Below are 113,451 nucleotides of genomic sequence, written 5' to 3'. Positions count from 1 at the left end.
GGCGTCGTTGACCCGGTTGTACGTCTGCACGATGGGCAGCGAGTCGCCGAACTCCTGGTCCAGCGTGAGGTTCTGCGTCTTCATGCCGAGGGCGGGCGCGGCCACGGCCAGCAGCGCGCCGACGGCGATCACGGCGGCCGGCAACGGCCGGGCCAGGACGCGCTTGAGCACGGCCGTCCAGAACCGGCTGCCCTCACCCGTGCCACCGCTCGGCCGGCGGCGGCGCAGGAACGGCACCCGGCCCTTCTCCACCCGCTCGCCCAGCAGGGACAGCAGCGCTGGAAGCACCGTCACGGAGCCGACCATGGCGACCGCGACCACCATCAGCGAGGCCAGGCCCATCGCCTCGAACTCGGCGATGCCGGTGAACAGCATGCCCGCCATCGCCACGCACACCGTCACACCCGAGACCACGATCGCCCGGCCACTGGTGGCGGCGGCGATCCTCAGCGCCGTCTGCGCGTCCCGTCCGGCGGCGCGCTCCTCGCGCTCCCGGCGCAGGTAGAACAGGCAGTAGTCGACGCCGACGGCCAGACCGACCAGCAGCATCACGGAGTTCGCGGTCTCGCTCATCGGCTGGACGTGGCTGACCAGGCCCATCAGACCGATGGTCGCCATGATCGCGGTGATCGCGAGCGCCACCGGGACCAGCGCCGCCACCAGCGCGCCGAACGCGACCAGCAGGATGCCGAGGGCCACCGGCACCGCCGAGTACTCGGCCTTCTTGAAGTCGTCGCCGAACGCGTCGTCGAACGTCTTCGCCATGCTGGCGCCGCCGATCTCCTCGATCCGCAGCGACTCGTGCGCGTCCTGGACGCCCTGGACCGCCTTCAGCACCGGCTCGACCCGCTCGCCCGCGGTGTCCGCGTCGCCGCGCATGTCGAACCGCACCAGCGCGCTGCGGCCGTCCTTCGAGATCGTCTTCGCGTCGTACGGCGAGGTCACGCCGGTGACCTCGCCGGTCTTCTCCACCGCCGCGACGACCGCGCCGACCGCGGCCCGGAACTCGGCGTCCGTGGCCTTCACATCACCGGACGTCGCCTGGATCAGGACCGTCTCACCGGCCGGCTCGTCGATCCCGGCGTCCTCGACGATCCTGGCGGCGGTGTGCGTCTCGCCCCCCATCTGGTCGCTGTCCTTGACGTCGACCCGGCCGGCCGCCGAACCGAGCCCCATCGCCAGGACGACGAACAGCACCCAGATCCCGACGGCGGCCCAGCGGTGCCGGGCACTCCAGCCGCCCGCCCGGGCGGCTATGCCCCGCACCCGTGTCTCTCGGTTCCCCATGACCGGCCTGCCCCCTCGTGAGCGGTGCCGGCCCCCTGCCGCCACCTTGCGTTTCGAAGGTATGGCCCGCATAAGGCCGTCGCGTCGTACTCCTCGGTGACGTGCGGCGGCCCCGCCCTCATCCCTCCGTATCGCCGCCCTCACCGCTGAGGAGGACACCGGTCCCTTACATCTACCGGGGACGCCGGGGAGCGGGGCCGGCCCCATGGAAAGGTTGTTGATTGAGTCACAGGGGCGTGGAGTGGTTGAACCCCGCGCGCCGTATCGGCGAGAGTGGCGCGCACGTCCGCCCGGCGCGGGCCCGGCCGTCGTGCCCACCCCCACGGGGCACGACGGCCGTTCTATGGTGTGCGGATGACGACCATGTACGCGGCGCTGCTGCGCGGGATCAACGTGGGCGGCAGCAGGAAGGTCCCGATGGCCGACCTGCGCGCGCTGCTGACCTCCCTCGGGCACGACGCCGTACGCACCCATCTGCAGAGCGGGCAGGCCGTCTTCGCCTCCGCCCACGGCGACGAGGACTCGCTGGCCGCGGAGTTGACGGAGGCGATCGGGAAGCGGTTCGGTTTCCCGGTGGACGTGATCGTGCGCGACCACGCCTACCTCAAGGGGATCGTCGAGGCGTGCCCCTTCCCGGCCGCCGAGCTGGAGGCCAGGCAGCTGCACGTCACCTACTTCTCCGCGCCGGTCGACCAGGAGCGTTTCGCGGCGATCGACGCACCGGCCTTCCGCCCCGAGGAGTTCCGCCTCGGCGACCGCGCCCTGTACCTCTACGCGCCGGACGGCCTGGGCCGCTCCAAGCTCGCCGAGGCCCTCGCCAAGCCCCGGGTCACCAAGGGCGTGATCGCCACCAGCCGCAACTGGAACACGGTCACCAAGCTCGTGGAGCTGACGGGTCCCTGACCGGCGCCCGCCCTCAGACCCCTCAGGCCCCTCACACCCTCAGGCCCCGACCGCCAGGGCCACCGGCATCCGCGCCGCGTCGTACCGCTCCAGCAGGACCCGCGCCACCTCCGGCGCCGGACCCAGCACGTCCGCGAGCACATCCGCGCCGGCCGCGCCCCGCGCGATGCGGTCCGGCAGGAACCCGGGCGCCAGGACGTACGGGGCGACGGCGACCCGCGCACAGCCCAGCTCGCGCAGCCGCCGTACCGCGTCCTCGGTGCGCGGAAGGGATGCGGAGGCGAACGCAGGCCGCACGGCGCACCAACCGGTGTGCCGCCACTCCCGCGCGATATCAGCGATCACTGCGATCGCCTCCGGGTCGGAGGACCCCGCCGAGGCCAGCACGACCCCGGTCGAGGACTTGTCGGCGGGCGTCAGACCCGCCTCGTACAGGCGCCGCTCCAGCGCCGACAGCAGCAGCGGCGAGGGGCCGAGCACCTCGGCCTGCCGGATCCTGAGGCGCGGCGGCGCCGCCGCCAGGACCGCGGGGATGTCCGCCTTGGCGTGGAAGGCGCGGGTCAGCAGCAGCGGGAGGGCCACCACGTCCCGCACGCCCTCCGCGTCCAGGGACTCGAGCAGCCCCTGCACCGAGGGGACGTTGAAGTCCAGGAAGCCGGTCTCCACCCGCACGTCCGGGCGCAGCGCCCTGACCCGGCGGACCAGGGCGTGCACGGTCGCGGCGTGCCGCGGGTCGCGGCTGCCGTGGGCGACGACCAGGAGGACGGGGCGGACCGGCGCGGACATGGCGTACCTCAGCCCTTCACCAGCAGACCGCGGCTGCGCAGCACCCAGCGCTCCAGCGGGCTGAAGATCAGCAGGTCGATGGCGATGCCGACGATCAGGATGAGCAGGATGGCCTCGAAGACCATGGCCATGTCGCTGGCGTTGCGGCCGTTCTCCAGCAACTGCCCGAGGCCCACCCCGAGGTCGGGGAAGGAGGCGATGATCTCGGCGGCCATCAGCGAGCGCCAGGAGAACGCCCAGCCCTGCTTGAGCCCCGCGACATAGCCGGGCAGCGCGGCCGGCAGCACGATGTGCCAGGTGCCCTTCAGCCCCGTCGCGCCCAGGGTGCGGCCCGCGCGCAGGAAGATCGGGGAGACCTGGTCGACGCCGGACACCAGGCCGTTGGCGATGGAGGGCACCGCGCCCAGCAGGATGACGGCGTACATCATCGAGTTGTTCAGGCCCAGCCAGATCACGGCCGGCGGCACCCAGGCCACCGACGGCAGCGACTGGAGGCCGGACAGGATCGGGCCGATCGCCGCGCGCACGAACTTCACCCGCGCCACCAGCAGCCCCAGCGGGGTGCCGATGATCAGCGCGAAGCAGAAGCCGAGCAGGCCGCGCGAGACGCTGGTCCAGATGTAGCCGAGCAGTTCGCCCTGGAGCCAGGCCTGGTGGACCACGTCCCACACGTCGGAGGGGGCGGGCAGCTTGGACGGGTCGTCGACGATCTCGAAGGAGACCAGGGCCTGCCATACCGCGAGGATCAGCAGGACCGCGACGGTGGGCGGCAGGATCTTCTCGACGAAGGTCTGCCGCAGCGGGGTGCGGCCCTGCTGCACCGACTCCAGTGCGTCCAGGCCCGCCTCCAGACCGGCGAGGTCGCCGCCGTCCCGCGCGCCTCGGTCCCCGGCGGGACGCGTCGTGTCAGTGCTGGCCATGGCGGCGGATCTCCCCACGCAGTTCTTCGGTGATCTCGACGGACAGCTCCGCCACGGCGGTGTCCTCGATGCGGCGCGGCTGCGGGATGCCGACCGTCCACTCGCGCGCCACGCGCCCGGGGCGGGAGGACAGCAGCACCACGCGCTCGGCCAGCCGCACGGCCTCGCGGACGTTGTGCGTCACGAACAGGACGGACAGCCGCGTCTCGCGCCAGATACGGGTCAGCTCGTCGTGCAGCACGTCCCGCGTGATGGCGTCCAGCGCCGCGAACGGCTCGTCCATCAGCAGCAGCTTGCTCTCCTGGGCGAGCGCCCGGGCCATCGCGACCCGCTGGCGCATCCCGCCCGACAGCTCGTGCACCCGCTTGCGGTACGCGCCCTTCAGCCGGACGAGTTCGAGCAGCTCCTCGGCCTTCTCGCGGCGTTCGGCCTTGGGCACGCCCCGCAGCCTGAGGGCGAGTTCGATGTTCTTGCCCGCGGTCAGCCACGGGAACAGGGCGTGCTCCTGGAACATCAGGGCCGGCCGTCCGTCCGTGCTGATGCCGCCCGCGCTGGGCTTGTCCAGGCCCGCCACCAGGTTCAGCAGCGTGGACTTGCCGCAGCCGGAGGCTCCCAGGAGGGTGACGAACTCGCCGGGCGCGACATCGAGGGTGATGTCGTCCAGGACGAGCTGCTGCCCGGCGGGGCCCGCGAAGGACTTCGAGACGTGCTCGATCCGGGCGGCGTACGCGGCCGGCTCGGTGCCGTCGTCGGCCTTGGCGAGGGTCGTGGTCGTGGCCATGGTCGTCACCTCCTGGGTGGTCGGTTCCGGGCTCTACTCGACGCCGAGACCGGCGTCGTCGACCGCGGGCTTGCCCTTGGCCTTGAGGACCTTGTTGAGCGGCTTCAGGTCGTAGATGCCGGTCAGGTCGGGCTTGTCCAGCAGACCGGCCTTGACGGCGTGCTCCGCCTGGGCGTCGAGGGTGGCGGCCAGCGGGTCGTCGGTGACCTCGATCGACTTCCACGCCGGGTCCAGGACCTTGGGCGGCAGCGCCTTGCCCGTGTCCTTCTCGAGCTGCTTGTTGGCCGCGGCCTTCGCCTCGTCCGGGTTGGCCTTGATCCACTCGTTGGTGTCGACCGATGCCTTCAGGACGGCTTCGACGGCCTTCGGGTGCTCCTTCAGGAACTTCTGCGACACGATGATGTTCGTGATCACGAACTTCTTGTCCGGCCACAGCGTCGACTCGTCCAGCAGCACCTTGCCGCCCTCGGCGACCAGCTTGGAGGCGGTCGGCTCCGGCACCCAGGCGCCGTCCAGCGAGCCGGACTTGTAGGCGTCCGGGGTGACCTTGTTGTCGCTGCGGACGACGGTCACGTCGCCCTTGCCGCTCTGCGCGTCGACCTTCCAGCCCTGCTCGGCGATCCAGTTGAGGAACGCCACGTCCTGCGTGTTGCCGAGCTGCGGGGTCGCGATGCGCTTGCCCTTGACGTCCTTCAGGGACTTGATCTTGTCGGGGTTCACCACCAGCTTCACGCCGCCGGAGGCCGAACCGCCGATGATCCGCAGGTTCTTGCCGTCCGACTTCGTGTAGCCGTTGATCGAGGGGGAGGGGCCGATCCAGCCGATGTCGACGGAGCCCGAGTTCAGCGCCTCGATCTCGGACGGGCCCGCGTTGAAGGTCGCGTACTTGGCCTCGGTCGCGCCCAGCGCCTTCTGGAAGAAGCCCTTCTGGTTCCCGACCAGGGCGGTGGCGTGGGTGACGTTGCCGAAGTAGCCGATGCGGACGGAGTCGAGTCCGTCGATCTTCTCGGCGCCCGCGGCGACCTCGGCGGTGCCGTCGTCCTTCGCCTCGGAGCCGTACCCGCAGGCGGCGAGGGTCAGGAGCGGCAGGGCGGCTATGACCGCGAGGGTGCGGCGCAGAGCGGTGGTGGCAGGCACGGGAGGTGTTCCTCTCGTTGGTCCGGCACTCACGCCTGTCGGTTCGTCCGAGGTGTCAGGTCGCGGCCGGGAGGTCGGCAGGTCTTCGGCTGTGCGGGTGGGGGGTGTGGGCGCGCATGCGGTGCGCGTACGTCAGCGCGCACATCGCGCCACTCCGCCCTGCCCGCTGCCGAGGGCGCCGCTGCCGACGCGGCCGCCCTCCTTGGCGAATGTGGAGTAGAAGTCGGGGGAAGCCATGCTCAGAAGTCCCACCCGTCGTCGTCGGCCGGGTTCTTGACCGGCTCCGGGGCGGCGAAGGACTCACCGGCCATGCCGGCCGTGAGGGTGGTGCCGTCGCTCGGGTCGATCAGGATGAAGGAGCCGGTGCGCCGCGAGTCGGCGTAGGAGTCGGCGGGCAGCGGCTCGGCGGTGCGGATCTTCACGCGGCCGATGTCGTTGGCGACGAGCTGCCCGGGGTGCGGGTGCAGGGACAGGTCGTCCAGGGTGAGCCGGGCCGGGATGTCCTTGACGATCGCCTTGACGGTGCGGGTGCCGTGCTTGAGCAGCACCCGGTGCCCCACGGTGAGCGGGGCGTCGGCGACGTGGCAGACGGTGGCCTCGACGTCCTGGCTGGTGGCCGGGGCGTCCTCGCTCGGCACGATCAGGTCGCCGCGGGAGACGTCGATGTCGTCCTCCAGCAGCAGCGTCACCGACTGCGGTGTCCAGGCGGCCTCGACCGGCTCGCCGAGCAGGTCGATGCCGGACACCTTCGAGGTGCGGCCGGAGGGCAGCACGGTCACCTCGTCGCCGACGCGGAAGGTGCCGGCGGCGATCTGGCCCGCGTAGCCGCGGTAGTCGGGGTGCTCGGCGGTCCGCGGCCGGATCACGTACTGCACGGGCAGCCGGGCGTGGCAGTGCGCCAGGTCGTGGCTGACCGGCACGGTCTCCAGGTGCTCCAGCACGGTCGGGCCGCCGTACCAGTCCATGACGGCCGACGCCTCCACCACGTTGTCGCCCGCCAGGGCCGAGATGGGGATCGCGGTGACCTCCGGGACGCCCAGCTCGGTGGCGTACGCCGTGAACTCCTCGGCGATGGCCGCGAACACGGACTCCCGGTAGTCGACCAGGTCCATCTTGTTGACGGCGAGGACGACGTGCGGGACGCGCAGCAGGGCGGCGATCGCGGCGTGCCGGCGGGTCTGCTCGACGACGCCGTTGCGGGCGTCGACCAGGATCACCGTCAGCTCGGCCGTGGAGGCGCCGGTGACCATGTTCCGGGTGTACTGCACGTGCCCGGGGGTGTCGGCCAGGATGAACCGGCGGCGCGGGGTGGCGAAGTAGCGGTAGGCCACGTCGATGGTGATGCCCTGCTCGCGCTCGGCCCTGAGGCCGTCGGTGAGCAGCGCGAGGTCCGGGGTGTCCTGGCCGCGGCTCGCGGAGGCGCGCTCGACGGCCTCCAGCTGGTCGGTGAGGACCGACTTGGAGTCGTGCAGGAGACGGCCGACCAGCGTGGACTTGCCGTCGTCGACCGATCCGGCGGTGGCGAACCGCAGCAGGGTCGTCTCCGACAGCTGCCAGACCGACAGCGGCTCGACGGGTTCAGTGGTGCTGGTCATGTCTAGAAGTACCCCTCGCGCTTGCGGTCTTCCATCGCGGCCTCGGACATCTTGTCGTCGGCGCGGGTGGCGCCGCGTTCGGTGAGCCGGGTGACGGCGATCTCGGCGATGACCTTCTCGATGGTGTCGGCGTCGGAGTCGACGGCGCCGGTGCAGGACATGTCGCCGACGGTGCGGTAGCGCACCCGCCGCTTCTCGGTCCTCTCGCCGTCCTTCGGGCCGCCCCACTCCCCGGCCGTCAGCCACATGCCGGAGCGGGCGAACACCTCGCGCTCGTGGGCGTAGTAGATCTGCGGCAGCTCGATGCCCTCGCGGGCGATGTACTGCCACACGTCCAGCTCGGTCCAGTTGGACAGCGGGAAGACCCGGACGTGCTCGCCCGGGGCGTGCCGGCCGTTGTACAGGTTCCACAGCTCGGGGCGCTGGCGGCGCGGGTCCCACTGGGAGAACTCGTCCCGCAGCGAGAACACCCGCTCCTTGGCGCGGGCCTTCTCCTCGTCGCGGCGCCCGCCGCCGAAGACGGCGTCGAACTTCTCCGCCTGGATCTTCTCGGTCAGCGGCAGCGTCTGGAGGGGGTTGCGGGTGCCGTCCGGGCGCTCCTTGAGCACCCCGCGGTCGATGTAGTCCTGCACGGAGGCGACGTGCAGGCGCAGCCCGTGCCGCTCGACCGTGCGGTCGCGGTAGTCGAGCACCTCGGGGAAGTTGTGCCCGGTGTCCACGTGCAGCAGGGAGAACGGCACGGCCGCCGGGGCGAACGCCTTCAGCGCCAGGTGGAGCATCAGGATCGAGTCCTTGCCGCCGGAGAAGAGGATCACCGGCCGCTCGAACTCGCCCGCCACCTCGCGGAAGATGTGCACGGCCTCCGATTCGAGGGCGTCGAGGTGGGAGAGGGCGTACGGGCCCGCCGTACCCTCCCGCGCCGCTTCGGCGGTCGTCGTCATGCCAGTCCCCTTTCGGTGAGCAGGGCGTGGACCGCCGCGGCGGACTCCTGAACGGTCTGGTCCTGCGACTCGATGCGCAGGTCGGGCTTGACGGGCTCCTCGTACGGGTCGTCCACCCCGGTGAGCCCCGTCAGCTCACCCGCGGCCTGCTTGGCGTACAGGCCCTTCACGTCGCGCACCGAGCACACCTCGACGGGCGTGGCCACGTGCACCTCGACGTACGCCGTGCCGTTCGCCTCGTGACGCTCGCGCACCGCGTCCCGGCTGTCCGCGTACGGCGCGATCACCGGGACCAGCGCCGTGACGCCGTTGCGGGCGAGCAGTTCGGCGACGAACCCGATGCGCTGCACGTTGGTGTGCCGGTCCGCGCGGTCGAAGCCGAGGCCCGCCGAGAGGAACTCGCGGATCTCGTCGCCGTCGAGCAGCTCGACGCGCCGGCCCTCCTCACGCAGGCGGTCGGCCAGCGCGCGGGCGATGGTGGTCTTGCCGGCGCTGGGCAGCCCCGTGAGCCAGACGGTGGCTCCGGTCGTCACGTGGTTCTCCCTGGAAATCGAGGGGCCGGTGGTCGTCGGTCCGGTGGTGGTCGTCATGTCAGCCGTGCAGTCCGCACTCGGTCTTGGAGCGGCCCGCCCAGCGTCCGGCGCGGGCGTCCTCGCCCTCCAGCACCCGGCGGGTGCAGGGGGCGCAGCCCACGGAGGCATAACCGTCCGTCAGCAGCGGGTTGGTGAGGACGCCGTGCTCGGTGACGTACGCCTGCACGTCCTCCTGCGACCACTTCGCGATGGGCGAGATCTTCACCTTGCCCCGCTTCTCGTCCCAGCCGACGACCGGCGTGTTCGCCCGGGTCTCCGACTCGTCGCGGCGCAGCCCGGTCGCCCAGGCCTGGTAGCCCTTCAGACCCTCCTCCAGCGGCTTCACCTTGCGCAGCGCGCAGCACAGGTCGGGGTCGCGGTCGTGCAGCCGCGGTCCGTACTCGGCGTCCTGCTCGGCGACGGTCTGGCGCGGGGTGAGCGTGATGACGTTGACGTCCATCACGGCCTCGACCGCGTCGCGGGTGCCGATGGTCTCCGGGAAGTGGTAGCCGGTGTCGAGGAACACCACGTCCACGCCGGGCAGGGCGCGGGAGGCGAGGTGGGCGACGACCGCGTCCTCCATCGAGGAGGTCACGCAGAACCGGTCGCCGAAGGTCTCGGCCGCCCACTGGAGGATCTCCAGCGCGGTGGCGTCCTCCAGCTCACGGCCCGCCCGCTCGGCGAGCGCCTTGAGGTCCTCGGCCGTACGCTCTTCCTGAATCGCCGTCATATCGGTTCCCCTCCCGTGGAGTCGGGCTGAAGACCCCGGGCGAGCAGCCCGAGGAACTTCAACTGGAAGGCGCGGTTGCACGCCCCGCATTCCCAGGCGCCGTGGCCCTGCTCGCCCGGACGCAGGTCCTCGTCGCCGCAGTAGGGGCAGTAGAAGGGCGCGGCGCGCTCGCTCACGACAGGGCCTCCTCGGAGGCCCGGGCCGCCCAGGTGGCGAACCGCTCGCCGTCCTCGCGCTCGGCCCGGTAGCGCTTGAGGACGCGCTCCACGTAGTCCGGCAGCTCCTGGGCGGTGACCTTCAGGCCGCGCACCTTGCGCCCGAAGCCGGCCTCCAGGCCGAGGGCGCCGCCCAGGTGCACCTGGTAGCCCTCGACCTGCTCGCCGTGCTCGTCCAGCATGAGCTGGCCCTTGAGACCGATGTCCGCGGTCTGGATGCGGGCGCAGGCGTTCGGGCAGCCGTTGAGGTTGATGGTGAGGGGCTCGTCGAAGTCCGGGAGGCGGCGCTCCAGCTCGTCGATGAGCGAGGCGCCGCGCGCCTTGGTCTCGACGATGGCGAGCTTGCAGAACTCGATGCCGGTGCAGGCCATGGTGCCCCGCCGGAAGGTGGAGGGCCTGGCGGTGAGGTCCAGCGCCTCCAGGGACTCGACCAGCGAGTCGACCCGCCCCTCCTCGACGTCGAGAACGATCATCTTCTGCTCGACCGTGGTGCGCACCCGGCCCGAGCCGTGCGCCTCGGCCAGGTCGGCGACCTTGCTCAGGATCGTGCCGTCGACGCGGCCCACGCGCGGGGCGAAGCCGACGTAGTAGCGGCCGTCCTTCTGCCGGTGCACGCCGATGTGGTCGCGCCAGCGGCTGGTGGGCTCGGCGGGCGCCGGGCCGTCGGTCAGCTTCCGCTTCAGGTACTCGTCCTCGAGCACCTGGCGGAACTTCTCCGCGCCCCAGTCGGCGACCAGGAACTTCAGGCGGGCGCGGTTGCGCAGCCGCCGGTAGCCGTAGTCGCGGAAGATGGAGATGACGCCCTCGTAGACGTCGGGCACGTCGTCGATCGGCACCCAGGCGTTCAGCCGCACGCCCAGCTTGGGGTTGGTGGACAGGCCGCCGCCGACCCACAGGTCGAAGCCCGGCCCGTGCTCGGGGTGCTCGACGCCGACGAAGGCCACGTCGTTGATCTCGTGCACCACGTCGAGGACCGGCGACCCGGAGATCGCGGTCTTGAACTTGCGGGGGAGGTTCGAGTACGCCGGGTTGTTCAGGACCCGGCGCTTCATCTCCTCCAGGGCCGGCGTGCCGTCGATGATCTCGTCCTCGGCGATGCCCGCCACCGGGGAGCCGATCATCACGCGGGGCGTGTCGCCGCAGGCGGTCACCGTGGACAGGCCGACGGCCTCCAGGCGGTTCCAGATCTCCGGCACGTCCTCGATGCGGATCCAGTGGTACTGGACGTTCTGCCGGTCGGTGATGTCGGCCGTGCCGCGCGCGAACTCCTGCGAGATCTCCCCGACGACGCGCAGCTGGGCGGTGGTCAGCGCGCCGCCGTCGATGCGGACGCGGAGCATGAAGTAGCGGTCGTCCAGCTCCTCCGGCTCCAGGATCGCGGTCTTGCCGCCGTCGATGCCCTGGCGACGCTGGGTGTACAGCCCCCACCAGCGCATCCGGCCGCGCAGGTCACCGGGGTCGATCGAGTCGAAACCGCGCTTGGAGTAGATCGTCTCAATACGTGTCCGAACGTTGAGACCGTCGTCGTCCTTCTTGGTCTGCTCGTTGGCGTTGAGCGGGGTGAAGTGCCCGGCCGCCCACTGGCCCTCGCCGCGGTGACGGCTCACCTTGCGGCGCGGGGTCGCGGCAGCGGGCTTCGGCGGGGTGGCGGCCATGGTTTGACACGTCCTTTGGAGACAGGCGGAAAATGCTCTGACCTGCGCGCACGGCGCATGGCACTACGTGGGCATACGTGAGACACGTGTGCGCGTCATTGCGCGGGAGAGAGGGGAACGCGGGGAATCCGGAGGTGCTGGAGGGTGCTCTCAGCGGCCCGGACAGATGGCGCTGGACATGCGGCCGAGGTCGACGTGCCGCCGACTCACCAAGGCAATTCCAGTTCCAGGCATGACGGAAGCGTGGCACGGCGATCTGTGACTGGTCCAGCTTAATCCGCAATGTGGACACCCTTGTCTCGTACGGCGAGACAAGGGTGTCCTTGGTCACACGCGGGGCGACCCGGCCGGTCAGTCGGCCGAAAACAGAGGTGTCGGCACAGGTCAGGCGGGGAAAGCGCCCGGCCACGGCCCCGGGGTGGCCACGTCCGCCTCCTCCTCCACCTTGGTGTCGAAGAGGCGGAAGCCGCGGCGCTGGTAGTTGTCCATGGCGAACTCGCCGTCCTTGCTGCACGTGTGCAGCCACACCCGCTTGGTGGTGGCCAGCCCCGGCCAGCGCTCCGCCAGGTCCCAGGCGCGGGCGGTGCCGTACGAGAGGAGGTGGCCGCCGATGCGCCGGCCGCGGAAGGCCGGGATCAGGCCGAAGTACTCGATCTCCACGACCCCGTCGTCGCCGGGCGTCAGCTCCACGTATCCGGCGGGCGTGCCGCGGTCGTGGGCGACCCAGGTCTCCACGCCCGGCCGCTCCAGGTGCTCCCGCCACCGCGCGTGGCTCCAGCCCAGCCGGTCCGTCCAGCGGATGTCGCCGCCGACCGAGGCGTACAGGAAGCGGCTGAACTCGGGGGAGGGCACCTCGGCGCGGACGATCCGGACGTCCCCCTCCGGTGCGGCGGCCGGCAGCAGGTCGGTGGGCGCCGTCTGCTCCAGGGACCACGTGGTCACGGCGATGTTGGTCATGCCGGTCAGGGAATCATCCGCTCCGCGGATCTGTCGATCCCCGCCCGGCGCGGGGTGGTGCGGTGCGGGCCGGGGCGGTCAGCCGAGCGCGTCCTCGATCGACGCCAGCGGCAGCGCGAACAGCATGCGGCCCGACTGGGACCACACCTCGCCGCTGCGCGGCCAGTACGACATCGAGCCCGCCGGTCCGCTCCAGCACCGCTGCGACCGGTCCGCCCCGCACTCCGCGGCCCGGGCGCCCTCGGTGTCCTGGCGCCACAGGGTCCCGCGCCCGTCCTCGCCGCCGGCCGCGCGTCCCAGGTACCACTCGGAGCGGGTCGCGCCGGGCGGCCGGTGCGAGAGCACGCCCCCGACCTCGGCCGCTCCGGTCCGGTACGCCTCGACCGCGTTCACTTGGCCGGCGGAATCGGTGACGGGCAGCCCGGTGCGGTCGGGGTCCGTGGCCGTGCGCAGCGGGTAGCGCCACAGCCGGGTGGGCCGGTCGCCGTCCGCGTCCACGCGCTCGGTGGCCACCAGGCTGTCGGGCGCGGTGCCGCGGTCCAGGGAGATCGCGCCGGGGCGGGCCGCCGCGTCGGTGTCGGGGAGCCGGTACGAGGCGACGGCGGGCAGCACGTACCGGTGGCCGCCCGCCGCCCAGCCGCCGGGCACCCGACCCACGGCGTCCGCCGCGGTGGTGGCGCGCTGGACCCGCTCCATGTCGTACACGTACAGCGCTTCGCGGTCCCCGGCGGCGGCGGTGACCAGGAGCTTGTCCTGGTACCAGACCATGCCGGTGACGGGGGAGGCGAGCCCGCGGTAGTCGTGGCCGCCGTCGACCGGGACGGCGAGCAGCGCCGAGGTGTAGCCGAGCCGGCCGGGGTCGTCGGCGTCGACGAAGGAGACCCGGGCGAGGCCGCCCTGGGGCGTGCCGTCGTCGCGGGACCAGGCGGAGAGGATGACGCGGTGGGTGCCCCAGCGGCCGTCCTCGTCGGCGTCCCCGGAGGTGGTGACCGCGCCGGGGCGCCAGCCGTCGGTGTCGGCCTCGTCCCAGCAGTAGGCGCGGGTGGCGGCGGGGGAGACCGGCAGTGCCTCGCGGTCCCCGGCCGTGCAGTCGGCGGCGTCGCGCAGGGTGTGGTCGGCGGATTCGAGGACGGTGTCGACGCCCACCGGGTCGCCCATCGCGGCGGAGAGCCGGTCGAGCCAGGTCGTCGGCACCCGGTGCTCGGTCAGGCGCAGCGCGTCGGTCTCGGCGGCGGAGGTGAGGGGTACGAGGGCGCCGGGGTCGTCGGCGACCGTGGCCTGCGAGGCGCTGAGCAGGGTGGCGGCACCGGTCAGCGCGAGGGCCGCACCGGTCAGGGCCGCGCGCAGCGCCCTGCCCCGTCTGCGCCGGCGGTGTCTGCCGCGCTGCTTCATAGAACCTCCACGGACACCCCGGACCAACTGCGCTCGACGGTGGTCGTGTTGACCGAGGAGCGGATGGGGCGGTCCACCCAGGATGCTACGACAGACACAGGCCCCGGCGGACGCAGACGATGCAAATATGCGAAAACAACCCGCCTTTACGGCCATCCGGGACGAGCGCATCCCCGCCCCGCGACGGGCGGCGGGCGCCGTGGGGGTGCGGGCGGACCCCCGTTGCGCGCGCTCGGCGGGACTCGCCGTCCGCCCCCGCCCGCCGTCACGGCACCCCCATCGACGCCCGGCCCTCCGCCACCGTGGGTGCCGTGGAGTGGGGGAGGAGGTCGCGGGGGTCGGCCGGGAGGAGGAGTTCGATCTCCGCGTCGTCGCAGAAACGATACGGCCGGTGTTCGAGATAGGCCCCGAGATACCTCCGCACCCGCGACATCTCGGCCCGTACCGTCACCGTGCGGGCCCGGTCGCCGAACATGTCCTCGGCCAGCGCGGCGGCGCTGCGGCCACCCCGGTGCACCGCCAGCAGGTACAGCAACTCCGCGTGCCGCGGGCTCAGTTCCCGCTCCCAGTCCTCCGCGCCGCCCAGCACCCGGACCAACCAGCGGCGCGGCTGCCCGAGGTCCAGCACGATCCGGGTGGCGCCCTGCGGCACCGGCCCGGCCGCGGCCCGCACCAGCCAGCCCCCGGCCAGCGGCTCCAGCGTGCACGCCCCGAAGGCCGGCAGCCACCGCGCCCCCGCCTCCGGCGACTTGGGCAGCACCACCCGCTCCACGTACGGCATCCCCGTCACCGCCGCCGTCCAGCCGTCCCGGTCCGCCACCAGCGCCCGCCCGCCGAGCCGGGCCAGCACCGGCGCCGCCACCGCCCGCAGCCGCTCCAGCGACCGGGTGTGCAGCTCCCGCAGCCGGGCCTCGGCCAGCTTGGCCACCGAGTCCACCCACGCCAGGGTCGCCGGGTGCATCGTCTCCAGCGGCCCGCTCACGTCGACCACACCGAGCAGCCGCCCGCTGCGCGGGTCGGTGATCGGCGCCCCCGCACAGGTCCAGGTCGCCTGGGACCGCACGAAGTGCTCGGAGGCGAAGACCTGGACGGGCCGCCGGGTGACCGCCGGTGTTCCCACGCCGTTGGTGCCGACCACCTCCTCCCGCCAGTCCGCCCCGAGTTCGAAGCCGAGCCCGTCGGCCCGGCGCAGCACCCGCGCGCTGCCCTCCCGCCACAGCACCCGGCCGTCCTCGTCCGCGATCACCATGATGTGGTGGGCCACGTCCGCGACCGACAGCAACGCCTCCCGCAGGACCGGCAGCACATGCCGCAGTTCGGAGGTCTCGCGCCGGCGGCGGATCTCCTCCGGGGCCAGCAGCCCGGAGCGGAAGTCGTGCTCCGGGTCGACGCCGCTGCTCAGCATCCGGTCCCAGGACTGCTCGATCACCGGCCGCGGCGCCACCGGGGCCCGCCCGCCCGAGAGTCTGGCGGAACGGACCTCACTGAGCATCCGGGCCGCACGCGCCGTGTCGACGGCGGCGAACTGCGTCACGTCCTTGGGCGAGAGCGCCACGGGACCTCGTCCTTCCGGAAGGCGGATATTCGTCTCATAGTGACCGGTTGCCCGCGCCTGGCGGGCACAGTCCGCGCACAGCCGACCGCACGTTGCAACCCCCTGCAACCCTGGTGTGACGGCCTCGCGGGTGTCCAAACTTGAACCACGCCGTCCCGAGCGGCGTACGCGGCCTGAACAGGCCCGTGTGGCGGGGGTGGTGCCGTGTCGGCGCAGCACCACCCCCGCGCCACGCGGCGCGTTCAGACCACCGGGCGGGCCCGCTCCACCACCGCCGCCAGATCCAGCGTCGGCGGCAGCGTGCCGAAGGCCGCGCCCCCGTCGCCGCCCAGCCGCGCGGCGCAGAACGCGTCGGCGACCTCCGGCGGCGCGTACCGCACCAGCAGCGCGCCTTGCAGCACCAGCGCCAGCCGCTCCGCCAGCATCCGGGCCCGCCCCTCGGCGGCCGCCAGGTCGGCCAGGTCCGTCAGCAGGTCCCGGATCGCCGCGTCCAGCCGGTGATCGGCCCCGCGCGCCGCGCCGACCTCGGTCAGATAGGCGTCCAGCGCCGCCGGTTCGCGCCCCAGGGCCCGCAGCACGTCCAGCGCCTGCACGTTCCCGGCTCCCTCCCAGACCGAGTTCAGCGGCGACTCGCGCACCAGCCGGGGCATCCCGGACTCCTCGACGTACCCGTTGCCGCCCAGGCACTCGGCCGCCTCCACCGCCACCGGCGCACACCGCTTGGTCACCCAGTACTTGGCCGCCGGCACCGCGAGGCGCAGCAGCGCCCGCTCCCGCTCGTCGCCCGCGCTCGCCGCGTCACAGGCCGCCGCCAGCCGCAGTCCGAGCACCGTGGCCGCCTCCGACTCGAGCGCGAGGTCCGCGAGGACGTTGCGCATCAGCGGCTTGTCGACCAGCTTCCCGCCGAACGCCTCCCGGTACGCGCAGTGGTGCACCGCCTGCGCCACGGCCTGCCGCATCAGGCCCGCCGAGCCCAGCACGCAGTCCAGCCGGGTCGCCGCCACCATGTCGATGATCACGGCCACCCCGCGCCCCTCCGCGCCGACCCGGCGCGCCCAGGTGCCGGCGAACTCGACCTCGGCGGAGGCGTTGGACCGATTGCCCAGCTTGTCCTTGAGCCGCTGGATCAGGAACACGTTGCGGGTGCCGTCCGCCAGCACGCGCGGCACCAGGAAGCAGGTCAGCCCGCCGGGCGCCCGCGCCAGCACCAGGAAGCCGTCCGACATCGGCGCCGAGCAGAACCACTTGTGCCCGGTCAGCTCGTACGCCCCGTCCTCGGCCAGCGGCCGCGCCGCCGTGGTGTTCGCCCGTACGTCGCTGCCGCCCTGCTTCTCCGTCATGCCCATCCCGAACAGCGCCCCGGCCTTCAGGTGGGCCGGCCGCAGCTCCCGGTCGTAGACCCGGGAGGTCAGCCGGGGCTCCCACTCGGCGGCCAGCTCCGGGTCGGCGCGCAGGGCCGGCACCGCCGCGTGGGTCATCGACAGCGGACAGCAGGTGCCCGCCTCCACCTGGGTCCACATCAGGAACGCCGCCGCGCGCCGCACCTGCCCGCCCGGCCGCGACCAGGCGTCGGTCAGACCCGCCGAGACGCCCTTGCCGAGCAGCCGGTGCCAGGCCGGGTGGAAGTCGACCTCGTCGACGCGGTGGCCGTAGCGGTCGTGGGTGCGCAGGACCGGCGGGTGGTCGTTTGCCTGTACGCCCCACTCCTGGGTCTGGAGGGACCCGCAGCCCCGGCCGAGCCCCGACAGCTCGGCGAGCGCCTCCTCGCCCGGTCCCGCCGCCAGATGCCGCTCGACCGCCTCCGTCAGGACCCGGTCGGAGGTGAAGACGTCGTAGCCGGTCAGCGGCGGCGCCTGATTCGTCACGGTGTGGGTACTGCCTGCCATGACCGTGAACCTACCCTGCCGCGGGACCCCGGCGGGCCGGGACGGCAGCGGCGGGCGTCCGCGGATGAGTGGCACCCCCGGCGCCGGATACCTTTAGGGCGTGCAGCCAGCAAGTGACTCCCTCGAACGGCCCTCGGGCCGGCTCCACCGTGCCCGGGTCCTGTACCGGAACGTCTCCAAACGCAGGACCGCCTGGCTGCTCCTCAAGGACACGGTCAACTCGTGCATGGAGTACCGCATCCTCGGCCTGGCCGCGGAGGCCGCGTTCTTCACCCTGCTCTCGGTGCCGCCCCTGCTGCTGAGCCTGCTCGGACTGCTCGGCTACGTCGACTCCTGGATCGGCGCCGACACCACCGAGAGCCTGCGCACCAACATCCTGGACGCCTCCCGCGCGGTGCTCTCCGAGAAGGGCGTCAAGCAGATCACCGAGCCGATCCTGGACGACGTGATGAAGGGCGGCCGGCCCGACGTCATCTCCATCGGCTTCCTGTTCGCCCTGTGGTCGGGCTCCCGCGCGGTGAACGTCTTCATCGACACCATCACCGTGATGTACGGCCTCGACGGCGTCCGGGGCATCGTCAGGACCCGCCTGATGGCCTTCCTGCTGTTCATCGTGGCCCTGCTGATCGGGTCGATCGCGCTGCCGCTGATGGTGGCGGGACCGGACGCCGTGGTGCGGATCGTGCCCTGGTCGACGACGGTCGTCCAGGTGCTGTACTGGCCGGTCGTGATCATCCTGTCGGTGGCGTTCCTGACCACGCTGTACCACGTGTCGGTGCCGGTGCGCTCCCCGTGGATCGAGGACGTCCCCGGCGCGCTGGTCGCCCTCGCCATGTGGGTGCTGGGCAGCTTCCTGCTGCGCATCTACCTCACCAGCACCGTCGAGGGGCCGACCATCTACGGCTCGCTCGCCGCGCCCGTCGCCGTGCTGCTGTGGATCGGTGTGTCCGCGTTCGCGGTGCTCGTCGGGGCCGCGGTCAACGCGGCCATCGACCGGGTGTGGCCGGCCGCCGCGACCGCCGCGGCCCGCGAGGCCAACGAGCGGCTGCGCCAGGCCCAGGTCGCCGAGTACGTCGCCCGCACCGCCGCGCAGGGCGCGGGCGACCCCGACATGCCCTCCGAGTTCCCCGAGCGCTGGTCCCGCTTCCTGCCCCCCGAGGACGTCACAGCCCGCCTGCGCACCCACCCGAAGACGCCGCCCGCGCACCACACCCACCACGACAAGAGTCACGGCCACGACAAGCCGGAGGCGTCCTAGGGCGCCGCCCCGGGCCGGGCCCGGCGGGCGGTCAGCTCGTCGCGGGCCCGGGCCGCCGCGCCCAGCGGCACGGCGTCGCCCCCCAGGGCCGCCCGCAGCAGTTTGACGGGATGGCCGCTGATCGGCGGTTCGGCGGCGAGCGGCCCCTGGATCAGGGGTTCGAGCAGCGTCCAGGCGTTGCTGACGCCGCCCCCGACCACGACCGTGCCGATGTCGACGAGACCGGCGGTCATCACGATCGCGCGAGCGATCCCCGCCCCCGCCGCCGCGTACACCGCGTGCGCGTCGGCGTCCCCGTCCCGGGCCGCCTCCGCCACCTCGCGGGCGGACCGCTCCCGCCCGGTGCGCTCGGCGTAGCGGGCCCGCAGCGAACGGGCCGAGGCCAGCGTCTCCAGGTGGCCGCGCCCGCCGCAGGTGCACGGCAGGTCGCCGAAGCCGGGGATGTGGCCGATCTCGCCGGCCGCGCCGTGGGCGCCGGTGCGCAGTGCTCCCCCCGTCCACAGCGCCCCGCCGACGCCGGTGCCCAGGGTCATGCCCAGCACGTCCTCCTCGCCCGCCGCCGCACCGCAGGCGATCTCGCCGCGCACGAAGGCGTTGACGTCGTTGTCGAGGAAGGCCGGGACGCCCAGCGCGGTGCTCAGGGCGGCGGTCACGGGGAAACCGGCCCAGTCGGTGAACGAGTCGCTGGCCACCAGGACGTGACCGGAGGCGGCGTCGACCACTCCGGCCGCGCCCACCCCGACGGCGGCCAGCCGGCCGGGGGTGCGGGACCGTACGACGGCGAGCGCGTCGAGGGTCGCGGCGATCATCGCCCGGCCGCCGGAGCGGGCCGGGGTGGCCGTGTCCGCGCGGTCGAGCACCCTCAGTTCCTCGTCGCAGAGCACCACCTGGGTGGTGGTGCCGCCGATGTCCACCCCGGCGAAGACCGGGGCGTCGGGACCGCTCATCCCTGCTCCTCCGTCCGCCCGGCGGCGAGGGTCGCCAGCCGCTGGGCCCGGCGGCCGCGCTGGACGACGGGGTCGGGCACCGGCACGGCCGCCAGCAGGCGCCGGGTGTAGTCGGTCTCCGGGTGCAGCAGGGTGGCCGACGTGAGCCCCTGCTCCTCGGCCCGCCCTGCCCGCATCACGACCACCCGGCGCGCGAACTGCTGCACGACGGCCAGGTCGTGGGAGACGAAGAGGCAGGCGAAGCCCAGCTCCTCCTGGAGTTCGCCGATCACTTCCAGGACCGCCTGCTGCACGCTCACGTCCAGGGCGCTGGTGGGTTCGTCCGCCACCAGCAGGCGCGGTTCGAGGACCAGGGCGCGTGCCAGGCTCACGCGCTGGCGCTGGCCGCCCGACAGTTCGCGCGGCGTGCGCCGGGCGACCTCCCGCGGCAGCCGCACCCGGTCGAGGACGGCGGCGACCAAGGATTCCCGTTCCCTGCCGGACAGTCTCCCGCGGTGGATCCGCAGCGGTTCCGCGACACATTCGCCGACCGTCATCCGGGCGTCGAGCGAGGCGACCGGGTCCTGGAGGACGACGCCGATGCCGGCCCGCAGCGCACGCCGGGCCCGCGCACGGGTACGCGCCAGGTCGGCTCCGAACAGGGTGACGGAGCCGGTCGTGGGGGCGATCAGGCCGAGTGCCACCCGGGAGGCGGTGGACTTGCCGGAGCCCGACTCTCCCACCAGGCCCAGGGTCTCCCCGGGGCGGACGGCGAAGGAGATGCCCTTGAGGGCGTGCACCGCCCGCTTCCCGCGGCCGAAGACCACCGAGACGTCCGTCAGTTCCACCGCCGGTTCCCCGGCGGGGGCGGCGTCGGGCTCGTCCGCCCGCCGCCCGTCGGACGCGGCGGCCTCGGCGGTCTCGGCGGTCTCGGCGACGGACAGCCGCGGTACGGCGGACAGCAGCCGCTTGGTGTAGTCGTGCGAGGGGCGCAGCAGGACGTCCTCCACGGGCCCGGTCTCCACGATGGCGCCCTGGTACATCACCGCGACCCGGTCGGCGAAGTCCGCGACGACCCCCATGTTGTGGGTGACCAGCAGGACACCCGTGCCGGTCTCGGCCGCGAGCCGCCGCAGCAGGTCGAGGATCTCGGCCTGCACGGTCACGTCGAGCGCGGTGGTGGGCTCGTCGGCGATCAGCAGCGCCGGTTCGTTGGCGATGGCCATGGCGATGACGACGCGCTGGCGCTGGCCGCCGGAGAGCTGGAACGGGTAGGCGCGGGCCCGCTGCTCGGGCTCGGGGATGCCGACGCGGCGCAGCAGTTCGACGGCGCGCGCGGCGGCGTCCGCCGCGGACACCCGCCGGTGGTTGCGGATCACCTCGGCGATCTGCCTGCCGACCCGGGTGAGCGGGTCGAGCGCGGTGGCCGGTTCCTGGAACACCATGGAGACGGTCGATCCGCGCAGCCCGGCCAGCCGCTCCTCGTCGGCGCCGACGATGTCGGTGCCGTCCACGACGGCCCGTCCGGTGGCGCGGGCGTTGCCGGACAGCAGCCCCATGGCCGCCAGCGCGACGGTGGACTTGCCCGAGCCCGACTCGCCGACCAGGGCGAGTGTCTCGCCGGGCGCGACGTGCAGGGAGACGCCGCGCACGGCCCGTACCGGGCCGGTCTCCGTGGTGAAGACGACGCCCAGGTCGTCGAGGTCGAGGATGTGGTCCCCGGCGGCGGCAGCGGCCGGTCGTCGAACGGCGCTCACGCGCGCCCCCTCACGTCGAATGCGTCCCGGAGTCCGTCTCCGATCGCGTTGAACGCCCACACCACCAGGATGATGGCGAGGCCGGGCGGCACGATCAGCCACCAGTGGCCCGAGTAGGCGGCGGTCATTCCGGTGGAGAGCATGCCGCCCCAGTCGGTGGACGGGGGCTGGACGCCCAGGCCGAGGTAGGAGACGTAGGCCACCAGCAGGATCGCGTCGGCGATCTGGAAGGTGGCCGCCACGATGATGGTCGACACCGAGTTCGGCAGGATGTGCCGGGTGATGGCGCGCGTGTGACCGCCGCCGATGGCGCGCAGGGTGAGCACGAAGTCCCGGTTCTTCAGCGTCAGGGTCTCGGCCCGCACCAGCCGGGAGGGCACGAGCCAGGAGATGAGGCCGAGGATGACGACGAGACCGGTCAGGTCGGGGGTGGTGATCGCGGAGACCACCAGCAGGATGAACAGGGCGGGGATGGCGATGCCCGCGTCCACCACGCGCATCATGACCGCGTCGATCCAGCCGCCCGCGTAGCCGGCCGCGGCGCCCCACAGGGTGCCGATGACCGTGGCGAGGACCCCGGCCGACAGACCGACGATCAGGGAGACCTTGCCGCCGTACATCAGCCGGCCCAGCTCGTCGTGGCCGACCGCGTCGGTGCCGAGCCAATGGGCTCCGCTGGGCGACCGGTTGACCTGCTGGAGCAGGGTGTGGGTCTGGTCGGTGGAGTAGAGGAGCGGGCCGACGAAGCAGAACAGGACGAAGAAGACCACGACGCCGAGCCCCACCACGGCGAGGCGGTTGCGCAGGAAGCGGCGGACGGCGAGCCGGCTGCCGGAGGCGACGCGCTCGGGCTTCGCGGCGAGCGCGTCCAGGGAGGTGAGGGAGCTCATGACCGACCTGCCTTCACTCGGGGGTCGATGGCGCGTTGCAGGATGTCGGCCAGCAGGGTGCCGGTCACCGTGGCGATCGAGATGACCAGGACGCAACCCAGCAGCACCGGATAGTCGGAGGACTGGGCGGCGGTCCAGAACAGCAGGCCCATGCCGGGGTAGTTGAAGAGTTGCTCCACCACCAGCGCGCCGCCGAAGAGGACCGGCACGTAGTAGCCGAGCATGGCCACCACGGGGGTCAGCGAGTTGCGGAAGACGTGCCGGGTCAGGACGGCCCGGGGGCGGGCGCCGCCGGCCCGCGCCGTCCGCACGTAGTCCTCGGTGAGGTTCTCCAGCGTGGCCGAGCGCATGTAGCGGCTGAAGACGGCGACCATCGTGGCCGCGCCGGCCACCACCGGCAGCACCAGGCCCTGCGGCTGGGACAGGACGGCGCCGACGCTGTTGCCCTGGGGTGCCTGGGCCGGGAACCAGGGCAGGACCTGGCTGAAGACGAGGACCAGGATCAGCCCGAGGAAGTACACGGGGGTGGAGTAGGCGATGAAGCTGAGCGTGGTGATGACGTAGTCGACCGGCTTGTTGCGGCGGACGGCCTGCCACACGCCGAGCGGTATCGCGGCCAGCAGGCCGACCACCGCCGAGAGCACGGTCAGCAGCAGTGTCTTCGGCAGCCGTTCGGTGATCAGCTGGGAGACGGGCTCGTTGAGGGTGTAGGACATGCCGAGGTCGCCGTGGATCAGCTGGTTCAGGTAGTACACGTACTGAACCGGCAGCGGCTTGTCGAGGCCCTGCTCGTGGTTGAAGGCGGCGATCTGCGAGGCGGTGGCCTGGGGGCCGAGGATGCCGCGGGCGGGCCCCCCGGGCAGGGCGTGCAGCAGGCAGAACACCACGACGGTCACGAGGAGGACCACCGCCAGCGCCTGTAGGACACGCCTGGTCAGGAAGGAGTATGTGCTCATGGGTTTCCGGGTGACTGGGTGGGGACGGGGCGGGTGAGAGGGGCCGGGCGCGGGCTCACTCGGTCCACGCCCACATCGCGGGGTGGAAGTTGGCGAGGGAGTCCTGGGCGAATCCGCCGAGGCCGTCCCTGATCACGGAGACCTGGTAGTCGGGCTCGGGAAGCCAGATCACGGGCAGGTCCTCGGCGAGGGCCTTGCTGTAGTCGAGCATCGCGTCGGGGGACGAGGAGGTGGTGGTCCGGTCGATCAGCCGGTCCACCTCGGGGTTGGAGTAGCCGCCGAAGTTGGAGCCGCCGCCGCTCGCGAAGAGCGCGTCACCGCTGGGGTAGGCGGGGAAGTACCAGCTGCCCGCGCTGCCGAAGAAGGAGAGCTGCCAGTCGCAGGCGGGGTCGTCCCGCTCACACTGCCCGGTCTGCGAGAGGACCGAGTTGACCGGCGCGGTCTTGATGTCGAAGTCGATGCCGGTCTCCTCGAAGGAGGACTGAAGGGCGCTCATCATGTTGTCCGTCTCCGTGGAGCCGGACTGGGACAGCACCCGCATCCTGAACTCGGTGCCCTCCGCGACGCCTTCGCCGCAGTGCCCCGCGCCCTCGCCCGGCGAGGTGCACACCATCGTGCCGTCCTTCGGGGTCCAGCCGTGGTCCGTCAGCAACTCGCGCGCCCGGGAGGTGGAGAAGGGGTACGGCTCGGCCTTCTGCTCGGCCGACAGGAAGGCGGACGCCTGCCCCTGCGGGACGGGGCCGTAGGTGGGGACGGCGGTGCCGTTGTAGAGCACCTCGGCCAGGGTCTTCTGGTCGACGGACAGCTGGATGGCCTGCCGCGCGTACGACTGCCGGAAGACCGCGCCCATCTCGGGGTTGTTGAAGTTGTACGGCATGTAGGTGACGGCCCAGCCGGACCACCGCTCGACGTGGTAGCCGAGGTCCGTGAAGGACTTCTTGATGCCCAGGTCGGAGGCCTTGATGTAGCCGTAGTCGACCGTGCCGGCCCGCAGCGCGTTCTCCTCGGCGGCCACGGTGGTGAAGGACAGCAGGTTGATCTGCCGGACGTGGGCCGCGCCGCCGCCGTCGTACTTCCCGTTCTCGATCAGCTCGACCCGGCCGGAGGTGGCGAAGGACTTGAGTGTGTACGGGCCGCTGACCGTCTTCCACAGCGGGTCGCTCGCGTAGTGGGAGATCTTCTTGCCGGCGTCGATCAGGTACGTCCAGACCTTCTCGGCACCGGCCGGGCTGCGGTCGAGGTCGGAGACGCGCCCCGAGTCGCTGGTCTTGTCCCAGACGTGCTGCGGCATCGGACGGATCATGCTCAGCTCGTTGGCGAGCATCCACTGCCGGTTGTAGGCGCGGTCGAAGTCGAGCGTGAAGTGCCGGTCGTCGATCGTCTCGAAGGAGGTCCAGGTGTCCGGGGCCTTGCCCGGGCTGTAGCTGGCCCACGCCTTCTTGTTCTGCCTGACCAGGTTGAACCAGAACTCGACGTCCCGGGAGGTGACCGGCTCGCCGTCGCTCCAGTGGCGGTCGCCGAGGGTGATGGTGACGCTCTTGTTGTCCGCGGCGAACGTGGCGTCCGTCGCCAGCGAGTTGTCCTTGTTCCAGCCGATCTCGCCGGTGGAGCCGTCGTAGGCGATCAGCGGCTCCCACATCACCTGGGATATCGAGGAGTTGTTGGTGTTGAGGTGGCCCGGCGTCCCGATCGGCACGATCCAGTTCGGGGTGAAGTTCGCGGGGAGGGCGTAATTGATCTCGTTCTTCGAGCCGGAGGGGGCGGAGACACCGCCCGTGCAGCCGCTGAGCAGCACGCCCACGGCCGCGCAGGCGCCGACGACGAGCGCCCGGCGGCGGCGCGTCGCTGTGCGAGCAGGGGACATGTATCTCCTCCAGGTGAGTGGCGTGGAGGTCAGCTAACGCCTGCCTCGGCGCGGGGACAAACAAAGTTGCGTAACAACTAAGTATCTCCGTTTCTGAAATAAGTCCGGACGCCGCTCGATCCGCGATGTACTGCGTAAAACGCCATTCACGGAACGGCATTCGAGGCGTACTGTCTGCATCGGACCGACCATGGGGAAGTAAGCACGTACATGAATGAAATAAGTACGCGGGGCGGCCGGAGGGCGGCAGGCACCTCGGCGCTGGCGGCACGGGCCCTCGAACTGATCGCCTCCGGCCGGGCGACCTCCCGGGCCCAGCTCGCCGAACTGCTCGACGCCGCGGCCTCCAGCGTCTCGGTGGCCGTGGCCCAGCTGGTGGAGCACGGCCTCGTCGCCGAGGAGGGGACCCAGTCCTCCACCGGCGGACGCCCGCGCAAGGTGCTCAGGCTCGGCGGCCAGGACGAGTTCGCCGTCGCCGCCGACCTGGGCGGCAGCCACGCCCGGGTCGGGGTGGTCCTGCCGGGCGGCGAGCTGCGCGACGTCTCCACCGTGCCGCTGGTGATCGCCGAGGGCCCGCAGGCGGCCCTGTCCCGGCTCGCCGCCACCCTGGACGACCTGGTCGAACGCCACGGCAGGTCACGGCTGCGCGGCGTCGGTCTCTCCCTGCCCGGCCCGGTCGACACCGCCACCGGACGCGTCGTGCAGCCCTCCCGCATGCCGGGGTGGAACCGCTTCCCCGTCGAGTCCTGGCTGCGGGAGCGCTTCGCGGTCCCGGCCGTCGCCGACAACGACGCCAACTGCATGGCCGTCGGCGAGCACACCGCCCGCAAGGGACGCCACCAACAGGTGATCATGGTGAAGACGGGCACCGCGATCGGCGCCGCCGCCCTCGTCGACGGCCGGCTCTACCGCGGCGGCACGGGCGCGGCCGGGGAGATCACCCACATCCGCATCGCCCGCGGCGACGGCGTGCCCTGTTCTTGCGGCAACACCGACTGCCTGGAGACGGTCGCCTCCGGCGCCGCCCTGGTCCGGGTGCTGCGGGAGGAGGGCGTCGACGTCAGCGCCGCCGAGGACGTGGTGCGGCTGGCCACCGACGCGCACCCGGAGGCCAACCGGGCGGTGCGCAGGGCCGGGGACTACCTCGGCCAGGTGCTCGCCGCCAACGTCAACTTCTTCAACCCGGACGCCGTCTACCTGGGCGGCATCCTCTCCACCGTCGAACCGTTCGTCGCCGCCGTCCGCAGCCAGCTCTACGAGAGCTGCCACCCGCTGGTCACCGAGCACCTCGCCATCGAGCGCGCCGTCCTCGGCGCCGACGCCGGTCTCCTGGGCGCCGGGCAGTTCGCCCTCCAGCGGGCGCTGGCCCAGGCCCTGCGCCGGGTCGGCGGAGCGGAGCTGGACCCGGACCGGTTCCAGACCCCCACCCCCTGAACCCACACCCCGCACCTCCCGCACCACCGCACGAACGAGGAGCCATGTCGCACCCCAGCACCCCCACGGGCACCCCCACCGCCGCCCCCGCCCGCCGCCCCGTCATCGCCATCGCCGGGCTCGGCATCGAGTCGTCCACCTTCTCGCCCGCCCGCACCCGGGCCCCCGCCTTCCACCCCTCCCGCGGCCAGGAGGTACTGGACCGCTACCCCTTCCTCGCCGTCGGCGAGGAACTGCGCGAGGCGGCCGACTGGCACGGCGCCCTGGTCGGCAAGTCGCTGCCCGGCGGCACGGTCACCGCCGCGGCCTGGGAGGAACTCACCGGGGAACTCCTCACCCGGCTCGCCGCACTGCCCGCCCTGGACGGCCTCTGGTTCGACATCCACGGCGCCATGACCGTCGAGGGCATCGACGACGCCGAGGCCCTGCTCCTGGAGAAGGTGCGCGCCGTCGTCGGCGACGACGTGATCGTCTCCACCTCCATGGACCTGCACGGCAACGTCTCCCGCGCCCTCGTCCACCGCAGCGACCTGATCACCTGCTACCGGATGGCCCCGCACGAGGACCACATGGAGACCAAGGAACGCGCCGTCCGGAACCTCCTGGACCATCTCGCCTCCGGCGCCCCCCGCCCGCTGAAGGCGTGGGTGCCGGTCCCCGTCCTGCTGGCCGGCGAGCAGACCTCCACCCGGATCGAGCCCGCGAAGAGCGTGTACGGCGCCGTTCCCGAGGTCGAGGCGGAGGAGGGCGTCATCGACGCGGCGATCTGGGTCGGCTACGCCTGGGCGGACGAGCCCCGCAACCGGGCCGCGGTCGTCGTCACCGGGCACGACGAGCGGGCGGTGTCCGCAGGTGCCGAACGGCTGGCCCGCGGCTTCTGGGAAGCCCGCCACGACTTCGACTTCGTCGCCCCCACCGGCACCTTCGACGAGATCCTGGACGAGGCCCTGGCGGGCGGGCGGCGCCCGTACTACGTCAGCGACACCGGCGACAACCCGACCGCGGGCGGCGCCGGTGACGTGACCTGGGGCCTGACCCGGCTGCTGGCCCGGCCCGAGTTTCAGAAGGAGGACGGGCCGACCGTCCTGTACGCCTCGGTGCCGGGTCCGGAGGCCGTGCGGCACGCCGCCGCGGCGGGCGTCGGCGCCACCGTGACGGTGACGGCGGGCGCCGAGGTCGACGACCGGCACGCCGGTCCCGTCACCCTCACCGGCGTCGTGCACGCCGTCCGGCACGGGGACCGCGACGCCCGCACCGAGGTCGTGATACGCGTCGGCAGCGCGTACGTGATCCTCACCGAGCTGCGCAAGCCCTACCACCACGAGCACGACTTCACCGACCTGGACCTCGACCCGCGCGGCGCCGACATCGTCGTCGTGAAGATCGGCTACCTGGAGCCCGAGCTGTTCGCGATGGCCGCCGACTGGAAGATGGCCCTCACCCCGGGCGGCGTCGACCAGGACCTCGTCCGCCTCGGCCACCACCGCGTCCGCCGGCCCCTGTTCCCCTTCGACCCCGCCATGGCCGACCCGGACCTGACCGCCCGCCTGATCCCCGCCGCCGACCAGCCGCTGACCGGGGCCGACGAATGAGCGCCCGCCCCGGCCTGGAGATCGCCGTCGTGTCCCCGGCCGGTGCCCGCACCGCCCGCGAGCACGGGGCGGACCGCGTCGAACTGTGCACCGGACTCGAACTGGGCGGCCTGACCCCCTCCAACGCCGCCGTCGAGGCGGCCGTCGAGTCCGGTCCGCCCGTCCACGTCCTCGTCCGTTGCCGGCCCGGCGACTTCGCCTACGACGACGAGGAGGTCGCCCTGATGGCGGCCGAGGTGCGCGCCGCCCTGCGCGCGGGTGCCCGCGGCGTCGTCGTCGGGGCCCTCACCCCGGACGGCGCCCTCGACACCCACGCCCTCGCCGCGCTCGTCGGCGCCGCACGGGACACCGACCCCGCGGCGCAGGTCACCCTGCACCGGGCGGTGGACCAGGCGAGCGATCCGGTGGCCGCCGTCGCGGCGCTGCCGGGGCTCGGCATCACCCGCGTCCTGACCTCCGGCGGCGCGCCCACCGCGATCGAGGGCGCCGCCGTGCTCACCGCGATGGCCGCCGCGGCCCCCGGCGTCGACGTGGCCGCGGGCGGCGGGGTGCGGCCCGGCGACATCCCCGGTCTGCTGACGGCGGGCGCCACCTCGGTCCACCTGTCCGCCAAGTCCCGGGCCACACCCCGCCGCACGGCCGGCTGGGTCCCCCTCGGCGCCGGGGGCACGTCCGCCGAGGACGACACCCACTTCGTCACCGACGGCACGGTCGTCGCGGCGGCGAGGCGGGCGCTGGACGCGGCGGCCTCAGGACGGCAGCCGGAGGAGGTCCGGGACACCCCTCGGTGAACGGTCCCCGGGCCCGACCGGGACACTGGCACCGTGGACGCACTCGCCGGACTGCTGGAGGGCCCCCGGGCCCGGGGCGCCTTCATGATCCGCGCCTGTTTCGACCCGCCCTGGGCGGTGCGCGTCGAGGACCGGGCGCCGCTGACCGTGATGCTGATGGTCCGCGGCGACGCCTGGATCGTGCCGGACACGGGGGAGCGGCTGCGGCTGCGCGCCGGGGACCTGGCCATCGCGCGCGGCCCCGACCCGTACGTCTGCGCCGACGACCCCGGCACCGCCCCGCAGGCGGTGATCCTGCCGGGTGGCGCGTGCAGCTACCCCGACGGGCGCCCCCTCAACGGCTCGATGGACCTCGGCGTACGCACCTGGGGCGACCGCGCCGACGGCGAGGCGGTCCTCCTCATCGGCACCTATCTCGTCCGCGGCGAGATCGGCGGCCGGCTCCTCGACGCGCTGCCCCCGCTGCTGTCCCTCACCTCCGAGGACTGGGACAACCCCCTCACACCCCTGCTGATGACGGAGGTGACGCGGGACGAGCCGGGTCAGGAGGTGGTCCTGGACCGGCTCCTGGACCTGCTGGTCATCGCCGCGCTGCGGGCCTGGTTCGCCGGTCCGTCGGCCCAGGCCCCCGCCTGGTACCGGGCCCTGGGCGACCCGGTCGTCGGCCGGGCACTGCGGCTGCTCCAGGACGACCCGGCGCACCCCTGGACCGTCGCGTCCCTCGCCGCCAAGACCGGGGTGTCCCGCGCCGCGCTCGCCCGCCGCTTCACCGAGCTGGTCGGCGAACCGCCCATGGCATACCTCACCGGCTGGCGCCTCGCCCTGGCCGCCGACCGGCTGCGGGACGGCGAGGACACCCTCGCCGCGATCGCCCGCCGGGTCGGCTACGGCAGCGCGTTCGCGCTGTCCGCGGCGTTCAAGCGGGTGTACGGCGTGAGTCCGCAGGAGTACCGGACCGGGGGCCCGGGGTGACCTGACAGGAGGGTACGCGGAACGGGGCTGCCGGCCCGACCGGCGCGTTGCCGCGGGCGGGCGGGGGTGCGCTGCCCGGCGTTGCGGGGGTGCCGCTGCGCCCACCCGTGCACGTGCCGCCTGGGGGTACCTCCCAGGCCGCTCAGGCATGGGGGGAGGCACGACTGCCCGCAGCGGGGGCGACTGCCCGCGGCTGGGGCGGCGTCTCGTGCGCTGCCCGGCGTAACCTGGCACGCGTGTACGCGGAACGGGCGGCCCGGCTGACCGGCGCGGTGGTGTGGACCCACACCCCGACCGGGCCCGGCCCCGGACGCGTCCTCCCCGACGGCTGCATGGACCTGCTCTGGCACGACGGACGCCTCCTGGTCGCGGGCCCCGACACCCACGCCTACGTGACCGAGGGCGCTCCGGGCCCCTGGGCCGGCGTCCGCTTCCACCCCGGCACCGCGCCCACCCTGCTCGGCGTGCCCGCCGACGCCCTGCGCGACCGGCGCGTCGACCTCACCGACCTCTGGCCGGCCGCCCGCGCACGGCGCCTGGCCGCCCGGGTGAACGCGGCCCCCGACCCGGCGACCGGCCTGGAGGAGGCCGCGCTGTCCCGCGCCGCCGAGACCGGGCCGCCCGACCCGCTGCTGGTCCGGGTCGTCGCAGCCCTCGACGCGGGCCGCCCGGTCGCCGCGACGGCCGACGCGCTCGGCATCTCCGCCCGTGCGCTGCACCGCCGCTCCCTGGCGGCCTTCGGCTACGGCCCCAAGACGCTGGCCCGCGTACGGCGACTGCAACGGGCCCTCACCCTGGCCAGAGACGGCACGCCCCTCGCCGAGACGGCCGTCCGGACCGGCTTCGCCGACCAGGCGCATCTGGCCCGGGACGTGCGGGAACTGGCGGGTGCGACGCTGGTCGAGCTACTGCGCGGCTAGCGGCGCGAACAGGTCGACGCCGTGGCCGTCCGGGTCGTTGACGACGGCGTACCGCTGACCCCAGGGGGCGTCCCAGGGCTCGCGCTCGCCCTTGCACCCGGCGCCGGTCAACTCGGCGTAGAGGGCGTCCACTTCGGTCGGTGTGTCGCACAGCAGGGCGAGGGAGTGCCGCCCGCCACCGGCCGGCGGCTGCCAGCCGGGGGTGAACGAGCGGACGGAGTCCTCGGTGTCCAGGAGCAGCCGGATGCCGCCCGGCAGTCCGGCCTCGGCGTGCGGCTGTCCCTCGGAGCCCTCGGGGAAGGCGAAGCCGAGCCGGCGGTAGAAGGTCACGGAGGCGGCCATGTCGGAGACGACGAGGCCGATGGCGTCGAATCGTGCGGTCATGGGCTCACCGTAGGCGGGGCGTGCGAGCCCGGTCTTGAAGAAAACGGACACCCGGCCGCCGCGCGCCTCAGATGCTCCTCAAGTCCGTTGAACGGCACGGGGTGTCCCGTCGATCATGGCCGCATGTTCGGACGACTCGCCCCACCGGAACTCAACGTCCTCGTCCTGCGCGACACGGACGTAGTCGCCCACCGCATCCGTCAGGCGCTCGCCGAGGCGACGCCGGAGGAACGGCCCGGACTGGAGCGCGCCGCCGCCCTGATCGAGCAGGCCGCCGCGGAGCCCGACGCGGCGCTGTTCGCCCGCTGGGTCCACGAACGCCTCGCCGCGGCCGGGCACGAGGGCCCCGTCGACTCCGTCCGGGCCGTCAAGACCCTGCGCGAGGCGGCCCCCGGACTCAGCCTGCGCCAGGCCGTGAAGCTGACGAAGGACGCCGCCGCCCACCAGCCCTAGTACTGCTTCGTCAGGTGGGTGAACGAGCCGTGGATGACGGGTGCCTTCGTCTACTCGGAGACGTTCTGGGCCTTTGACCGCGTCGGCCTGTGTGCCCCCTGAAACCCCGCAACCCCAAGCCCTGTCGGCGGCGGCCGACCACAGAGTGCTCCGTGGTCGGCCGCCGCCGTGGGGCTCGTCCGGCCGTACAGCCGTATGGCCGGGAGTGGGGTGTCAGGTGAAGGGCAGAGGGTCCGGCAGGAGCCAGGTGGCCGCCGCCGCTCCACTCACCAGGGCCGTCGCCCAGCCCACCCAGGGGCGCCCGGAGAGGGCCCGGGCCGCGTGCGCGGCCTCGGAGGTGACGACCACGCCGCAGACCAGCGCCAGGAACAGGTCGTCCCAGGCCGCCTCCGGCCGGCCGATGACGAGCCAGCCCGCCGCGCATCCCGCGAGGCCCACGGCCATGTACGGCCACGGCGCGTACTTCGCCGGGTCCGGCACGGCGCGTACGCGGTGCGTCAGGATCAGGACGATGTCCGCGACGATCGCCGCTATCGCAATCACTGGTCCTCCATGATCAGAACTTGCATGCCTTCTTCAGAGCCGGGATGCCCAGCAGGGCCGCGACCGCCTTACGGTGCGCCGACGTCAGCTTGCGGCGCTTGGCGTAGGTCTGGATCAGCTTCGCGGTCTTCTTGACCCCGATCTTCTTCACCAGCTTCACCGCGGTCAGGACCCGCTTGGAGCTGCCCGCCGGCGTGAAGGTGAAGATGAACCCCGACACCGCCAGCGCGCACTTGGCGATCTTCTTCGTGGTGGACCACCAGGAGGGGTCGATCACGATCGGGAAGGCGCTGTTCGCGTCGAAGTCGACGTGCTGGACCAGCTTGTCGCCGACGACCTTGTAGGCGGTCGGCACGTCATGGCCGGCGGCGTCCTTGGCCCAGGGGGCGTCGAAGAATCCGGCGGCGTCCGAGGAGGGCGCCTTCTCGGCGTTCTCGTCACCCGCGGCGTAGAGCGAGACCGAGCCGTCGTCGTGCGTCACGGCCTTCATCCCGGCGGGGATGGTGAAGCCGGTCTCGTAGTCGTGCGGCGCGCTGCCTTCCTTGAGGATGTTCAGCGTGCGCGAGCCCCCGTCGACGGTGGGCTGTACGACGGTGTCGACCGGCCCGGACGACGTGTAGACGACGTTGCCGCCGACCTGGGTGCCCTTGGTGCCTGCCGCGGGGATGGTCAGCTTGTTGGGCATCAGGTCGTTGCGGATGTCGATGGCGTTGTTCCTGCCGTCCCAGGGAACGGAGACCACGTTGTCCTCGGTGACCGCGATGGCGGCGTAGGAGGAGTCCGACGAGGTCGCGGCGGTGACGTCCGCGGCGTCGGAGTAGGTGTTCGCCAGGCCGAGGGCGTGCTCGGCCGCCGTCGGCTTCCACGCTGTGTCGACGGTGAAGCGCACCGGGTCGGACCAGCCGTTGGCGTAGTGCGTGCCGTCGTAGGCGGTGGTGCGGAAACTGTAGGTGTGGCCGGACATGAGCTTGCCCGCCGGGACCTTCACCTGCGAGGTGCTGTTGGCCGGCACCGGGGCCGCGTTGACGGTCGTGACGACCTTGCCGGTCGCGGTGTCGGTGATCTCGTACGTCCCGGTGATCTCGTCCTCGCCGTTGGTGTCCACGGTGGAGAACCGCAGGACGGGCGTGGTGGTGTTCACCCGGAAGATGCCACCGGACGAGATGAAGGGCGCGCCCGCCTGGAGGTTCGCCCCGTTGTACGGGCGGTAGTTGTACGTCACCTCCAGGGTCGGAATCTGGTTCTCGTCGACGGCGTTGGCGGACTGGAACCGCTTCCAGCCGTACGTGTCGGACTCGTCGGTGGCCTTCAGCGCCAGGGAGCCGGTCTCCGCCCGGGCGGAGGACCAGGTCTGCGCCAGTTTGGTGATGTCGGCAGTGACCCAGCCCGCGTTGTTGCAGCTCGCCGACCTGGTCTCGGTGGAGGTGGCGATCTTCTCCAACATCGCGGGCTGCTTCGTCCACCGGGTGTTGGTGTCGGCGGCTCCCGCCGACCACACCTCCCAGGGGCGCTTCTCGCACGACCAGGAGTGGTAGTTCCACAGCTTCAGCGACGCCTTGGACACCAGCGCGTCGGCGAAGTTCGCAGTGCGGAAGGTCAGGAACGACCGCGCGACGCGCTTGATCGTGCCCTCCTTGTCACCGGGCCAGCCCACCTTGAGGTCGGTGCTCGCGGACTGGTCGGTGGTGTCGCCGCCCTGCACGAAGGTGTCGAAGAGCGTGTCGAGGGCGTCCGTCGCCGGGTCGATGGTGACGGGGTACCGGGTGCCGGGGGCGGCGAGCCAGTCGGTGTCCGGGTGCAGGGCGAGCTGCACGGTGGCGCCAGACTGGGTGACGTCCATGGCGACGCGCCTGCGGTTGACGTGCTCCCCGGAGCGCGGGTCCACCTGGCTGTCCCACATCGTGGGGGCCGGCATCGTCGCGACGGTCTCGCCGGAGTCGTCCACGAAGTCGACGCCGCCGCCGGTGGCCACCTTGGCGGTCATGCCCTCGGGCAGCACGATTGGCAGCACCAGGGGTGCGCCGCCGCGCGGCGCCCGCCGCAGCTCGAGGAACTGCTCGAAGCCGGTACGGGTGGCCTCGACGACCAGGTCGCCGCCGGGGACGGCGTTCTCGTAGGTGGCGGTGTGGCCGGACAGCCGCGGTGCGGGCAGGCCACCCTTCCACTGGACGGCGATCCGCTCGTCGCCGCTGCCGAGGGTGACCAGGTCGCGGGCCTGCGTCCGCGGTGAGGCGGCGGCGCTGCGCAGCGAGGGTGCCGGGGTTCCGCCCTTCCCGGCCAGGGCGAGCCCCTGGGGGTGCGCCTTCGCGACGACGTCACCGTCGGCCTTGCGGCGGAGGTCGACGTCGACGTCCGTCCAGCGCCCGTCCTTGAGCATCCGGACGGGCGCCACGGAGGTCTCACGGGTGAGGGTGCCGTCGGGGTTGGCGAAGACGGTGTCTGTCTCGGTGCGCATCTGCAGGACCTCGACCCGGTGGTCCTGCATCCGCGCGGCGGTCTGTGCCGCGTCGACGCTCTCGGCTTCGGCGATCGGGTGTGTCCTGAGCTGGTCGACCGCCTCCAGCAGCCCGGAGACGGCGCGCTCCGCCTCGGTGTCCCCGGGACTGGTCCCACCGGCCGCGACGGCGACGTGGGGCGTGGCCAGGAGCACGGCGGTGGCGGCCAGCATGGCTATGCCCGCGGCATGCCAGGTGGTTCTCATGTGCGTACTTTCCATGGTCTCGGCACACGACCCGCCGATGTCGTTCCCCCCGGCGGGTCAGGCCGCAAATGATCTTTGAGCGGCGTAATGGAAACACATGTCCTACGAAAATAGCCACTTCGCCCTCTGAACCGGACATCCGCGACGTACTGCATCGAAGGGGCACGGTCCTCAACGGGCCGTACCGCGCCCCGACTTGCGGCTTGTCCCGCCCTCAGATGCAGGGCCCCCACCGGCGTTCCAGGGTGTCGTACATGTACCCGCGCACCCGGCCTACGGTCGAGTGCCGTCGACGGCGAAGGCCAGTTCGACGGCGCCCGTTTCTGGAAGGCGCTGGTGGTCGGGAAGCGAGCGGTACAGCTTTTCGGCGCCCCGTGCCTCGGTGAGGGCGTCTTCGTGGCGGGCTTGGCCGTTGAGGCTGCGAGCCGGACCGAGTCGCAGGACCAAGGACATCGGGTCGCGCTCGCCATGGGCGGCCAGGGCCTCGCGGGCGAGCGCCTCCGCCTCCTGGTGTCGCCCCTGCGCAATGAGGGCGAAGACCAGTCCGTTTCGGGCCCGCTGCCAGGCGTGCCATCTCCGCCCGGTTCCGCGCACCGCGGCCCGGGTGACGGCAGCACATTCCGCCTCGCACCCGGCGTGCCGGCCCGGCGAGGTCATCTGCTGGGCGCGGTCCGAGCGCAACTTCAAGGTCAGCCAGTGATCGGCTCCGAATATCCTGCCGAAGACGGGCAGCGCTTCGTCATAGGTGGCGAGAGCCTCGGTGTGGCGGCCTTGGACACCCGTCGCGATCGCGGCGATGTTCAGCGCCACGGCCCCGTACACATCGTCGCGTGGCCGCGATCGACTCGCAGTCCGGGCTTCGGCTTCCGCCTCGGCGTAACGCCCGGCCTCATAAAGGGCCTTGGCCTCAGCCACAGGTGTTCCCGTCATTCGTTCGGCGCCGCTTCGGCCGCGCGACCGGAAGAGGCTCCTGCCCGGGAGCATACGGATGCCGCACAGGCTGCTCGGCGCGCGGCCAGGCCCCACCGAAGCCGCCCCCCGGGGGGAACACCCGTACGGCAGGATGACCGCATGATTCGTCACGCGCGTGTCCTGCCGGTGCTGGTGCTGGCCCCGCTGCTGCTCACCGCCTGCGGTTCCGAGAAGGCGGGCGACCCCGGTCCGTCCGCCTCCGCCGCCGGTCCGGCCGCGGCCCCCGGCACCGGCGAACTCGCCTCCCGCGCCCAGGCGATGGGCGTGGCCCCCGAGCTGGTCTACGTCATCGAGGCGCCGGGCTTCAGCCTCGCCCAGCAGTCCGTCGGTGTCCTCGGCGACGACGGCTTCTCCGCCACCTGGGTCGAAGGCGGGACCAACGCGCTGCTACGGCTCGCCGTCGACCGGGGCACCCTCACGGCCGACACCTGCGCCGAGCAGCCCGTCGGCGACATGTCCGGCGAGCACACCACCTGCGAGCGCGACGGCAGCGCCTGGTACCGCACCGGCGCCGGACGCCAGGAGTACGCGCTGCCCGAGGAGGGGCACGTCGTGCGCGTGTCCGCCGAGACGGACGCCGTACCGCGCGACGTCCTGCGCGCGGCCGCCCTCGCCGCCCACCGCCCCGACGCCGCCGAGACCGACGCACTCCTGCCCTCGGTCGCACCCGCGCCCGCCACGCCGGTCGAGCGCGGCGACCTGCCCCGGTTCGGCGACGGGGCCCCCGACAACCACGTGGGCGAGGGTGGCTGACCCGGCTCGCGGCACCGGCGGGCCGCGCTAGGCGAGGCCCGGCGGTGCCGTGCTCGCCCGGCGCACCAGGCGCGTCGAGAGTTCCGTGCGGGTGCTCTCCGGGTGGTGGCCGTCCATCATGCGCAGCAGCAGGCGCAGCGCGGTGGCCGCCATCTCCGACAGGGGCTGGCGGACCGTGGTCAGCGCGGGGGTGGCCCAGCGCGCCTCGGGCAGGTCGTCGAAACCGACCACGCTCATGTCCCGGGGCACCGTCAGGCCCCGCTCGGCCAGCGCCTCGTAGACGCCGAGGGCCATCACGTCCGAGCAGACGAACACGGCCGTCGGAGGGACGGGCAGATCCAGCAGCTCCCGCATGCGACGGCGGGCGGCGGCCCGGTCGAGACCGGCGTGGCGGACGTACTCGGGACGGTGGCGCACTCCCGCCGCCGCGAGTGCGGAGCGGTACCCGGCGACCCGGGCGCCGCCGCACTGCCCGCGCCGCGGCCCGGCGACGACGGCGATGCGTTCGTGGCCGAGGCCCAGCAGGTGCTCGGTCGCCGTCACCCCGCCCTGCCAGTCCGCCGCGCCCACCGAGACCACGCCGGGTGGCGGTTCCACGGCCGGGTCGATCAGCACGAACGGGATGCGGTGCCGCGCCAGCCAGGCGTACTGGGCGGCGGTCAACTCGGCCAGGTGGAACAGGACGCCGGAGGTGCCGCGGACCACGAGCCTGTCCAGCCAAGCGCCTTCGGGCCGCGGCTCCTCGAAGGCCCCGGAGGAGCGGGGCCGGTTCAGGCCCGCCGAGACCACGACCTCCAGACCCGCGTCGTACGCCGCCTCCTCCACGCCGTGCAGTACGGCGCCCGACCGGGAACTCTCCAGGGATCGCACGACGAGGTCGACCAGCCGGGGCCCCCGTGCGGTGTCGAACCGGGGGCGGCGGACATAGCCGAGGCGGTCCAGCGCCTCCACGACCCGGCGCCGGGTGTCGGGGGCCACGTCCTCGCGCCCGTTGACCACCTTGGACGCGGTCGGCACCGAGACCCCCGCCGCCCGGGCCACCACCGCCAGCGTCGGCCCGGCCGACGTGCCCTCACGCGCCGTTCCGACCATCGGTCGATCACCTCTCCGGCCCGTCCGGGCCCAGGATAGAAAGCGCTTCCTATCCTAGGTTCACGGTGCCACGGCGGGAAGAGCAGGGTGTCGGGGCAGTTGGGACAGTGGTGGGGCCGCCGACGCGGGAGGGACGTGCCCGCCCGTGCGGACGCTGACGGCGCCGCTACGCCGTGAAGGCCGCCACCGTGTCCAGCCCGGCCTGCCGCAGCGTCCGGTGGACGGCCGGGCGGGCACCCCGCACGGTGAGGGCGACCGGCTCCGGCGTCCGGGTCACCGTCCGCAGCAGCGCGTAGGCGCAGGCCAGGTCGATGTGGTCCAGGGCGCTCATCTCCAGGGTCCAGGCCCCCGGCGCCCGCAGCCGCGGGTCGAGCAGCAGCTCCTCCAGCACGCGCAGCGCGGGGGCGTCCAGGTCCCCGGAAAAGGCCAGCACCGCGTGCCGCTCGTCGGCCTCGGCGATCCTCACGGGTGCGTCCGTCACGACAGCCTCCTCGGTGCGCGGTACCTGCGTGGCATGCGTGGTGTCCATTGTCCCCCAGCCGTGGCCGCGGCGGCGTCCCCGGAATAGATCCGGACGGCGGGACGCTGTGCTGTGCGCGGTACGAGAGTGCGGCGAAGGGCTGGTGGGCGCATGCGGTCAAGCCAGACGAACCCCGTGGCCAGGACGGTCCACGGGGCGGTACGCGGCAGGTACGAGCACGGTGTCGCCGTGTTCCGGGGCATCCCCTACGCGGCGCCCCCCTTCGGACCGGGCCGCTTCCGCCCGCCCCTGCCGCCCGAGCCCTGGGACGGCGTCCGCGACGCGGGTTCCTTCGGCCCCACGGCCCCGAAACCGCCGTACTCCGAGGCCTTCGCCCGCTACCTTTCCGATCCGGTGATCGACGGCGACGACTGCCTCAACCTCAACGTCTGGACGCCCGAGCCCGGCCCCGGCGCCCGCCTGCCGGTCCTGGTCTGGCTGCACGGCGGCGCGCTGACCAGGGGCTCCTCCGCCGTACCGGTCTACGACGGCAGCACCTTCGCCCGGGACGGCGTGGTCTGCGTGTCGATCAACTACCGGCTGGGCGTGGAGGGCTACGGACTGTTCCCGGACGCCCCCGCCAACGCCGGCCTGCGCGACCAGATCGCCGCGCTCCAGTGGGTGTGGGACTCCATCGCGGCCTTCGGCGGCGACCCCGACCGGGTCACCGTCGCCGGCCAGTCCGCGGGCGCCATCAGCACCGGCGCGCTCCTCGCCGCACCGCGGGCGCAGGGCCTGTTCCGGCGGGCCGTGCTCCAGAGCGGCGCTCCCGAGGCCACCGACCGCGACAAGGTGCGGCGCATGGTCCGCCGCATGGCCGCCCGCCTGAGGATTCCCGCCACCGCCGCGGCCTTCGCCGCCGCCGACCGGGCCCAGCTGCTGCGGGCCCAGGCCGAGGTGGGCAGATTCAGCAGCCCCGTCCTCGGCGGCCCCGGCTTCGGCCTCGTCGTCGACGGCGACGTGCTGCCCCGCGACCCGCTGGAGGCGCTCCTCGACGGCGACGCGGCACCGGGCGTCGACCTCCTGATGGGCTGGACCCGCGACGAGTACCGGCTCTGGCTGGTCCCCGGCGGCCTCCTCGAACGCGTCGACCGGCTCGGCGCGGTGGCCCTCGCGGGTGCCCGCGCCCGCTGCCGCTGCGGCAACGAGGTGGTACGCGGCTACCGCGCGCTGCGCCCCGACGCGGGGGCGGCCGAGATCGTGGGCCAGCTGGTCACCGACCACCTGCTGCGCATCCCGATGCACCGCCTCGCCGACGCGCGGCCCGCCTCCTCGCATGTCTACGAGTTCGCCTGGCCGTCCAACCTGCCCGGCCTCGGCGCCTGCCACGCCCTGGAGCTGGGCTTCGTCTTCGACTCCGGCGACGGCCCCGACGCGCGCCGGCTCGCCGGCGAGGGGGCGCCGCAGGAGCTGGCCGACGCGATGCACGGGGCGTGGGTGCGGTTCGTGGAGACCGGCGACCCCGGCTGGGAGGCATGGGACGCCACGCATCCCGTCCGGGTCTTCGGCGACGGCGCCCCGCACACGGCCCACGGCCCGCTGGACGCCGAGTACGACCTGTGGAAGGCGGACGTCACCACGCCCCGGGTAACGCGGCCCAGGCGCCTGGTCCGGCGCTGAGGTGTCCCCGAGGGGCACGTGCGGCTGCCCCGGAGTCCTTCACGGAATCTCCTCGAACAACTGTCCGCGCGCCGCCGGTCGGCGACGCGCGGACAGCTGTCGGGAGAGGGGGTGACGGGTCAGGCCCAGCAGCCGTTCACGGTCGCGGCGAGTCCGTCCATGGCGTCCTTGATGTCGCTCGGGGCGGCCGTGGAGTTGTTCTCGATGAAGGAGAAGATCCGCCAGTCGCCGTCATCGGTCCGCGTGACGCCGCTCAGGGCGACGGCGCCGGTGAGCGTGCCGGTCTTCGCGTGCACCTTGCCGACGGCGCACTGGGAGTTCGGGTCGTCGAAGCGTCCCCACTCCGGGCCGAGGCTGGCCCCGGCCTCGCCCGCGACCGGCAGTCCCTCCAGGATCGAACCCAGGGCGGGGGACTCCGTGATCGCGTCGAGGAGCTGCGCCAGGGTCGCGGCCGGGATGCGGTCGGCGCGGGAGAGGCCGCTGCCGTCGTGCAGCTCGAAGTTGTCCAGGGAGATGCCGTACGAGCTGAGCACCTGGCGGACCAGCTCGACGCCGCCCTCGAAGGTGGCCGGCTTGCCCAGCTCCACGGCGGTCATCCGCAGCAGGGTCTCGGCGATGTTGTTGTCGCTGGTCTTCAGCATCTTCTTGACGATGTCCGACAGCGGCGCCGACTTGTGCTGCACCACCGGTACGTCGGACTGCTTCGCCGTCGCGCGGGCGACCTCGCCGGTGACGGTGACGCCCTGCGCGGCGAGCTTCTTCGCGAAGACCTTGCCCGCGTCGATGGACGTGTCCTGGACGGCGGCACCGTCGACGACGAGGGACCGGACCGGGGCGATCTCGGTGGGGTAGTAGCCCTCGTTCCAGCCCTCGGCGAGGCTCGGGTCGGCGAACAGGCTGTCGTCCACCCGGACCTGGACGTCGGTCCGGCCCGCCGCCTTGAGTCCGTCGGCGGCGGTCCTGGCCAGCTCGGCGACGTCCTCGCTGGTGAGGGTGCGGTCACCGCCGCCGACGAGGGTGAGGGTGCCCTCGCCGTACACGACCTTGGTGGTGAACTCGTGCTGCGCGCCCAGCAGCGTCAGGGCGGTGGTGGCCGTGGCGAGTTTGGCGTTGGAGGCCGGCATGAGGGCGGTGGCGCCGTTGTGGTCCCACAGGGCGGTGTCCGAGTCGGCGTCGAGCACGACGCCGCTGACGTCGGTGCCCAGGCGCTTGTCGGCGAGGCGCTCGTTGAGGTTCTCGACCAGCTGCGCGTCGTCGGCGGCGAGGTCGTCGACCGAGACGCCCTGCGTCTGCGGGGTGGTGTCGTCGGCGGCGAAGGCGGAGGTGCCGGCCAGCGTGGCGGAGGCCACGGGCACGGCCATCGCGAGCACGAGGGCCCGGCGTGCGCCGATGCGGCTCACTCTCGCCCTGCGATGCCTGCGCCGTCCGCCCGGGGCGAAGGTGTTCGTGGGGGTTTCGTCTGGCGTACCAGTCATGAAGTGAAATCCAAAGATCGGTTACTTCTTCTGTGGGGGTGAAGCGTCGGGCACGCTACCAGCCGTCATATGAAGGGCTGGGAAGAAAATTGACAGAGTGTGAAAGTCCTGCGACCGCATGACGGGACGGTTGTCCGAGCGCTTTCGCGACAGCGGTTTTCCCGCTGCCGCACGCGTGATTCCGTTGCCCTTCAGTCCCCTGGGACGCGGGACTTCGGGGCAGCGCCCCGCCACCGGGCGCGCAGCACCGCGCCACCGGCCACCGCCAGACCCACCACCGCCCCGGCGGCGATCACCCGGCCCAGTCCCGATCCGGTCCCGGACACCGGGACGGCCGCCGCTGCCGCCACCACGCCCGCGCCCGCGCAGGCCGCGACCGCCTCGCCCCACACCCGGGCCGTCCCGCGCCCCCACCGCCACGGCCACGTCTCACTGGTCACCAGGTAGGCGACCAGCAGCCCGACCACACAGGCGCCCTCCCAGCGGGCCGGTTCCTCGAAGGCCGCGATCACCACCACGCCCGCCGCCAGCAGCGTCGTGCGGTGGCGCAGCAGCAGGTAGGACCAGACGGCCTCCACCGACGGCCGCCGGTCCAGCGAGGGCGCGGCCCACAGCGCGAAGGCGACGGCGCAGACGAACGGCACCGCCTCCCCGGCCCTCCCCACCGTCGCCCACGGCCGCCACGCCATCACGACCGCCGCCGCCCCCAGCACCCGCACCGGCACCGTGCCGATCCAGTAGCCGAGGTACTCCCGCAGGCCGACCCGCGTGTCCGGCGCCGTCATCGCGCGCGTCCCCTTCCGCCGACCCGCCCGGCCAGCAGCAGCGCCAGCGCCAGGTCCAGTGACTCGCCCTCGGTGTGCCGGAGCACCGGCACACCGCTGTCCCGCAGCGCGAACCGCATCGCGTCCCGCTCCGCGCGCCACAGCCGCAGCCCCAACTCACCTGCCACGTCGCCCGGTTCCACCACCGGGTCGCCGCTCGGAATCTCCACGACGACCGGGCGCCGCCCGCGCGCCTGGAGATCGCGCAGCACCTCCAGCATCCGTGCGTCGCTGAGCGGGGTGAACACGTACACCAGGGCGCCCTCCGGCAGCGCGGGCGGCGGGAGCCGCTCAAGACCGTCGCCGCCGAAGGAGCGGTCCTTGCGGACGTCGAGGACGCTCTCCACGATGCGGTAGAACGCCGCGTCCCCGGTGCCCGGCGCCAGCCACCGGGTGGTGCCGCCGGTCGAGACGACCCCCACCCGGTCGTGGGTGCGCAGATAGGCCCGGGTGAGCCCGGCGGCGGCCCGTACCGTCTCGTCCAGGGACGACAGCCCGGTCACCGGGTCGACCACGTCGCCGAACGCGTCGATCAGCATCACCGTGTCGGCGGCCCGCTCCGCCGCGAACCGGTGCAGCTGCACGGCCCCGCGCCGGGTCGTCGACGGCCAGTGGATGCGCCGCTGCCGCTCCCCGGGCACCCACGGCCCCACCCCGATGACCTCGACGCCCTCCCCGGACTGCGGCGCGGCGTGCTCGCCGAGCCGCTGCGGCAGCCGTACCGGGATCGGCGTGAACCGGGCCTGCGTGGCGCGCGGGAACACGGACACCTCGGCCGCCTCGACGCGCACGGTGCGGCGCACGGTGCCGCCGGGGTCGTACACGTCGACGTCCACCGGACCGAGTGACCAGCGGCCCCAGTGCAGCGCCGTGTGGCGCAGCGTCACCGTGGACGGGCCGACGACGACCTCGTCGAGCCGCAGTCCGGGCCCGAGCGTGACCCCCGGGTCGAGCCGCACGGCGTCCCCGTCGTGGGCCATCGCGATGCGGACGGTGACCGTGTCGCCCTCGAAGCAGCGCCCCGGCTCGACGGTCGTCGACGTCTCCACGCGCCGGGCGTGGGCGCGGGGCAGCGCGAGCGCGAGCAGCACCAGCGGGGCCGCCGCGAGCGCCAGCAGCCACGCCCGGCCGGTGAGCAGCGCGGCGGCCAGCGCCACGACGGCGACGGTCAGCAGCCGCAGCGTGCGCTCGCTCGGACGCGGACCGCCGGGCGGCGGGGGCGGTGGCTGCGTCGGGGCGGTGCGCCCCTCCAGGGCGCGGACCACCGCCGCTCCCGGCCGGGGCGCGGGCGCCGGTGCGGACGCGGTCACGACGGGACGGCGGCCGTACGCCGCGTCGTGGGCGTGCGGACGCCGTCGACGATCTCGCGCAGCACGTCGTCCGTGGACATCTCGCGCACCCACAACTCCGGCCGCAGCGACACCCGGTGGGCCAGCGCGGGCACCGCGAGACCCTTGATGTCCTCCGGGACCACGTAGTCGCGGCCGTCCAGCACGGCACGGGCGCGGGCGAGCTGGACCAGGGCGAGTCCGCCGCGCGGCGAGGCGCCGATGCTGATCTGGGGGTGCTCGCGGGTCGCGCCGACGAGCGCGACGGCGTACTCCAGCAGGTCGTCGTCGATCTCCACCCGCTCCACGACGGCCCGCCACGCCACCACGTCGTCCGGCCCCGCGAGCCGTTCGAGCACGGCCTCCGGCGCGGCCCGGTCGATCCGGGCCCGCAGCATCGCCAGCTCCTCCCGGGCGGTCAGGTACCCCATCCGCACCCGTAGTTGGAACCGGTCGAGCTGGGCCTCGGGCAGCGAGTACGTGCCCTCGTACTCCACCGGGTTGGCCGTCGCGATCACCAGGAACGGGTCGGCGAGCGGCCGGGTCTCGCCGTCCACGGTCACCTGCGACTCGGCCATCGCCTCCAGCAGCGCGGCCTGCGTCTTCGGCGGCGTCCGGTTGATCTCGTCGGCGAGCAGCAGATGCGTGAAGACCGGGCCGGGGTGGAACACCATCTCCCCGGTGCGCTGGTCGTACAGCGGCGTTCCGGTGACGTCGGAGGGCAGCAGGTCGGGCGTGAACTGGATGCGGCGGAAGTCCAGGCCGAGCGTGGTGGCGAAGGACCGCGCCAGGAGCGTCTTGCCGAGTCCCGGCAGGTCCTCGACGAGGACGTGGCCGCCGGCCAGCACGCCCAGCATCACCAGGTCGAGCGCGTCCGGCTTGCCGACGACGGCCCGGCCGATCTCGCGCAGTACGGCACCGGCCTGCTCGCCGACCTGCTCGGCGGTGCGGAGCCGGTTCGTGGAGGGAGTCGTCACGTCGCTTGGTCCTTACCGGTGCGGGGGAGGCGGGTGCGGGGAGTGCTGGAGGTGCTGGGAGCGCTGCGGGTACTGGAGGTGCTGCGGGTGCCGGAGGTGCTGGGCGTGCCGAGTGCTTCGAGCCGGTCGACGAGGCGGCGCAGCACGTCGACGGGGACCCCGCCGTCGGGTCCGGTGCCCGGTGTCACGGGCCCGAGCCACGGCCACAGCTCGGGGCCGATCAACTCGGCGGCCCGCTCGGGCTGGTGCTCCAGGGACACGTGGTGGTGCTCGGCGAGCGCGGCGGCGTACAGGTGGCGCAGCTCGGTCCGCAGCACCGCACGGTAGTAGAGGGCGCCGTCGGGTCCGGTGGACGTGGTCACGTTCCGGCGCCACTCGCCCATGCCGGGCACCCGGGACCGCAACAGCCGTACCTCGTCCCGGTACGCGGAGTCCAGGGCGCCCGCCCCGGTGACGTACCGGGCGACGAGCAGGGCCACGGCGACCAGCAGGGCCACCAGGGCACCGGCCGCCTCGGCGCCGTCGAGGAGCAGGACGAGCAGGAGGCCCGAGCCGGCGACCGCGCCGCCGAGCAGCCCGAGCCGGGGCAGGGTGAGCATCTCCGCTCCCGGGGTCTCCGTCACGGGCCGTCGGTTCACCGCCGTGCCTCCCGACCCGGGTCCCCGTCCCGTTCCCGGAGCAGTGACGCGATCTCCTCCAGGGCGCCGGCCGCGGCTTCCCGGTGTGCGCCGTCCATCGGGTGCGAGGAGTAACGGGCCTCGCGGAAGAGCGCGGTGAGGCGCGGTGCGGCCGGGCCGGGGGCGAAGCCCGCGTCGGCGGCGCGAGTGAGCAGGTCGGCCGGGCTGTCCGAGGCGTGCCGGGGCACACCGGACGCGGCGAGGGCGTCCTCCATCGCCGCGTAACAGGCGATGACGGCCGCCCGGGCGTCGTCACCGGTGTCCGCCAGGGCGCGGCGGCCCGAGTCCACGGCGGACAGGAGCAGCCGCGCGTCGTCGTCCCCCGGCACGGCGCCCGCGCGGTCGGGGCGTTGCGGCACCCTCAACCCGAACCGGCGCAGCCGCCGTACGACGGCCACCACGACGAGCACGACGGCCACCGCGGCCAGCAGCGCGAGCACCAGGTACAGCGGCAGGGAGGAGTGGTCCGTCGCACCGTGCCGCTGCCGGGGCGGGGGAGTGACGAGGGTCGGCGTGGGCACCGGCTCCGTCGCGAGCGGCGGCGGGGGCGGCCCTGTCGTGTCGTCACCGGTGGAGAACCGGTGCAGGACCATGGCGAGGAGGCCGATGCCGCCCGCCGCGGCGAGCAGCAGGGGCGCGGCGATCTCCCGCAGCCGCTCCTCACCGGGTGGCAGCGACCTGCTGTCGGCGCCGAAACGGTGGCGGAGGTTCTGGACGAGCGTCCACGCGCCGAACGTCCAGGCGACGGACGCCCCGATCGCCACGATGCCCCAGTCGCCGAGCGGGCCCCTGCCGGAGTGCAGCAACCCCTCCGCGGGCCGCAGCGCGAGCGCGGCGAGGACCAGTGCCGCGACCACCCCGGCGGCGACCCGCACTCCCGGCGCCGCCCGGTGCGCCGTCCGCTCCCCGCGTTCCATGCCGTGTCCCCCGCCGAACCGTCGCCGCCCCCGAACGCCTGTTCACGGTCATCTTGGCACACGCCGCCCGGTCACTTCCGGGACAGGGTCCGGGCGATCGACGCGACCGTCTCCGGACCCACCCGGCAGCAGCCGCCGACCAGCCGGGCCCCGCGCTCCCGCCAGTCCCGCACCCGCTCGGCCGCGAACGACGAACGCCCCCGCCAGCTCCGCGCCCCCGCGTCCCACGTCTCCCCGCTGTTGGGATAGACGACCACCGGCTTGCCGGTGACGCGCGCGGCGGTCTCCACCGCGCCGGACACGTCCTCGGGGGCACAGCAGTTGACGCCCACCGCGACCACCTCCGCCGCGTCGGCGGCCAGCGCGAAGGCCTCCTCCAACGGCTGCCCGGCGCGCGTACGGTCCCCGGCCACCGTGTACGACAGCCAGGCGGGCACGCCCAGTCCGCGCACCGCCCGCAGCAGTGCCGCCGCCTCCTCGGTGTCCGGGACCGTCTCCAGCGCGAGGACGTCGGGCCGTGCGGCCGCCAGCACCTCCAGGCGGGGGCGGTGGAACCGCTCCAGCTCGCCCGGGCCGAGGCCGTACCGCCCCCGGTACTCCGAGCCGTCCGCGAGCATCGCCCCGTACGAGCCCGCCGACGCCGCCACCCACAGCCGGCGCCCCGGACGGCCCGCCCGCGCCCGGCGGGCGGCCTCCCGCGCCGACTCGACGCTGAGCGCGAGCAGTTCGGCGGCCCGCTCCCGCCCGATGCCGCGCCGGGCGAAGCCCTCGAAGGTGGCCTGGTAGCTGGCCGTGATCGCCACGTCCGCGCCCGCCTCGTAGTAGGCGAGGTGGGCCCGCGTGATCGCCTCGGAGTCCTCGGCGAGCAGCCGGGCCGACCACAGCGCGTCGCCCAGGTCGTGCCCGGCCGCCTCCAGCTGGTTGGACAGCCCGCCGTCGAGCACGAGCGGTCCGGAGGCGAGGGCGTCGGCGAAGTCGCTGGTCATGCCCCCGAGGCTACGACGTGCCCAGCCGCGTTCCGGGACCTTGTCCCCCGAGCGAGCTACAGCCAGGTGTCCACCGTGAGGTGACGATCCGGAGCCGCCGGATCCGTAGCGTCCGGTGCAGCCCGCGGCACTCCGGTCGCGGGCCCGAGAGGGGAGTTCCCGTGAGGTTCGTCTGGCAGTTCCTGGCCGTACTGGCGGCGTACGCCGTCGGCGGCGCCGCCATCAACGCGGTGAAGGACAACGACTGGCTCACCCTGGTCGTCGGTCTCACGGCGGCCGCGCTGGTGCTGTTCGTGTACGGGTGGGTGGTGCGGCGGACCGAGCGCCGCCAGGCCCTGGACGTGGCCCTGGAGGGGGCGGGCACCAAGCTCGGCTGGGGCACGCTGATCGGTGCGGGGATGTTCTCGGCCGTCATCGTGAACCTCTACGCCTCCGGGCACTACGAGGTCGCCGGTCTGGGCTCGGTGCAGGGCGCGATCGGGCTGGTCGGCTTCATGGCCGGGGCCGCCGCGACCGAGGAGGTCGTGTACCGCGGGGTGCTGTTCCGGATCATCGAGGAGCACATCGGCACCTACCTCGCGCTGGGGCTGACCGGCGTGGTGTTCGGGCTCTCGCACCTGCTCAACGAGGACGCCACCCTGTGGGGCGCCGTCGCCATCGCCATCGAGGCCGGGTTCATGCTCGCCGCCGCCTACGCCGCCACCCGCAACCTGTGGCTGACCATCGGCGTGCACTTCGGCTGGAACTTCGCCGCGGGCGGCGTCTTCAGCACCGTCGTCTCCGGCAACGGCGACAGCGAGGGCCTGCTGGACGCCACGATGTCGGGCCCGAAGCTGCTCACCGGCGGCGACTTCGGACCGGAGGGCAGCGTGTACTCGGTGGGCTTCGGGGTGCTGCTGACGCTGGTGTTCCTGTGGCTGGCGCACCGGCGCGGGCACATCGTGCCGTTCGGCTCACGACGGCGTGCCAAGCGTGTCGACTCCGCCGCTACACTGCCCCGGTGATCGATCGCCGCGGGCTCCCGGAGCGGATACCGAAGCTGTGGCGTCGGCTCGACGTCACGGTCCGGGACCTCCCCCTCGGGGTGCTGCTCCTCGTCGCCTCCCTCCTGCCGGCGCTGCGCGGTCAGGGCACGGAGATCGGCGGCCTGCCGACCCGTCCCGCCGACGCCCTGGCCGGGGTGGCGGCCGTTCTTCAGTCCCTCCCCCTGGCCGTGCGCCGGCGGTGGACCCTCCTCTGCCTCGCCCTGGTCTCGCTCGGCTTCGCCCTCGACCAACTGCGCGGCTACCACCTGTTCGCGGGCGCCGCGCTCCCCATCGTGCTGATCAACGCGGGCTCCCACCAGGAGAAGTACCGGCGTGCCACGCAGGTCGCCGCCACCGTGGCGTACGTGGCCATGGCCGTCGGGCTGAACGCGCGCGGCGGCGACGAGACGCTGGTCGAGTACGTGACGTTCTACCTGGTCCTCGCCCTGGCGTGGGGCATCGGAGCCTGGATGCGCTCGGCGCGCGCCGCGGAGGCCGAGCGGCGTGCCCGGGTCGCCGAGGACGCCCGCAGCGCCGAACGCTCCCGCATCGCCCGGGAGTTGCACGACGTCGTGACCCACCACGTGACGGCGATGGTCGTGCAGTCGGAGGCGGCCCGGTACCTGACCGCCGCGCCCGAGCGGCTCGACGAGACGCTGGCCGCCGTCAGCGACACCGGCCGGCGGGCCATCACCGACCTGCGCCACCTGCTCGACCTCCTCAACCCCGACCACGGCACCGCCGAGCCCAGGACGCCGCCCGTCGGCCGGGTGCTCACGCTGGTCGAGCAGACCCGCCGGGCCGGGCAGCCGGTGGAGTTCACCGAGGAGGGCACCCCGGCGGCGGCGACCGGCAGCTCCGACCTCGTGGCCTACCGTGTCGTGCAGGAGGCGCTGACCAACGCCCTCAAGTACGACCACGGCGGCCGGACCTCCGTCCTGGTGCGCCACGGAGAACGGGAGATCACGGTGGAGGTGGGCACGGACGGCTCCGGCACGGGGGCCGCGTCCCCCGGCGGCAGTGGGCGGGGGCTGGCCGGTCTGCGCGAGCGGGTCGACGTGCTGGGCGGCGAGTTCAGCGCGGACCGGGCCAAGGACGGCGGCTTCGTCGTCCGGGCCCGGATACCCGGGGGAAGCGGGGGGAGCACGGTATGAGCGCGCCGGTCCGGGTCGTGATCTGCGACGACCAGGCACTGATCCGCACCGGTCTGTCGACCATCGTCGACGCCCAGCCCGACCTGGAGGTGGTCGGCGAGTGCGGGGACGGGCGGACCGGGGTCGACCTGGCCCGCGAACTGCGCCCGGACGTCGTGGTGATGGACATCCGCATGCCGGTGCTCGACGGCCTGGAGGCCACCCGCCTGCTGGCCGGTGCCGGGGTGGAACACCCCGTCAAGGTGCTCGTGGTGACGACGTTCAACCTCGACGAGTACGTCTACGAGGCGCTGCGCGCGGGCGCCAGCGGCTTCCTGCTCAAGGACGCGCCGCCGGACCGGCTGCTGCACGGCATCCGCACCGTGGCCATGGGCGCGGCACTGCTCGACCCGGACGTGACGCGCCGCCTCGTCGGCCGGTACGCGGCCCGGATCCGCCCCGCCGAGGGCACCGTCCGGGACATCCCGCTCACCCCCCGGGAGATGGAGGTGCTGCGCCTCATCGCGGACGGCCTGTCCAACAGCGAGATCGCCGCGGCCCTGGTGATCAGCCCCGAGACCGTCAAGACGTTCGTCTCCCGCATCCTGACCAAACTCGACCTGCGCGACCGCGTCCAGGCGGTCGTCTTCGCCTACCGCCACGGGCTGGTCACCTGACGCCCGGCTTCGGGCCGCTCAGTCCTGCAACCGGCTGCGCAGCTGCGACAGACGCCGGTCGAAACGGAGGTTGTACCAGGTCATCCAGCTCATGAACACGACGGCCAGGCCGAGCATCAGGCTCCCGGAGCCGACCGAACCCGAGGCGAACCACAGGGCCGACGTGCCGAAGAAGATGAGGGCCAGCGTCGGGAACGCCCACCAGCGGTTGCGCCGCAGCCGCTCCTGGCGCGAGTCGACCAGCGCCGCCATCGCCCGCCGCCGCTCGGGGTCCCGGGGCGCCGGCCCGCCCTTGAGGATCTGCCGCTCCATGCCGGGCACGTCCGCCGGTTCCGCACCGACCGCTCCCGCGTCGCGCACCCGCCGACGGCGCACCCACCACACGATCCAGGCGGCGGCCGGCACCGCGCCCACCACCGCCGACGGCCACGCCGACGCCCCGTTCATGAGCAGCCGTACCCCGACGCCCACGACCAGCGCGGCCGCACCGATGGCCCAGAGCCTGTCCTGCCACCGCGGCCGCGGACGGTCGTCGCCTCTGGCTGCGCTCGCCATGTCACCTCTCCTGGGGAAGACGGGGAAGTCCGGTGCGGACCGGATACCCCCGAACCTCCGGAACACTTCGGCCGCGGCCGAAGCAACGGGCCCCTAGCGTGCGGGACATGAACGACACGAACACCGTCACCGCACCCGCACCCGCCGACGCCGTCACCGGCATGGTCGACCACGTCCTGGCCCTGGCCGCCACCTGGACCCGCTGGGACGGCACGCCCGCACACGTCGACGGCCGCGTCTACACCCCGCACAAGGCGGTCCGGCGGGTCGCCGACCACCTGGTCGACCACCTCGCGGAGCTGGAGGCCCGCCTGGCGGGCGAGGAGACGCAGCCCGACCACTGGCACGCCTCCCTGGTCACCACCGACGCGGACCGCGCGCCCTTCACCGCCGAGGACCTCGACGAGGCCCGCAGCCGCCTCACCCGGCTCGCCCGGATCTGGGCCAACCGTCTCGACGCGCTCACCGGCGAACAGCTCGACCACTCGCCCGGCGAGGGCTGGAGCTTCCGCGAACTCGCCGCGCACCTCGCGGAATCCGCGTACTACGCCGACGCGGTGGGTGACCTGTCGTGACCGCCTTCGCCGCCCTGCACCGCGCCGGTGCACCCCTGCTGCTGCCGTGCGCCTGGGACCACGCCTCCGCGCTCGCCCTCGCGGGGCGGGGCTTCGACGCCGTCGGCACGACCAGCCTCGGCGTCGCGGCGGCGGGCGGACTGCCCGACGGGGCGTCGGCGACCCGCGACGAGACCCTGCGGCTGGCGCTCACCCTCGGCACGGCACCCTTCCTGCTCTCCGTCGACGCGGAGGACGGCTTCAGCGACGACCCGGACCGGGTGGGGGAGTTCGCACGGGAGCTGGCGGCGGTCGGCGCCGTCGGGATCAACCTGGAGGACGCCCTCGGACCCGCGGACCGGCACGCCGCGAAGATCGCCGCCGTCCGCTCGGCCGCCCCCGGCCTGTTCGTCAACGCCCGTACGGACACGTACTGGTCGGGCGACGGCGACCCCGCGGAGACGCTGCGGCGCCTGACGGCCTACCGCGAGGCCGGTGCCCACGGCGTCTTTGTCCCCGGGCTCACCGACCCCGCCCGCATCGCCGCCCTCGCCGCCCACTTCGACGTCCCCCTCAACGTCCTGTACACGCCCACGGGCCCCACCCTCGCCCACCTCGCCGACCTCGGCGTCCGCCGCGTCAGCCTCGGCTCACTGCTCTACCGCCGCGCGCTGGGCGCCGCCCTGGAAACGGCCACCACCATCCGCGCGGGCCGCACCCCGGAGGGCGCGACACCCACGTACGACGAGGTACGCGCGCTGAGCTGACCCTATGCGCGCGGCCAGTTCTCCAGGGCCACGTGCAGGGCGTCGACGACCTTGTCCCAGGACGCCTGGACGTCGCGTGGTGCGCCGAAGCCGCCGGACGCCTCCAGGGCGCAGTAGCCGTGGAAGGTGGAGCGCAGCAGGCGTACCGCGTCGGTGAGGTCGGGCTCGGTCAGGCCGTAGGCGCGCAGCATGCCGTGGGTGATCTCGGCGGTGCGGCGCAGGGCCGGGGAGTCGGTGACGAGGGACTGGTCGACGCGGATCTGGGTGGCGGCGTAGCGTCCGGGGTGGCGCAGGGCGTACGCCCGGTAGGCCCCCGCGAAGGCGGCCAGCGCCTCCTTCCCGGCCCGGCCGGCCACCGCCCCGGCGATCTCCTCGATCAGCTCGCCGCCGGCCAGCAGCGCGACCCGGACGCGCAGGTCCTGGAGATTGCGCACGTGCGTGTACAGGCTGGCGTCCTTCACCCCGAAGTGCCGGGCGAGCGCGGAGACGGTGACCGCCTCGAACCCGGAGGTGTCGGCGAGGTCGGCGGCCGCGGCGACGACGCGGTCCGTGGTGAGACCCACTCGGGGCATGGGCCACCTTCCTGCAACCTAGGGCTTCTAGGTTTCATGCTAGGGCAGGACGGGCGGCAGTCGCGGATCACCCGCAAGTCGTTCAACGTTCATCTTCCCCGCCGATTCTCCTCGGAGCCGCGCACGGCGGCGGTCTTCGGGAGGAACACGCATGGGGCAGGGACACGGACACGGACACACCCACGGGCACGCCCACGAGCACGACGCCGCGCCGGACCTGCCCGCCGCCTTCGACACCGGCGTCCCCGACGAGGCCCTGAGCCCCGCACAGCAGTCGCGCCGCGGCCTGCTGCGCCGCGCCGGTCTGCTCGGCGCCGGACTGGCCGCCGGCACCGTCCTCGCCCAGACCGCCACCGCCGCCCCCGCACGCGCCGCGGGCAACGGCCGCCGCGGCAAGGGCTTCCTCTGGCTGGCCGGTGACCACCACATCCACACCCAGTACAGCAGCGACGGCAAGTACCGCGTCGTCGACCAGGTCCGCCAGGGCGCCCGGCACGGCATGGACTGGCTGGTCATCACCGACCACGGCAGCGCCACCCACGCCAAGATCGGCGTGGAGAAGGTCAACCCGGACATCCGCGAGGCCCGCGACGCCCACGAGGACACCCTCGTCTTCCAGGGCCTGGAGTGGAACATCCCGGCCGCCGAGCACGGCACCGTCTTCGTCCACCCCGGCAAGCACGAGGTCTCCGTCCTCAAGCAGTTCGAGACCGACTACGACGGCGGCGTCAAGGGCGCCACCGACTCCACCCCCGCCAACGAGGCCCTCGCCATCGCCGGACTCTCCTTCCTCGCCGACCAGGTCAGGCGGCGCAAGGTCAAGGACGCCCTGATGCTCGCCAACCACCCGGCGCGCAAGGGCATCGACTCCCCGCACGAGATCCGCGCCTGGCGCGACGCCACCTCCCGCGGCCACCAGATCGCCGTCGGCTTCGAAGGCGCACCCGGCCACCAGGCGGGCGGACTGGCGAAGCCCCTCGGACCGGGCGGCGCCCGCGGCATCTACGACGGCAGCCCGAGCGCCAACTCCTTCGCCGGCTACCCCCTGGAGAGCTACCGCACCTGGGGCGGCTTCGACTGGATGACCGCCACCGTCGGCGGCCTGTGGGACAGCCTCATCGCCGAGGGCCGCCCCTGGTGGATCACCGCCAACTCCGACTCCCACCAGGTCTACGCCGACACCGGCGCCCGCGGCGGCGGCGACTTCAACGCCGACGGCCGCTACGACGACCCGGTCTACGCCGGGCAGATCGACATCACCCAGAACGACTACTGGCCCGGCCAGTACAGCCGCACCCACGTCGGCTCCGACGGCTTCTCCTACGCCGCCGTCATGGACGGCATCCGCGCCGGCCGCGTCTGGGTCGACCACGGGCAGCTCGTCAGCGGCCTCGACGTCCGCGTCTCCGGCGGCGGCCGCTGGGCCACGCTCGGCGGCGCCCTGCACGTCCGCAAGGGCACCCGGGTCACCCTGTCCCTCGACATCGCCCTGGCCGGCGGCCCCAACTGGGCGGGCTTCGTCCCGAAGCTGGCCCGCGTGGACGTCATCCAGGGCGACGTGACCGGACCCGCCACCGACAAGGACGCCTTCACCGCGCCGACCGCCCGGGTCGTCAAGTCGTACGAGGTGACCGAGGCGAATACGGACACCGGCACCGTCCGCCTCACCTACGACCTCGGCCGCGTCGACCACCCCGTCTACCTCCGCACCCGCGGCACCGACGGCAACCGGTCCGCCGTCGGCGCGCTGGGCGCCCAGGTCGACCCGGCCGGTCCCGCCATCGACGTGGTGGGCGACGCCGACCCGTGGCGCGACCTGTGGTTTTACTCCAACCCGGTCTGGGTCCTGCCGTCGTGACACCGCCCGCCGCGCCCCACGTCCTCGGCGTCGACACCGACGCGACGACCCTGCGCGAGGCCGACCGCCTGCTCCGGGCGCTGGCGGCCGAACTCGCCCTCCCCGAGGGTGTCTTCGGCTGCACGCACCTGGTGCGGGACGGCCGCCCGCGGGTCGCGCTGTCCCTCGCCGCCGCGGCGGAGCCGGTCCTGCGCACCGCCCGGGACCGGCTCACCGCCCGCGGCTACGAGGTCCGCGACGGCGCCTGGGACGACAACGGCCGTGCCGTCCTCTTCCCCGGCGCGGCCGCCCTCACCGGCACCCTGACGCTCGCCGAGCTGCTCGCCCGCTCCGCGATCGACCGGGTGACCGTCCTCGGCACCCCGGACGAGCCCGCCCCGCACACCCGGCTGGTCACCCGCGACCACGTCCGCCCGCACTGGCAGGACGGCCGCCTCGTGCTGGCCGCCATGCCCGCGGCCGGCGGCGCCCTGGTCCCCTTCGAGGACCCCGACCCGACACCCTGCTGCGCCGACCACTGACCCGGCCAGGACCCGAGCGGCGCGGGGTGCTCAGCCCGCGAGCACCCCGCGCACGAACGCGTTGGTGAACTTGCCCGCCGGGTCGAGCGCCCCGGTCAGCGCCCGGAAATCGGCCAGCCGCGGGTACAGCGCGCGCAGCTCGCCCGCCGGGACGGTGAACACCTTCCCCCAGTGCGGGCGGGCCGCGAACGGCGCGAGCGCCTCCTCCAGCCGCCGCACCACCGGCAGCACCGCCGCCGTGTCCTCGACCCAGGTGAAGTGCGCCGCCACGGTGTCCCGGCCGTAGGACGGGCTCAGCCACTGCTCGTCGGCGGCGACCGTGCGGATCTCGCAGGTCTGGAGCACCGGCGCGAGCGTCTCCCGTATCGCGTCCATCGCGTGCAGGGCGGCCAGGGCGTGCTCCCGGGGCATCAGGTACTCCGACTGAAGCTCGGCGCCGCTGCTGGGGGTGAACTCGGCCCGGAAGTGCGGCAGCCGCTCGTGCCAGGGCCCCGGCACCCCGAACTGCTCCGTGCAGTTGACCGCGGGCATGCCCGGCACCGGGTGCATCTTCTCGGCGGCCGGCGCCGCGTACGGGAAGCCGTCCAGCGGCCGGTCGGTGCGGCGCTTGAGCCACACCTGCCGGAAACCGGGCGCCCGCCAGTCGGTGAACAGGCTCACGCTGTACGCCGCCGCCATCACCGTCTCGAACGTCGCCGTGTCGAGGCCGGCCAGCGGCAGCTCGGTGAAGACGTGCTGCTCCACCTCGTAGGCCGGCTCCAGGTCGAGCGTGAGCGAGGTCACCACGCCCAGCGCGCCGAGCGAGGTCACCGCCCCGCCGAACCGCTCGTCGCCCCGCGCGATCACCACGGTCGAACCGTCCGCCGCGACCAGTTCCACCTCGCGCACCACCGACGCCAGCGAACCGTTGCCCACCCCGGAGCCGTGCGTGCCGGTCGCCACCGACCCGGCGACCGAGATGTGCGGCAGCGAGGCCATGTTCGGCAGCGCCAGGCCCCGCGCGTGCACCAGCCGGGCCAGCTCCGCGTACCGCACCCCGCCGCCGACCCGCACCGTACGGGCCGCGGTGTCCACGTCCACCACGGACGGCAGGTCGGCCAGCGACAGCAGGGCGCCCCCGTCACCCGGCTCGGCGATCTCGTTGAAGGAGTGCCCGCTGCCCAGCACCCGCACCCTGGCGCTGTCCGCCACCAGGGTCCGCAGGGCGTCCAGGGAGTGCGGCCGGAGCAGCTCCTTGGCGGTGTACGTGATGTTGCCGGCCCAGTTGGTCACCGTGACGTCGCTCATAGCGCGGAAACCTACCCGGCGCGTCTGGAGGGGCCCCGCGCGGGAAGCCGCTCCCGCGGGGGCATACCGTGAGAAGTCGAACGCCGGACCCGGGAGGAGACACGGGATGGACAGCCGTACCGCGCTGGTCGAGGATCTGATGGAGCGGTTCCCGCACGTACCGCGCGAGGCCGTCTTCAAGGAGGACCTGCTGCGCGGCGGCGTCGCCTTCGACCCCTCGGCGCTCAGCGACAACGAGTCCGGCGAGGTCAAGCCGAAGTCGTACTTCATCTTCTCCTTCGACCACGGCACCCTGCCCGAGCTGGGCGAGGCCGCGCTGCGCCGCCCGCCCGAGGAGATCATCCTCACCGGCGGCCCCTACGACCTGCGCCGCACCGTCGTCTCGGTCCGGGTGAACCCGGCCTCGCCCTACCGGGTCGCCGCGGACGACGACGGTGTCCTCGGCCTCTACCTCGACGGCAGGCGGATCGCCGACGTCGGCGTGCCGCCCATGCCCGAGTACTACCGGCACAAGCTCTCCAACGGGAAGTCGGTCATGGAGGTGGCCCCGACCATCCAGTGGGGCTACCTGATCTACCTGACCGCGTTCCGCGTCTGCCAGTACTTCGGCGCCAAGGAGGAGTGCCAGTACTGCGACATCAACCACAACTGGCGCCAGCACAAGGCGGCCGGACGGCCCTACACGGGCGTCAAGGACGTCGACGAGGTCCTGGAGGCGCTGGAGATCATCGACAAGTACGACACCGCGAAGATCTCCACCGCGTACACCCTCACCGGCGGCGCGATCACCTCGAAGGTCCAAGGGCTGGACGAGGCCGACTTCTACGGGCGGTACGCCAAGGCCATCGAGGAGCACTTCCCCGGCCGCTGGATCGGCAAGGTCGTCGCCCAGGCCCTGCCCAAGCCGGACGTCCAGCGCTTCAAGGACTACGGCGTGCAGATCTACCACCCCAACTTCGAGGTGTGGGACGAGTACCTGTTCAAGATGTACTGCCCCGGCAAGGAGCGCTACGTCGGCCGCGACGAATGGCACCGGCGCATCCTGGACTCCACCGAGGTCTTCGGCGCGCGCAACGTCATCCCCAACTTCGTCGCGGGCGTGGAGATGGCCGAGCCCTTCGGCTTCAAGACCGTCGACGAGGCCATCGCCTCCACCACCGAGGGCCTGCGCTTCTTCATGTCGCACGGCATCACGCCCCGGTTCACCACCTGGTGCCCCGAGCCCACCACCCCGCTCGGCAAGACCAACCCCGACGGCGCCCCGCTGGAGTACCACATCCGCCTGCTCCAGGCGTACCGCCAGACCATGGAGGACTTCGGCCTCTCCTCGCCCCCCGGCTACGGCCCGCCCGGCGCCGGCAACGCGGTCTTCTCGGTCAGCTCCTTCATGGACAGCCTGCCGGCGGACGCGCCCGTGGAGGTGTGAGCGGAGGGTCCGCGGTTATTCGGTGGCGCGCTCCCCGAGCGCGCCACTAAGGTGACGGATGTTCGAGCGGCGGCCGCGACGGCCGCCCACAGGGGTTCTTTCGAGGAGGTGTCGACCATGGCTGTCACTGTGACGGGCGCTGCCCGCATCCAGGAGCCCATCGAGTCCACCTCCTTGGCCGCCGGCTGATCTCAGCCGCTCCCTGAGATCCCGCGTCGGGGCCGCACCCCGAAGGGTCACCCCCTTGTCTTCCGCGTCCTCCACCTCCGACCGCTCCGCCCTGTCCACCTACGGCTGGGACGACGACTGGGCCGACGCGTTCGCGCCGTACGTCGCCCAAGGGCTGCTGCCCGGCCGCGTCGTCCGGGTCGACCGCGGGCAGTGCGACGTCGTCACCGCGGACGGCGTGCTGCGCGCCGACACCGCGTTCGTCACCCCGCACGACCCGCTGCGCGTCGTCTGCACCGGCGACTGGGTCGCCGTCGAACCGGACGGCAACCCGCGCTACGTACGCGCGTATCTGCCGCGCCGTACCGCCTTCGTCCGCTCCACCTCGTCCAAGCGGTCCGAGGGGCAGATCCTCGCGGCCAACGTCGACCACGCGATCGTCGCCGTGTCGCTCGCGGTCGAGCTGGACCTCGCCCGGATCGAACGGTTCCTCGCCCTCGCCTGGGAATCGGGGGCCCAGCCCCTGGTCGTCCTCACCAAGGCCGACCTCGTGCCCGACCCGGTGACCCTGGCGTACCTCGTCCAGGACGTGGAGACCGCCGCGCCCGGCGTGCCGGTGCTGGCCGTCAGCGCCGAGCAGGGCGAGGGGCTCGACGTGCTCGCCGCCGTCGTCTCCGGCGGCACCGCCGTGCTGCTCGGGCAGTCCGGCGCCGGCAAGTCCACCCTCGCCAACGCGCTGCTCGGCGAGGACGTCATGGACATCCAGGCCATCCGGGACGTCGACGGCAAGGGCCGGCACACCACCACCACCCGCAACCTCCTCGCCCTGCCCGGTGGCGGCGTGCTGATCGACACCCCCGGGCTGCGGGGCGTCGGGCTCTTCGACGCGGGCAGCGGGGTGGACCAGGTGTTCGCCGAGATCGCGGAGCTGGCCGAGCAGTGCCGGTTCCACGACTGCGCCCACGAGAGCGAGCCGGGCTGCGCCGTCCTCGCCGCCATCGACAGCGGCGAACTGCCCGAGCGGCGGCTGGAGAGCTACCGCAAGCTGATGCGGGAGAACCAGCGCATCGTCGCCAAGACCGACGCCCGGGTGCGGGCCGAGATCCGCAAGGAGTGGAAGCGCCGGGGCGCCCTCGGCAAGGCGGCGATGGAGGCCAAGAGGGGCGGCCTGCGGTAGCCCACCGGCCCCCAACGCGATGTCCGATTTCCGCCAGCCCGGTCCTCCGGTCTGGCGGAGACTGGACAGCGTGACACAGACAGCGCGGACAGCGGAGCACGAGAAGACGCACGAGGACGTCCGGTACGAGGCCGTGCGCAGCCGGGACGCCCGGTTCGACGGCGCGTTCTTCTTCGCCGTCGAGACGACCGGCATCTACTGCCGGCCCAGCTGCCCCGCGGTCACCCCGAAGCGGCGCAACGTGCGGTTCTTCGCGACGGCCGCCGCCGCGCAGGGCTCGGGCTTCCGGGCCTGCCGGCGGTGCCGCCCCGACGCCGTGCCGGGCTCCGCGGACTGGAACGTCCGCGCCGACGTCGTCGGCCGGGCCATGCGGCTGATCGGCGACGGCGTCGTCGACCGCGAGGGCGTCGCCGGACTCGCCGGCCGGCTCGGCTACAGCGCCCGCCAGGTGCAGCGGCAGCTCACCGCCGAGGTGGGCGCCGGACCCGTGGCCCTCGCCCGCGCCCAGCGGGCCCACACCGCCCGCGTCCTGCTCCAGACCACCGGCCTGCCGGTCACCGAGATCGCCTTCGCGTCCGGGTTCGCCAGCGTGCGGCAGTTCAACGACACGATCCGGGCCGTGTACGCCGCCACCCCGAGCGAGCTGCGCGCCGCCGCCCCGGCCCGCGACCGGGCCGCCCGGCGCGCCGCCACCCCGACCGCCGGTGTCCCGCTGCGCCTCGCCCACCGGGGCCCCTACCAGCCCGGCCCCGTCTTCGACCTGCTCCAGCGGGAGGCCGTCGCCGGCGTCGAGGAGGTCAGCGGCGAGACCGGCCACCGCGTCTACCGGCGCACCCTGCGCCTGCCGTACGGCACCGGGATCGTCGCCGTCCAGGAACGGCCGGGACCGCCCGGCACCGGCACCAACGCCGGCACCGGCAGCGGCGGCTGGCTGGAGGCCCGCCTGCACCTCACCGACCTGCGCGACCTGACCACCTCCGTACAGCGGCTGCGGCGGCTGTTCGACCTCGACGCCGATCCGTACGCCGTCGATGAGCGGCTCGGCGCCGACCCCCGGCTCGCCCCGCTGGTCGCCGCCCGCCCGGGACTGCGCTCACCGGGCACCGCCGACCCCGACGAACTGGCGGTGCGGGCCCTGGTGGGGCGCGCGGAGGCCGAGCGGCTCGTCCAGCGGTACGGCAAGGTGCTCGACGCGCCCTGCGGCACCCTCACCCACCTCTTCCCCGAACCGGCCGTCCTCGCCGAGGCCGCGCCGCACGGCACCCCGGGCGCGCTGGCCGCCGCCCTCGCCGACGGCGCCGTACGCCTGGACCCGGGCGCCGACCGGGACGACGCCGAGCGCGCCCTGCTCGCCGTGCCCGGACTGGACGCCCGTACCGTCGCCGTCGTGCGCACCCGCGCCCTCGGCGACCCGGACGTCGCGCCGCCCGGCCCCGCCGTCCCCGACACCTGGCGCCCCTGGCGCTCGTACGCACTGAACCACCTGCGCGCAGCAGGAGAGTGGGAGAACGACCGATGACGATCCCGACCTACTGGTACGAGCTGGACAGCCCCGTCGGGCGGCTGCTCCTCACCGCCGCCCCCGACGGTGCGCTCACCTCCCTCTCCGTGCCCGGGCAGAAGGGCGGCCGGAGCGTCCAGGACGGCTGGCGGCACGACGCCGGTCCCTTCCGGGCGGCCGAGGAGCAGCTCGGCGCCTACTTCGCCGGGGAGCTGACCGGGTTCCGGCTGCCGCTGCGCGCCGAGGGCACCGCCTTCCGGGAGCGGGTGTGGGCCGCCCTGGACGAGGTGCCCTACGGGGTGACCACCACCTACGGCGAGATCGCCGCCCGCGTCGGGGCCTCGCGCCCGGCGGTGCGCGCGGTCGGCGGTGCGATCGGCGCCAACCCGCTGCTGATCCTGCGCCCGTGCCACCGGGTGATCGGCGCCGACGGCTCGCTGACCGGGTACGCGGGCGGCCTGGAACGCAAGACGCGGCTGCTGTCGCTGGAGGGCGCCCGGCTCAGCCGGCCAGTACCGCTCCCAGCCACGCCCCGGTGATCAGCAGGCACGCGAACAGCTCGGCCAGCAGGTCGGCGCCGCCCTGGCGCATCGCCGTCCGCAGCGACGCCATCGCCTCGCCGTGCCGCCCGAGCCGCAGCCGCTCGGCGAGGTAGATGCCGCCCATGAAGCCCGGGATCGCGCCGAGCACGGGGACCAGGACGAAGCCGAGGACGGCGCCCGCGCCCGCGTAGGCCGTCAGCCGGCGCATGGCCTGGTCCCGGCGTCTCCTGCGGGTCGGCAGCGCCCAGCGCACCGCCCGCGACAGCAGCAGCACGACGGTGGCGCCGACCAGGACCGCCCACGCGAGCGGCCGCGGGTCCTTCAGCGCCCACCACAGGACCCCGGCCCACACCAGCCACGACCCGGGCATGCCGGGCAGCAGGACGCCGCACAGCCCGAGCACGATGACCAGGCCGGCCAGCAGGAGGTCTCCCGCTCCCATCTGTCCAGGGTGCAGGACGGCGGCACGGTCCGCAGAAGTCCGGCCCGGGGCTCCTCAGTGCTTTCTGGCCACCCACTCCCTTTCATAGGCATGCCAGCCCAGTTGGAGGCGGGTGGTGACCCCGGTCAGCTCCATCAGGCGCTTCACCCGCCGCTGCACGGTCCGCAGGCCCAGATCGAGCTGCTTGGCGACGCTCGCGTCGGTCAGTCCGGCGAGCAGCAGGGACAGGATTTCCAGGTCGGTGCCGTCGGGGGCGTCCGGGCCGTGCTCGCTCACACCGGAACCGCCCAGGCGCAGCGGCAGGGCGTCCCGCCACACCGCCTCGAACAGCCCCGAGAGCAGTTCGAGCAGGCCGCTGGCGTGCACGACCAGCGCGGCGGGCTCCGAGGAGTGCGCGGTGAGCGGCACCAGGGCGAGCGAGCGGTCCGCGACGACCAGCTTGGTCGGCACCCGGTCCACGACCCTTACCTGCTCGTCGCGGCCCAGCGCGGCGGTCAGCTCGGTGACGCCCGACGGCAGGTCGAGGACCGACCGCTCGACCACCACCCGGTAGCGGACCCCGCGCCCGGTGGCCTGCTCCTCCGCGTCGTTCTCCATGCCGGTGACGGCCACCGGCTTGTCGGTGACCAGCGCGCACACCTCCTCGCTCGCGCCGAGCTGGAGCTGGAGGAAGCGCTGGGCGACGGCCGCGGCGCCGGTCACCACCTCCACCAGGTCGTGCACCGCGGGCTCGGCCGCCGCCGCCCGGTACTCCTCCGCCAGCAGCGCCGCCGCCAGTTCCGCCCGCTCCAGCTCGTGCCGCTGCTGGGTGAGCAGGGCGCCCAGCGCGACGCCGGGCGGGGCCGCGACCCAGCGTCCCGGGCGGGCCGAGGACTGGGCGGCCAGCCCGTTCTGCTCCAGGCGGCGCAGCGCGCGCTCGGTGTCCTGCTCGCCGAGCGCCAGCCGCCGCGCCAGATCGGGCACGTCGGCAGCGCCCACCGACACCAGCGCCCGGTACGCCGCCTCGTGCGTGTCCTCCAGCCCCAGCACTCCCAGCATCGGGCGTCTCCCCTCCCCGAGAACCATGATCAGCACCAGCCGCGGGGAGCCTCTGTGGCGGAAAACGGCCACGGCGCAAACCCGCCTGCGGACATCATCGCCGTAGTGCCGGGCACTCTGCCAAGGTGGCGTCGCCGGGCGGTCCTCCCGTGGGGGGTGGGGCCGCCCGGCCACCCACCTCACAGGACTGTTCGACGCGTCCCCCGACACGCCGCCCGGCGCACGCCGGTCCGCCCGAATTTCCCGATGCCCCGTTTTCATCCGGCTGAGTCGGTGGACAATCAGGAGCATGAGTCAGCAGGGGGGAAGGCCCACCGGTCCCACTGATCCCGAGGACGACTGGTGGGGGCAGCTGTACGACGACTCCACCGACGACACCGGCCCCACGGCCGCACCCGATTCCCTGGACGACCGCTTCGCCTCGGCGTCGGACACGGTGGCCCGCGGACCGGACCCCGGCACCGGCGATACGACGCCCCCGCCCCTGCCGGACCCGGCCCCGCCCGCACCCGGGCAGCCGTGGTGGTCCCGGCCGCAGCCCACCGTCCCCGGCCCCCGCACCGCGGAACCCGACGCCGACGCCCCACACGCCAGCGCCCCGCCCCGGCCCGGGGCTCCGTGGGAGCCGCCGCCCGCGGTGCCGACCGGGCCGGTGAGCTTTCCGCAGGGGAGGCCGGGGGAGGAGCGGGCCGGTGCCGTGGCGGACGGGCAGACCTCCGGTGTGCAGGAGCCCGCCCCGTCCCGGCCCGGGGCTCCGTGGGAGCCGCCGTCGGCGGCACCGGCCGGGCCGGTGACTTTCCCCGAGGGGCGGCCGGGGGGCGAGCAGCCCGGTGTCGTGGCGGCTGGACAGTCCTCCGGTGCGGAGGGGCCCGCCTCGCCCCCGCAGTCGGGTGGACGTCGGGACGACGCCCCGCCCCGGCCCGGGGTTCCGTGGGAGCCGCCGCCCGCGGTGCCGACCGGGCCGGTGAGCTTTCCGCAGGGGAGGCCGGGGGAGGAGCGGGCCGGTGAGGGTGGGTCCGCGTCGGCTCCGGGGTCCGGTGGGCGCCGTCGGGGTGGGGGGCCGCGTGGGCTGACCACCTCGGGGAGCGGTGCCGCCGACCTCAGCGAGCCGCCCGAGGCGGGCCCGCCGCCCCGGGCCGTGACCGACCTGCCCCCGCTCCCGCCGCCGTTCCTCCCCTCGCCGGACCGTGACGCCTACGTCGGCACCGGGCCGCCCACCTACGACGCCGAGCCCACCGCCCTGCCGCCCGCCGACCCCGACGGGCTCGACGGGCTGGTCCCGGACACCGTGCTGGAGGGCGCCCGGTACGGGACGTGCACGCTGCGGGCCGGCTCGGTGCGCGGGGACTCCGCGCGGTACCGGGGCGAGCCACGGCGCGACGCGCTGCTGGTCGCCCGGTTCGGCACCGGTGAGCAGGCGCTGGTCCTGGTGGCCATGGCGACCGGCGCCCGCGCCACCGCCGGCGCGCACCGGGCGGCGGCCGAGGTGTGCCGGTGGATCGGACGGGCCGTGGGCCGCAGCCACGCCCGGCTCGCCGAGGACCTGCGGGCCGCCCGGCGCGGCGACCTCAAGTCCGGCCTGCACCGCCTCACCGACCGCAGCCTCGGCCGGCTCCGGGCCGGCGCCGCCGAACAGGGCCTCGCCCCGGACGAGTACGCGGCCACCCTGCGCTGCCTGCTGCTGCCCGCCGACCCCGACTGCCGCACCCGGGTCTTCTTCGGCGTCGGCGCGGGCGGACTGTTCCGGCTGCGCGACGGCGCCTGGCAGGACATGGAGCCGGACGCCGGTGAGGTCACCGGTGCGCCCGTCCTCGGCTTCGGCTCCGCACCCAGGAACACGTCCGGGAGCGCGCCCGGGGGCGCGCCCGGCGGCACCCCCGCCGACGCGCCGAGCGAGACGCCCGAGGGCGACCGGCTCACCATGGACCTCGGCATCACCACGCCCCCCGGCCCGTACGACGGCCCGCCCGCCGAGCCGCCCCGCGAACCCTTCCGCTTCCGGGCCTCCGTAGCCCGCCCGGGTGATGTGCTCCTGATGTGCACCACGGGCCTCGCCGAGCCGCTGCTGAACGAGCCCCGGCTGGGCGAACTCCTCGCCCGCCGATGGGCGGGCCGCCCCGCGCCCGGCCTGGGGGAGTTCTTCGCCGACAGCGGCGTGCGGGTCAAGGGGTACGCGGACGACCGTACGGCCGCCGCCGTTTGGGAGGCGTGAGACCGCTCGCTGTGGCATAGCTGGACCCATGGCCAAACAGAACGTCGCGGAACAGTTCGTCGACATCCTCACCCGTGCCGGGGTCGAGCGCCTCTACGGAGTCGTCGGGGACAGCCTCAACCCGGTCGTGGACGCCGTGCGCCGCCACTCCGGCATCGAATGGGTGCACGTCCGGCACGAGGAGACCGCCGCCTTCGCCGCCGGGGCGGAGGCGCAGATCACCGGGAAGCTGACGGCGTGCGCCGGCTCCTGCGGCCCCGGCAACCTCCACCTCATCAACGGGCTCTACGACGCCCACCGCTCCATGGCCCCCGTCCTCGCCCTCGCCTCCCAGATCCCGTCCAGCGAGATCGGCCTCGGCTTCTTCCAGGAGACCCACCCCGACCAGCTGTTCCGCGAGTGCAGCCACTACAGCGAGCTGATCTCCAGCCCGAAGCAGATGCCGAGGCTGCTCCAGACCGCCATCCAGCACGCCGTCGGCCAGGGCGGCGTCAGCGTCGTCTCGCTGCCCGGCGACATCGCGGACGAGCCCGCCCCGGAGAAGGCCGCCGAGACGGCCCTCGTCACCTCCCGGCCCACCGTCCGGCCCGGCGACGAGGAGATCGACCGGCTGGTGCGGATGATCGACGACGCCGACAAGGTCACCCTGTTCTGCGGCAGCGGCACCGCGGGCGCGCACGCCGAGGTCATGGAGTTCGCCGGGAAGCTCAAGGCACCGGTCGGACACGCCCTGCGGGGCAAGGAGTTCATCCAGTACGACAACCCGTACGACGTCGGCATGAGCGGGCTGCTCGGCTACGGCGCCGCCTACGAGGCCACCCACGAGTGCGACCTGCTGCTCCTGATCGGCACCGACTTCCCGTACAACGCCTTCCTGCCGAACGACGTGAAGATCGCCCAGATCGACGTCCGGCCCGAGCACCTGGGACGGCGCTCCAAGCTGGACCTCGCGGTGTGGGGCGACGCGCGGGAGACGCTGCGCTGCCTGATCCCCCGGATCAAGGAGAAGAAGAGCCGCCGCTTCCTCGACCGGATGCTGAAGAAGCACGCGGACGCCCTGGAGGGCGTGGTCAAGGCGTACACCCGCAAGGTCGACAAGCACGTCCCGATCCACCCCGAGTACGTGGCCGCCCTGCTCGACGAGATGGCCGACGACGACGCGGTGTTCACCGTCGACACCGGCATGTGCAACGTCTGGGCCGCCCGCTACATCTCGCCCAACGGCCGCCGCCGCATCATCGGTTCCTTCTCGCACGGCTCGATGGCGAACGCCCTGCCGATGGCGATCGGCGCCCAGTTCACCGACCGGCGCCGGCAGGTCGTGTCGATGTCCGGCGACGGCGGGTTCACCATGCTGATGGGCGACTTCCTCACCCTCGTCCAGCACGACCTGCCGGTGAAGGTGGTGCTCTTCAACAACTCCTCGCTCGGCATGGTGGAGCTGGAGATGCTCGTCGCGGGCCTGCCCTCGCACGGGGTCGCCAACAAGAACCCCGACTTCGCCGCCGTCGCCGAGGCCTGCGGCGCCTTCGGCGTACGGGTGGAGAAGCCCAAGGACCTGGCGGGGGCACTGAAGGCGGCGTTCAAGCACAAGGGGCCCGCCCTCGTCGACGTCGTCACCGACCCCAACGCCCTGTCCATCCCGCCCAAGATCAGCGCCGACATGGTCACCGGCTTCGCCCTCTCCGCCTCGAAGATCGTGCTGGACGGCGGCGTCGGACGCATGGTCCAGATGGCCCGTTCGAACCTGCGCAACGTCCCCCGGCCGTGACCGTACGGACAACCGGTTCGAAACCGGATGACTGGCGAGGGCCCGAACGGGCAAGGCTTCCCCCGTGAGGATGTTCGACCGGAACGGGACAGACCGCGGGACAGACAGGGGGAGACGACATCAGCGCGCCGACGGGGGACATGAGGAAGCAGAGGCTGCCACAGCTCAGGCGGCGGCTCGGCCGGGCGGACCTGCGGGCGGTGCCCGAGGCCCGGCGGGCGCTGCGTGAGCTGCTGAGGCACTGGGGCGGGCCCGGACAGTCGGAGGTCGCGGAGCTGCTCACCAGCGAGCTGGTCACCAACGCGCTCGTGCACACCGAGGAGGGCGCCGTCCTGACCGCGACGGTCGGGCCGAACGCCCTGCGGGTGGAGGTGCGGGACTTCGTGGACCACGGCCGACCGCCCCGGCCGCGCGCGCCACGGGAGGAGAGCACCAACGGCAGAGGGCTGGTCCTGGTCGAGTCGCTCGCCGACGACTGGGGCGTGCGGCCCTGCGAGGTGGGCAAGTCGGTCTGGTTCGAACTGGGCGCGGAAGCGGCCTGAGGCGCCGGTGAACCCGGCTCCTCAGGCCGCCTGCGGGACGGTGCGCGGTCCTAGCCGAACTGCTGCTCCAGGTCCTTGAGCTTGCGCTCCAGGGAGTCCAGGCGGGGCAGGGCCTGGGTGTCGTCCTCCGCGGTGAGGTCGACGGTCTCCACGCCCCTGTGGTCAGACCCGCTCCGCACGGGTTGCAGGGAGGGCCGCAGGCTTGCCGCGGGCAGCTGCTCCGGGGCCGATATGGCAGGCTCCGCGGTGGCGCGTTCCGAGCCCCGCTCGACCTGCTGCACCTCGACGTCGACCTGACGGCCGCCGCGCCCCGGGAAGCCGCGGTGGCCGTGGCCCCGGCTGATCGCCTTGAGCTGCGCCCGCTCCAGCCGCTCCTGCTCGCGCCGGCGCAGCTTCTTCTCCTCCTTCTGGCGCCGGTCGTCGCGCACCTCCTCGACCGCCTCGTCCAGGCTGCGCACGCCCTCCAGGAGCATCAGCGACCAGGCGCGGTACGTCTCCCGGGGCGCGCGCAGCCAGCGGACCATGCGGATCTGCGGCAGCGGACGCGGCACCAGGCCCTGCTCGCGCAGCGCGGCCCGGCGGGTCTGCTTCAGCGCCCGGTCGAACAGCACCGCCGCCGACAGCGACATGCCCGCGAAGAAGTGCGGGGCACCGGCGTGACCCAGGCCGCGGGGCGCGTGCACCCAGTTGAACCAGGCCGCGGCGAACGCGAAGGCCCACACCAGTATCCGCGAGCCGAGCGCCGCGTCGCCGTGGCTGGCCTCGCGCACCGCGAGGACGGAGCAGAACATCGCCGCGCCGTCGAGGCCGAACGGGACCAGGTACTGCCAGCCGCCGCTCAGGCCGAGGTTCTGCTCGCCGAAGCCGACCAGCCCGTGGAAGGAGAGCGCCGCGGCGACCGCCGCGCAGCAGAAGAGCAGGACGTAGGAGAAGGTGCCGTAGAGGGCCTCCTTGCGCCGGCGCCGCTCCTCCATGCGCTCCCACGAGTCGTCCGCGCCCGCGTCCTTCCCCGGGGAACGCTTGCCGCGCGCGAGCACCGCCACCGCCGCCAGCATGCCCAGGAGCAGCACGGCGCCCGGAAGCAGCCAGTTCAGCGATATGTCGGTCAATCTCATCAGGGGTCCCTTGCAGTGGGATAGGGCGTAACGCCCGCCATGGTGGCCCAAACCCAGCGGCCCTCAGGGGGTTTCGGGGCAAGAGGCCGCCAAGGAAGTGCGGAGGGGGTGCCCAGGGCGGCGTTCTGCTCGAACTGCCGCTTGAGGGGCGGGAGTTGAGTTCGAATAAGAGTACCCGTACGAGTGGTTCCACGGAAAATTCCCGCGACGGGTGAGGGAGTTGTGGAACAACGCGGACGATCTTAGCCGACGGTGGGTCAGCGGGCCGTGGCGAGCGTCTTGTTGACGCGGTCCGCGTCGCAGGTCCGCGGGCAGGTGGCGCAGGTGTCCTCGGGGCGCAGGGTGTAGAACATGCAGCAGCTCGCCCGGTCCCGGGTGTGCAGCGGCGCCCCGTCCGGCCCCTTCAGCTCGCGGAACGCCGCCTTGCCGACGTACGGCTTGGTCGCGCCCGGCAGCAGCAGCTCCAGCTCGTGCCGTGCCCGCTCCTGCTCGTCGAGCAGATGGGCGACGTACCACAGGCCCTCGACGACCTCGTCGGTCGCCATGCCCCACAGGGCGCGTCCGCGCCGCCGCATCCGGGGACCGAATCCGGTCAGGACCGGCTCCAGGTGCTCGGCGACCGAGGCCCGCACCTCGGCGCGCAGCGCCTCCTCGTCGGCGACCACCCGGGCGCCGGGCAGTGCGGCGGCGGGGTCGCCGGGGAGGCAGGCGAAGGAGGTGGCGCGTACGGCCATCCGGCCGAGGGGGAGTCCGGCGGCCGTGCGGTCGTAGGCCACGTGGGCCGCGGGGTGGCGGGGCACCCGGCGGTGCAGGAACCACGGCACGGTGATCAGCAGGCAGGCCGGCCACGCGTACCGGTGCAGGCCGAAGCTCGCGATCACGTCGGGACGGGCCCGCTGTCCGTAGTCCCGCAGCACCTGGGCCTCGTCCCAGGCGAGGAACGCCGTCAGCTCGGCGCCGCCCGCGGCGAGCGAGGCGGCCGTGACCCAGCCGTCGCCGCCGGGCACCTCGTCGCCCGCGGTCAGCTCGGTGACGCCCAGCCCGGGCAGGACCTCGGACAGGCGCGTGTACGCGTCCGTGAAGGCCGTACGGGCGACAGGCATGCGGGACCACCGATCCACGTCGGGACAACGGGCTGCTTAAAGGTAAGCCTTACCTTACCCACATGGCGGGGAGATTTGAACTGACGGCCCCTGCGCTTAGGGTGCTTGGCAGACGGGTGACAACCCGCCGTAATGGCCCCAAGTACCGACACGTCCCGCAGGAGGACCCGTGAAGCACAGCGCGCAGGGCGCGGCAGGAACGGGTACGGGTGCGGCGGTGCGGATTCCGGTGCAGCCCGGAGCGGCGGACGTGGACCGGGGCCGGGACGAGCGGCGCCGGGCGCGCGGTGCCGGGGAGCCGGACGGCGCGGCGCGCGGCGAGCACACCCACGGCGAACCGCCCGCCCCGCGTCCGCGCGGCCTCGTACGGCGTTCCTCCGTGCGCGGCCAGATCCTCGACGCCCTGCGCTCCGCGCTGGCCACCGGTGAGCTGCGGCCCGGCGAGGTCTACTCGGCGCCCGTGCTCGGCGAGCGGTTCGGCGTCTCGGCCACCCCGGTACGCGAGGCCATGCAGCAGCTCGCCCTGGAGGGCGCCGTCGAGGTCGTCCCCAACCGCGGCTTCCGCGTCGTCGAACGCGGCGACCGCGAGCTGGCCGAACTGGCCGAGGTGCGGGCCCTGATCGAGGCCCCGGTGTGGCTCCGGCTGGGCCGTACGGTGCCCGCCGAGCGCTGGGCGGAGCTGCGCCCCCTCGCCGAGGCCACCGTCCGGGCCGCGTCGTCCGGCTGCCCGGCCACCTACGCCGAGGCCGATCGCGCCTTCCACCGCGCGGTGCTCGCGCTGACCGGCAACGACCAGCTCGTCCGGATCGCCGGTGACGTGCACCGCCGCGCCCAGTGGCCGCCGGCCGGCTCGCCCTCCGTACGCGGCCGCGCCGACCTGGTCGCCGACGCCCACCAGCACACCGCACTGCTGGACGCGCTGATCGCCGGCGACCCGGACGTGGTGCGGGCCCTGATCGGGGAGCACTTCACGGGCACCGCCTGAAGCGAGGGGGCGCCCTGCGCGGGGGTTCCAGGGGGCTCCCCGCGGGACGGTTTCCCGCGCGAGAGCGCCCCGCCCGCGGGGGCAGCCGTCCTGCGGGGGCACCCCGTCCTGCGAGGGCATCCGCCCCGCGACCGCACGCGCCCCGCGAGGGCAGCCGCCCCGCGAGGGCCCCGCCCTGCCAAGGCCCCGCCCTGCCAGGGCCCCGCCCTGCCAGGGCTGCTGTCCTGCGAGGGCCCCGTCCTGCGAGGGCAGCCGTTCCGCGACTGCACGCGCCCCGGAGGGAACCCGCCCCGCAAGGGCCCCGTCCTGCGAGGGCAGCCGTCCCGCGATGGCGCCCGTCCCGGAGGGCTGCCGTCCCGGAGGGCTGCCGCCCCGCGAGGGCCCCGTCCTGCCAGGGCTGCCGTCCTGCGAGGGCCCCGTCCTGCGAGGGCAGCCGTTCCGCGACTGCACGCGCCCCGGAGGGCATCCACCCCGGAGGGCATCCACCCCGGAGGGCATCCACCCCGGAGGGCACCCGCCCCGGAGGGCACCCGCCCCGCGAGGGCCCCGTCCTGCGAGGGCAGCCCCCCGCGATGGCACCCGCCCTGGAGGGCAGCCGTCCCGGAGGGCGCCCGTCCCGGAGGGCTGCCGCCCCGCGAGGGCATTCGCCCCGCGGGACCGTCCGTTGTCGTGGCTCGGCCGTTCGACGGGGCGGTTGCCGTCACTGCGTCCTGCCCCGGCGGCTTGGCCGGCAGGTGCGGGAGCGCTTGCCCTGCCGGGTTGTCCGGCCCGGTGGGATCGTCTGCCGTCGCGGGGCCGCCCGCCGGGTCGGGTCGTCCGCCCCGGCGGGAGGGGGCGCCGTCACGGAGTCGCCCTTCGGCGGGCCGGACGTCGCTACGGGACCTCTTGTCGTTCCGTGCGGCTGGTGGGCATCCGCTTTCCGGGCCCGGGTTGCCCGGTCTTCCCCGTGCCGCGTCCCTTGCCGCCCTTGCGGGGCCCGGTGCCGCGGCCGTGCAGTTCGATGGCCAGCGGAGAGGCGGTGAAGACCGACGAGTACGTGCCGACCCCCACACCGATCAGCAGCGCGAGGGCGAAGTCGGTGAGCGAGTCGTCGGCCAGGACCGCCAGCGAGGCGAGGATGAGCACCGCGCCCATGCCCGTGTTGACCGTGCGCGGCAGGGTCTGGAGGATCGCGTCGTTGACGAGCCGGCCGAACGGCGTCTTCCGCTCCTTGCCCAGCAGCTCCCGGACGCGGTCGAAGAGGACCACCGAGTCGTTGACCGAGTAGCCGATCACCGTCAGCAGCGCGGCCAGGAACACCCCGTCGATCGGCTTGCCCAGCCAGGCGAACACCCCCACCAGGATGACCACGTCGTGGGCGAGCGCGCCGACCGCGGCCGTGCCGAACAACAAGCGGAACCGGACCGCGAGGTACGCCAGCTGGGCGGCCAGGGCCAGGCCGAGGGCGATCAGGGCGTCCCGGCGCAGTTCCTCGCCGAGGCTCGGGCCGATCAGCTCGTCGCGGACCTTCTCCGTCTCGCCGCCCAGCGCGGCGACGGCCTTCGTGACGGTCGTCGCCTCGGCGTCGGTCAGCTCCTCCGTGCGCACCGTGAGGTCGCCGTCGCCGGAGGACTGGACGACGGCGCGCGGGAAGCCCGCGTCGGCGAGCGCGTCCCGGGCCCGGTCGGGATCGACCTGGGTGGCGGTGGAGTACTCGATCAGCCGCCCGCCGGTGAACTCGATGCCGAAGTTCAGGCCGCGCACCAGGATGCCGGAGCCCGCCACCACGAGGACGACCAGGGACGCCGCCAGCCAGCGGCGCGGCCGGCGCATCAGGAACGGGTCGCGGCGCAGCAGCGCGTCGCGGACCGGGCCGGTGGAGGAGATGCCGGTGAGGCGGGGACGGCGGAAGACCGCCGGCCGGCTCGCGGCGAACTCGGCGAGCACCCGCGTGATCACCAGGGCGCTGACCATCGACGCCAGCACACCGATGCCGAGGGTGACGCCGAAGCCCTTCACCGGTCCCGAGGCCAGGAAGAACAGCAGGGCGGCCGCGATCAGCGTGGTGATGTTGGAGTCGGCGATCGCGCTGAAGGCGCTGCGGAACCCGGCGGTCAGCGCCGACCGCGTGCTCGGACGCGTACGGGCCGCCTGTTCCTCGCGGGCCCGCTCGAAGACGAGGACGTTGGCGTCCACCGCCATGCCGATGGCCAGCACGAACCCCGCGAGGCCCGGCAGGGTCAGGGTCGCGCCGACCGCGGCCAGGGCGGCGTAGGAGATCAGGCCGTAGCAGAGCAGGGCCACGGTCGCCAGGGCGCCCATCAGCCGGTAGACGGCGATGATGAACAGCGCGGTCAGCGCGGTGCCGATGACGGCGGCCCAGGCACCGGCCGAGATGGCCTCGTCGCCCAGGGTGGCGCCGATGGTGCGCTGCTCGATGGTCTCGACCGGCACGGGCAGCGCGCCGCCCTTGACGAGCAGGGCCAGCTCGCGGGCCTCGGCGTCGTCGAAGGAGCCGGTGATCTGCGTGGAGCCGCCGGTGATGCCCGCCCCGCAGGACACCGAGGGGTCGACCTGCGGCGAGGAGATGATCTTGCTGTCGAGCACGATGGCGACCCGGCGCTTGGGGTCACCGGCCGGGTTGCAGGCCGCCTCGCCCGTCACCCGGGCCCAGCGGTCGCTCCCGGCGTCCTTGAAGTCGACGGTGACGTGCCAGCCCGCGCCGCCCTGCTGGTCGAAGCGGGCGTCGGCGCCCTTGACGTCCTGCCCGGTCAGCGTGGCGGCCTTCAGCCGCAGGGACTGCCCGGACTCGTCGGGCAGCACCCGCTCGCCACCCGCGCCGGACGCCTTCTCCTCCCTGTCCCCGGCCCCCTCACCGGCGTCCTCCGCCGGGCCGAGCACCGAGTGGACGGTGAGCTGCGCGGTGCGGCCCAGCACGTCGGCGGCCTGCTTCGGGTCCTGTACGCCCGGCAGTTCGACGACGACGCGGTTCTCGCCGGAGCGGACGATGGTCGGCTCGGCGACACCGAGGGCGTCGATGCGGCCGCGCAGCACCTCCACGGTGCGGTCGGTGGCCTCGCGGTCGGCCTTGGCGGTGTCGGTGGACCTGGTCTCCAGCACGATCTGGGTGCCGCCGCGCAGGTCGAGCCCGAGGCGGACCGGGATGGTCAGGGCGATGGCCACGGACGCGGCCAGTACGGCGAGCGCGAGGAGCGCACGGACGTTCAGGGAGCGGGAACGGGACCGCGAGCGGGTGCGGGAAGGGGGACGGGAGCGTTTCAACATGGGCCTCCGGCGGGCATGCCGCGGCGGCGGCCGAGCGCGGCCGCGGCGGAAGAACATGACGGGTGGTCGGGGTGTGCGTCTCAGCTGCCGGAGGAGACGGGCGGCGCCCGCCCGCTGTCGTGGCGCGTGCGGCCGGGGGAGACCGGCACCGGACCGGGCGCGGCCGAGGCGCGTGCGCGGGCACCGGGTGCGGTGCCCGCGGTGCGCGCCGCGGTGGCCGCGTGCTGGTCGGGCGCCGCCGGACGCTCGCCCACCTGGTCGTGGCGGGCCCGGGGCTGGGCGGCGCAGACCGGCGTGCAGCCGTCGTCCGCGTGGAGGTCGAGGGCCGGGTGGGGTACGGCCGTGGCGGCGGCCGCCGCGAGGGGACCGCCGGGGCCCACCTGGGCGCCGGCCGCGGGCCAGGCCGGGACCAGTGGGAGCAGAACGGTCAGCAGCACCGTGAGCACCGTCGCGAGGCGGTGGCGCATGCGCCGTTCCCTTCCGTGGTGGGTGAGCGGGCCGGTCGCGGGGTCCGTCAGGGCTCGATGAGCCCGGCGCGGATGGCGTACCGGGTCAGCTCCAGGCGGTCGCGCAGGCCGAGCTTCTGCAACAGGTTCGCCCGGTGCCGCTGGACGGTCTTGACGCTGATGAAGAGGATCTCGGCGATCTCCTTCGATGAGTGGCCCTCGGCGACGAGCTTGAGGACCTCCTCCTCGCGCGGGGTGAGGATGTGGTCGGAGGTCTCCTCGCCGTGCCGTACCCGGTCGAGGTAGTTGCGGATGAGCGCCGTCACCGCCCCCGGGTACAGGAAGGGCTCGTCGCGCATCGCGGCCCGGCAGGCGGCGACGAGGTCCCGGTCGGCGACCGACTTGAGCACGTATCCGCAGGCACCCGACTTCAGCGCCTGGAACAGGTACTGCTCGTTGTCGTGCATCGTCAGCATCAGGATGCGCAGCCCCGGTTTCAGCGCGGCCAGTTCGCGGGCCGCCTGGAGACCGGTGAGGCGGGGCATCGCGATGTCCAGGACCGCGAGGTCGGCCTCGTGGGCCCGCGCCATGTCGATGGCCTCCGCGCCGTCCCCGGCCTCGGCCACCACCTCCAGGTCCGGTTCCCGGTCGAGGATGAGGCGCACACCGCGGCGCACCAGCGCGTGGTCGTCGGCGAGCAGGATGCGGATCTTCGGCGGGGCGGCCGCGGGGGAGGAGGGGCGGTACGCGGAGGGCTCTGCCCGGGAGGGGGCGGACCGGGACGGGTCGGTCGGGGACGGGTCGTACATGGTCAGGGCTGCTTCCTGGGAAGGGGTGCGGTGAGCCGGATGCGGGTGCCGGCGCCGGGCGCCGACGTGATGTCGAGGTCGGCCCCGACGAGCAGGGCCCGCTCCCGCATGCCGCGGATGCCGGCGCCCTCGTGCGCCGCCTCGATGCCGCGGCCGTCGTCGGCGACGGTGAGCGTCACCGCGCCGTCGGCACGCGCCAGCCCCACTTCCAGGCGTTCGGCGTCCGCGTGGCGGGCGGCGTTGGTCAGACTCTCCTGCGCCACCCGGTAGAGGACCAGTTCGGTCTCGTGGTCCAGGACCGGCAGGTCGGCGTCGAAACGGCGTACCACCCGCAGACCGGTGTGGGTGGCGAAGTCGTGCGTGAGGGAGGACAGCGCGCTGATCAGACCGAGGTCGTCCAGGACGCCGGGCCGCAGCCGGCGCACCAGGCGGCGGACCTCGTCCAGGCTCTCCCGGGTGATCTCCTGCGCCTGGTGCAGCTCCTCGCGCAGCGGCTCCTCGGCGTCGTCCGCCGCCCGCCCCAGGACCAGCAGGATCGCGGTCATGCTCTGCCCCACCTCGTCGTGCAGCTCCTGCGCGATACGGCGCCGCTCCGCCTCCTGGGCGAGCAGGACGCGGGCACTGCTCGTGGCCCGCTCGTTCTCCAGGCGGTCCAGCATCGCGTTGAACGTGCGGATCAGCTCCGGGACCTCGCCGCCGCCGGACACCGGCAGCCGCTGGCCCGGGCGGAGCAGGTCGACGGTGGTCATCAGCCTGGTGAGCCGCTCCAGCGGGGCCAGGCCCCAGCGCAGCAGGGCGCCGTTGGCCACCAGCATGACGCCCATGCCGACCACGAGGACGACGGCCTCGGTCAGCAGGATCGGCACGGAGACGGTCACCGGAGCCCACAGCAGCAGCGCCGTGGCGAAGCCCAGCACCACCGCGTTGAGCCCGAAGATCCGCCAGAACAGGGACACCGGGGGGACGCCTCCTTCGGCGACGTGTCGACTTGGTACGCCTCTACTGTCGGTCATCGCGCACCCTCGGTGGGAGCTGCGGCCCAGGTAGCGACCGAGCAAGCGACCAGCGTGCTCCTCCCGGGCCCGTCCGGTCGATGGGCTCCGACCCCCATTTCCGGCTCGCGGCACACCCATACGGCCGCCGCGCGCGCACCGTCGAGTGGATCCCGCGCCCCCGGGCAAATGGGTCCCGCGCCCGATGGGTTTCCGCGGGCGGCCCGGCCAGGGTGGAGGACGACCGGGCCCGATCGGCCCGGCGCTCGGCATACCCGCAGAACCCTCCGAGAAAAGGACCACGCACCGTGTCGCTCGACGCCTCCCGCATCGAACCCCGCCCCGAGCGGCTGACCGCTCACGAGGCGCGCCAGCGCCTGGAACACGCCCGCACCACCCGCGTCACCCAGCTGCGGGCCCTCGACGAGAGCGGCCAGGCGGACGACCAGCTGATGTCCGCGCAGAAGGCCGCGATCGAACGGGTGCTCAAGGAGATCGACGAGGCCGTCGCCCGGGTCGAGGACGGCACCTACGGCGCCTGCCTGGGCTGCGGCAAGCCCGTCCCGGGGGAGCGCCTGGAGATCCTCCCCTACACGCGGTACTGCGTCGCCTGCCAGCGCCGCGCCGCCGCCTGACCGGGGTTTCCCCGGTCCCCCGTCCCGTACCGTCCCTCCCGCCCTGCCCAAGGGGTGAAGTGGTGAAGTGGTGAACAACCAGACCATCGGCGACCGCGACACGCGTCCGTCGCCCCTGTCGCCCGAGGACCTCGCCGTGCTCCGGGACAACCTCCACGAGCAGCGGCTGTTCCGCGAGGACCAGCTGCGGCAGATCGCCGCGCTCCCGGACCGCACCGACGAACCGGTCCAGCGGCGGTCCGCCGCGCGGACCGAGGTCCGGGTCAAGCTCGCGGCCTCCGCGCGCATGGTCCTCGCCGACGTGGAAGCGGCGCTCGACCGCATCGCCGAGGGCCGCTACGGCCGCTGTCAGCTGTGCCGGCGCGCCATCGACCGCGACCGGCTGATGATCGTGCCGCAGGCCCGCTACTGCGCCCGCTGCCAGCAGGTGCGGGAGGCCGGACGATGACCCTGCTCCGGCGGCCCCGCGCCACCCTGTCCCGGCACCGGCCCTGGCCGCTGTGCCGGCAGTGCGGCGGCGTCGCCCTCGACATGGGCAGCGCCCGTACCCGCGCCTGGGTCGCCGGGCGCGGGATGATCCTCGACGTGCCGACGGTGACCTTCCCCGGCGCGGGCGCGGTGTATCCCATCCAGCGCGGCTCCATCGTCGACACCGAGGGCACGGCCCGGATGCTCGACCGGCTGCTGGGCCACCGGCTGCCCCGCTTCGCCCGTCCCGTGGTGGTGGTGACCGCGCCGGTGCTGGGCGGCCCTGCCTACCGGACCCAGGCCCGTGCGGCCGTGGAGGTGCTGCGCCCGCGCAGTGTGCTGACCGTTCCCAGCGCGCGGGCGGTGGCCCTCGCGGCGGGCGCCGACCTGTCCCGGCCGCTGCTCGTCATGGACATCGGCGCCCATCTCACGGAGGTGGTGCTGCTGGTGGACGGCGCGGTCTTCGACGCCCGCCGCACCGCGCTGGGCACCGGGGACCTCGACGACGCGACCCCGTCCACGCGGATCGGCGAAGCGCTGGCCGACATGACGACCTCGATGCTGCGGCAGGACGGCACCTCCCTCACGGTCGACGCGCTCGCCCGGGGGCCGCTGCTGGCGGGCGGGGGCGCGCTGCGCCCCGAGATCACCTGCCGGCTCGCCGACCGGCTCCACGTGCCGCTGCGCGCGGTACCGGCACCGCACACGGCGGCGGTACGCGGCGCCGCGAAGCTCCTGGAGACCGCCCACACCCACCCACCGCCCGACACCCCGCACTGATCCGGTACCTGCACCGACAGCCGCCGGAACCCGGCCCCGGCCCCGGCGCCGACCCCGCCCGGGCGGACGACACCGCCGCGCCCCGACGTCCGCACGGAGCCGGTACGACACGGGTGCCCGTCCGGGCGGGCCCGTGGACCGGCACGCCGGGACCCGGGTGCGGTGCTCGGGCGTCGGCTCCGCCGGGGTGGACGGGCGCCGCCGCGTCCCGACGTCCGCTCGGGGCCGGTACCGGCACGGGGTGCTCGTCCCGGTCGGGCGGGACCCGTTGTGCGGTACGCCGGGACCCGGTGCTGGGGCGTCGGCTCCACCGGGGTGGGCGGGCCCTGGTCGTCCTGGCGGCCGGATGGTGCTGGACTCTGGGGTCTGCCGTGCTGGCCCCTGGCGCGGGGTGCCCGGGTCGGTCAGGTGCGGTCCGGCGGCCCGGCGCGGCCCTGCCGGGGTGCACGGGCGCCGGTCGTCCTGACGGCCGGGCAGGGCCGGACCGTGGGTCTGCCGTGCCGGCCCCCGGCGCGCGGCGCCAGGTCGGTCAGCTGCGGCTCCGCGACCCGGGTCCGGTGCTCCGGTGCCGGCGCCGCCGGGGGTGGGCGGGCGACGGTCGTCCTGGCGGGCGGATGGTGTCGGTGCCCGGGTCGGGCGCCGGTGCAGGGCGCCCGGCCTGGCGGGCGCGGCGCTGAGGCTTCGGTGCCCGGGGCCCGTGCGGCAGTCCCGGCGCCGCTCGTCCCGGCCCCGGACCGGTCCTCAACCCGGCTCCCCAGACCGGCCCTCGACCCCGCCCCCGGGCCACCCCTCGACCCCGCCCCGCTCGTACGGTCGGCGCCCGCCCCGGTGTCGGCCGTACCCCCGCGCCCTCCACACACCCCCCGTCCCCCCCCGATCCGCCGGAAGGAGGCTCCCGTGGCCGGAGAGATTCCCCGGGCACAGCCGCCACCCGCCGTTCCCGAGACCGTGCGGCACCCGTATCTCCTGCTGTGGCGGTGGCGGCGCAATCCGTTGCGGCGGCCGAGTGACCGGCTGGCGGCGTGGATCTCGCTCGGGCTGGTGCTCGCCGTGCTGGTGGCGGCCCCGGCGGCGATGTTCGGAGTCGGCGACAGCGCCTACCGGCACTACCGGAGCACCGCCGAGCAGGAGGCGCGGACCCGGGACCACCGCCCCGCGGTCCTGGCCCACGACGCCCCGCGCCACCCCGAGCCGGGGTCGGACGAGGCGAAGAAGGTCCGATACCCGGTCCCGGTCCGCTACACAGGGCCGGACGGGGTGAGCAGAACCGGGACGACCGAGGTCGCACCGGGACTGCCGGCGGACAGCACCGTCCTGGTCTGGGTCGACGCGGAGGGCCGGATCACCGGGCCGCCGCTGACCGCGGAGCAGATCCGCAGCCGCACGATGGGCTGGGCGATCCTCGCCTTCCTGGGCGTCGTCCTCACCGGCCTCGCGGCGCACGCCGCCACCGGCCTCGTACTGCACCGGCGCAACCTCGCCCAGTGGGACGCGGCCTGGGCCGGCACGGCCCCGCGCTGGAGCGGGCACCCGTGACGGCGCCCGACCGGGCGCGGGACCCTCACGCCGTCGCCGCGCCCGCCGCCGGCGGCGCCAACTGCCGTGCCAGCCACGTCGGTACGCCGCCCAGCAGCCGGAACAGCCGCCGCGCCTCCTCCCGCAGCCGGGACGCCTCCGGCTCCGACTCGGCGTCCGCGAGCGAGGCCAGCGCCGGGGCCGTACCGACGAGGTACCCCAGCTCCTCGCGGATGCGCAGCGACTCGGCGAAACCGTGCCGCGCCTCGGCCAGCTCCCCCTCCCGCAGGGCGAGTCCGGCCAGGTGCCGCCAGGTGAAGGACTGGAGCAGCGGGTCGGCGTGCGCGGTGGCGCCGGCGTGGGCCCGCCGGTACGCCGCGCGGGCGGCCTGCGGCGAGCGGGTCAGGTTCTCCGCGACCAGCCCGCGCCGGAAGTCCAGCAGCGCCCGCCCCCCGGCCCCCGGCGCGATCAGCGCCGCCGCCCGGCCCAGCGCGGCCCGCGCCTCGTCGGCCCGGTCGCGCACCCCGTGCACCGTGGCGGCGTAGGCGAGCTGTCCCCGTTCACAGGCGGCGGCCCCCCGTTCGTCATCGGTGTGCGCCAGGGCCTCCGCGGTGCGCAGCGCGTCCTCGGCCTCGGCCCAGCCCTGCTCCGTGTACAGGCACCGCTCCACCAGCAGCGCGGTCCGCCGCAAGGCGGTGTCCGCGGTGACCGGCTCCAGCAGGGCGGCCGCGTCGGCCCAGCAGCCGCGCGAGCGCAACCGCCATACCGCGGTCTGGAGCGGATCGTCACCCTCGGTCGTTCCCCAGCCAGAACCAGCCATGGCGGAATGCGCCACGTCGCCCTCCCCTTAGCACGCCATCGAGCTCTCGAGTGGTGGCCGCATCTCAGCATGGATCCGGCGGCCCGGCCAAGGGGATGGGTGAAAGATTTCACAAAGTCGTGGACTTCGCGCCGTCGAGGTTTGGGAAGCCCCGGGGACCGCCCGGGGCTCCCGCGCGCCCCGGGCCCTCAGCTCATCCGCAGGGCCAGGAAGAAGTCCAGCTTGTCCTCCAGGCGCGACAGATCACGCCCCGTCAACTGCTCGATCCGCCCGACCCGGTAGCGCAGCGTGTTGACGTGCAGGTGCAGCCGGTTCGCACAGCGCGTCCAGGAGCCGTCGCTGTCCAGGAACGCCTCCAGCGTCGGGATCAGCTCGGCGCGGTGGCGGCGGTCGTAGTCCCGCAGCGGATCGAGCAGCCGGGCGGTGAAGGCGCGCCGCACGTCGTCGGGGACGAAGGGGAGCAGCAGTACGTGCGAGGCCAGCTCCTGGTGGCCGGCCGCGCAGACCCGGCCGGGGCGTGCCGCGGCGACCCGGCGGGCGTGCCGGGCCTCCTCCAGCGCCCCGCGCAGCCCCTCCGCCGAGTGCACGGCCGCGCTGACGCCGAGCGTGACCCGCCCGTCGCCGTCCAGCCCCGCCGACAGCGGCTCCCGTACGGACTCCAGCAGCGCTTCCGCGAGGACCCCGGCCTCGCTGCCGTCGTGCTCGGTGGAGACCGCCGGCAGCGGCACGAGGGCGACCGCCTCCCCGCCGGTGTGCGCCACGGCGATGCGGTCCGACTGCTCGGGCCCGGTGGCGTGCGGGTCGACGAGGATCTCCTCCAGCAGGGTCTGCGCGACCCGGCCGGTCTGCTCGTCGCCGTCCTCCCACTCCACCCGGGCCACCACGACCTGCCAGTGCGGTGCCGCGCCGAGGCCCGGCAGCAGCACCGGCGCCGCCACCCGCAGCCGGGCCGCGATCTCGGCCGGCGCGGCGCCCGTCTGCACCAGCTCCAGGACCTCCTGGGCCAGCCGCCGCCGTACCGTGCGCGCCGCGTCCCGCCGGTCCCGCTCGACCGCGATCAGCTGGGTGACCCCGTACAGCAGGTCGAGCCGCTCCTCGGCCCAGTCCCCGGCGTCCGCCTCCACCACCAGGAGCCAGTCGGACAGCACCGTCTCGCGCACGTCCCGCCCCGCGCCCGCGCCCTGCGGGGCACGCGCCCCCGGGGGCGTCACCGGCGGCTGTCCCCGGCCGCGCACCGGGAAGAGGCTGTACGTCGTGGAGCCCACGGGCACCCGGTGCGGCGAGCGCCGGCCCGTGCGGGTGGCCGCGAGGTGCTCGGCCGCCAGCTTGGCGCGGACCTCGGCGGACAGCGCGGGCTCCGCGTCCTTCGGCCCGGCGACCTGCCGCCCGGTGGGGGAGAGCACCCAGGCCCGCAGGTCGAGGTCGGAGCCGAGCAGGTCGAGGACCACGTCGGGGCCGCCGCCCGCCGGTCCCGAGGTCATCATCCGGCGGTGCCGGTCCACCACGGCCGCGAGGTCGCCCGCCCGCTCGCCGGAGACCTGGCGCACCACGTGCTCGGTGACCGTCGCGAAGGCCACCGACTCGTGCACCGCGAACAGCGGCAGCCGGTGCCGCGCGCACGCCGCCACCAGGTCCTCCGGCACGCTCCCCAGCTCCGCCTCACCGGCGGCCAGCGCGGCCACCTGGGCCTGCACGAGGAGGCGGACGAAAGGTTCGGAGTCGGCGGCGTCCCGGCGCCAGGCCAGGCCGGTGAGCACCAGCTCGCCGCCCGAGAGATAGCGGCTGGGGTCCCGCAGGTCGGTGGTCATCACGCCGCGGACCGTGCGGTCCAGCTCGTCCTCGCCGCCGAGCAGCTTGAGGCCCAGCGCGTCGGTGTCCAGCAGTGCGCGCAGCCGCATTCTCGTCGCCGCCGTTCTTTGTCTCGAAGTGTTCCAGGTCACGCGGCTGTGTCGCCCGATTCCAGAGGAGAACAGGGAGGCAATTGAGCACCTCCGTTCATACGAATCTACAAGATGCCCGCCCTGGCCAGCCAACTCCTTCATGGTTTCTGCGACTGACCCTGGTGGAGCACACGACGGTGTACTGAGGCCATTCAAGGTGAACAGCACATGAACGAGCCGGGCCCCGGCCCACGGGATTGGCTCGATCTCTACGACCATCGCACGCCGACGAGGAAGAGAGCCGGTCATGGACTTCCTTCGCCCCGCCAGCTGGGAGGAGGCGCTCGCCGCGAAGGCCGAGCACCCCACCGCTGTGCCCCTCGCGGGCGGTACCGACGTGATGGTCGAGATCAACTTCGATCACCGCAGGCCCGAGTACCTCATGGACCTGAACCGCATCGCCGACCTCACCGAGTGGGAGGTCGGAGCGGACTCCGTACGGCTCGGTGCCTCCGTGCCCTACACCCGGATCATGGAGAACCTGCGCACCGAGCTGCCGGGTCTCGCCCTCGCCTCGCACACGGTCGCCTCCCCGCAGATCCGTCACCGCGGCGGCGTGGGCGGGAACCTCGGCACCGCGTCCCCGGCCGGGGACGCCCACCCGGCGCTGCTCGCCGCCGGCGCCGAGGTCGAGGCCGAGTCGGTGCGCGGCACGCGCCGCATCCCGATCGACGCCTTCTACACCGGCGTGAAGCGCAACGCGCTGGAGCCCGACGAGCTGATCCGCGCCGTGCACGTCCACAAGGCCGACGGGCCGCAGCAGTTCTCCAAGGTCGGCACCCGCAACGCCATGGTCATCGCCGTGTGCGCCTTCGGCCTCGCCCTGCACCCCGCCACCCGTACCGTCCGCACCGGCATCGGCTCGGCCGCGCCCACCCCGGTCCGGGCTACGGCCGCCGAGGAGTTCCTCAACGCGGCGCTCGAGGACGGCGGCTTCTGGGAGAACGGGAAGATCATCACCCCGTCGGCCGTCAAGCGGTTCGCGGAGCTGTGCTCCGCCGCCTGCAACCCCATCGACGACGTCCGGGGCACCGCGAGCTACCGCCGCCACGCGGTCGGCGTCATGGCCCGCCGGACGCTCACCTGGACCTGGGAGTCGTACCGCGGCGCCCGCCGCACCACGGAAGGAGCCGCGTGATGCGCGTCAACTTCACCGTCAACGGACGTCCGCAGGAGGCCGACGACGTGTGGGAGGGCGAGTCCCTGCTGTACGTGCTGCGCGAGCGGCTGGGCCTGCCGGGCTCCAAGAACGCCTGCGAGCAGGGCGAGTGCGGCTCCTGCACGGTCCGCCTGGACGGCGTGCCGGTGTGCTCCTGCCTGGTCGCGGCGGGCCAGGCCGAGGGCCGCGAGGTCGTCACGGTCGAGGGCCTGGCGGAGTTCGCCCGGCGCCGCGCCGAGGGCGGCACACCCGGCACACCCGGCAGCCCCGGCGCCCGTACCGGCGAGAGCGCCTCACTGGACGCGGCCCGGCGGTGGCAGGCCGGAGGCACGGACTCCCAGACCGGCGAGAGCATCGAACTGGCCCCTATTCAGCAGGCGTTCATCGACGCGGGCGCCGTCCAGTGCGGCTTCTGCACGCCCGGACTGCTGGTCGCCGCCGACGAGATGCTGGAGCGCCACCCGAACCCGACCGACGAGGACATCCGCGAGGCGCTGTCGGGCAACCTGTGCCGCTGCACCGGCTACGAGAAGATCATGGACGCGGTCCGCCTGGCCGCGGCCCGCCGGCCGGAGGGGGGCCGGGCATGACCGCCAACGGCGCACCCACCGGCCTCACCCAGGGCTCCCGGACCAAGGGCGGCATCGGCGAGTCGACGCTCCGCCCGGACGGCGTCCTCAAGGTCACCGGCGAGTTCGCGTACGCGTCCGACATGTGGCACGAGGACATGCTCTGGGGCCAGATCCTGCGCTCCACCGTCGCGCACGCCGAGATCGTCTCCGTCGACACCAGCGAGGCGCTGGCCACGGCGGGCGTGTACGCCGTCATGACGTACGACGACCTGCCCACCGACGTGCGCCACTACGGGCTGGAGATCCGGGACACCCCGGTGCTCGCCCACGGCAAGGTCCGCCACCACGGCGAGCCGGTCGCGATCGTCGCCGCCGACCACCCGGAGACCGCGCGCCGCGCCGCCGCCAAGATCAAGGTGGAGTACAAGGAGCTGCCCCTCGTCACCGACGAGGCCTCCGCGACCGCCCCCGACGCGGTCCTCGTCCACGAGCACCGCGACGACCACCACAGCGGCCACGTCCCGCACCCCAACATCGTGCACCGCCAGCCGATCGTGCGCGGCGACGCCACCGCCGCCGCCGAGCGCGCCGACGTGATCGTCGAGGGCGACTACTTCTTCGGCATGCAGGACCAGGCATTCCTCGGCCCCGAGTCGGGGCTCGCGGTGCCCGGCGAGGACGGCGGCGTCGACCTCTACATCGCCACCCAGTGGCTCCACTCCGACCTGCGCCAGATCGCCCCCGTGCTCGGCCTGCCCGAGGACAAGGTGCGCATGACGCTGTCCGGCGTCGGCGGTGCCTTCGGCGGACGCGAGGACCTGTCGATGCAGATCCACGCCTGCCTCCTCGCGCTGCGCACCGGCAAACCCGTCAAGATCGTCTACAATCGCTTCGAGTCCTTCTTCGGCCACGTCCACCGCCACCCGGCCCGGCTGCACTACGAGCACGGCGCCACCCGCGACGGCCGGCTCACCCACGTGAAGTGCCGCATCGTCCTGGACGGCGGCGCCTACGCCTCCGCCTCCCCGGCGGTCGTCGGCAACGCCGCCTCGCTGTCGGTGGGACCGTACGTGTGCGACGACGTGGACATCGAGGCCCTCGCCCTCTACTCCAACAACCCGCCCTGCGGCGCCATGCGCGGCTTCGGCGCGGTCCAGGCGTGCTTCGCCTACGAGGCGCAGATGGACAAGGTGGCGAAGGAACTCGGCCTGGACCCGGTGGAGTTCCGCCGGATCAACGCCATGGAGCAGGGCACGCTCATGCCCACCGGCCAGCCCGTGGACTCCCCGGCACCGGTCGCCGAACTGCTGCGCCGGGTCAAGGCGATGCCGATGCCGCCGGAGCGCCAGTGGGAGTCCAGCGAGGGCGCCGACGTACGGCAGCTGCCCGGCGGCCTGTCCAACACCACGCACGGCGAGGGCGTCGTACGGGGCGTCGGCTACGCGGTCGGCATCAAGAACGTCGGCTTCTCCGAGGGCTTCGACGACTACTCCACCGCCCGGGTCCGCATGGAGGTCGCCGGCGGCCGGCCCGTGGTCACCGTGCACACCGCGATGGCGGAGGTCGGCCAGGGCGGCGTCACCGTCCACGCGCAGATCGCCCGCACCGAGCTGGGCGTCGCCCAGGTCACCATCCAGCCCGCCGACACGCAGGTGGGCTCGGCCGGCTCCACCTCCGCCTCCCGGCAGACGTACGTCACGGGCGGCGCCGTCAAGCACGCCTGCGAGCTGGTGCGCGAGAAGGTCCTGGACATCGGCCGCCGCAGGCTCGGCTCCCACCACCCCGCCTGGGCCCGCGACGGACTCCTCCTGGAGGGCGGCAAGGTCGTCACCGACGGCGGCGAGGTCCTCGCCGACCTCGTGGACGTGCTGGAGGACGAGGTGGTCGAGGTCGAGGAGGAGTGGCGGCACCGGCCGACCGAACCCTTCGACCGGCGCACCGGCCAGGGCAACGGCCACGTCCAGTACTCCTTCGCCGCGCACCGCGCCGTCGTCGAGGTCGACACCGACCTGGGCCTGGTCAAGGTGATCGAGCTGGCCTGCGCCCAGGACGTCGGCAAGGCGCTGAACCCGCTCTCCGTGATCGGCCAGATCCAGGGCGGCACCGTCCAGGGCCTGGGCATCGCGGTGATGGAGGAGATCGTCGTCGATCCCGTGACCGCCAAGGTCCGCAACCCCTCCTTCACGGACTACCTGCTCCCCACGATTCTCGACACGCCGGCCCTACCGGTCGACGTGCTCGAACTCGCCGACGACCACGCGCCCTACGGGCTGCGCGGCGTCGGCGAGGCACCCACCCTGTCGTCGACCCCGGCGGTCCTCGCGGCCGTCCGGAACGCGACCGGACTGGCGCTCGACCGCACGCCGGTACGACCGGAACACCTCACCGGTACGGCGTGACGCCGCCGTGGCGGGCAATCGTGCCGCAGGGCGGCACGGGTGGGCGCCACAGCACCCGACACCGGGCAACGGCCGCACTCACGGCCACGGGATTCCGGCGTCGGTTCACCCCAAGGTGCAGTACCGGGCCGTCCCCCGAGCTGACACCTCCCAAATCCCGCGCCTTCGCCGAAGGCACGGGTGCACCTATGAACCTTGGGAGACGGCCCCATGACCCAGCAGTCAGTGGAGCCCAAGATCACCGCCGAAGACGCGGGCGCGGGTTCCCGCGTCCCCGGCGGACGGTCTTGGCTCGACCGGTACTTTCACATATCCCACCGGGGATCCACGGTCGCGCGTGAGGTGCGCGGCGGCATCACCACCTTCATGGCGATGGCGTACATCGTCCTGCTCAACCCCGTGATCCTCTCCGGCAAGGACGCCGCCGGAGACACCCTGGGCCAGAAGGCCCTGATCACCGCGACGGCGTTCGCCGCGGCGGTCACCACGCTCCTGATGGGCTTCGTCGGCAAGGTGCCGCTCGCCCTGGCCGCCGGGCTCTCGGTCTCCGGCGTGATCGCCGGCCAGGTCGTCCCGCAGATGACCTGGCCGCAGGCCATGGGCATGTGTGTGATGTACGGCGTGGTGATCATGCTGCTCGTGGTCACCGGGCTCCGCGAGATGATCATGAACGCGATCCCGCTCGCCCTCAAGCACGGCATCACCATGGGCATCGGTCTGTTCATCGCCATCATCGGCCTGGTCAAGGGCGGCTTCGTCCACCCGGGCAAGGCGACCCCGCTCTCCCTCGGCCCCGCCGGTGAACTCTCCGGCTGGCCGGTCCTGCTCTTCGCGGGCACCCTGCTGCTGATCTTCATGCTCCAGGCCCGCAACACGCCCGGGGCCATCCTGATCGGCATCGTCACCGGCACGATCGTCGCGGCGATCCTCAACGCCACCGGCGTCATCGACCCCAAGCAGTGGGCCAACGGCGCACCCGAACTGCACGGCAGCGCGGTCTCCATGCCGGACTTCTCGCTCTTCGGCAACCTGGAGTTCGGCGGCTGGGGCGAGGTCGGCGCGATGACGGTCGGCATGATCGTCTTCACCCTGGTGCTCGCCGGGTTCTTCGACGCGATGGCCACCATCATCGGCGTCGGCACCGAGGCCAAGCTCGCCGACGACAAGGGCCGCATGCCGGGCCTGTCCAAGGCGCTGTTCATCGACGGCGCCGGCGGTGCCATCGGCGGTGTGGCGGGCGGCTCAGGGCAGACCGTCTTCGTCGAGTCCGCGACCGGCGTCGGCGAGGGCGCCCGTACCGGGCTGGCCTCGGTCGTCACCGGCGCGTTCTTCGCCGCCTGCCTCTTCTTCACGCCGATCACCGCGATCGTGCCGCAGGAGGTCGCCTCCGCCGCGCTGGTCGTCATCGGCGCCATGATGATGATGAACGCCCGGCACGTGGACTGGGCCGACCGGGCCACCGCGATCCCGGTCTTCCTGACCGTCGTCCTGATGCCGTTCACGTACTCCATCACGGCCGGGGTCGCCGCCGGTGTCATCTCCTACGTCGCCATCAAGGCCGCCCAGGGCAAGGCCCGGGAGATCGGGGCGTTCATGTGGGCCCTGACGGTGATCTTCGTCGTCTACTTCGCCCTGAACCCGATCGAGAGCTGGATGGGCGTGCACTAGCCGCCACGACGGGAACCCTGCACGTACCCGTTGGCCGAGGAGGACCGGAAGGTTCGAGGAGGACCGCACGATGCTGGACATCGCCGAAGAGCTGCACCGGTGGGTCGAGCAGGGCCGCGACTTCGCCGTGGCCACCGTGGTGGCCGTCGGCGGCAGCGCGCCCCGGCCGCCCGGCGCCGCCCTCGCGGTGGACGCCGACGGCACGGTGGCCGGCTCGGTCTCCGGCGGCTGCGTGGAGGGAGCCGTGTACGAGCTGTGCCGGCAGGCGCTCCAGGACGGCGAGACCGTCGTGGAGCGCTTCGGGTACAGCGACGAGGACGCCTTCGCCGTGGGCCTGACCTGCGGCGGGGTCATCGACATCCTCGTCACCCCGGTACGGAGGGGCGACCCCGTCCGTCCGGCCCTGGCCGCGGCCCTCGCCGCCGCCGCGCGCGGGGAGACGGCGGCCGTGGCCCGCGTCGTGAGCGGCCCGGCGGAGCTGACGGGCCGCGCGCTCGTCGTCCGCGCGGACGGCACCCGCACCGGCGGCTTCGGCGGCCACCCCGAGCTGGACCGCACGGCTGCCGCCGAGGCGGGCGCCTTCCTGCACGCCGGGCGCACCGGCACGCTGGAGATCGGTGAGCAGGGCTCGCGCTGCGGAGCACCGCTGACGCTGCTGATCGAGTCCTCCGTCCCGGCCCCCCGCATGATCGTCTTCGGCGCGATCGACTTCGCCTCGGCACTGGTGCGGGTCGGCAAGTTCCTCGGCTACCGGGTGACGGTGTGCGACGCCCGCCCCGTCTTCGCCACCGAGGCCCGCTTCCCCGACGCGGACGAGATCGTCGCCGAGTGGCCGCACGAGTACCTGCGGCGCACCGAGGTCGACGCGCGCACGGTGCTGTGCGTCCTGACCCACGACGCCAAGTTCGACATACCGCTGCTCCGGCTGGCGCTGCGCCTCCCGGTGGCGTACGTCGGCGCGATGGGCTCCCGCCGCACCCACCTCGACCGCGAGGCCCGCCTGCGCGAGGCCGGGGTGAGCGACCTGGAGCTGTCCCGCCTCAGGTCCCCGATCGGCCTCGACCTCGGCGCCCGCACCCCCGAGGAGACGGCCCTGTCCATCGCCGCCGAGATCGTCGCGACCCGCCACGGAGGCACGGGCACCGCCCTGACCGGCGCCCACACGCCCATCCACCACGACGAACCGTCGGCCCCGAGCGCGCCGACGAGGCGCATCGATTCGGTGGCGTAGCGCGCGGGACCTGGGTGCCGGGGGAAGCGTGCCCCGTGTCTCGGGCACCACGAGCTGGCGCTGCGGACGTTCGCCGAGGGCGGCCGCCCCCACCGAGCCCAGACCGCTGGCCGGGAGCAGGCCCGAGTTGCACACATAGCAAGTCTCCCGTCGGAACCATCCCTACGGGCGCAGGGAGCAGCAGGCCGTGCAGCACAGAGGCGACCACGCACCGGGACCATCCCCACGGATGCGGGGAGCAGTCGTGCACTACGCGGCCCCGGGCGCGGAGGCCGACCATCCCCGCAGGAGCGGGGAGCAGATACCACCCGCCGCCCGAGCCGCGCTCGCACCGGGACCATCCCCGCGGGCGCGGGGAGCAGCTGCCCACGGCGACGGCGATCGAGATTGTGGCGGGGCCATCCCCGCGGGTGCGGGGAGCAGAAGGGTGCGGCGAACGCTGCGGCCGTGAAGCGGGGGCCATCCCCGCGGGTGCGGGGAGCAGGACGGCGACATCGCCGCCGATGCGATCAAGGAGGGGCCATCCCCGCGGGTGCGGGGAGCAGGCTGGATGACCTGCGCCTTTGCAGACGGCGGAGGCAGGTCTCGAGAGTCTTCATTGATCTGGCAAATCGGCCATAAGTTAATCGATGTGCATCAGCCTCTGCCGAAGCGTCGGCGTTTGGCGGCTCTGCTCCAGCCGGATGGTGGTCCGTTCTGGGGTGCTGGTCCGGCGGTGGGCGCGTTGGGGTCCGGGCGGTGGATCAGGGTGATGCCTTCGTGGTCGGTCGGGTGCCAGGCGTGGTCGTGGGTGCGGAAGGTGAAGCCCTGCTCGTTGTTGGTGGTGTGGGCCAGCAGGGCGCGGCCCTGGCCGGCGTACTGCTGGACTTCTTCCCAGAGTGCGTCGCGGATGCGGGCGGAGGGGTTGCCGACGAAGACCCCGGCGGAGATCTCCAGCAGCCAGCGTGTGAGGAAGCCGCGCAGGCCGGCCGGGCAGTTGGTGAGGACGATGACGGTCACCAGAGTTCGTCCCCGTAGTCATCGGGACCGTCGTAGTTGGTGCCGGAGGCGACCTGGTGGCCGTGATCGCTTTGGAGCGTGACCACGTCCCGGTCGTCGGCGGAGTCGCTGGAACCGGCCATTTCGGGGAGCAGGAGGCGCCTGATGTCGTTGACGCACCGGTCAAGCAGGGACGTTTCGTTGATGCGGTCCCGTAGCGCGCGGCGAGTGCGAGGGCCGGTGTCCTCCTCGTCCTGCGCAGCCACGTCGAAGGCGAGCGGTATGCCGATCTCCGTCTTGTAGAGGTCGGCGACGTCCAAGACGAAGGACAGTTCGTGGCCGGAGTGGATGAAACCGAGAGCCGGGCTGCATCCCAGGGAGGTGACGACGGCATGGGCGATGCCGTACATGCACTGGGCGGCTGCGGTGATGGCCTGGTTGACGGCGTCGCCGCTGGTGAAGTTGCCGGGGGTGTAGCGACGGCCCCGCCAGGGGACGCCGGTGCGGGCCGCCTCCGTCCGGTAGCAGTCCTTGACCCGTCTTCCCTCTCGGCCGAGGAGTTCGTGCCGGGTGAGACCGGAGGGGTCCTCCTCCGGGAAGCGCAGCCGGTACATCGCCCGGGCCACGGCGAGGCGGCTGCGCTGGTTGGCCCACTGGCGGGCCTGGGCCTCCATGAGGGCGGCGGAGCGGCTGAGGGCGCGGCCGGAGGCGTAGTAGCGCACGCCGTGTTCGCCGACCCAGCAGACGGCCGCACCGGTTTCCCCGAGCACGCTCATGGCCTGGTGGGTGACGCGGGTTCCGGGGCCGAGGAGGAGCGTGCCGATGGTCGCGGACGGGATGTGAGTCGTGCCCTCCGCGTCCTGGGCCGTGATGGCGTTGGCGTCGCGGTGGACGGTGCAGCGTTCCAGGTAGACGAAAGAGAGGCGCTCGCCGGTGCGGGTGAGCTGCCGTGGAGTGAGTGCCGTGCGTTGGGAGACCGTGCTCATGGGGTGGGCCTCGCCGGCTGGGTGAGGGGGGCCAGGGTGAGGAGGCCGCAGCCGTACGCGCGGGCCCGGCCGATGCCCTGGGTGAGAGCGCGGCGCAGCGCGGCGGGGTCGGTGACCTCCAGTCGGCCTTCGAAGGTGACGGTGACGACGGTGACCGGCGTGTCGCGGCCGCTGCCCTGGCCGCGGGCTTTGTCGAAAGCGAGAGAGCGACTGTCCCGTATGGCCAGCTCGTACCGGTCGCCGGAATGGGACCGCTTCTGGTGGGTGGTGCCCCCGGGCAGGAGACGTCGGTCTGCCGGTTTCTCGCAGACCCGGAAGCCGAGGCGCTTTTGCCGTTCCTCGTCGAGCAGCCAACCCATCTGGTGAACGGGCGTGAGGTGTGCGGTGAGCTTGCGGGGTTCGCCCTCCTTGCGGCGGACTGTGTGCACGGGATTCGCGGTCAGGCGGAACGCCCAGCGGTCGCCGCCGGTCAGGCGGTCGAGAAGGGGGGCGTAGGAGCGGGTCTGCCAGCCGGGCTTCTCGGGGTCGGCGACGGCGGGCCATCCGGCCTGCTCGACCAGATGGGTCAGATCGGGACGGTCGGGGCTGACGATGTACAGCAGCACCTCGGCGCGGCCCCGCTGGTCCAGGCGCCACAGCACGCGTGGTGCGTCGGGCTGCGGACTGTCGGAGGGCAGGATGTGGGGGAAGGACGACATGACCGCCGCGTGCATGGCCTGGGGCGAGGACAGCAGGCGGCGAGCGCCGGGCCGCGCGGTATTGACGCGGAAGCGGGAGAGGAACATCAGGCGCTCTCATTCTCCAGGGCATCGAGGGCCGCGAACGGGTCGTGCGGACTCTGCGGGCTGCCGCCGCCGGCAGGGATCAGAGTGGGTACGGCGATGGTGACGACGGTGCGCAGTGCGTGCCGCCGATGGGCAGCGTCGAAACTGACCGGCTGGTCGCGCAGGACGTCGGCCGGCTCGGCGGGCCCGTCGGCGGCCTTCTCGTGCAGGACGGTCAGGGACTGCGGGGCCCGGTGGCGCCTGCGGTACCAGGCGGAGGCCTGCCACGGCACGTTTGTCAGCGCGTTCTCGAGTGTCGTGTCTTCGTACAGTGCGAGGTCGACCGGCGCGGAGGGCGGGCACGAGCGCCGACCGAGATACGGCAGGTAGACAGGGGCGCGCAGGGCGTCGTGCAGGCCGGTGAGCAGGGTCCGGTTGCCCTCGACGGCGGCGACGAAGACGGCGTCGGCGAGGTAGAACCGCTCGGACAGCGGCATGGACGCCCCGGTGACGCCGTGGTGGGCAGTGTGGAAGTCACGAATGCGGGTGCCGGGCTGGTCGATGCGGACTCCGAACCGCAGTGCTGCCAAGGGCGCCAGATTCGTGTCGTCGCCGCGTTCAATTCCGGCCGCCGAGGCGAGCAGGCCGATGACGCCGCTCTTGGTCGGTGCGGACTCGGTGGTGCGGCGGGTGAAACGGGAGGAGGCCCCCCATGACTGCAGGGGGCCCGCCAGGCGAAGGACGAGTACGCCGGTGCTGCTCATGCGGACTTGTCCAGGCGTTCGGTGACGGCCTGTCCGATGGCGGCGGCCAGTTCACGCAGCGTGCCGGTCTCGGTGCCGAGGTCGGCGAGCTTGTGTGTGGCGGGGCCGACCCGCAGGACCCAGGTGCGGGTGGTGTCGGGGTCGCCGTAGGCGCGCTCGATGTCCGAGGCGTAGGCGGCGAGCCGGTCGGCGGCCTCGCGCAGGTGTCCGCCGCCGTCGCTGCGGACCGGGTCCTCGAAGGCGGCGACGTAGCTGATGGGCCGGGTGGTGCGCAGCTTGACGACTACGGCGTCGGGCTCCGTGTGATGACCGAAGGTGTTGATCTTTCCGGTGGGGAGGGACTCCACGAAGGCCTGCACGAAGGCTTCTACGGCCCGGCGCACCGGCTCGGTGCGTGGTTCTTCCTCACGCAGACCCTGGCCGAGGTTGTCGGCGAGCAGGTGCACGCCGAGGGCGGCGTAGCGGTAGAGCGTCGCGGAGTTGAAGTCGATGGTGCCGATCATTCCGGCGCCGGTCTCGTCGTCGGTGTTCTCGTCGTCGACGGCCGTGTAGTAGTCGGACTCGTTGTCGACGCGGTGGACGCTCAGGGCATGCGCCACCTGGACGGCGGCGTCGACGTTGATGTCGGCGACGTCGGCGACCATCCGGCCGAACAACGCGATGTCCACGGAGTGCCGGGTGTCCGCGAGTTCCTTGGCCCGGGCCTTGTTTTCCTTGGACCTGAGGAACGATGTGATGTCGTCGGCGCCTTCCAAGGCGAGGCGGGCCAGGCCGTCGAGCTGCCGTGAGCTGAGGAAGACCAGGTACTTGCTCTCCGGAGCGGGAGCGGAACTCCCGTCCTTCTTCGCCTGCTCGGCCTTCCGCTTGGGGATCTCGGTCTTGAAGCCCGCGGCCTTGACCGTCTCGTCGGCGAGCTGCAGTGCAGTCTCCCGTTCGACGGAGTCGTCGAGTCCGGTGATCCGGTCGGCCAGCAGCTCCACGATCTTCTTCGTCCGTACGCCCAGCTCGGCGGGGTCGAGCAGGTGCTCGTCCGCGAAGCAGGTCCGGATGGCCCGCTTCCACGCCTGGCTCGAGACCCGGGCGCGGGGGACTCCGCCGTAGACGGCCGTCTTGGGGGCGCCCGTGTCGTCCCGGTTGAGGTTGCTGGGCGGGACGGTTTGCAGGGCGTGCACGTCCAGGAAGATGCGGTTCACGAGGCGTCCTTGTCGGTGTCCGGGGTGGCGTTCTCGTCGGTGTCCGGTCGGGTTCGTAGCTGCTCGTGGAAGGAGCGGCCCCACCGACGCCGTACGGCGGCGGGCCCGTCGGGGTACTGCCAGAGGTAGAGCTGGCCGGCGAGGAGCGCGTAGTCGAGCGGGACCGGGGTCTTGGCGCTGCGCAGCAGGGCGACGATGTCGCGCAGCCGCTGGGTGAGCGTGGCGAGGTCGGGGGCAGTGCCCGCGCGGACCAGGCGCTTGCGGATGGGCGCGTCGGTGCCGTCGGTCGGCATCAGGCGTCGGACCGCGGCGCCCAGGCCGCCCGGCCGCTGACGGGTGTGCCTGCGGTGCATGGGAACCCCGCGCGACTGCTGGTGGAATGCCCACAGGGTGAGGGCCGCGTGCAGCGCGTTCTCCGCACGCTCCAGCTCCTGTTCGCCCAATGGCCTTGCTCCTGCGGCCGTGGCGTGGAGTGGGTCGGTGTCGATCAGGCTCCACAGGTCAGGTGTCTCGCCTGCCTCACGACCCGCGCCGCGGCGCAGTCGGGCGAGCGCGCCGACGGCATGGGACCTGTCCTTGAGGTACCCCTCCTGCCAGGACCCGATGAGTGCGGCGGCGAGGTCCGCGACCTGCTGCTGAACCGGGACTGCGGAGCGCGGGGCGGATGTGGATGCGGACGCGGTCATACGTGCACCTCCGAGTCGGTCGCGGCGTATTCGGTTCCCGTCGGGCCGGTGGACCCTGGCTCGGATGGGCCGTCCTCCGCCGAGGCGGCGCCCTTCCCGCTGGAGTCCGGGGCATCTGAAGAGCTTGAAGAACGCGAGGCGCCGCGAGAGACGGGGTTGCCCAGCGCCTTGGCCAGCCGCCCCCGGAACCACACGTCGGCCAGGCCCGCGTTCAGCCAGTGAGTGCCGCCCTTGTTATCGGTGTGCATCCGTCCCTCCCAGGCCGCGTCGCCCGCGGCGGCGATGAGACGGTCGCCGAGGCGGCCCACCGTGTGCCGTACCTGGCGCTGCCACACGTGCCGGTGCTCGAAGGGGTCGGACGCCTCTGCCATTCCGGAGAGCCAGCCGCGGTACGGATGGTCCAGCGCGTCGAATCCCTCCGCGCGGGCAGCAGTCTTCGAACCCTCCTGCTCGGATCCACGTGCCCGGGCCAGATCGGCCGCGAGGTCCCCCAGGATCCGCACCGCCCGGTCGGCGTCCTCGGCCGCGGCGATGGCTTGCGCGGCGTAGGCAGGGTCCTGCGAGTGCAGCAGGACGACCGGCATCTCCAGGCGGTCGTCGACGACCTCGTCGATCACGGACTGCTGGGTCCCGTACCGGACACCCACCACCCGGGTACGGACGAGGAAGCGTCGGGAGAGGTGGCCTTCGGTCACGAGCCGCGCGACCCATTCGAGGATCCGCGGCCGCAGCCGGGAAGGCCCCTCGGCGCCGCCGGTGTTCTCCAGCCGGTCGGCGAGGAGTGCGGCGATGCCCCGCCAGGCCGCACGGGCCGGATCGTGCTCCAGCGGCAGAAACACGGGGGATTGCCCCAGCTTCTTCTCCTGCGCAGGGCTGCGCCGCCACGCAGTCATCGGCTCGCCGCGGTGCATGTTCCGGGAGACGAGCGGATCGCCGTAGCCGAGGACGACACCGTGAACGCCGTCCGCATCATGGTGCAGACGCACCCGGCGCGACCGCCAGGTGTACAGGTCGCGCAGACCGGTCGCGGACCGCCCGTCGGACCCCGGTCCGCAGGGCTCACGCCGCCAGGCCGGCCGGTCGTCGGCGGAAAATTCCAGCAGCTCCGTGTCCGCCGCCACCAGATTGAGCAGCAGCGTCTCGCGCAGCGTGGCACCCTCCACGAAGACGCCACCCAGGCCCCCCGCCCAGCCGGTGCCGAGCGGGTACACCTTGCCGCCCTTGACCCGGTCGTCACCGACCATGCCGGACTTGATGCCGGAGGTGTCGTACGCGTGGACGTGAACGATCCAACGGGCGGCCTCGGCGAAGGACAGCCGCCGCACGTCCGGCATCCGCGCGCTGAAGAACGGCTCCCCGGCCGGCACGTCGGCCACGATCCGGTTGAGGGAGAACACCTCGTCCTTCGCTGTTCGCAGCCCGGCTGACTGCCCGAACGGCGCGACCGGATGCAGCAAGTCGAACCGGTCGTGGTGCTCGTCCAGATATGCCTGGACCGGAGCGAAGCAGTCAGGGTCCTCCCAGAGCTCCGCCCACTCCTCGATGTCACCAGGGCCGTCGAGCGCGTCGTGCGCGACGGCCAACAGGAGACGGACCAGGGAGAACTCCTGGGTGGCCAGTTCACCCACGACGCAACGAAGAACATCGGCCTGGGCGAAGACCTGGCGGAGCGACAGCTCGTCCTGGGACCCGTCACACCGCAGCACACCGATCCAGGGCTGGCTCGTCAGATCGAAGGCTGACGCATTCGGTCTGCCGGGAGCGGATTCAGGCATGGGTCTCCTCAAGGTCGCTACTCGACTGCAGCGAGAACAACAGCCTGCCAGGCAGGACTGACAACGCCCTATGGCCCGGTAAGGGGAGGGGCGGCGGGGCCACTTGCGGCAAGTGACGCAGCACATCCTTCTGGTCAGGTAGGGTACGGCGAAACAATGGCAACAGCCTTAGGGGAGTAGGATGTTGAGTAGCTGGGGTCGTTGGATCCTCGTCATTGGGGCGGTCATAGTCACCTTCTGGTTAGGTCTCTTACTGGGCCGCGTTCTGCTGTACGGGGGGCCTGATGACGAGTCCGTCAAGTGGGGCATTGCCACGGCGCTGGCAACTGTGGTCTCGCCCGTGGCCGTCCTGCCGCTGGTTCGCTGGGCCCAGCTGCCGAAGGAGCATTGAGCCTCCTCTGTCCGCGCGGCAGCGCGATCCTGTGTACGTTGGGCCAACGGCCCGAAGCTGATGACATACAAGTCGTCGTGTCGTAAAGCCACTGCTCCCCACTCCCCGGGGATGGCCCCAGCCTTAGGGGCGTATATCACTGCTCCCCGCACCTAGCGGGGATATTTCGCGGTTCAAGCCGTCGCCGCTTCGTCTGCAGCTCGGGTCACCTCAAGACCGTCACTCGGGCTGTAGCGGAGTGCGAAGCCTGCCAGGTGGGTCTGACGGTCCTCGTCGAGAGCGAGAATCAGCTGGTCGGCGAGCCAAGGGCTGTCCTTACCCTGCCAGTTGGGGAGGTACAGCTGTTCCAGCTCCTCGATGGCCCGATCCATGGTCTCGCCGGAGAATTGCAGGGGGAGCCGCAGTCCGCAGCTCGCGGCCGTACGGGCCGCGAACCGTGTCGGCGTCGCATCCTGCGCCAGCTCGAGGCCAGCCCGTGGTCGGCCTTTGCCGTCCGGCTCGAGCCACGGAAGGGTGGCGAGGCTGCCGTCGCTGCGTCGTTGTACGACGACGACCTCCAAGCTGTCCCGGCTGTCGCGAACCTGGGCACGCCCGGTGGGGGTGTCGTCGGTGTCACCCACGCCGGCGGCGACCCAGCCGAACAGTGGCCGCCCCGGTCTTCCGACGGCGCCCAGCCGGAATACGGCGGCGCGTTGGGCCTGGTCTTCGCGGTGCTCCTCGAACCGCTCGGCCGCCGCCTTCATCGCGTCCTGCCAGCCGTCCGGCCCGACCGGGCCGTCCCCGTACGCGCTCTGCACGAGAGGGCTGATGTCCTCCGGGAGGCGCACCGGCCGCCTGGGCCCGCCGTCCAGGTGGGGGAGGAGCACCGCCGCCGACCGAAGCAGGGCGTGCCGCCCGTACACCGCGACGGACCCGCGCACCGGTACGGGTACCTCCGCGTCCCAGCCGACACCTGTCACCAGACAACGCGCGCTGCGCAAGCGTTCGGGGCGGTCCTGCTGTTCCTTTCCGCGCCGGTGGCGGTGCAGGCGGCCCATGCGCTGCAGGAGCAGGTCGACTGGGCAAAGGTCGCTGACCAGCAGGTCGAAGTCGACGTCCAGGGACTGTTCTGCGACCTGGCTGGCGACCACGATGTGCCGGCCCGTGGGTCGGTCGTCTGTCTTCTCCGGGGGCCCGAAGAGGCGGAGCAAAGCCTTGTCTTTGCCTGCCCGGTCGAGGTCGACGAAACGCGAATGGGCGACCGTCACGTTCTCGGCACCGAACCTGTCACGCAGGACGTGAGCCGTTTCCAGCACCCGTGTGACAGTGTTCCGGATCACCAGGGCGCACCCGCCGCCGGTCAGCTCACCCTCCAGCCGATCGGCGAGGACGTCCAGGCCGTCGGCCAGACGCTCGACCCGTACCTGCGTGGACCGGGCCGATGCCTGCGGGCGTCGGACCAGCGGAATGCTCCCCGGAGCGACGGCGGTCAGCAACGGGTACGAGTCCGACCCGACAGCTTCCCCGGCGACGACCGCCGCATCACCACGGCCGGAGTACGCCGCCACGAGGTCCCGCCTGCGTGAGGCAGGCAGAGTCGCGGACAGGACCACGACCGGAACCCGGTATGCGCCCAGCCAGGACAGCACCCGGTCCAGGTACACGCTCATGTAGGTGTCGTAGGCGTGCGCCTCGTCTACGACAACGACCTTCCCAGCCACGGCAAGGTGACGCAGTGCCAGGTGCCGGCTCTTCAGGCCGGCGAACAGCAACTGGTCGATGGTGCCCGCCACGAACGACGCCAGCATGGCCTTCTTACGTCCACGCAGCCAGGCATGCGCCACGAGCTCGGCTCCCGCACGGCGCTGTTCGTCCAGTCTCGGCCTGGGTGCGTGCGCCGCTTCGTCCACGTCGACGGCCGTGACCCCTCCGGTACGGGCCATCAGTCCGGCGAAGTCCTCGTTGAGGGCCGCCTTGGAATGGGCCAGGTGTACCGAGCGGCGTGAGCCCGCCACCGACGGCACCCGGTCCAGCCAATCGATCAGGCGCGGGAACATCGCATTGCCGGTGGCCATGGTCGGCAGGGCGAAGAACACCCCGCCGGCACCCGAGCGTGCTGCAAAGATCTCGGCTGTGGCGAGGGCTGCCTCCGTCTTCCCTTCGCCCATCGGTGCCTCGACGATCATCAGCCCGGGCGTCTCCAGCTCCTGGGCGAGTTCCACGGCGGCTTCCTGGACGGGGCGTGCCTCCGCTCCCGCGGGCAAGTCGAAGCGGGAGGCGAACACCTCCCGAGCGCTGCCCTCCGGCCCTTCGGCCCGCCAAGGCTTCGGCAAGTCCAGGCCCTGCCAGGCCGCGGCAAGACGCTCATCGTCGCTGCGGGATGCGTCGTCGGGAAAGTAGGGGAAGAGGTCGGGATTGCTGGCGATCCAGTCGGAGACGATGACCAGTGCAGTGAGCAGCACCTGCACAGGCTGCGGCAGTCTGACCCGCTGCCATTCCCCCAGCAGTTCGGCCACGCCGAACTGCTCGGCGCAGGCGTCGAGTAGCTCGGTCTGCACCTGCCGCCAGACACGGCTGCTCGTGCCTGGCGTACGCAGTAACTGCTCGTGTTGGTACAGGGCCTTGATCTGCCCGTGCTCGGGCGGAACACCGTGATGCCCGCCCACAGCAACCGTGAACTGCCCAGTTCGGGCGGGCGCCCAACCGTGCCGTTCCTCCAGCCATTCCCCCAGCAACACCTGCCCGGCCAGACCGTGCGGCGCAACCCGTCGGTCCGGTCCCAGGGCCCTCGCCGAACGCATCTCCAGCCCTTGACCGCGCATCGCGTCGGCAAGCTGGTCGACCTGACACGCGAACGCCGGCGTGGCCTTGCCGATGTCGTGCACACCAGCGAGCCACACGGCGAGGGCACGCGCGTCCGCATCCCCCCGAGGCAACGCCTCGGCGATCAGCCGCCGCACTCCTACGGGCAGCCACCGGTCCCACAGCAGGCCCGCCACCGCGGCACTGTCCTCCATGTGCCGCCACAGCGGGAGCCACCCATCGGTCTTGCAGTCATGCTTGGCCCACACCGCCCTGGCCGGCTCCCCAAGCCGACGCAACAGGCTGGAACGGGCGTTCCCCCCATCACTCATGAGGGATTCCTACAGGGAAAAGCTGGCCCGCCCCACCAAAACGAGCAAAGAGGAGAGTCCGCTGAAAGGCAGCACTTCCTAGTCATATGATGATCGGCTAACCATGGACGCGCCTACCGAACGACCCGCCACCTCATGTCCTATTGGCCGGAATCTGTAAAGCTTGCCGAAAACACGCCTCTGCGGCCATAAACTCGCAGATCAAGCAGTCTGCTCCCCGCACCCGCGGGGATGGTCCCGACGACACCCCCAAGCCCCGCCGGCGCACCGCCTGCTCCCCGCACCCGCGGGGATGGTCCCGGCTGGGACTCCGTCATCGACGAGCGGACGGACTGCTCCCCGCACCCGCGGGGATGGTCCCAGCATCAAGGGCTCGGGGATCCGCCGCGGCGACTGCTCCCCGCACCCGCGGGGATGGTCCCGGAGACGCAACCGCCAAGGGGGATTCAGGCAGCTGCTCCCCGCACCCGCGGGGATGGTCCCGACCTGTCCCCGGCAGAACGCCTCGCGAAGCAGCGCACCCCTGCTCCCCGCACCCGCGGGGATGGTCCCACCTGCCGCGCCTCCTCGACGCTCAGGTCCCACTGCTCCCCGCACCCGCGGGGATGGTCCCACCGAGCCCGTTGGCACGTCGATGGACACGTTCTGCTCCCCGCACCCGCGGGGATGGTCCCCGGCCACCGGGCCCCGGGTCCACACCGAGAAACTGCTCCCCGCACCCGCGGGGATGGACCCGCCCGGGCCGACGCGAAGCAGGCCCGCAAGGACTGCTCCCCGCACCCGCGGGGATGGTCCCGACATGCTGGAGCTCCTGCTCCGCGACATCAGCTGCTCCCCGCACCCGCGGGGATGGTCCCTGGCCGTTGACGAACAGGCCGGCGGCGCCGACCTGCTCCCCGCACCCGCGGGGATGGTCCCCGTCTGCTCCACCCAGCGTTGGAATGTGAGAGCTGCTCCCCGCACCCGCGGGGATGGTCCCGATCAACCTTGCGACGGGGCCCGGGGCAGCGACTGCTCCCCGCACCCGCGGGGATGGTCCCGATCCGAAATATCCAGGACAGCTGTGGCTCACCTGCTCCCCGCACCCGCGGGGATGGTCCCAGGTGTCACCACAGGCTAACCCCAAGATCAGTCTGCTCCCCGCACCCGCGGGGATGGTCCCTCGTTCTTGCGGGCGGCGACCGAAAGGTTACGCTGCTCCCCGCACCCGCGGGGGTGGTCCCTACCACTCCGCCCGAGACCTCCCCCCGGCAGACTGCTCCCCGCACCCGCGGGGATGGTCCCCACCCCGAGCACGGCATCGGCTGGGTGAGTCTCTGCTCCCCGCACCCGCGGGGATGGTCCCCACCCGCATGAGCACCACCGAGACCGAGCACGCTGCTCCCCGCACCCGCGGGGATGGTCCCGCCCGGCGCATCCTCGGCCCCCGGTTCCGCGTCTGCTCCCCGCACCCGCGGGGATGGTCCCGCGCTCGCCTGCGTCCAGAGCACGTCGGGGCGCTGCTCCCCGCACCCGCGGGATGGTCCCCGTCACGGCGCGCGCCCAGGCCGACTGCGTCCCTGCTCCCCGCACCCGCGGGGATGGTCCCGAGGCGTACGCGTTCGCGGCCATCAGCCCGGCCTGCTCCCCCCACCCGCGGGGATGGTCCCGGCCAGTTCCGGGTCATCACCTCGGTGACCGACTGCTCCCCGCACCCGCGGGGATGGTCCCTGCGACCCCGAGGTCTTCGACGAGGCCCACTACTGCTCCCCGCACCCGCGGGGATGTCGCCGCATGGATGCCCGTAGGCGGCGTTCCCAATCGTGCAGATGGGGACGCCGTCGGGACCGGGTCAGTAGGCGAGCGTGAGGCGGCTCTCCGGCTTGTTGATGATGTGGCCGGGCGCGGCTCCGGTCGCGGAGGGGGTGACGGTCATCCGCGGTACCGCCAGGCGGGCGGTGCCCCATGCGTCAATCTGGGCGATGAGATCGTGGGCCAGTTCCTCGCCGCGCGGCCCGTATGCCGCCGCACCGAGCCGGAACGGGCGTTCCGGGTCGACGCCTTCACGGGTCAGGGTCAGGTAGGCGAGGGAGCCGCCTTCGACCAGGACGGGGCTGCGGCCCGGTGTGGCAGGCCTGTGGATCAGGTCCTGGCTGATGGCCTCCGCGGTGGCTTCGAGTCGGCATACGCGGTCGTCCTCGGCTGTAGCGCGCAGCCACACGCCGTCGAACGACTCCTCGCCGCCGATTCGCTGCGCGGAGAGGAAGTGGCCGGTCGGCTTCTTCGCCGCCAGGGTGTCGGCGAGAGCGTCGGTGTCGATGACCTGGTCCTGGTCGTAGTGGAGGCGGATCGTGTCGGTGGCGTTGAGGGACGCCGTCTGCTCGCCGTTCTGCCCGATGACCGGAATGAAGCCACACAGCTCCATGCCGTCGGAGACCAACTCGTCCCCGTGGCGGGTCAGGGCGACCGATTGAGTCTGGCCGCGCCAGCGCAGCGGCAGTACGAGGCGTCCGCCGTCCGCCAGTTGGTCCCACCAGATGGTCGGAATGTCCCAGATGCCCACTGTGGCGATGATCCGGTCGTACGGCGCGTTCTCGTGGACGCCGAGCAGGCCGTTGCGCTCGATGACCGTGACGCTCTCGTAGCCGGTCGCGTTGAGGGCGGACCGTGCGTGCAGGGCGACGTCGGAGTCGATGTCGACTGTGGTGACGTTGCCACCACCGACGAGTTCGGTGAGGAGAGCGGCGTTGTAGCCGGTACCGGCACCGATTTCGAGAACTTTGTCGCCGGGACGAGCGCCGAGTTGATCGAGCATCATCGCGACGACGGACGGAACCGACGCGCAGGACAGCGGGAGCGGCTGGCCGGGGTTGTCCTTGATGGTCACGGCCTGGTCCGTGTACGCGTTCTCCAGCTCGATGCCCCGCAGGAACGCGTCCCGGGGCACGGTCCGCATGGCGCGCTCCACCTCGGAAGGCACAGCGCGTTCGCTGAGGATGGCGTCGACGAGCCGGTTGCGGAGTCGCTCGGCCGTGGGGGTCTGGCTCACAGTCACATCGCTTTCAATTGAGGAGGAGGCACGTCTCCCACCCCAGGTCGAGGGGGCGGGAGGTGTTGAGCGTGTACTGGGTGAGGCGGACGCCGGCGTTGCCGGTGAGCAGTCCGGCGTCCTCGGGTGTCTCGGCCCGCGCCATGGCGGACTCAAGGCGTGCGTGCAGCCCCGGAAGTTCGCCGGTGAGGTCGGGGAGCGCGGCGTCGGAGGCGATCCGGTCGGTGGCCAGGAGCAGCCCCGCCCATCCATGGCAGACCGACGCCTCGGTGATCTGACAGGTCTGCCGGAAGTCGGTGACTGCCTGGAACGCCGTACGTTCCGCGAGGTGGCGGGCCGTGTCGTCGTGGAGGGCGAGCGCAGCGAGTTGCAGGGCGCGCGTGATGCCGGGGGTGCCGTAGCACCACGAGGGGCGGCCCGGTGCGGCTGCCGGCTCAGGGCCTTTCCGGTAGGCGTCCAGGGGCAGGAGTTCGGGCCAGCCGATGCTGCCGTTGTCGAAGGGCTGCGCCCACGCGGTGAGGTGGGCGATGCCCTCGGCCAGGGCATCGCCCTGCCCGTCGACGGTGTGGCCGGCGCGGCGGGCCAGGGCGAGGAGGGCGAGCGGGCCGGCCACACCGTGCGCGATCCCGAAATTCGCGTGGCCATGCGCAAACCGGCCGGTGCCGACCGCATCGCGCGGGTCGGTCGCCGCCCACCATCCGGGGACTCGGTGACCGTCGATGGTGAGAGGCCCGGTGAGCAGCCGCACCAGGTAGCGCAGCACGTGATTGAGGACGTTGTCGCGGCCACGGTGGAGGAGGTACGCACCGAGGCCGGTGAGACCACTGATCAGGTCGTACTCCCGTAGGCGTGGCGGACGTCCGTTGTCCATGCGGCGGTGCGCGGCATCCAGTCGGTCCGAGACGATCGCGACCGTCTCGGCGTCGAGCTGGGCGAGGGACCGCGCGTAAGCCGAGTTTCCCGCGATGTGCAGGACGTATGCGACCGCGGGCGCGCCTCGGTAGAGGTTGGCCTGTGCCGGGTGAGCGGCGACGGGACGGGAGCTGATCGCCTTCGCCGCGGCATGGGCCGCCCTCCAGTCGCCTTGCTCACGGGCGACCACCATCTCGTACAGGGCGTTTCCGGCGAGGCCGCCGCCGAGGTCGTCGTGATTCATGGCGTCCTCCTCAGTAACAAGGATCGGCAGGCCTGCCGTGCTGCGTGGCGAGCCGCGGCCTCACTGTCCCGGTCGGGACCGATCAGCCGGTTGTGGTGCATGTGGAGCAGGGATTCGAGGGACTGCCCCAGACGGCTCGTGTCGGTCTGCGTTCGGTAGGCCCCCAGCGCGGCCCGCCGCTGGGCGATGGCCTGGGTGAGGCGGGGCGTCGCGTTCAGCAGGGGGTCGGCCTGCACATGGTCGACGGTCTGCCGTGTAACGTCGAGACGATCCGTGCCACGCGCCGGAGTCCGTGCGGGAGTTCGCGCCGTCCAGGCCCGGCCCTCGTCGGTGCCGAGGAATCCCTCTGCCATGTCGACCATGTTCAGGGCGCAGACCGCTTCCCTCTCCAGGGCGGGCACGTCGGTGAGAGCGTAGCGGGCCACGAGGCTGTCGGCGACGAACACGTTCTCGGCCGCGTCCATCGCCGTCCCGGTGCCGTAGCGGCCGGTCTCGGGTCGGTAGCCGTCGAGGACGAGCTGCGAGGCGAGTCGCTCTTCGGTGAGCCGCTTCATCCAGTTGGACAGGGCGCGCAGGCGCAGGGCGGCCTGGCGGTCGTCCGGCCCACCGGTGGGCACGCGGATTCGGAGATGGTCGGTCTCCTGCAAGGATCTGTACCGCACGTACCACACGTCGGAGGTCCCGAGCGTGTCGAGCAGTTGGGGTAGCCACAGTGTCAGGATCTGATCCATGGCGGTGGGGTGGGTGAACACCTTCGCCTGAGTCCATCGTTGCTCGGTGTCTCCGGGGTGCGCCAGGCTCTGGTTCGTCACCACGGGGGCGCGGGTCAGATCCGGGTGCGGCGCCTGGGGGCGCGTCGTGGCCAGCGGGACGGTGAACTCGTGGGCGTGGCCCAGCCAGCCGAGTTCATCGTCGTGCACGGCCTCGGTGAGCACCGTGTGCGTGTTGCGGCGAAGGTGTTGGTGAATGAGGCGTGCGTGGAGGGGTTCCGTCCGGTCCAGGGCCATGCTGCGGTCGTCGTCCAGCAGTTGCACCCCGGCCGGGCATCGCCAGGTGGCTGCCCATTCGGCCAGCGCCTTGTGCCAGGCCGGCCCGAACGGACCGGCCGGCAGGTACGCGGCGGACAGCTTCCACCGCGCCGGGGTCAGAACGGTGCGGCGATGGCGGACACGCGGCAGATAGGGGAGCGCGGAGGCGACCGGTCCCCAGTCGAATGCGGTCCACGCCGTCGCGAAGCCACGCCCCAGCTGGGCCAGGAACCGGACCAACGGAGGAGCCTGCTTCTCCAGGGCGAGGGGGTGAAGGATGTGTGGCTCGACGATGCGCCGCCGGGACATGCTGACGAGGTGCAGATGCTCTCCCGTGGAGAACACAGCGAGGTCGTCGATAGCGATGAGGCCGTTTGTCGCCGCCCGCGTCTCGCCCGCGGGGATGATGTAGGGCAACAGGGCGGGGATACGGGAAACGTTCTGGGCGTGCGGGAAGTCCGGCACGAACGAGAGCTGTGCGGGCAGGGCTCCTCGGGTCATGGTGGGCAGTGTTCGGTACAGGTCCGACAGTCGGCGTCCCAGCAGGGAGGCGAAGCGGCCGGACAGGACGCCGGCCGTCCACGCCGGCCGCACGTCGAGCGTGAAGTCCCCGTTCCCCAAGGCTTCCTTGTCGACGGCCCGGATCCTGAAACCGATCTCCACGTGCGGCGCCGTCGGCATCTCCGGCCCGCTGCCGGCGAGATCGTCGATGTCCTGCTCCGTGAAGACGATCTCGCGGTCCCCGGTCATGGCCGCCTGCATGGCTCGTGCCGCCAGTTGTTCGTCGCGCGGCAGCACCCTGAGCGGTGCCTCGCTCCACACCGACATCGGATAGTCGGCGGGGAGCCCGACGCCTGCGGCCAGGTCGGCAGCGTCACGGACGGGGACCAGGACCCCGGCGCCGTAACGCTCCCAGAAATGCGTCTGGTAGGCGGCCCATGCAGGTGATTCCCCTTGGGCACGGGTCAGGCGTACGAGCGTGTGTGCGGCACGTTCCACCTCGTCCAGGACCTGGTGAGGCACGGTTACCTGGGCATCAACGCACAGGTCCAGGCTGATCCTGCTCCGGCAGTCGGTCGGCTCGATCTCGTGCATCCCCTTGTCGGCCAGGGTGCGTAGTCCGGGGGCTGCCTCGGGCTCAGCCCGATTGTGCAGAGCGAGGCCCCGTCCCGTTTTCCCGAGGCGGTCGATGATCCGGACCGTGTCCGGTTCGAGCGTGTCCCCATGAGGCCGCAGTGTGCTCACGATGTGCCGGGCGGGATCCTCGACCGTCATGGGAGCGGCGATATCGCTGGTTAGATACCCGTCTTCCAGAGCCTGCCCGATCAGGCGGACGGCTTGTTCGGGCAGGCCGCCCGCCTCGGCCAGCGCCTCAAGGAGGCGGCGGCCCGACGTCGGTGTGGCCGCCGCCCTCAAGAGGACGGCCAGGGGAGGGGGCACCGGCGCGCCCGCCAGGCGGCCGCCCGGCCGGGGTGTGCAGATGGTGTTGCCGCGCCGGAAGGACACGGTGTTGACCTGGATGCTCAGATGCGGAAGCACATCGGCGCGACACTGCAGCGTACGGCGCACGTGATCCACCCATAGGGTGTCAGGGCGCGCCACGGCCCGGTGACCGGTACCGAGCTTCGCGGACACCGGCCCGACGTCGGCGAGCGCCACACCGGCGAAGAGACCGAAGGGCGTTGCTCGGGCCGATGCCCGCAGAAGGTAGCCGGCGACGGACAGGGTCGCGCTGCGGACCCGCTTCTGAGGGACTTCGTTGCCGTTGAGAATCCTCTCGACGAAGCCGACCAGCCGCGGAGACGCCGCGCGCAGCGGAACGACAAAAGCATCGTTGCTCCACACACGGGTGAGCCAGAGGCGGCAACTGTTGAGCGATTCGACATCGGGCCAGTCGTCCGGGCGGGCCCGTACCGGTAGGACGGCGGCACGCAGGACCAGCACGTCACCGTGCCTGCGGAAGACAGGACGCGTCGTCATCGGCGATTCCTCATCATCGGCGATTCCTCGGTGGGCGGTGCGTCGGTACGGCGGTGCGGGCGCGGGAGAGCACACCGCACCGCCGCGAGGAGCATGCGTGTCAGCTCGATGCGCAGGACGAGGCGCAGGTCTTGGCGCAGCCGTCACCGGTGCCGCAGGCCTCGACGATCGGGGTCGGAGCCCGGGTGACTGTGGTGATCAGTTCCCACTCCTCGACGGGCAAGGGCTCAGCCATGGCTGCGGTCGGCTGTGGAGGCTGGTAGGTCGGGTTGGACATTGATGCTCCTTGGTGGTCGGTCCGCCCTCGAACGGGCGGGGGGCAGGGGATCTCAGGACCCCAGGTGCGGGCTGCCGTGCCGCGCCGTGCGGGTGCAGCCTGCAACTGGGACGCTGCTTGGCACAGCAATACGGCGCCAGCGCATGGCGGGCCCCACGGCGTCCGGGCCGGCGGGCGAGGCCCAGGGTGGTGCTGGGCGGGGCCGGCCGTACGCCGGCCCGGTGACCGGTGGCGTCACTGCCGCTGCCCGGTGGGTACGGGAAGGCTGCACCAGGTCGCTGCGCCGTCCTCGCTGGTGCCCCAGGTGCCGCCGCTCTGCTCGGCCAGGACTTCAACGAGCCTCAGCCCACGCCCTGTCTCGGCCTCGTTGTCGATCTCCCTGAGCTCCGCTCGACCCGGCATGTCGTCGATGACGGCGATGCGGAGGCATCCGCTCCGGACGGTGAGGTTCAGCGTGAACTCCGTCGTTCCGCTGTGCAGCAGGGCGTTCGTCAGCAGTTCGGAGGAAATGAGCAGGACGTCGTTGATCAGCATGTCGAGCCCGTGGTGCTTGAGCTTGGCGGCGGCGATCCGGCGGAGGACGCCCACCCGCGCCGCATCCCGGGAGCGGGGCCTGCCGTCACTGCGGCGAGGGGCCACCACGATCCGCTCGTTCATCAATTCCCCGTCGACAAGCGGGGCTGTGTGATGGGTCCCTACCGCTGTCGTCACTCCGGCAGGTCTGGAGGACATGAGGAGACTCCTTGATCCATGAATGTGCACGTCCGGCCCCTTTTCAGCGAGGGCCGCGGCTGTACGGAGCTGTGGAGGAACTGCTGGAGACGGCGGGAGGGGAGGCCCGGGCGCGGTCGTGGGAGCCAGGTTCGGGTTCGAGGCCGGGGGCGGGCCGCGTGAGTCCGTAGAAGGCCAGGCGCTCGTTGTCGTCGTCCCATGTGGCCGGAGGATGGTCCCCCCCCACTCGACGGCGTACGAGGAGCGCGGTCTGCGCTGCCACGTGATGCGCGAGCCGGGGAAGCCGTTGAGGGAGGCCAAGACGTCACGGACGGCCAGCGCCACGGCGAGACTGTCGGCACCGAACCGGCCGCCGCGCCTGATCCCGCCCACCGGCACGGCGAGGAGCGGCATGCGGAACACGCAGACGGCGATGCTTCGCAACAGGAGTCCGGCATCCACCCGGGCCCGGAAGTACTCGAAGTCGTACGCCTCGGCCGGAGGCATGACGACGACGTCGGACTCCGCCGGTGGTGTCAGACCGACCATGGTGTCGCCTCCTCGCCGTCCGGCAGCAACAGCTCCAACAGGCCCTGAGTGGCGAGAGCGAGGCGGCGAAGGTGACCGAGCCGAGTCATACCGTCCGAACACGTCGGCTGCATCAGGGCGTCGTTCGCCCTCGCGATGAGCCGCGCCCTGACTTCCGGTTCGCCGGGCTGCTTTTCGGTCACAGCGTCGGCCAGGGCCGCGAGGTGGCCCGGCGCTTCGCTGGTCCTGCGGGCGCGCTCGACTAGGACGGGGACGCCGTCCTCGGCCGGATCGGCTCCGTGTCCGAAGACTGCTGCCACGTCATCGAACGCACGGTCGACCGGGAGGCCGGATCCGAGCATGACGACGATGCGCACGAGGTCCTCCCCGTGCTGGGTCCAGAGCGGGACGGGTGAAACGGGCGGGGGAGCGGGCGGAGCTTTCGCGGCGGTTGTGGCAGGCGCCATGGGGCGGTTTCCTTTGAGGATCTGGGAACGGGGAAGGGAAGGCGGTGTGATGCGCTCTATGAGGGTCATCGCTATCGGCCCCCCACCTCCGTCGACTGTGCTCGGACGCGCACTTTCAGTGACTATCGGCGATCATCGTTCACCCACTGCACGTGGCCCCGCCATGGCCTGGAGCATGGCTCCTGCGGTTCCTACGGGTGACACACCTGGCCTCGGGATAGCTTTGAAGTGGCTTCCGCACGAGGCGTATTGCCGCCCAACGGGGAGCCGGGGTCCCCTTCAGGGGAAGGGATCCATCCGCAGGCCGTGAGGCGCGGCTCCGCAGACTTGGGGGCGGGATGAGAAGCGAACCGAGGACACTGCTCGCCAAGCTGTGCGACCGGGACAAGCTCACCTACCGCCGGTTCGACAAGAGGTTCAACGAGACCGGCGTTCGCCTCTTCGGCAACAGCCCCAACAACCCGACGTGCGGGGAGACGCAGTTCCGGCGCTGGACCGGCGGCAAGCTCACCGGGTTACCGGGGCCGGAGACCTGCCACGTCCTGGAGGCCATGTGGCCCGGGCACACTGCAGCTCAACTCTTCGCTGCACTGCCGGCGGACGATTCCCAGGTATCCGCGTTCGACCTGGAAGAGCGAGTTCAGATGACCGCACGTGAAGCCCACGACGGCGCCGACGCGACCGCCGCGGCGTCCATCTCCGACAACACCATCGACGAACTCCGCGACCATGTGGTGAGCCTCGCCCGGCGCTACCACAGCCTGCCGACCGCAGGCGCCTACGAAACGGCCGACAACCTGCGCCGCGAGATCGAGCGACACCGGGACCGCACGCAGGTCCCGTTCCAGCAGCAGACCTTGATGATCCTCAACGGGCAGACGGCCGCGCTTCTCGCGGTCGCTGCGTTCGACCTGGGCTACTTCCCCAGCGCCCGTACCCTGGCCCGCACCGCGGCCGTGTACGGGGAGAGCACGCGCTTCGCGCCCTTGCAGGCCTACGCCGACGGCACCCTGGCCTACATCGCCTACCACTCGGGCGAGTCGAACGAGGCCCTGGCGAAGGCGCGGCGAGCACTGTCGTACGCCGGGCTCGGCGACGTGGCCCGACAGCGCCTGAACGCCATCGCCGCTCGGGCGTACGCCCACCTCGGCGACATCGAGTCGGCACGTCGCACCATCCGGCTCTCCCAGGACCGCGGCCAGGACGCGCGCGACGAGCTGCACGACGAGGTGGGCGGCGAGTTCGGCTTCTCCGAGGAACGGCTGGCCATGTCCAACAGCACGACGGCGCTGCTCATGGGGGAGGCGGAGCAGGCCGAGGCTGAGGCCGGCCGCGCCATCGCCCTCCTCGGGCAGCGGGCGCGGGACGGGCAGTCCCCTCACGTTCTGGCGGGCGCGGCAGCCGATCTGGCGTACGCCCGTCTCCTGTCCGGCAACGTGGAAGGCGCGGCGGAGGCGCTGGTGCCGCTCTGGGACGTGCCGGCCGAGCAGCGCAAGACGGGCGTCGTCGTCCGGACGGCCCGGATCGGCAGGCACCTGGCACGGCCGCACTACCACGGCTCGCACCTCCCGTCGCAACTGCGTGAACAGGTCGAGGAGTTCACTCGGGTCTCCCCGCCGTACCGACTCGGCCCGTCCGCGGCACTCCTGGCCATCGGGCCCTGATCGCGGAGAACACGGGGATCGGACGAGAGGGGCGCCCGGACGACAGTGGTTCACAGGGAGGCGAGGATCCGCGCCTCCTTCTCCGCCGCAATCCCGTGCTCCGCCCGTCGCGGGTGGTTCACGGGGCGTCCGTCTCCCGCCCACCACTCCCAGGTGTCCCGCACCGTGTCGGCGATCGGCCGGCAGCGAAGACCCGCCTCGACCGCACGCCGGGAGTCCACCGCCCAGACACCTGCGTGGGTGCGCCACAGGGGGACCTCGGTCCACTGCTTCACGCCGTGCTCCGTCAGCACGGCCGGGTCCACCCAGACCGGCGTCCCGCTGCTCCCCGTGACCCGCAAGCACTCGGCGAGGAAGTCGCCGAACGAGATCCCGTCGGGATGCGTCACGTTGAAGGCACCGCGGCCTGTGCGGGGGGTGGCGGCCAGATGCACGGCGAAGGCTGCGACGTCCCGGACGTCCACCGGCTGGATCCGCTGCTCAGCGGGCGCGGGCGCGAGCACGCGTCCACCGCGCTGCGCGCGCTCCAGCCACCAGGGCAGCCGGCCCACGTATTCACCGGGCCCCAGAATGACGCCCGGCCGGAGGAAGACCGCCTCGTCGCCGAAGGCCTCGGTGACGGCCCGCTCCCCGCCGGCCTTCTGGAAGCCGTACTTCGTGGGGCTGCCGTCCTCCCCGGTGTAGCCGAACGACCCGTCGGCGTCGGCCGGGCACCGCAGCAGGGGGGAATCCTCCGTCAACGGCTCGTGCGGCCAGCCTTCGTAGACCGAGACGGTGGACAGGTGCACCCAACGGCGTGCGTGCCCGGCCAGCGTGCTGGTGGCCAAGCCGACCTCGCGGGGCGGCAGCTCCGAGCTGGACGTGTCGACGACGGCGTCCCACGGTCCGTGCTGCGCGAGCTTCCGCAGATCCTCCTGGACCGTGCGGTCACCGTGGACCGCCTCCACACCGGGCACGTCCACGCCGGACCGACCGCGGTTGAAGGTGGTGACGTCCCACCCTCGGGCCAGCGCGGTCTCCGCAATTGCCTTGCCCAGAAACCATGTTCCGCCCATGACGAGAATCCTCATGCCCTGATCCTGCCCTGCCTGGGGCGCGGACGACAGGCGAGCTACGCCGCTGGCAGACCCACGAGCGCAGGGGCTCGCACGTCAGAGGTGGCGGCAACGCCGGGAGCGTGATTCCTCTGAACCTGCTCGACGCCGACGGAGGACTGCACGCCAGTGGCTGCCAAGGTGACCAGGCATCAGCTTGATCTGAGACGCCAGCAGGCCCAGCTCGGCCGCACCCCGAACTGGTGTGAGGGGCTGATCAGTCAGTTCTGAAACCGCCTAGGGATTGACACCACCCATGTCGCATTTGCCGGAATCTGCAAAGATTACTGAGAACAGGCCCCCGAGCCCGTAAACTCGCAGGTCAATCAGTCTGCTCCCCGCACCCGCGGGGATGGTCCCCCTGGGCTTGTCCACCGGGAAGGCCGCGTACACTGCTCCCCGCACCCGCGGGGATGGTCCCGACTGGCGCCCCGTCGACTTCGACGGACTCGTCTGCTCCCCGCACCCGCGGGGATGGTCCCGTCAAGTCAACAACACGGCGCGCACTGCCCCCCTGCTCCCCGCACCCGCGGGGATGGTCCCATGCTCGGGACCTGGAAGGCGGGGGTGAGATACTGCTCCCCGCACCCGCGGGGATGGTCCCCGGGCGATCGACTGGGGCCACGCCGACTCCGACTGCTCCCCGCACCCGCGGGGATGGTCCCTCCCGCTCTGCGATGGCCACCTTCAGCACCAGCTGCTCCCCGCACCCGCGGGGATGGTCCCGCTGCGTACTCGATGGGCGTGATCTCGTCGACCTGCTCCCCGCACCCGCGGGGATGGTCCCCGCAACGCGAAGGGGCCGTTCGGCCCGGTCAACTGCTCCCCGCACCCGCGGGGATGGTCCCTCCACCAGGTTGCCTCGTTCACCGTGCCACTCCTGCTCCCCGCACCCGCGGGGATGGTCCCAAGCTCCTGCACACCGGTCCGCTCGACGCGTACTGCTCCCCGCACCCGCGGGGATGGTCCCCGCGACGCCGGCGCCACCCGCCGCGATCAGTGCTGCTCCCCGCACCCGCGGGGATGGTCCCAGGCTCGTGTTCCGGATGCCGGTCCAGGAGTCCTGCTCCCCGCACCCGCGGGGATGGTCCCAAGGTCATCGGCGGCATCACCTGGTTCGTCGACTGCTCCCCGCACCCGCGGGGACGGTCCCTCGGGCAGCTCGGGCGCTTCGGCGTGCTCCCACTGCTCCCCGCACCCGCGGGGATGGTCCCGGAGAAGACGCGATGGAGCCAGCCGACCTGCTCTGCTCCCCGCACCCGCGGGGATGGTCCCTCTGACGTGCGCCAGCCCGCCATGTACCCGAACTGCTCCCCGCACCCGCGGGGATGGTCCCCAGGCGCCGCCGGAGAGAGCACCCTCCATCATCTGCTCCCCGCACCCGCGGGTATGGTCCCCAAGCTCGTGTTCGGTTACCTGATGGCCGGGCCTGCTCCCCGCACCCGCGGGGATGGTCCCGATATTTCGCCCGTAGGTACGCAAAACCCCAACTGCTCCCCGCACCCGCGGGGATGGTCCCACGTCCAGGCCGAGGGCCAGGCCGCGGTAGTCCTGCTCCCCGCACCCGCGGGGATGGTCCCTAACTGTCTGTCATTTGTCGTACCCCCATGGGCTGCTCCCCGCGCCCGCGGGGATGGTCCCGGTCTCGCCGACGAGGCGGTCCAGGCCCCGAACTGCTCCCCGCACCCGCGGGGATGGTCCCTGCGCTCCCAGGCCGCCGAGATGGGACTGGCCCTGCTCCCCGCCCCCGCGGGGATGGTCCCGTCCGACGGACTCATAGTGGACCGGCGCACCGCTGCTCCCCGCACCGCGGGGATGGTCCCCGGTGTAGTCGGGCAGCTGGTTGTGGTGGGGATGCGGGATGGAGGCGGCCTCGGAGCCTTCCAACTCCGTCGCTCGACTCATCGCCCACCACGGGTTCGGGGCTGACAACGGTGCGGGGACAGGCCGTTGACCGGGCCCCGCACCGTGGCGGTACGACGCGCACCGCCGAAACTGTCAGACGCGCCTGGCACGATGCCTGGCATGAGCCCGACAGTAGAACTGACGCAGAGGACCCTGGCTGTACGTGGCTTCCTCGGCTTCGTGCCGTTCCGTCGATTGCCCGGCAGCAACGTCCCCACCGGGCACGGAATCTACGTGGTGATCCGTACGGACGCCTCGCCCCCGTCGTTCCTCCCCACCAGTCCGGCCGGGCACCTCAAGGGACGCGACCCCTCCGTTACCGCCGACCAACTCGGCGATGCCTGGGTGGAGGGGGCAACGGTCGTATACATCGGCAAGGCCGCGGGTCGGGACGGACTGA

At 73.1% G+C, this 113,451-nt stretch carries 97 protein-coding genes, 3 pseudogenes and 2 CRISPR repeat arrays (2 of these 102 cut by a window edge); of the genes and pseudogenes, 36 read left to right on the top strand and 64 right to left on the bottom strand.

The genetic code is table 11. From position 1 onward, the window contains the following. A protein-coding gene (locus ACIRGB_RS08920; RefSeq protein WP_403860431.1) for an MMPL family transporter crosses the window boundary here: on the bottom strand, positions 1–1,287 show its 5' portion. The gene continues 984 nt to the left of window position 1, outside the view; 1,287 of the gene's 2,271 nt are visible here — the first part of the coding sequence; its start codon is at positions 1,285–1,287; the stop codon falls past the left edge of the window. A 354-nt stretch (positions 1,288–1,641) separates the two neighbouring features. Between ACIRGB_RS08920 and ACIRGB_RS08915 the strand changes: the two genes are divergently transcribed. After that, entirely contained in the window at positions 1,642–2,190 is a 549-nt protein-coding gene (locus ACIRGB_RS08915) for a DUF1697 domain-containing protein (protein WP_403860429.1), read from the top strand. Between the two features lie 39 nt (positions 2,191–2,229). Here ACIRGB_RS08915 and ACIRGB_RS08910 read toward each other — a convergent pair whose 3' ends face one another. From ACIRGB_RS08910 to ACIRGB_RS08840, 15 genes are all read right to left on the bottom strand, one after another. Beyond that, the gene (locus ACIRGB_RS08910; RefSeq protein ID WP_403860426.1) at positions 2,230–2,976 is read right to left on the bottom strand and encodes a sirohydrochlorin chelatase; all 747 of its coding nucleotides are present in this window, start codon (positions 2,974–2,976) and stop codon (positions 2,230–2,232) included. Between the two features lie 8 nt (positions 2,977–2,984). After that, positions 2,985–3,896 carry an ABC transporter permease gene (locus ACIRGB_RS08905; RefSeq protein ID WP_403860424.1) on the bottom strand — a complete coding sequence of 304 codons (912 nt, stop codon included), beginning with the start codon at positions 3,894–3,896 and terminating at the stop codon, positions 2,985–2,987. Beyond that, entirely contained in the window at positions 3,883–4,677 is a 795-nt protein-coding gene (locus ACIRGB_RS08900) for an ABC transporter ATP-binding protein (RefSeq protein ID WP_403860421.1), read from the bottom strand. The genes ACIRGB_RS08905 and ACIRGB_RS08900 overlap by 14 nt, the downstream gene beginning before the upstream one ends. A gap of 33 nt (positions 4,678–4,710) precedes the next feature. Beyond that, on the bottom strand, positions 4,711–5,814 hold the full coding sequence (locus tag ACIRGB_RS08895; RefSeq protein WP_403860418.1) for an aliphatic sulfonate ABC transporter substrate-binding protein: 1,104 nt from the start codon (positions 5,812–5,814) through the stop codon (positions 4,711–4,713). Between the two features lie 239 nt (positions 5,815–6,053). Then, a complete protein-coding gene (locus tag ACIRGB_RS08890) occupies positions 6,054–7,409 on the bottom strand; it encodes a sulfate adenylyltransferase subunit 1 (protein ID WP_403860415.1) in 1,356 nt (451 codons plus the stop codon). Positions 7,410–7,411: 2 nt separating this feature from the next. Next, positions 7,412–8,350: a sulfate adenylyltransferase subunit CysD gene (gene cysD, locus ACIRGB_RS08885; RefSeq protein ID WP_403860412.1), complete on the bottom strand. Its 939-nt coding sequence runs from the start codon at positions 8,348–8,350 to the stop codon at positions 7,412–7,414. Next, positions 8,347–8,940, bottom strand: a complete 594-nt coding sequence (gene cysC / locus ACIRGB_RS08880) for an adenylyl-sulfate kinase (RefSeq protein WP_403860409.1) — start codon at positions 8,938–8,940, stop codon at positions 8,347–8,349. The genes cysD and cysC overlap by 4 nt, the downstream gene beginning before the upstream one ends. Position 8,941: 1 nt before the next feature. Then, positions 8,942–9,652, bottom strand: coding sequence for a phosphoadenylyl-sulfate reductase (locus ACIRGB_RS08875; protein ID WP_403860406.1), 711 nt, complete (start codon positions 9,650–9,652; stop codon positions 8,942–8,944). Further along, positions 9,649–9,828, bottom strand: a complete 180-nt coding sequence (locus tag ACIRGB_RS08870; protein WP_369180374.1) for a hypothetical protein — start codon at positions 9,826–9,828, stop codon at positions 9,649–9,651. The genes ACIRGB_RS08875 and ACIRGB_RS08870 overlap by 4 nt, the downstream gene beginning before the upstream one ends. After that, positions 9,825–11,522 (bottom strand): sulfite reductase SirA, encoded by a 1,698-nt coding sequence (sirA, locus tag ACIRGB_RS08865; protein WP_403860403.1) that lies wholly within the window; start codon positions 11,520–11,522, stop codon positions 9,825–9,827. The genes ACIRGB_RS08870 and sirA overlap by 4 nt, the downstream gene beginning before the upstream one ends. Before the next feature lie 150 nt (positions 11,523–11,672). Further along, positions 11,673–11,756, bottom strand: a complete 84-nt coding sequence (locus ACIRGB_RS08860) for a putative leader peptide (RefSeq protein WP_309475039.1) — start codon at positions 11,754–11,756, stop codon at positions 11,673–11,675. A 150-nt stretch (positions 11,757–11,906) separates the two neighbouring features. Further along, positions 11,907–12,479, bottom strand: coding sequence for a GNAT family N-acetyltransferase (locus ACIRGB_RS08855; RefSeq protein ID WP_398913570.1), 573 nt, complete (start codon positions 12,477–12,479; stop codon positions 11,907–11,909). Between the two features lie 78 nt (positions 12,480–12,557). Next, positions 12,558–13,871, bottom strand: coding sequence for a hypothetical protein (locus ACIRGB_RS08850; protein WP_403860399.1), 1,314 nt, complete (start codon positions 13,869–13,871; stop codon positions 12,558–12,560). A gap of 265 nt (positions 13,872–14,136) precedes the next feature. Then, positions 14,137–15,426 carry a GAF domain-containing protein gene (locus tag ACIRGB_RS08845; RefSeq protein WP_403860396.1) on the bottom strand — a complete coding sequence of 430 codons (1,290 nt, stop codon included), beginning with the start codon at positions 15,424–15,426 and terminating at the stop codon, positions 14,137–14,139. A gap of 242 nt (positions 15,427–15,668) precedes the next feature. Next, complete coding sequence (locus ACIRGB_RS08840; protein ID WP_403860393.1) at positions 15,669–17,312, bottom strand: acyl-CoA dehydrogenase family protein; 1,644 nt, start codon at positions 17,310–17,312, stop codon at positions 15,669–15,671. A gap of 100 nt (positions 17,313–17,412) precedes the next feature. Here ACIRGB_RS08840 and ACIRGB_RS08835 point away from each other — a divergent pair, with 100 nt between their 5' ends. Further along, positions 17,413–18,570 (top strand): YihY/virulence factor BrkB family protein, encoded by a 1,158-nt coding sequence (locus ACIRGB_RS08835; protein WP_403860390.1) that lies wholly within the window; start codon positions 17,413–17,415, stop codon positions 18,568–18,570. Here the strand turns inward: ACIRGB_RS08835 and ACIRGB_RS08830 are convergent. Genes ACIRGB_RS08830 through ACIRGB_RS08810 form a run of 5 tightly spaced genes read right to left on the bottom strand, consistent with a single transcriptional unit; the run spans position 18,567 to position 24,963 of the window. Beyond that, positions 18,567–19,517 carry an ROK family protein gene (locus tag ACIRGB_RS08830; protein WP_403860387.1) on the bottom strand — a complete coding sequence of 317 codons (951 nt, stop codon included), beginning with the start codon at positions 19,515–19,517 and terminating at the stop codon, positions 18,567–18,569. The genes ACIRGB_RS08835 and ACIRGB_RS08830 overlap by 4 nt on opposite strands. Beyond that, positions 19,514–21,253, bottom strand: a complete 1,740-nt coding sequence (locus ACIRGB_RS08825; protein WP_403860384.1) for a dipeptide ABC transporter ATP-binding protein — start codon at positions 21,251–21,253, stop codon at positions 19,514–19,516. Before ACIRGB_RS08825 ends, ACIRGB_RS08830 begins: the two co-directional genes overlap by 4 nt. Continuing rightward, entirely contained in the window at positions 21,250–22,143 is an 894-nt protein-coding gene (locus tag ACIRGB_RS08820; RefSeq protein ID WP_403860381.1) for an ABC transporter permease, read from the bottom strand. Before ACIRGB_RS08820 ends, ACIRGB_RS08825 begins: the two co-directional genes overlap by 4 nt. Next, a complete protein-coding gene (locus ACIRGB_RS08815; protein WP_403860378.1) occupies positions 22,140–23,099 on the bottom strand; it encodes an ABC transporter permease in 960 nt (319 codons plus the stop codon). The genes ACIRGB_RS08820 and ACIRGB_RS08815 overlap by 4 nt, the downstream gene beginning before the upstream one ends. A 55-nt stretch (positions 23,100–23,154) precedes the next feature. Continuing rightward, on the bottom strand, positions 23,155–24,963 hold the full coding sequence (locus ACIRGB_RS08810) for a peptide ABC transporter substrate-binding protein (protein ID WP_403860375.1): 1,809 nt from the start codon (positions 24,961–24,963) through the stop codon (positions 23,155–23,157). Between the two features lie 210 nt (positions 24,964–25,173). On the opposite strand from ACIRGB_RS08810, the gene ACIRGB_RS08805 reads away from it, so the two are divergent. The 5 genes from ACIRGB_RS08805 (at position 25,174) to ACIRGB_RS08785 (ending at position 30,672) form a co-directional block, all read left to right on the top strand. Next, complete coding sequence (locus ACIRGB_RS08805) at positions 25,174–26,397, top strand: ROK family protein (RefSeq protein WP_403860372.1); 1,224 nt, start codon at positions 25,174–25,176, stop codon at positions 26,395–26,397. 44 nt (positions 26,398–26,441) lie between these two features. Beyond that, on the top strand, positions 26,442–27,989 hold the full coding sequence (locus tag ACIRGB_RS08800) for a M81 family metallopeptidase (RefSeq protein ID WP_403860369.1): 1,548 nt from the start codon (positions 26,442–26,444) through the stop codon (positions 27,987–27,989). After that, positions 27,986–28,780: a copper homeostasis protein CutC gene (locus ACIRGB_RS08795; protein WP_403860366.1), complete on the top strand. Its 795-nt coding sequence runs from the start codon at positions 27,986–27,988 to the stop codon at positions 28,778–28,780. Before ACIRGB_RS08800 ends, ACIRGB_RS08795 begins: the two co-directional genes overlap by 4 nt. Before the next feature lie 33 nt (positions 28,781–28,813). Then, positions 28,814–29,752 (top strand): AraC family transcriptional regulator, encoded by a 939-nt coding sequence (locus ACIRGB_RS08790; RefSeq protein ID WP_403860362.1) that lies wholly within the window; start codon positions 28,814–28,816, stop codon positions 29,750–29,752. 236 nt (positions 29,753–29,988) lie between these two features. After that, complete coding sequence (locus ACIRGB_RS08785) at positions 29,989–30,672, top strand: helix-turn-helix domain-containing protein (protein ID WP_403860359.1); 684 nt, start codon at positions 29,989–29,991, stop codon at positions 30,670–30,672. On the opposite strand, the gene ACIRGB_RS08780 is transcribed toward ACIRGB_RS08785, so the two are convergent. Next, entirely contained in the window at positions 30,658–31,056 is a 399-nt protein-coding gene (locus tag ACIRGB_RS08780; protein ID WP_403860356.1) for a VOC family protein, read from the bottom strand. The two genes, ACIRGB_RS08785 and ACIRGB_RS08780, sit on opposite strands and share 15 nt — an antisense overlap. A 123-nt stretch (positions 31,057–31,179) precedes the next feature. Here ACIRGB_RS08780 and ACIRGB_RS08775 point away from each other — a divergent pair, with 123 nt between their 5' ends. Continuing rightward, positions 31,180–31,509 carry a hypothetical protein gene (locus tag ACIRGB_RS08775; protein ID WP_403860353.1) on the top strand — a complete coding sequence of 110 codons (330 nt, stop codon included), beginning with the start codon at positions 31,180–31,182 and terminating at the stop codon, positions 31,507–31,509. A 213-nt stretch (positions 31,510–31,722) separates the two neighbouring features. Here the strand turns inward: ACIRGB_RS08775 and ACIRGB_RS08770 are convergent, their stop codons facing one another. From ACIRGB_RS08770 to ACIRGB_RS08760, 3 genes are all read right to left on the bottom strand, one after another. After that, positions 31,723–32,052: a hypothetical protein gene (locus tag ACIRGB_RS08770; protein WP_403860350.1), complete on the bottom strand. Its 330-nt coding sequence runs from the start codon at positions 32,050–32,052 to the stop codon at positions 31,723–31,725. Between the two features lie 13 nt (positions 32,053–32,065). After that, the gene (locus ACIRGB_RS08765) at positions 32,066–34,753 is read right to left on the bottom strand and encodes a DNRLRE domain-containing protein (RefSeq protein ID WP_403860347.1); all 2,688 of its coding nucleotides are present in this window, start codon (positions 34,751–34,753) and stop codon (positions 32,066–32,068) included. A 273-nt stretch (positions 34,754–35,026) separates the two neighbouring features. Then, positions 35,027–35,668 (bottom strand): tetratricopeptide repeat protein, encoded by a 642-nt coding sequence (locus ACIRGB_RS08760; protein ID WP_403860344.1) that lies wholly within the window; start codon positions 35,666–35,668, stop codon positions 35,027–35,029. Between the two features lie 156 nt (positions 35,669–35,824). Here ACIRGB_RS08760 and ACIRGB_RS08755 point away from each other — a divergent pair, with 156 nt between their 5' ends. Beyond that, positions 35,825–36,478, top strand: coding sequence for a hypothetical protein (locus tag ACIRGB_RS08755; RefSeq protein WP_403860341.1), 654 nt, complete (start codon positions 35,825–35,827; stop codon positions 36,476–36,478). 27 nt (positions 36,479–36,505) lie between these two features. On the opposite strand, the gene ACIRGB_RS08750 is transcribed toward ACIRGB_RS08755, so the two are convergent. Together ACIRGB_RS08750 and ACIRGB_RS08745 are read right to left on the bottom strand one after the other, a co-directional pair. Further along, positions 36,506–37,570, bottom strand: coding sequence for a LacI family DNA-binding transcriptional regulator (locus ACIRGB_RS08750; protein ID WP_403860339.1), 1,065 nt, complete (start codon positions 37,568–37,570; stop codon positions 36,506–36,508). Positions 37,571–37,736: 166 nt separating this feature from the next. Continuing rightward, a complete protein-coding gene (locus tag ACIRGB_RS08745; RefSeq protein ID WP_403860336.1) occupies positions 37,737–38,051 on the bottom strand; it encodes an STAS domain-containing protein in 315 nt (104 codons plus the stop codon). 150 nt (positions 38,052–38,201) lie between these two features. On the opposite strand from ACIRGB_RS08745, the gene ACIRGB_RS08740 reads away from it, so the two are divergent. Beyond that, positions 38,202–39,710 carry a carboxylesterase/lipase family protein gene (locus ACIRGB_RS08740; protein ID WP_403860333.1) on the top strand — a complete coding sequence of 503 codons (1,509 nt, stop codon included), beginning with the start codon at positions 38,202–38,204 and terminating at the stop codon, positions 39,708–39,710. Positions 39,711–39,829: 119 nt separating this feature from the next. Here ACIRGB_RS08740 and dacB read toward each other — a convergent pair whose 3' ends face one another. From dacB to mmuM, 7 genes are all read right to left on the bottom strand, one after another. Beyond that, positions 39,830–41,185 (bottom strand): D-alanyl-D-alanine carboxypeptidase/D-alanyl-D-alanine-endopeptidase, encoded by a 1,356-nt coding sequence (gene dacB, locus ACIRGB_RS08735; RefSeq protein ID WP_403860330.1) that lies wholly within the window; start codon positions 41,183–41,185, stop codon positions 39,830–39,832. Positions 41,186–41,376: 191 nt separating this feature from the next. After that, positions 41,377–41,970 carry a hypothetical protein gene (locus tag ACIRGB_RS08730; RefSeq protein ID WP_403860328.1) on the bottom strand — a complete coding sequence of 198 codons (594 nt, stop codon included), beginning with the start codon at positions 41,968–41,970 and terminating at the stop codon, positions 41,377–41,379. Beyond that, the gene (locus ACIRGB_RS08725) at positions 41,967–43,319 is read right to left on the bottom strand and encodes a DUF58 domain-containing protein (RefSeq protein ID WP_403860325.1); all 1,353 of its coding nucleotides are present in this window, start codon (positions 43,317–43,319) and stop codon (positions 41,967–41,969) included. The genes ACIRGB_RS08730 and ACIRGB_RS08725 overlap by 4 nt, the downstream gene beginning before the upstream one ends. Continuing rightward, a complete protein-coding gene (locus ACIRGB_RS08720) occupies positions 43,316–44,314 on the bottom strand; it encodes an AAA family ATPase (RefSeq protein ID WP_403860322.1) in 999 nt (332 codons plus the stop codon). The genes ACIRGB_RS08725 and ACIRGB_RS08720 overlap by 4 nt, the downstream gene beginning before the upstream one ends. Beyond that, positions 44,311–44,937, bottom strand: a complete 627-nt coding sequence (locus ACIRGB_RS08715; RefSeq protein WP_403860319.1) for a hypothetical protein — start codon at positions 44,935–44,937, stop codon at positions 44,311–44,313. Before ACIRGB_RS08715 ends, ACIRGB_RS08720 begins: the two co-directional genes overlap by 4 nt. An 11-nt stretch (positions 44,938–44,948) precedes the next feature. After that, the gene (locus ACIRGB_RS08710) at positions 44,949–45,908 is read right to left on the bottom strand and encodes a DUF4129 domain-containing protein (protein WP_403860316.1); all 960 of its coding nucleotides are present in this window, start codon (positions 45,906–45,908) and stop codon (positions 44,949–44,951) included. A 71-nt stretch (positions 45,909–45,979) separates the two neighbouring features. Next, positions 45,980–46,894 (bottom strand): homocysteine S-methyltransferase, encoded by a 915-nt coding sequence (gene mmuM, locus ACIRGB_RS08705; protein ID WP_403860313.1) that lies wholly within the window; start codon positions 46,892–46,894, stop codon positions 45,980–45,982. Between the two features lie 161 nt (positions 46,895–47,055). Between mmuM and ACIRGB_RS08700 the strand changes: the two genes are divergently transcribed. The 3 genes from ACIRGB_RS08700 to ACIRGB_RS08690 are packed head-to-tail and all read left to right on the top strand — an operon-like array spanning position 47,056 to position 49,729. Beyond that, positions 47,056–47,898: a lysostaphin resistance A-like protein gene (locus ACIRGB_RS08700; protein ID WP_403860310.1), complete on the top strand. Its 843-nt coding sequence runs from the start codon at positions 47,056–47,058 to the stop codon at positions 47,896–47,898. Next, positions 47,895–49,073: a sensor histidine kinase gene (locus ACIRGB_RS08695; protein WP_403860307.1), complete on the top strand. Its 1,179-nt coding sequence runs from the start codon at positions 47,895–47,897 to the stop codon at positions 49,071–49,073. Before ACIRGB_RS08700 ends, ACIRGB_RS08695 begins: the two co-directional genes overlap by 4 nt. Then, positions 49,070–49,729, top strand: coding sequence for a response regulator transcription factor (locus tag ACIRGB_RS08690; RefSeq protein ID WP_059298426.1), 660 nt, complete (start codon positions 49,070–49,072; stop codon positions 49,727–49,729). Before ACIRGB_RS08695 ends, ACIRGB_RS08690 begins: the two co-directional genes overlap by 4 nt. Before the next feature lie 18 nt (positions 49,730–49,747). Here ACIRGB_RS08690 and ACIRGB_RS08685 read toward each other — a convergent pair whose 3' ends face one another. Beyond that, a complete protein-coding gene (locus ACIRGB_RS08685; RefSeq protein WP_403860304.1) occupies positions 49,748–50,284 on the bottom strand; it encodes a hypothetical protein in 537 nt (178 codons plus the stop codon). 107 nt (positions 50,285–50,391) lie between these two features. On the opposite strand from ACIRGB_RS08685, the gene ACIRGB_RS08680 reads away from it, so the two are divergent. Together ACIRGB_RS08680 and ACIRGB_RS08675 are read left to right on the top strand one after the other, a co-directional pair. Then, the gene (locus ACIRGB_RS08680; RefSeq protein WP_403860301.1) at positions 50,392–50,859 is read left to right on the top strand and encodes a hypothetical protein; all 468 of its coding nucleotides are present in this window, start codon (positions 50,392–50,394) and stop codon (positions 50,857–50,859) included. After that, positions 50,856–51,605 (top strand): isocitrate lyase/phosphoenolpyruvate mutase family protein, encoded by a 750-nt coding sequence (locus ACIRGB_RS08675; protein ID WP_403860299.1) that lies wholly within the window; start codon positions 50,856–50,858, stop codon positions 51,603–51,605. The genes ACIRGB_RS08680 and ACIRGB_RS08675 overlap by 4 nt, the downstream gene beginning before the upstream one ends. A gap of 2 nt (positions 51,606–51,607) precedes the next feature. Here the strand turns inward: ACIRGB_RS08675 and ACIRGB_RS08670 are convergent, their stop codons facing one another. After that, positions 51,608–52,177: a TetR-like C-terminal domain-containing protein gene (locus tag ACIRGB_RS08670; protein ID WP_403860296.1), complete on the bottom strand. Its 570-nt coding sequence runs from the start codon at positions 52,175–52,177 to the stop codon at positions 51,608–51,610. 151 nt (positions 52,178–52,328) lie between these two features. On the opposite strand from ACIRGB_RS08670, the gene ACIRGB_RS08665 reads away from it, so the two are divergent. Together ACIRGB_RS08665 and ACIRGB_RS08660 are read left to right on the top strand one after the other, a co-directional pair. Further along, positions 52,329–54,035 carry a PHP domain-containing protein gene (locus tag ACIRGB_RS08665; RefSeq protein ID WP_403860293.1) on the top strand — a complete coding sequence of 569 codons (1,707 nt, stop codon included), beginning with the start codon at positions 52,329–52,331 and terminating at the stop codon, positions 54,033–54,035. Beyond that, positions 54,032–54,556 (top strand): hypothetical protein, encoded by a 525-nt coding sequence (locus ACIRGB_RS08660; RefSeq protein ID WP_403860290.1) that lies wholly within the window; start codon positions 54,032–54,034, stop codon positions 54,554–54,556. The genes ACIRGB_RS08665 and ACIRGB_RS08660 overlap by 4 nt, the downstream gene beginning before the upstream one ends. A 30-nt stretch (positions 54,557–54,586) precedes the next feature. Here ACIRGB_RS08660 and aldO read toward each other — a convergent pair whose 3' ends face one another. Continuing rightward, positions 54,587–55,843 (bottom strand): alditol oxidase, encoded by a 1,257-nt coding sequence (gene aldO, locus ACIRGB_RS08655; RefSeq protein WP_403860287.1) that lies wholly within the window; start codon positions 55,841–55,843, stop codon positions 54,587–54,589. A gap of 106 nt (positions 55,844–55,949) precedes the next feature. Between aldO and ACIRGB_RS08650 the strand changes: the two genes are divergently transcribed. The 4 genes from ACIRGB_RS08650 to ACIRGB_RS08635 all read left to right on the top strand — a co-directional run bounded on the left by ACIRGB_RS08650 (position 55,950) and on the right by ACIRGB_RS08635 (position 60,654). Continuing rightward, on the top strand, positions 55,950–57,269 hold the full coding sequence (locus ACIRGB_RS08650) for a radical SAM protein (RefSeq protein ID WP_403860284.1): 1,320 nt from the start codon (positions 55,950–55,952) through the stop codon (positions 57,267–57,269). 244 nt (positions 57,270–57,513) lie between these two features. After that, the gene (rsgA, locus tag ACIRGB_RS08645) at positions 57,514–58,614 is read left to right on the top strand and encodes a ribosome small subunit-dependent GTPase A (protein WP_403860281.1); all 1,101 of its coding nucleotides are present in this window, start codon (positions 57,514–57,516) and stop codon (positions 58,612–58,614) included. Positions 58,615–58,633: 19 nt separating this feature from the next. Then, complete coding sequence (locus ACIRGB_RS08640) at positions 58,634–60,133, top strand: DNA-3-methyladenine glycosylase 2 family protein (protein WP_403860278.1); 1,500 nt, start codon at positions 58,634–58,636, stop codon at positions 60,131–60,133. Further along, the gene (locus tag ACIRGB_RS08635) at positions 60,130–60,654 is read left to right on the top strand and encodes a methylated-DNA--[protein]-cysteine S-methyltransferase (protein ID WP_403860276.1); all 525 of its coding nucleotides are present in this window, start codon (positions 60,130–60,132) and stop codon (positions 60,652–60,654) included. Before ACIRGB_RS08640 ends, ACIRGB_RS08635 begins: the two co-directional genes overlap by 4 nt. Here ACIRGB_RS08635 and ACIRGB_RS08630 read toward each other — a convergent pair. Further along, positions 60,617–61,099: a DUF456 domain-containing protein gene (locus ACIRGB_RS08630; RefSeq protein WP_403860273.1), complete on the bottom strand. Its 483-nt coding sequence runs from the start codon at positions 61,097–61,099 to the stop codon at positions 60,617–60,619. The two genes, ACIRGB_RS08635 and ACIRGB_RS08630, sit on opposite strands and share 38 nt — an antisense overlap. 54 nt (positions 61,100–61,153) lie before the next feature. Beyond that, entirely contained in the window at positions 61,154–62,137 is a 984-nt protein-coding gene (locus tag ACIRGB_RS08625; RefSeq protein ID WP_403860270.1) for a helix-turn-helix domain-containing protein, read from the bottom strand. A gap of 289 nt (positions 62,138–62,426) precedes the next feature. Between ACIRGB_RS08625 and ACIRGB_RS08620 the strand changes: the two genes are divergently transcribed. The 3 genes from ACIRGB_RS08620 to ACIRGB_RS08610 all read left to right on the top strand — a co-directional run bounded on the left by ACIRGB_RS08620 (position 62,427) and on the right by ACIRGB_RS08610 (position 66,662). Beyond that, entirely contained in the window at positions 62,427–64,349 is a 1,923-nt protein-coding gene (locus ACIRGB_RS08620; RefSeq protein WP_403860267.1) for a protein phosphatase 2C domain-containing protein, read from the top strand. A 28-nt stretch (positions 64,350–64,377) separates the two neighbouring features. Then, positions 64,378–66,120 carry a pyruvate dehydrogenase gene (locus ACIRGB_RS08615; RefSeq protein WP_403860264.1) on the top strand — a complete coding sequence of 581 codons (1,743 nt, stop codon included), beginning with the start codon at positions 64,378–64,380 and terminating at the stop codon, positions 66,118–66,120. Positions 66,121–66,260: 140 nt separating this feature from the next. After that, positions 66,261–66,662: an ATP-binding protein gene (locus ACIRGB_RS08610; protein WP_403860262.1), complete on the top strand. Its 402-nt coding sequence runs from the start codon at positions 66,261–66,263 to the stop codon at positions 66,660–66,662. 50 nt (positions 66,663–66,712) lie between these two features. Here the strand turns inward: ACIRGB_RS08610 and ACIRGB_RS08605 are convergent, their stop codons facing one another. Both ACIRGB_RS08605 and ACIRGB_RS08600 read right to left on the bottom strand, forming a co-directional pair. Further along, positions 66,713–67,777, bottom strand: coding sequence for a DUF2637 domain-containing protein (locus ACIRGB_RS08605; protein WP_403860259.1), 1,065 nt, complete (start codon positions 67,775–67,777; stop codon positions 66,713–66,715). Positions 67,778–68,034: 257 nt separating this feature from the next. Then, positions 68,035–68,880 (bottom strand): (2Fe-2S)-binding protein, encoded by an 846-nt coding sequence (locus ACIRGB_RS08600; protein ID WP_403860256.1) that lies wholly within the window; start codon positions 68,878–68,880, stop codon positions 68,035–68,037. Positions 68,881–69,049: 169 nt separating this feature from the next. Here ACIRGB_RS08600 and ACIRGB_RS08595 point away from each other — a divergent pair, with 169 nt between their 5' ends. Continuing rightward, positions 69,050–69,865: a GntR family transcriptional regulator gene (locus ACIRGB_RS08595; RefSeq protein WP_403860253.1), complete on the top strand. Its 816-nt coding sequence runs from the start codon at positions 69,050–69,052 to the stop codon at positions 69,863–69,865. 873 nt (positions 69,866–70,738) lie between these two features. Here ACIRGB_RS08595 and secD read toward each other — a convergent pair. The 4 genes from secD to ACIRGB_RS08575 form a co-directional block, all read right to left on the bottom strand. Further along, positions 70,739–73,129 carry a protein translocase subunit SecD gene (secD, locus tag ACIRGB_RS08590; protein ID WP_403860251.1) on the bottom strand — a complete coding sequence of 797 codons (2,391 nt, stop codon included), beginning with the start codon at positions 73,127–73,129 and terminating at the stop codon, positions 70,739–70,741. An 80-nt stretch (positions 73,130–73,209) separates the two neighbouring features. Next, positions 73,210–73,596, bottom strand: coding sequence for a hypothetical protein (locus ACIRGB_RS08585; protein ID WP_403860248.1), 387 nt, complete (start codon positions 73,594–73,596; stop codon positions 73,210–73,212). A gap of 47 nt (positions 73,597–73,643) precedes the next feature. Continuing rightward, a complete protein-coding gene (locus ACIRGB_RS08580; protein ID WP_403860245.1) occupies positions 73,644–74,384 on the bottom strand; it encodes a response regulator in 741 nt (246 codons plus the stop codon). A gap of 2 nt (positions 74,385–74,386) precedes the next feature. After that, complete coding sequence (locus tag ACIRGB_RS08575) at positions 74,387–75,340, bottom strand: HAMP domain-containing sensor histidine kinase (protein ID WP_403860242.1); 954 nt, start codon at positions 75,338–75,340, stop codon at positions 74,387–74,389. A gap of 344 nt (positions 75,341–75,684) precedes the next feature. Between ACIRGB_RS08575 and ACIRGB_RS08570 the strand changes: the two genes are divergently transcribed. From ACIRGB_RS08570 to ACIRGB_RS08555, 4 genes are all read left to right on the top strand, one after another. Continuing rightward, positions 75,685–76,011 (top strand): TraR/DksA C4-type zinc finger protein, encoded by a 327-nt coding sequence (locus ACIRGB_RS08570; protein ID WP_403860239.1) that lies wholly within the window; start codon positions 75,685–75,687, stop codon positions 76,009–76,011. A gap of 67 nt (positions 76,012–76,078) precedes the next feature. After that, complete coding sequence (locus ACIRGB_RS08565; RefSeq protein WP_403860237.1) at positions 76,079–76,459, top strand: TraR/DksA family transcriptional regulator; 381 nt, start codon at positions 76,079–76,081, stop codon at positions 76,457–76,459. Further along, on the top strand, positions 76,456–77,259 hold the full coding sequence (locus ACIRGB_RS08560; protein ID WP_403860234.1) for a rod shape-determining protein: 804 nt from the start codon (positions 76,456–76,458) through the stop codon (positions 77,257–77,259). Before ACIRGB_RS08565 ends, ACIRGB_RS08560 begins: the two co-directional genes overlap by 4 nt. A gap of 897 nt (positions 77,260–78,156) precedes the next feature. Then, a complete protein-coding gene (locus tag ACIRGB_RS08555; protein ID WP_403860231.1) occupies positions 78,157–78,795 on the top strand; it encodes a hypothetical protein in 639 nt (212 codons plus the stop codon). Between the two features lie 25 nt (positions 78,796–78,820). Here the strand turns inward: ACIRGB_RS08555 and ACIRGB_RS08550 are convergent, their stop codons facing one another. Then, positions 78,821–79,609 (bottom strand): hypothetical protein, encoded by a 789-nt coding sequence (locus ACIRGB_RS08550; RefSeq protein WP_403860228.1) that lies wholly within the window; start codon positions 79,607–79,609, stop codon positions 78,821–78,823. Positions 79,610–79,782: 173 nt separating this feature from the next. Continuing rightward, the gene (locus tag ACIRGB_RS08545) at positions 79,783–81,492 is read right to left on the bottom strand and encodes a PucR family transcriptional regulator (RefSeq protein WP_403860225.1); all 1,710 of its coding nucleotides are present in this window, start codon (positions 81,490–81,492) and stop codon (positions 79,783–79,785) included. Positions 81,493–81,781: 289 nt separating this feature from the next. Between ACIRGB_RS08545 and ACIRGB_RS08540 the strand changes: the two genes are divergently transcribed. The 5 genes from ACIRGB_RS08540 to ACIRGB_RS08520 all read left to right on the top strand — a co-directional run bounded on the left by ACIRGB_RS08540 (position 81,782) and on the right by ACIRGB_RS08520 (position 88,563). Next, the gene (locus tag ACIRGB_RS08540; protein ID WP_403860222.1) at positions 81,782–82,672 is read left to right on the top strand and encodes an FAD binding domain-containing protein; all 891 of its coding nucleotides are present in this window, start codon (positions 81,782–81,784) and stop codon (positions 82,670–82,672) included. Continuing rightward, a complete protein-coding gene (locus ACIRGB_RS08535; protein ID WP_403860219.1) occupies positions 82,672–83,283 on the top strand; it encodes a (2Fe-2S)-binding protein in 612 nt (203 codons plus the stop codon). The genes ACIRGB_RS08540 and ACIRGB_RS08535 overlap by 1 nt, the downstream gene beginning before the upstream one ends. Then, positions 83,280–85,664 carry a xanthine dehydrogenase family protein molybdopterin-binding subunit gene (locus ACIRGB_RS08530; RefSeq protein ID WP_403860216.1) on the top strand — a complete coding sequence of 795 codons (2,385 nt, stop codon included), beginning with the start codon at positions 83,280–83,282 and terminating at the stop codon, positions 85,662–85,664. Before ACIRGB_RS08535 ends, ACIRGB_RS08530 begins: the two co-directional genes overlap by 4 nt. Before the next feature lie 210 nt (positions 85,665–85,874). After that, positions 85,875–87,332 carry an NCS2 family permease gene (locus ACIRGB_RS08525; RefSeq protein WP_403860213.1) on the top strand — a complete coding sequence of 486 codons (1,458 nt, stop codon included), beginning with the start codon at positions 85,875–85,877 and terminating at the stop codon, positions 87,330–87,332. Between the two features lie 70 nt (positions 87,333–87,402). After that, positions 87,403–88,563: an XdhC family protein gene (locus ACIRGB_RS08520; protein WP_403860210.1), complete on the top strand. Its 1,161-nt coding sequence runs from the start codon at positions 87,403–87,405 to the stop codon at positions 88,561–88,563. Between the two features lie 636 nt (positions 88,564–89,199). Here the strand turns inward: ACIRGB_RS08520 and cas2e are convergent. The 16 genes and pseudogenes from cas2e to ACIRGB_RS08440 form a co-directional block, all read right to left on the bottom strand. Continuing rightward, the gene (gene cas2e / locus ACIRGB_RS08515) at positions 89,200–89,562 is read right to left on the bottom strand and encodes a type I-E CRISPR-associated endoribonuclease Cas2e (RefSeq protein ID WP_403860207.1); all 363 of its coding nucleotides are present in this window, start codon (positions 89,560–89,562) and stop codon (positions 89,200–89,202) included. Between the two features lie 8 nt (positions 89,563–89,570). Beyond that, positions 89,571–89,684: pseudogene (locus tag ACIRGB_RS08510) on the bottom strand (type I-E CRISPR-associated endonuclease Cas1); the annotation flags it as partial. A 21-nt stretch (positions 89,685–89,705) separates the two neighbouring features. Beyond that, positions 89,706–90,527, bottom strand: a pseudogene (cas1e, locus tag ACIRGB_RS08505) (type I-E CRISPR-associated endonuclease Cas1e); the annotation flags it as partial. Beyond that, positions 90,524–91,312 carry a type I-E CRISPR-associated protein Cas6/Cse3/CasE gene (cas6e, locus tag ACIRGB_RS08500; RefSeq protein ID WP_403860204.1) on the bottom strand — a complete coding sequence of 263 codons (789 nt, stop codon included), beginning with the start codon at positions 91,310–91,312 and terminating at the stop codon, positions 90,524–90,526. The pseudogene cas1e and the gene cas6e, both read right to left, overlap by 4 nt. Next, on the bottom strand, positions 91,312–92,055 hold the full coding sequence (cas5e, locus tag ACIRGB_RS08495) for a type I-E CRISPR-associated protein Cas5/CasD (protein ID WP_403860201.1): 744 nt from the start codon (positions 92,053–92,055) through the stop codon (positions 91,312–91,314). Before cas5e ends, cas6e begins: the two co-directional genes overlap by 1 nt. Then, a complete protein-coding gene (gene cas7e, locus ACIRGB_RS08490; protein WP_403860198.1) occupies positions 92,052–93,248 on the bottom strand; it encodes a type I-E CRISPR-associated protein Cas7/Cse4/CasC in 1,197 nt (398 codons plus the stop codon). The genes cas5e and cas7e overlap by 4 nt, the downstream gene beginning before the upstream one ends. Beyond that, a complete protein-coding gene (casB, locus tag ACIRGB_RS08485; protein ID WP_403860196.1) occupies positions 93,245–93,934 on the bottom strand; it encodes a type I-E CRISPR-associated protein Cse2/CasB in 690 nt (229 codons plus the stop codon). Before casB ends, cas7e begins: the two co-directional genes overlap by 4 nt. Next, complete coding sequence (gene casA / locus ACIRGB_RS08480) at positions 93,931–95,709, bottom strand: type I-E CRISPR-associated protein Cse1/CasA (protein WP_403860193.1); 1,779 nt, start codon at positions 95,707–95,709, stop codon at positions 93,931–93,933. Before casA ends, casB begins: the two co-directional genes overlap by 4 nt. Before the next feature lie 564 nt (positions 95,710–96,273). Then, positions 96,274–99,096: a CRISPR-associated helicase Cas3' gene (cas3, locus tag ACIRGB_RS08475; RefSeq protein ID WP_403860646.1), complete on the bottom strand. Its 2,823-nt coding sequence runs from the start codon at positions 99,094–99,096 to the stop codon at positions 96,274–96,276. A 327-nt stretch (positions 99,097–99,423) separates the two neighbouring features. Further along, a CRISPR array of direct repeats spans positions 99,424–100,984; the repeat unit is 29 nt; unit sequence CTGCTCCCCGCACCCGCGGGGATGGTCCC. 60 nt (positions 100,985–101,044) lie between these two features. Next, the gene (gene fxlM / locus ACIRGB_RS08470) at positions 101,045–102,241 is read right to left on the bottom strand and encodes a methyltransferase, FxLD system (RefSeq protein ID WP_403860190.1); all 1,197 of its coding nucleotides are present in this window, start codon (positions 102,239–102,241) and stop codon (positions 101,045–101,047) included. A gap of 13 nt (positions 102,242–102,254) precedes the next feature. Beyond that, positions 102,255–103,397 (bottom strand): lanthionine synthetase C family protein, encoded by a 1,143-nt coding sequence (locus ACIRGB_RS08465; protein ID WP_403860187.1) that lies wholly within the window; start codon positions 103,395–103,397, stop codon positions 102,255–102,257. Then, on the bottom strand, positions 103,394–106,405 hold the full coding sequence (locus tag ACIRGB_RS08460) for a lantibiotic dehydratase (protein ID WP_403860184.1): 3,012 nt from the start codon (positions 106,403–106,405) through the stop codon (positions 103,394–103,396). Before ACIRGB_RS08460 ends, ACIRGB_RS08465 begins: the two co-directional genes overlap by 4 nt. Positions 106,406–106,505: 100 nt before the next feature. After that, positions 106,506–106,682: an FxLD family lantipeptide gene (locus tag ACIRGB_RS08455; protein WP_403860181.1), complete on the bottom strand. Its 177-nt coding sequence runs from the start codon at positions 106,680–106,682 to the stop codon at positions 106,506–106,508. Positions 106,683–106,916: 234 nt separating this feature from the next. Next, positions 106,917–107,339, bottom strand: coding sequence for an ATP-binding protein (locus tag ACIRGB_RS08450; RefSeq protein ID WP_403860643.1), 423 nt, complete (start codon positions 107,337–107,339; stop codon positions 106,917–106,919). A 297-nt stretch (positions 107,340–107,636) separates the two neighbouring features. Further along, positions 107,637–107,900 (bottom strand): annotated as a pseudogene (locus tag ACIRGB_RS08445) (DUF6302 family protein); the annotation flags it as partial. 29 nt (positions 107,901–107,929) lie between these two features. Beyond that, on the bottom strand, positions 107,930–108,298 hold the full coding sequence (locus ACIRGB_RS08440; protein ID WP_403860178.1) for a hypothetical protein: 369 nt from the start codon (positions 108,296–108,298) through the stop codon (positions 107,930–107,932). 428 nt (positions 108,299–108,726) lie between these two features. On the opposite strand from ACIRGB_RS08440, the gene ACIRGB_RS08435 reads away from it, so the two are divergent. Beyond that, positions 108,727–110,052: a DNA-binding protein gene (locus ACIRGB_RS08435; protein ID WP_403860175.1), complete on the top strand. Its 1,326-nt coding sequence runs from the start codon at positions 108,727–108,729 to the stop codon at positions 110,050–110,052. 50 nt (positions 110,053–110,102) lie between these two features. On the opposite strand, the gene ACIRGB_RS08430 is transcribed toward ACIRGB_RS08435, so the two are convergent. Further along, positions 110,103–111,122, bottom strand: coding sequence for an NAD-dependent epimerase/dehydratase family protein (locus ACIRGB_RS08430; protein WP_403860172.1), 1,020 nt, complete (start codon positions 111,120–111,122; stop codon positions 110,103–110,105). A gap of 355 nt (positions 111,123–111,477) precedes the next feature. Further along, positions 111,478–112,970: a CRISPR direct-repeat array (repeat unit 29 nt; unit sequence CTGCTCCCCGCACCCGCGGGGATGGTCCC). Between the two features lie 201 nt (positions 112,971–113,171). Between ACIRGB_RS08430 and ACIRGB_RS08425 the strand changes: the two genes are divergently transcribed. Further along, positions 113,172–113,451, top strand: the 5' portion of a protein-coding gene (locus ACIRGB_RS08425; protein WP_403860169.1) for a hypothetical protein. It continues 254 nt past the right edge of the window; only the first 280 of its 534 coding nucleotides appear in the window; the start codon lies at positions 113,172–113,174; its stop codon lies off the right edge, out of view.

It is taken from the genome of Streptomyces sp. NPDC102490 (assembly GCF_044765285.1).
Lineage (GTDB): Bacteria > Actinomycetota > Actinomycetes > Streptomycetales > Streptomycetaceae > Streptomyces.
The sequence above is the reverse complement of the archived record's forward strand: the minus strand, read 5'-3'. Positions and strand labels throughout refer to the sequence as shown.

Excerpts from the sequence above, each read along its gene's own strand:
- ACIRGB_RS08915 (WP_403860429.1), top strand. The coding sequence starts at position 1,642 with ATGACGACCATGTACGCGGCGCTGCTGCGCGGGATCAACGTGGGCGGC.
- ACIRGB_RS08910 (WP_403860426.1), bottom strand. The coding sequence starts at position 2,976 with ATGTCCGCGCCGGTCCGCCCCGTCCTCCTGGTCGTCGCCCACGGCAGC.
- ACIRGB_RS08905 (WP_403860424.1), bottom strand. The coding sequence starts at position 3,896 with ATGGCCAGCACTGACACGACGCGTCCCGCCGGGGACCGAGGCGCGCGG.
- ACIRGB_RS08900 (WP_403860421.1), bottom strand. The coding sequence starts at position 4,677 with ATGGCCACGACCACGACCCTCGCCAAGGCCGACGACGGCACCGAGCCG.
- ACIRGB_RS08890 (WP_403860415.1), bottom strand. The coding sequence starts at position 7,409 with ATGACCAGCACCACTGAACCCGTCGAGCCGCTGTCGGTCTGGCAGCTG.
- cysD (WP_403860412.1), bottom strand. The coding sequence starts at position 8,350 with ATGACGACGACCGCCGAAGCGGCGCGGGAGGGTACGGCGGGCCCGTAC.
- cysC (WP_403860409.1), bottom strand. The coding sequence starts at position 8,940 with ATGACGACCACCACCGGACCGACGACCACCGGCCCCTCGATTTCCAGG.
- ACIRGB_RS08875 (WP_403860406.1), bottom strand. The coding sequence starts at position 9,652 with ATGACGGCGATTCAGGAAGAGCGTACGGCCGAGGACCTCAAGGCGCTC.
- sirA (WP_403860403.1), bottom strand. The coding sequence starts at position 11,522 with ATGGCCGCCACCCCGCCGAAGCCCGCTGCCGCGACCCCGCGCCGCAAG.
- ACIRGB_RS08860 (WP_309475039.1), bottom strand. The coding sequence starts at position 11,756 with ATGCCTGGAACTGGAATTGCCTTGGTGAGTCGGCGGCACGTCGACCTC.
- ACIRGB_RS08855 (WP_398913570.1), bottom strand. The coding sequence starts at position 12,479 with ATGACCAACATCGCCGTGACCACGTGGTCCCTGGAGCAGACGGCGCCC.
- ACIRGB_RS08850 (WP_403860399.1), bottom strand. The coding sequence starts at position 13,871 with ATGAAGCAGCGCGGCAGACACCGCCGGCGCAGACGGGGCAGGGCGCTG.
- ACIRGB_RS08840 (WP_403860393.1), bottom strand. The coding sequence starts at position 17,312 with ATGGCAGGCAGTACCCACACCGTGACGAATCAGGCGCCGCCGCTGACC.
- ACIRGB_RS08830 (WP_403860387.1), bottom strand. The coding sequence starts at position 19,517 with ATGAGCGGTCCCGACGCCCCGGTCTTCGCCGGGGTGGACATCGGCGGC.
- ACIRGB_RS08820 (WP_403860381.1), bottom strand. The coding sequence starts at position 22,143 with ATGAGCTCCCTCACCTCCCTGGACGCGCTCGCCGCGAAGCCCGAGCGC.
- ACIRGB_RS08815 (WP_403860378.1), bottom strand. The coding sequence starts at position 23,099 with ATGAGCACATACTCCTTCCTGACCAGGCGTGTCCTACAGGCGCTGGCG.
- ACIRGB_RS08810 (WP_403860375.1), bottom strand. The coding sequence starts at position 24,963 with ATGTCCCCTGCTCGCACAGCGACGCGCCGCCGCCGGGCGCTCGTCGTC.
- ACIRGB_RS08805 (WP_403860372.1), top strand. The coding sequence starts at position 25,174 with ATGAATGAAATAAGTACGCGGGGCGGCCGGAGGGCGGCAGGCACCTCG.
- ACIRGB_RS08800 (WP_403860369.1), top strand. The coding sequence starts at position 26,442 with ATGTCGCACCCCAGCACCCCCACGGGCACCCCCACCGCCGCCCCCGCC.
- ACIRGB_RS08795 (WP_403860366.1), top strand. The coding sequence starts at position 27,986 with ATGAGCGCCCGCCCCGGCCTGGAGATCGCCGTCGTGTCCCCGGCCGGT.
- ACIRGB_RS08780 (WP_403860356.1), bottom strand. The coding sequence starts at position 31,056 with ATGACCGCACGATTCGACGCCATCGGCCTCGTCGTCTCCGACATGGCC.
- ACIRGB_RS08775 (WP_403860353.1), top strand. The coding sequence starts at position 31,180 with ATGTTCGGACGACTCGCCCCACCGGAACTCAACGTCCTCGTCCTGCGC.
- ACIRGB_RS08765 (WP_403860347.1), bottom strand. The coding sequence starts at position 34,753 with ATGAGAACCACCTGGCATGCCGCGGGCATAGCCATGCTGGCCGCCACC.
- ACIRGB_RS08755 (WP_403860341.1), top strand. The coding sequence starts at position 35,825 with ATGATTCGTCACGCGCGTGTCCTGCCGGTGCTGGTGCTGGCCCCGCTG.
- ACIRGB_RS08750 (WP_403860339.1), bottom strand. The coding sequence starts at position 37,570 with ATGGTCGGAACGGCGCGTGAGGGCACGTCGGCCGGGCCGACGCTGGCG.
- ACIRGB_RS08740 (WP_403860333.1), top strand. The coding sequence starts at position 38,202 with ATGCGGTCAAGCCAGACGAACCCCGTGGCCAGGACGGTCCACGGGGCG.
- dacB (WP_403860330.1), bottom strand. The coding sequence starts at position 41,185 with ATGACTGGTACGCCAGACGAAACCCCCACGAACACCTTCGCCCCGGGC.
- ACIRGB_RS08730 (WP_403860328.1), bottom strand. The coding sequence starts at position 41,970 with ATGACGGCGCCGGACACGCGGGTCGGCCTGCGGGAGTACCTCGGCTAC.
- ACIRGB_RS08710 (WP_403860316.1), bottom strand. The coding sequence starts at position 45,908 with ATGGAACGCGGGGAGCGGACGGCGCACCGGGCGGCGCCGGGAGTGCGG.
- mmuM (WP_403860313.1), bottom strand. The coding sequence starts at position 46,894 with ATGACCAGCGACTTCGCCGACGCCCTCGCCTCCGGACCGCTCGTGCTC.
- ACIRGB_RS08690 (WP_059298426.1), top strand. The coding sequence starts at position 49,070 with ATGAGCGCGCCGGTCCGGGTCGTGATCTGCGACGACCAGGCACTGATC.
- ACIRGB_RS08685 (WP_403860304.1), bottom strand. The coding sequence starts at position 50,284 with ATGGCGAGCGCAGCCAGAGGCGACGACCGTCCGCGGCCGCGGTGGCAG.
- ACIRGB_RS08680 (WP_403860301.1), top strand. The coding sequence starts at position 50,392 with ATGAACGACACGAACACCGTCACCGCACCCGCACCCGCCGACGCCGTC.
- ACIRGB_RS08670 (WP_403860296.1), bottom strand. The coding sequence starts at position 52,177 with ATGCCCCGAGTGGGTCTCACCACGGACCGCGTCGTCGCCGCGGCCGCC.
- ACIRGB_RS08665 (WP_403860293.1), top strand. The coding sequence starts at position 52,329 with ATGGGGCAGGGACACGGACACGGACACACCCACGGGCACGCCCACGAG.
- aldO (WP_403860287.1), bottom strand. The coding sequence starts at position 55,843 with ATGAGCGACGTCACGGTGACCAACTGGGCCGGCAACATCACGTACACC.
- ACIRGB_RS08650 (WP_403860284.1), top strand. The coding sequence starts at position 55,950 with ATGGACAGCCGTACCGCGCTGGTCGAGGATCTGATGGAGCGGTTCCCG.
- ACIRGB_RS08640 (WP_403860278.1), top strand. The coding sequence starts at position 58,634 with ATGTCCGATTTCCGCCAGCCCGGTCCTCCGGTCTGGCGGAGACTGGAC.
- ACIRGB_RS08635 (WP_403860276.1), top strand. The coding sequence starts at position 60,130 with ATGACGATCCCGACCTACTGGTACGAGCTGGACAGCCCCGTCGGGCGG.
- ACIRGB_RS08630 (WP_403860273.1), bottom strand. The coding sequence starts at position 61,099 with ATGGGAGCGGGAGACCTCCTGCTGGCCGGCCTGGTCATCGTGCTCGGG.
- ACIRGB_RS08625 (WP_403860270.1), bottom strand. The coding sequence starts at position 62,137 with ATGCTGGGAGTGCTGGGGCTGGAGGACACGCACGAGGCGGCGTACCGG.
- ACIRGB_RS08620 (WP_403860267.1), top strand. The coding sequence starts at position 62,427 with ATGAGTCAGCAGGGGGGAAGGCCCACCGGTCCCACTGATCCCGAGGAC.
- ACIRGB_RS08615 (WP_403860264.1), top strand. The coding sequence starts at position 64,378 with ATGGCCAAACAGAACGTCGCGGAACAGTTCGTCGACATCCTCACCCGT.
- ACIRGB_RS08610 (WP_403860262.1), top strand. The coding sequence starts at position 66,261 with ATGAGGAAGCAGAGGCTGCCACAGCTCAGGCGGCGGCTCGGCCGGGCG.
- ACIRGB_RS08605 (WP_403860259.1), bottom strand. The coding sequence starts at position 67,777 with ATGAGATTGACCGACATATCGCTGAACTGGCTGCTTCCGGGCGCCGTG.
- ACIRGB_RS08600 (WP_403860256.1), bottom strand. The coding sequence starts at position 68,880 with ATGCCTGTCGCCCGTACGGCCTTCACGGACGCGTACACGCGCCTGTCC.
- secD (WP_403860251.1), bottom strand. The coding sequence starts at position 73,129 with ATGTTGAAACGCTCCCGTCCCCCTTCCCGCACCCGCTCGCGGTCCCGT.
- ACIRGB_RS08585 (WP_403860248.1), bottom strand. The coding sequence starts at position 73,596 with ATGCGCCACCGCCTCGCGACGGTGCTCACGGTGCTGCTGACCGTTCTG.
- ACIRGB_RS08580 (WP_403860245.1), bottom strand. The coding sequence starts at position 74,384 with ATGTACGACCCGTCCCCGACCGACCCGTCCCGGTCCGCCCCCTCCCGG.
- ACIRGB_RS08560 (WP_403860234.1), top strand. The coding sequence starts at position 76,456 with ATGACCCTGCTCCGGCGGCCCCGCGCCACCCTGTCCCGGCACCGGCCC.
- ACIRGB_RS08545 (WP_403860225.1), bottom strand. The coding sequence starts at position 81,492 with ATGCGGCTGCGCGCACTGCTGGACACCGACGCGCTGGGCCTCAAGCTG.
- ACIRGB_RS08540 (WP_403860222.1), top strand. The coding sequence starts at position 81,782 with ATGGACTTCCTTCGCCCCGCCAGCTGGGAGGAGGCGCTCGCCGCGAAG.
- ACIRGB_RS08535 (WP_403860219.1), top strand. The coding sequence starts at position 82,672 with ATGCGCGTCAACTTCACCGTCAACGGACGTCCGCAGGAGGCCGACGAC.
- ACIRGB_RS08530 (WP_403860216.1), top strand. The coding sequence starts at position 83,280 with ATGACCGCCAACGGCGCACCCACCGGCCTCACCCAGGGCTCCCGGACC.
- ACIRGB_RS08525 (WP_403860213.1), top strand. The coding sequence starts at position 85,875 with ATGACCCAGCAGTCAGTGGAGCCCAAGATCACCGCCGAAGACGCGGGC.
- ACIRGB_RS08520 (WP_403860210.1), top strand. The coding sequence starts at position 87,403 with ATGCTGGACATCGCCGAAGAGCTGCACCGGTGGGTCGAGCAGGGCCGC.
- cas6e (WP_403860204.1), bottom strand. The coding sequence starts at position 91,312 with ATGTTCCTCTCCCGCTTCCGCGTCAATACCGCGCGGCCCGGCGCTCGC.
- cas5e (WP_403860201.1), bottom strand. The coding sequence starts at position 92,055 with ATGAGCAGCACCGGCGTACTCGTCCTTCGCCTGGCGGGCCCCCTGCAG.
- casB (WP_403860196.1), bottom strand. The coding sequence starts at position 93,934 with ATGACCGCGTCCGCATCCACATCCGCCCCGCGCTCCGCAGTCCCGGTT.
- casA (WP_403860193.1), bottom strand. The coding sequence starts at position 95,709 with ATGCCTGAATCCGCTCCCGGCAGACCGAATGCGTCAGCCTTCGATCTG.
- cas3 (WP_403860646.1), bottom strand. The coding sequence starts at position 99,096 with ATGGAGGACAGTGCCGCGGTGGCGGGCCTGCTGTGGGACCGGTGGCTG.
- ACIRGB_RS08465 (WP_403860187.1), bottom strand. The coding sequence starts at position 103,397 with ATGAATCACGACGACCTCGGCGGCGGCCTCGCCGGAAACGCCCTGTAC.
- ACIRGB_RS08460 (WP_403860184.1), bottom strand. The coding sequence starts at position 106,405 with ATGACGACGCGTCCTGTCTTCCGCAGGCACGGTGACGTGCTGGTCCTG.
- ACIRGB_RS08455 (WP_403860181.1), bottom strand. The coding sequence starts at position 106,682 with ATGTCCAACCCGACCTACCAGCCTCCACAGCCGACCGCAGCCATGGCT.
- ACIRGB_RS08450 (WP_403860643.1), bottom strand. The coding sequence starts at position 107,339 with ATGAACGAGCGGATCGTGGTGGCCCCTCGCCGCAGTGACGGCAGGCCC.
- ACIRGB_RS08435 (WP_403860175.1), top strand. The coding sequence starts at position 108,727 with ATGAGAAGCGAACCGAGGACACTGCTCGCCAAGCTGTGCGACCGGGAC.
- ACIRGB_RS08430 (WP_403860172.1), bottom strand. The coding sequence starts at position 111,122 with ATGAGGATTCTCGTCATGGGCGGAACATGGTTTCTGGGCAAGGCAATT.